The organism is Nitrosospira sp. Nsp14 (assembly GCF_900113575.1).
Lineage (GTDB): Bacteria > Pseudomonadota > Gammaproteobacteria > Burkholderiales > Nitrosomonadaceae > Nitrosospira.
Genome location: NZ_FOPV01000017.1, coordinates 1 through 91,157, shown reverse-complemented (window position 1 = coordinate 91,157; position 91,157 = coordinate 1). Strand labels below are relative to the sequence as shown.

Genomic DNA, 91,157 nt, shown 5'->3' with positions numbered 1-91,157 from the left:
GCAAAAAGAAATCAACGGCTGTGAGAGAGAAAGAAGCTGATCTTTTAACTGAACTTCGCTAGAACACCCCTGGCACTATTATCGGGGGCACATCAATCCGTACTTTGGTGAGAAATATTGTCTTGGAAAACCCGCTTTACCGTTATTCCACGCCCATTCTTTATACGCAGCTGCAAATATGCTGCCAATCTCCTTGTTTGATTTTTCAGACTGCCTGTAATAGGCGTATTCATGTTTAACTTCTGCGCACTCACTTCCTAGCTCTGTTAATAATTCATCCCAGTTCGGAGTGCCCCAATAGCGCTTAGAGAATCCCGATCCAATAAATAGAATTGGCTGACAGCCTTTTTTTTTGATCAACTCCGCAATATCCGCTGTCGTGTCCGCCTGATACTTTTGATAGTCCATTTTCTTCAAATGATACGGATCCTCTAATCCATAACTAATTTTTTATAAAACTTCTCGGCACTCGAAACTTAATTGTTCACCTTGTAGACGCTCTTTGAGCGATGGTTGACTTCCTTCCACAACATGCCTTTATCGTCGAGTTCGGGCAGGCGCTCGATAGGAGTTTTTTTCATGCAAAAACCTTTCCTCCTATCTAGTAAGACTTCTCATGGAAACCCCTGCCAAGATCATAGCCATGAAGGAGAGAATGATGCATCCCTATTTGCACGTATCCACCCATTCTTGCCGCCAGCTAACGCCTTCTTCCAAAGAATCGTGTAACCGTATTTGCAAATCCAATAGCATTCCGCGAAAGATCTCTGCAGACCGGGGGCAATTCTAAAAACCTTCAAAGCACGAAAATATTGGCGAGGCGATTTTATCGAACTCAGCAGTATTTACCACTGTACTGAGGTACACCCGTGAATGAGTGTGGGTATTGAGGGTTAAAGGATGGAGGAGACCGCTAACGTAAGAACCCAGACCGGGTTGGGAGCACATCAAGCTATCGCCACTCGTAGAGAGAGGGGTTAAAAAAAGGGAGTTAGAGTTCGGCTGATAAAATAGGTTACCAAGGGTAACGAACTGGAAAGTACCTGGAAAAAGTAAGTAGCAAGCTTTCCGCATTTCGTAATTCCTCGGCTGGTCAGTTTTCCTGGGGATTTACAGAACACCCGCTGGGTTATTTCCTTTCAGAGCTTTAGTTGAGGCATAAAGCCTGCGTTTCGTTGTGAGTCCCTTTCTACGTACGAGCGAACAGTCGCCTCTATCTCTACCTTCTTCGTTGACGGACTCAGGGAAGCGTGTTGGCTGGACGTGTACTCCCGCCCCGGCCGTGGTTGCCGGTCTGGTTTCGTGTCATTTCTGTTGCTAGGAGGCGCTTGCCCTATTGATTTCAGGGGGACGAAAAAATAGGATGCACAATTGAATTTTTCTGAACTGCTACTAAGGTAGATGAAAATAAATGAAAATACCTTTCGTTTCGGCTAACATCACTCTCGCCTCATTCTCCAGGAGCCCCGAATTATGGCCACACTTGATCACTCGACCTTCATCCGGCGCCTCAAGGGACAAAGCATTGACACCCAGCGGCTGCGTAGCGCTTACCCCGACCTGAACTTGAGTAGTATCGGCGGTAATGGCGCCATCGATGGAACCACGCTCAATCTGGAAAGGTTATGGGAGATTATCGATAACTACGACCACGATGGCAATGTCAATACCATCTCCGATCAGGTGGCGCTTGCCATTGCTGAATGGCTGTTTGCCAATACGGCAAGCCCTGCGGTTCCGGACGGCGAGGCGATAGACTGGAGGAAAGTGGCGGAACATGGCGACCGAAGCATTACGGATAATCGCAACGCCCATAAGACCGCTATTGAAAATACCGGAGTAGGGCTTTATTACGGTGACCATTCCCCATTTCACGATTCCATTTTAAGGGGCGATCACCGCGCCCTCAAGGCGCAAATAGACGCCATGAGCCTGGGCAACTGGAGACTGGATTCGTTTGAGCCCGGAGCCGTAGTCTTGGAGGATGCCTCGGGCCGGGCGGGGCGTTTGCGCGAGAGCTCGTGTATCGGGTGGGTAATTGACAATGTCAAAGCGGCGTACGAAGGCGCTGGCCTGGCATCGCGTTTCGCTGAAATCAGCAGTCGAGTGAAGGAGGCGGATCTGCGCGGCACTGTCCTGTGCGAAGAGTTGCAGAAGGACGGCTGGACCGCTGTTTTTTACTCTCCGCGCCCGGCAGATGATCTCGCGGGGTCCGGGGAGCGCGAGAAACTGGCCGCACTCAATATGGCCAAGGCTGGCGCCCGGATTTGGAAATCGCCTGTTGCAGGTTCGACCGGAATACGCTGTGATGCGGTGATTACCGGCTACAGGGACGTGCAACCAGATGATCGGACTGAGGCGTTGCTGGAAAAACTGGAGAGGGTGCCCTTTTTTGTGGGGGTTGCAAACGGGGGAATTCATACCTTCGTGGGACACAAGGGAAGCGTGTGCGATTTCCATTGGACGGCGCAGCCCGATGACATGGATGCGATGACCGAAAACCCTGTTCGTCAATGGAAATGGGATACCGGGCTCTATATGGTGCCGCCCGGGTACTGGTCCTAGCCCCGGCGCTTTTGCAGCCGCCTCATGGATAAGGAAAGGGTACGGAAAGGGTACGGAAAGGCATATGATTGACGCCAGGCGCGGCGCGTGCAGTCTGTTGCCATTGCATGATCGGCTTTTGGTCGTGGCGATGCTGTGCATCACGCCGTGGATGTCTGGGTGCGCGCAAATCAAGTCATTTTCCGTGGCGCCCAGTACGATATGCTCGGGAGAGACGGTCGAGATCAATTGGAAGGCTTCGGGCAAAGTAACACTGCAAGCGTCTCCGCCAGTTGCCGGAGAAGGGGAAGGGCCGGCTGAAGGGCGTCGATCAGTCGCGCCGGAGCGCAGCACGCGGTTTACGTTGAAAGTGCCCGGGGTACTCAAGAGCGACCAACGCGAATGGGATGTCCAGGTCATTCCGAGTCAGAGCGCAAGACTGCTGGGCGGTATTGCCCGCTGCGACGATGCCCGGTTTGTAACGACATCATTCACGATCGAGCAGAAGGACACGTCGGCGCGTACCCGCGCCGTGTCGATCGCAAACCACTACCAGCGTCGGCTGCTCGTCAGGAAAGATGCGATCGAGGTCGAAATTCCTCCTAACAGCGCAACCGACCGGTTTAAAGCCCTATCCCTGGCTGGAAGCTGGATCATCCGTACCCCGGTCGCGCAGAACGAGACTTGCGATACCGCGCTGGAGGCTGTCCGCGCCCGGCTGACCATAACAACACAGATGAGTTGCGGAGAGAGCGTCCATGGCAGTCCTTGACCAGATACAGACGTTCGTCATCGTAATGTTCGAAAACCGTTCTTTCGACAACGTCCTGGGGCATCTCAGCATGTCCCGTTTCGGCAAACGAAAGGATGTGGAGGGACTTGTCGATCCCGAGACCAATCTCGACTATACCAATTTCCTGGATGCGCAAGGCTATCAGCCGTTGGAATTGGAAGATGGATCCCTGCTGCATGATCTTCCGCATAACAGGGCTCTAGTTGAGGATCAGCTGGCGAAGGCGAATGGCCGTTACACCATGAGCGGTTTTGCCGACGCCTATTTCCGCCATACAGGCAGCAGGGTGTCTGATCCTCCATCGATGGGTTTTCTCGCGCCCGCAGATACCCCAATGTCTAGTTTTCTCGCCGCGCAATATGCCGTCTGCGACCATTGGTTCGCGCCGCTGCCGACCGATACGCAGCCAAACCGCTCCATGGCCTTTAGCGGCTATGCCCCGATTGACAATACCGAGCCTCGTCCCATTCCGATCGTTCCGGGAAGCTTCATTTTTGAATGGCTGAACGCCCGCGGCGTGAGCTGGCGGGTTTATCACTGCGGAATTTCCTTCTTCGCGCTCTTTGATGGGCTTCATGAGGAAGTACTGGGGCCCAATTTCCGCAGTTTCCGGCATTTTCCTGCGGATTGGGAAGCGGAATCAGCGGCCGAGATGCCGGCCGTGATATTCATTGAGCCCGAGTATAGCGATTCTCCCATCCATTTCGGCTGGACCCCTAATGACAATCATCCGCCGACGGCGATGGGTCCGGGGGAAAACTTCCTGCGGGATATATACAAGCTTCTGACAAAAGATGTCGAGAAGTGGAGCCGCACGCTGCTGCTTGCGATGCATGATGAGCATGGCGGATTTTTCGATCACGTTTCACCGCTGGCTATTTCATCTCCGCCGCCGCCGGGCGCGCTATATCAGGTCCCGTTCGAGAGCACGGGCCCACGGGTTCCGGCTCTTGTTGCATCCCCATGGATACCGCCGGGTACCGTCTTCAAGGGGCCGCTGGATCACACGTCCATATTGCAACTGCTGGCGGAAAAGTTTTCTGGCACCCCGGATTACAATGAAGAGGTGGCGCGCCGGAGAAAAGCGGGAATACAGAGCGTATCGGCATTGTTGGCAGCATCCCTCGACCGGCCGCGGTCCGATATCCCGTCTCCGCCGGCAGATACAATTGTCAGTCCGGTCGCATTGAAAGGCGCGCCCGAACCCCAGATCGAGACTGAGAATCAGCAGGCCTTCACTGCTGCCGCGAAAGACCTTCTGGCGCACGATCGCAAGCGCGCACTGGAGAAATACCCCGAGCTCGCCCATTTGCCTGAGGAACAACCGAAACCGGCGCCTGCCGCGCCGCGGTGATCGCTCTGCGCTGTACTCTGATTGGGCGGCTCTTTACGCCAGTACTTTTGCGATACGACTCAGTGCGTTTTCGAGATTGGACATGGCGGTGGCAAAGGAAAGACGGATGTACCCTTCGCTGCCGAACGCCGACCCCGGCACTACCGCGACGCCGCCGTGTTCCAGCAGGTATTCGCTCAATGCGATATCGCTGCTCTCGTTGATCACGCCCCTGGACCGTAGCTGTCCAATCGCTTCCCGGACGTCCGCAAATGCGTAGAATGCGCCTTCCGAGAGCAGGCATCGGATGCCGGGTATTGCATTAAGCGCATCCGTCACGAAACGGTTGCGTTCCTTGAATGCGGCCACCATGGGGGAAATGCAGGATTGGTCGCCGATAAGTGCAGCTTCTGCAGCGGCCTGCGAGATGGAAGCAGCGTTGGAGGTGCTCTGGGACTGGATGTTTTCCATGGCAGTGATGATATGCGCCGGGCCGCCACAATAACCGATGCGCCAACCCGTCATTGCGTAAGCCTTGGAGACGCCGTTCAACACCATGGTCCGTTCATATAAATCGGGACAGGCATTAAGGATATTGACGAATTTTCCTCCGGAAAGAAGAATATGCTCGTACATGTCATCGGTGGCGATGAGGATATCGGGGTATCTACGCAACACTTCACCCAGCGCTTTAAGCTCGTCCAGGGAATAAACGCTGCCGGAAGGGTTGCTGGGGCTGTTAATCACGAACATCCGCGTCCTGGGGGTGAGGGCTTTTTCCAGTTGCTCCGGGTTTATTTTGAACCCCTGTTCGATTCCGGCGTCAATGATGACTGGCTTGCCTTCCGCAATCAGAACGATGTCCGGGTAGGAGACCCAGTAGGGTGCCGGTATGATGACCTCGTCGCCGGGATTAATGACAGATAGCGTCAGGTTGAAGAAACTTTGCTTTCCACCGGAAGAAACCAGGATTTGCCTGGCAGTGTAGTCAAAGTCATTCTCACGCTTGAATTTGGCAATAATGGCGTTTTTCAGGCTAGGAGTACCGCCGACCGCGGTATATTTGGTGAACCCCTTGTTAATGGCGGTGATCGCCGCATCCTTGATGTGTTGAGGCGTGTCGAAATCCGGCTCGCCCGCGCCGAGCCCGATGATATCCTTGCCTTCTGCCTTGAGTCTGGCCGCGCGCGCGGTAACGGCGAGCGTAGGAGAGGGTTTGATGGCCTGAACGCGCTTCGAGAGATCCACGATGATGTCCTTACTCATGCGGACCAAGCCCGCGTGATAAAATTTAAGCCGAAAATTTGTCAAAAAATGGAGCCCGCGAATTATACCCGTGATCGTTACCTTCCCCAATAGTCCTTACAAATTGCACCAGGTGTTCGAGCCTGCCGGCGACCAACCCGAAGCCATTGAAAAGCTGATGGAAGGGGTAGGGGATGGCCTCGCCTTCCAGACCCTGCTGGGGGTGACCGGTTCCGGCAAGACCTTTACCATGGCCCATGTAATTGCGCGCCTGGGCCGCCCGGCCATCATCATGGCGCCGAACAAGACGCTTGCCGCGCAGCTTTATGCCGAGATGCGCGAGTTTTTTCCCGAAAATGCGGTGGAGTATTTCGTTTCATATTACGACTACTACCAGCCGGAAGCGTATGTACCATCGCGCGACCTCTTCATTGAAAAAGACTCCGCCATCAACGAACACATCGAGCAGATGCGGCTGTCCGCCACCAAGTCGCTGCTGGAACGTGATGACGCCATTATCGTGGCCACGGTGTCATGCATATACGGGATAGGCGACCCGGTGGACTATCACGGCATGATCCTGCATCTGCGCGAACAGGAGAAAATTACCCAGCGCGAAGCCATTCAGCGCCTGACGGAAATGCAATATGAACGCAATGAATTCGAATTTTCGCGTGGCACGTTCCGGGTGAGGGGAGACGTGCTGGATATTTTTCCGGCGGAAAGCTCGGAAACCGCCGTGCGCGTCTCGCTGTTCGACGACGAAGTCGAAAGCATGACGCTGTTCGATCCGCTCACTGGCCGCGCCCTGCGAAAAGTCTCGCGCTATACGGTCTATCCCTCCAGCCATTATGTGACCCCCCGCAGCACCACGTTGCGCGCCATCGAAACCATCAAGGCCGAGCTGCGCGAGCGTATGGAATTTTTTCAACAGCACAATAAGCTGGTCGAGTTGCAACGGATTGAACAGCGTACCCGTTTCGACCTAGAAATGCTCAACGAGCTGGGGTTCTGCAAGGGGATCGAGAATTACTCGCGGCATTTGTCCGGCAAGCTGCCGGGCCAGCCCCCACCCACATTAATGGATTACCTGCCGCCGGGAACGTTGATGGTCATCGACGAGAGTCACGTTACGATTCCGCAGATCGGCGGAATGTACAAGGGGGACCGTTCGCGAAAGGAGAACCTGGTGGAGTACGGGTTCAGACTGCCTTCGGCGCTGGACAACCGGCCGCTGCGGTTCGACGAATTCAGGCGAATCATGCCGCAGACGGTGTTCGTATCCGCGACGCCCGCAGATTTCGAGCGCGAGCACAGCGGCCAGGTAGTGGAGCAAGTGGTGCGTCCGACCGGACTGGTGGACCCCCAGATCGAGGTCCGTCCGGCGGTTACCCAGGTGGACGATCTGATGTCGGAAGTCGGTCTTCGCACTGCGCGGAACGAACGGGTGCTGGTTACGACGTTGACCAAGCGGATGGCCGAGGACCTGACAGACTATTTTTCCGATCACGGGCTCAAGGTGCGCTACCTCCATTCCGACATCGACACGGTGGAACGCGTGGAAATCATCCGGGACCTACGATTGGGCAAATTCGATGTGCTGGTGGGCATCAACTTATTGCGCGAGGGGCTCGATCTTCCCGAAGTTTCGCTGGTTGCCATCTTGGACGCGGATAAGGAAGGTTTTCTCCGTTCCGAGCGTTCATTGATACAAACCATTGGGCGTGCCGCGCGTCATATCAACGGGACGGCGCTGCTCTATGCGGACCGGATCACGAACTCGATGCGGCTCGCCATGGGCGAAACCGAACGGCGGCGCAATAAGCAGTTGGCGTTCAACCAGGCAGAGGGCATTACCCCTCGGAGTGTCCACAAACGCGTGAAGGATCTGATTGACGGCGTCTACAGCATGGAAACTGCCCAGCAGCAGCTAAAGGCGGCACAAGTTCGGGCGCGTTATGATGCCATGAACGAGATTCAACTCGCCAAGGAAATCAAGCAACTGGAAAAACAGATGCTGGGCGCCGCGAAGAATCTCGAATTCGAGCAGGCTGCGGAGTATAGAGATGAGATAAAGAAGTTAAAAAACAAACTCTTCGTGGGATTTGTTGAACCAGAGCCTGAAGTCAGCCGGCCTAGTCCAATCAAATCCCAGAATAAAAGAAGAGCTGCGAGATAGCTTCAAACTCAGCGGCTTATAGAATCAAGTTAAGAATGATTCGACGTCAATTGAGGACCGTGGCTGAGTTGACGAAAATGATCTGATCAAAGGTACGATTCAGCGTCTTACTGTTGAAATTTTTCATCACCAGGCTTTGCTCAAAACGCACCCGGTCGCCGACTTTCACGCGCGTGGTCGGCGCGGCGATCCAGAACTTCTTTTCCGTGTTCGCGAGCTCCATGTACGTATAGCCCGGCGCATCCAGGGTGGAAAGAACCTTGCCTTCATTCGCAGCCATTCCAGCCGCCGCGTTGGCGCTGCTGGCGCCAGCCTTCTCCGCCACGGCGTGCAGCGGGCTTAACGATGCGAATGCTATGAAAAAAGCCACCATCAGTTGAGATGTTCTCAAATCCAGCCTCCATTCGGTCGAATATTTTACAGAGACGGGATGATACACCGCAAATCCCGCACTTCCAATGGGGGGAGCCGCTACGTACGTTCACAAGACCGATGCTCCCCACGATGGGTCAACTGCGCCGGGTAAGAGGGGCCCGAGTAGCCGATCCCGGGGCTTACGGCCGCGTCGCAGAAAATCGAATGGCCTACCGCCTGCGGTTTCCAGCCGAATTTCTTTAATTCTAAGGCGTGCCCGTCCAGGGATCAGCCCCGCGTCGGTCGCTCCGGGAACTCGAACTGGAGCTGGATCCACCAGCGTCTGTTCGGGGATCGAACATAAGAAGAGACGGCGCCGACCCATCCAGCATGGTCGGGGAGCCCGGGACCGGGCGTTGCATCACGGTGATGCCGGGGGCCAGGGTGTTGGACGATATAGGCTCGGTAGCGAGCCGTTCCTGTTGGCGCTGCTGCACGCTACTGGCGCTTACTCCGGCATGGTTGTGCTTCTTTGCGCAATAGGCTGCTCCTTCCTCCGTGCTGCGCCCCGCCTTCTGTTCCGAGGCTTCACAGGCCAATTTTTGATACACGGACATGAACGTCGATGCTTCCTTATATTTACCCTCCTTCATCAGTTCCCTGACGTGCAGCTGGGCTTCGCGGAAGCGGTTTTCGGGGTCGCCTTGCTGGTAGAGCGGAGGAGGATCGGCAGCGTATACCGGGCTTGCGATCAAGGCCATGAAAAGGGTCAGGACGATCGATCTCATATCATTTCCTTCCGCTGGGGGGCTTGTTTTTCAAATTATAGAACGTCGCCTTCAGAAAAAAAATAGGCCCATGCGAAACTCGAACCCGCTAATTGTAATCTGCTGCAGCGTAACCTCCATTACGACGACTCGGCGACGAAATTGCTGAAACGAACCAATTGGATACGAGCGGATTGCGAGCGTACGCAAGAATGAAAAAGGCCCGGCAAGGAGTAGTTGGCCTGTGCCGGGCCAGTGGCACCCACTACAAGAGGGAGAAAAAAGTAGGTGCCTGTATTATTCTCGCTGATTCGCTTCCGGTACTCTGTTGCCCAACGCACATAAAGTTAAATTAATTATTTTTGTTCCCACCCACTGGTTAACGAGCGTTAACGAGTTCTGCCGCGTCCCCTTTGATTTGCGCATAATGTATATTATGTTAAATTGTGCAATGCTGGAGCAGGAATCTGAGGTGCCGACCCTGGGAATTGCCAGCGGCACCTGTACGCAAACTTCTTCCATCGCTTTCCGCAAGCCCTCATGCCTTGACCGCGATTGCCAGCGTACGTCAGCAAGCGCGCTTCGTAACAGTAGCGCTTCAAATGCCATGGTTTTCCTTAGCCGATTCGCGGTTTGGTTCCGGGACCAACGAATACATCACCTTGAGCCAACCGAAGAAAAATCGCATCAAACGCATCTCAGGCTCATCTGAGATGTCGCTATTTAACGACGCGGATAAGTGCAGGTTATTATTCCTGAAAGCCTGTGGCGCGGCGACGATCGTCAGAAACGTGTCGTCAGCGGGCGACAGGAGAGACCGCAGGATTATAAAGGTTTAATAGAGCTGCCTGAGTCTCATCTTGTCGTATGACAACGACACCGTTTGCATTAAAAACCGCCTCATTGTCATCAATTAAGCCACTGTTTAATATATGTATTTAATATAGGCATAGTTCGTGCGTTCCCCTAGTTTCAACAAGAGGGAGCAACGAGAGGGAGATCCGCTGGAACGAGAGTTTTTATCTTTAACTTGAATAAGGAAGTCGATCATGGCAAATTTTTTTGGAACTGCATTTGCTGACGTGTTTGCCGGTGCTGGCGCAGACGACAATATATTTGGACAGGGTGGTAACGATAACTTGTCCGGGGCCGGTGGGAATGACTTTATCGTCGGGGGGAACGGTAACGATCTTCTAAATGGTGGGAATGGTAACGACGTCCTTAAGGGCGAAAATGGTGCCGATGACCTAAACGGAGGAAATGGTAACGACGACCTGGACGGCGGCAATGGGGGTGATGACCTGGCCGGGGGGAATGGCAACGACAACCTCGTTGGGGGAGATGGGGACGACGACCTGTTCGGCAATGACGGCAACGACTATCTGAACGGTGGCAATGGGAACGACGACCTGGTCGGAGGAAATGGGAACGACAACCTGTATGGAGGCAATGGTAACGACAATTTGCAAGGCAACGACGGCGACGACTACCTCTACGGCTACGACGGTAACGACAACCTGGCCGGGGGAAATGGCGACGACAACCTGAATGGAGGAGATGGTAACGACAACCTCACCGGCGGCAATGGCGATGACGCCTTGTTCGGCGGAAATGGAGCCGACATGATCTCCGGAGGCAATGGCCGCGATTTTCTCCAGGGTGGCAACGGCAACGATAACCTTTCCGGAAATGCAGGTAATGACGTACTGCTTGGTGACGACGGAAATGACATACTTTCGGGTGGAGACGGCCGTGACATCTTGTTTGGGGGCGCCGGCCAAGACAATCTTACGGGAGGCGCCGGGTTCGACTGGTTCGTCTACGCTCTAACGTCCGATAGCCCACAAGGCGCGGCGACTCGCGACGTGATAAGCGACTTTGACGGCAATGGGGGTGCCGATGGAGATGAAATCGATCTTTCGGCCATCGATGGCAATGTGAGTATGGGTGGACATCAAGCGCTTACGGCGGGTCAAGTTACATACAATACCGGCAATGGGAATTTGAATGTTGACGTGACCGGCGATCCTGGTCTTGTCGATTTGCAGATTCGGTTGGCTGGCGCCCCCTCCGTTGATTTGGCAGACGATATAATTCTTGCGTGATAAGGGTTTCTTGGTGAGCCACGCACGATTCAAACAATAGAAGGGGAAAAAAGTGGGGTCAGACGCAAATAGTGCTCCAATTGCAGAGCACGAGTATGTGGTCTGACCTCCATTCATTTTCTTGCCAGGTAAAGTATTTTTTGCTGTATCCGTCAGGTTTATTTACGAGTTGCTGCTATTCCACTTCCTTTACGATGGATCGCCCGGATGAAGGAGACCGCTGGGACGCATCACCTCGCCGCTTCTAACTGAGCTTCTAACGGCGTTCGAACTGCACAACCATATTGCCGAGCAAACGCTTTTACAGATTCCCATACGCCCTTCTCTTCCCTCTTCCCTCTTCGCTCTTCCCTCTTCATCCGCTTCAAGCCGGGCCTGCGACCTTTCCGGCTCACATCCCCGGTATATACCTTTGCGCAACCTGATCCGGCGGCCGCTGCGTGGCCATCTTGAGCAGAGCTATACCATATCCTTTCAAAATTGATTGAAGAATCGAGAAATCCTTGTGGATGCTAACGACATAGCGGCTAACGATATGCGACCTCTACAATGAGCAACATCCTATAGCGGAGTTGCTGCTCTCCGCTAGACAGTCCCATCTCCGCCTGTTCACGTCATGCATGATCTTGAGCGGGAACAGGAAAAAATTGAAGGAAAGCCTATCTCAGGCCCGTCAAAATCGTCGCGATTTGACGACAAAACTAGGGCTTGGCTTTCATTGCGGAAAAACCATACTGGGCGTTAAGCAGTAGAAGTCGGTCTCCCTTGGGCGACAAGCAAAGGTTTCCGAAAATCAATGACCAAAGGCGTGGCTTAAATCTCATCTTGTCGTACTAAGACGACATGGATTGAGTTAAAAACGGCCTCATTGTCATCAATCAACGGTTTGTTCTTCAGAATGTTGTTTCTAGGCATAATTCCTGCATACCCCTAGTTTCACAAGAGGGAGCCACGAGAGAGAGCAAACCAAAAGTAATGTAATCTTTAATTTGAAGAGAGGAAGTCAGTCATGGCAAACTATTTTGGAAATGGAAACAATAACTCGTATCCCGGCACAAGTTCCAAAGATGTAATCTTCGGCTTTGGCGGCAACGACACCCTGCGGGGAAATGGCGGCAATGATTTTATCAGTGGTGGAAATGGCGACGACAATTTATACGGGGACGCCGGTAAGGACACGCTCAAGGGAGATGTGGGTAACGATCGCCTGTACGGGAACGCTGGCGATGACAATCTGAACGGCGACACCGGCAACGACGATCTATATGGGGGGATCGGTTACGACAACCTTAATGGCGGGAACGGCAACGACAGGCTTTACGGCGAGAATGATGACGACGTTCTGTTTGGCGGCGCCGGGAACGACACGCTCGACGGCGGGAACGGGAACGATATCGTCGAAGGCGAGGGCGGCAACGATAATCTCTACGGTAATTCGGGCGATGACGTTTTGATTGGCGATGCGGGGGATGACTACTTTAAGGGCGGCGGCGGCAAGGACATACTGGTAGGTGGACCGGGCTGGGACAGATTTGACTACGATTCCCAAAACGAGAGCCCTAATAATTCCAGCCGTGACATTATTGTCGACTTCGATGGCAGTGGGAACAACGTAGGCGACATGATCGACCTTTCAGGCGTGGACGCCAACGCCGGCTTGGCGGGCAACCAGGCGTTTACGCTCGGCCAGTTGTCCTACTCAGGGGGAGTACTGACCGCAAATATATCCGGTCCCGGGGGCGATCTTCAGATTCAGTTGAATGGCAGTCCTCCCCTCGATCTATCGGGGCCCTCGATAGACGTAGTTCTTTAAAACAAAAGCAAGTCAGAAATAAAATCAACCCAGGTCAGCGTGCACTCTCGGGCCCATGTGCACGCTGGCATATCACGGCCGTTTTTCCGCCTGCACGCCCGTTTGCGATGTGTGCCCTCGCCTTGCGAGGCGCCCTCACGCTTCTGCATCGCGCTTACTTGCAACGAGAGGATGCCTCTCTCCTTCAGGGATTCATCACCCTCCCCTAAACTTATCGAAGCGGCAAATGCCATATAACCGATCCGGCATGCGCGTCGCTACGGTCTTTCGAAGTAGACGAACGAATCCAGCACTTGATTTTTTGGCTCAGTAAAAGAGATGTTAATTCGGGATTGGAGAAAACGAGGCGCAACCATGCTTCCTATTCCAAGCTCGAAATCGCGCCGGCTGCACCTGTGGCTGAACAGCTTTTCCTCAATTGCCAATAGCCTTTTTCTCCTCGGGCGAGGATGGCCATTTTGCAAAGGCAATAATCCATAGGAGAACCAGGATGCCTCCCGGAATCAGGGAGAGCAACGAGAGGCCGGGCTTGAAACCGGCCCGCCGGCAGATCCTCCAAAATGGCACGACGAAAAAGATTGTTGACGCTATCAGCCATTGCAGTATCGCAAATTCACCCATGATTCCTCCTCATGCGGCAGGGGCGCAGCTCCGTCATCCAGTACAAAACTTATGGTCACCATTTGTGCTCCGCGTATCGCGCATCCTTTCCCTGCGCAATCCATTTTTCGCGATAATGACACTTCCCAGTTCCGTTAACCAAACGCGGTTCTATTATGCATCTCTCGATTATTATCCCGGCATTCAATAAAGAACGTTTGATAGCAAGGTGCCTGCAATCTATTTCTACATCAGTGGCTGCAAATTACAAGCGGGGTTTTACTTCTGAAATCATTGTAGTTGACAACAATTCCACGGATGATACCCCGGGGTTGGCGCGGCAGGCGGGTGCACGGGTTGTGTTCGAGCCAATCAACCAGATAGGTCGCGCGCGCAACGCCGGCGCGGCCGTGGCCACAGGGGACTGGCTGCTGTTTGTCGATGCAGACAGTATTTTAAATCCGGGATTGCTATCCGAGATCTTGCGGCTGATTGAAGAAGGCAGGTGTGTGGGGTGTGGCAGCACGATACATATGGAAGGGTTGCCATGGTGGGCGCACTGGGGATTGAAATTGTGGACCGTAACGTCGGTTACGTTTCGCTGGGCGGCAGGGGCGCTGGTGGTATGCCGAAGCGATGCCTTTCGCGAGGTCGGCGGCTTCAACCAGGCGCTCTATGCCGCGGATGAAATTACCTTGAGCCAACAGCTCAGGCAGTGGGGCCGCCGACGCGGCCTCGAATTCGTCATCCTGACAAAATTTCCGCTGGAGACCTCTGCACGTAAGGTGGTGCTCTACTCCCCGCGCGAGACGTTCGGCCAGATTCTGCGGGTGCTGCTGCATCCGCGCCGGGCATTGCAAGACAAGAAGCAGCTACCGATCTGGTATGATGGACGCCGCTGAATCAAAAACGCGAGCACGAACCGTTGCGCCACCGCATGGCGCACATTGGAAAAAGCGGCGAGATAAAGGTAAACAAGGTATCACCACGCGGTTTATAAATACCAGGATCGCGCAACGTTAAATACAGCTTGCTGCGCAACTTAACCCGTAAGTCGAACGGAGCCATCAGGCGGCAGTCTGTCCCAGGGAAAATGTGCCGTGTCATGCGCCAGCGCAAAACATTCCTGCCCTTGCACCGACTGAGTTTTCGCGAGTACAACCGAAAAACCATATACTTTGGCCATTCCCCGATCAACAACAGCCGCTTTTCAGAGTAAGTACCTCGCTCGCGATATCCAGGCTGGGATCATAACCGGCGCAATGGTGATTCCCCTGTCCGTGGGTATCGCGCTCATGTCCGACTACCCGATCAAGGTTGGTCTCGCCACCGTCGTGTTCGCCTGCTTCATCGGCTGGATCAATGCGTTTATCCGCCCCGGCAATTTTATCGGCGTCCCCGGCATTGCCGCCGGGTTGGCGCCTTTACTGGCGCTGGGGGTGGAACGATTCGGCATGGAAAACATGCCCTTCGTCATTTTGCTGACCGGGATTACCCAAGCCGTAGTCTGGAAATTCAACTGGCAAAAATACATTCTTCGGGCAGTTCCGGGTTATCTGGTCGAGGGGCTCCTGGCAGGGGTGGGCATGACCATCGCGGTAAGGTTCCTGGCGTTTACCTATGAGATCCCCGTTTCTCAGGAATCGCCTGATACCTTCTGGAATGCGGCACGCGCGCGGATGGTGCTTATTTCCCTGGCCGGTTTTGCGCTGTTCGTGTATCTGTTCTCCATCTTCAAGGACACAAAACCAGCGCTGCCGTATTTCCTGCTGATCGGCACGAGCATCATCGTCGCCCAGTTTGTGCCGGTGCCGATGTTGCATGTGGATGACCTGGAGCTTGGCTTTGTCCTTCCGATGCCGCATTTCAGCGGAGCGCTCACCTGGGTTTATGTGATTGGCTTCACGCTGATACTGGCTGCGATCAATGTAATCGAACAGGTCATGAGCAACGCCGCGATCGAAAAAATCGATCCGCTGGGGCGCAGGTGCAGCAATAACAACAGCCTGTTTGCCATCTGGATTGCGAACATTGGTTCCAGCTTCTTTGGCGGCATGACCAATCTGGACGGGCTGGCGAAAAGCACGTCAAACGCGCTCGCCGGGGCGATGACCAAATTTTCCGTGCTGGTGATCGGTGTCGTGGTCGCCTTTTTCGTCATGAACTCTCAGTATCTTCAGTATCTGCCGAAGTTTTCCCTCGCCGCCATCATGATCTTCACCGGCTGGAAAATGATTAGCCGGTTATGGAATGTAGCCTACCACGGTCAATATGCCATGATTCTGGCCATTGCCTGCAGCTTACTGGTTTACAAGGTGGGGATTTTCGAGGGTTTGCTGACCGCTATTGCAGTGCACGGCCTGGTCAATTATCTGGTTTTTCATCAGGCTGGTAAAATACCTACCAAGGTGATCATCAGAAAATACATGAAGAAATTTTCCGGGGATGAGGGTATCGATTAAGCAAACACTCCGCGGCTGGGGTACGCAGGCCGGTATTTTTCTAGCTTTTTTCATAGGTTATCGCCGGCATCAATTGCCGCGCCTCGGTCAGCAGAAACTCCCTGAACGCCTGTGCCGCGCTAGAAAGCCGTTTGTTTTTCCGATGCACTACGTGCCAGTGCCGCATGATGGGGAAATCCTGTACATCCAGCACTTTAAGCCGTTTTGTTTCAAGCTCCAGTTCGACCGTATGCAGCGACATGATCGCCAGCCCCATCCCTGCCTGTACCGCCTGCTTGATTGCCTCATTGGTGTCCGTTTCCATACCCCTGCTGATATTGATCCGGTGCGCCGAGAAAAATCTCTCCATGGCGCTGCGGGTGCCGGAACCGGGTTCGCGCACAAGGAAAGTTTCCTGCTCCAGTCTCTTCACGGGAATCCGACGCCCGGCGCACAACGGATGATCCGGTGGCGCAACGACCACCAGGGGATTATCCATGAATGACTGCGTGGCGATGTCGAGGCCATCCGGCGGCCTCCCCATGATTGCAAGGTCGGTCACGTTGTCGGCCAAGTGCCTAAGCACCGTTTCACGGTTTGAAACGTTAAGGCTTACGGTGACGCCGCTGTAGCGTTGGCAGAATTTTGCCAGCAAATGCGGGGCGAAGTAGTTAGCGGTGCTGACCACCGAGATATTGAGCTTTCCCCTCTCCAGTCCCTTCAATTCGTCGAGCGCGAGCTCCATGTCAGCCAATTGCTGTGAAATGCCGCGGCTGTAGTGATAAAGTTCGTGTCCAGCATCGGTCAGGTAGATCTTCTTGCCCATCTGTTCAAACAGCGGCAACCCGACGTTGTCTTCCAGTTGCTTAATTTGCATGGAAACTGCTGGTTGAGTCAGATAGAGGTCCTCCGCAGCACGCGAGAAGCTCAAGTGGCGGGCGACCGATTCGAAAACTTTTAATTGCCTCAGAGTAAGGTGCAGCATGGGTTTGGAGCCGTTCGGTTTTGGGGATCCATAAGTTAAATATTATCATAACAATCAAAACATGTGACTTGTATTTATGATAATTCGGTTTACAATCTTCCCTGTTTCACCTTTATCTACCGTCACGAGGAGAACCACATGAGCCAAGAAATAAAAGGCAAGGAGCGCTACAAGTCCGGCGTAATTCCGTACAAGAAAATGGGGTATTGGGATTCGGACTATGTTCCGAAGGATACCGATGTTATTGCCCTGTTCCGTATTACACCCCAGGAAGGGGTAGATCATGAGGAAGCCGCCGCCGCTGTAGCCGGTGAATCTTCCACCGCGACCTGGACCGTGGTATGGACCGATCGCCTGACCGCCGCCGAACTCTACCGTGCCAAGGCCTATCGCTCGGAACTGGTACCAAATACGGGTCCGGGGACGAAGAACGAAGCCCAATATTTTGCCTATATCGCCTATGATCTGGATCTGTTCGAGCCGGGTTCCATCGCCAACCTGACCGCTTCGATCATCGGTAACGTATTTGGTTTCAAGGCAGTGAAAGCGCTGCGTCTGGAAGACATGCGCATTCCCGTTGCTTATCTGAAAACCTTCCAGGGTCCCGCCACCGGCGTCGTGGTGGAGCGCGAACGTCTCGACAAGTTCGGCAGGCCCCTGCTGGGCGCGACAACCAAACCGAAACTGGGCCTCTCCGGCAGAAATTACGGACGCGTTGTGTACGAAGGCCTCAAGGGCGGTCTGGACTTCATGAAAGACGATGAGAATATCAATTCTCAACCTTTCATGCACTGGCGTGACCGCTTCCTTTACTGTATGGAAGCTGTAAACAAGGCTTCCGCCGCGACGGGTGAAGTCAAGGGCCATTACCTGAACGTCACCGCCGGTACCATGGAAGACATGTACGAGCGCGCGGAATTTGCCAAGTCGCTCGGCTCAGTCATCATTATGATTGACCTGGTTATTGGCTATACCGCGATCCAGTCCATGGCCAAATGGGCACGCAAGAATGACATGATTCTGCATTTGCACCGTGCCGGAAACTCTACCTACTCGCGCCAGAAAAATCACGGCATGAATTTCCGTGTTATTTGCAAGTGGATGCGGATGGCGGGTGTGGATCACATTCACGCCGGCACGGTCGTCGGCAAGCTCGAGGGTGATCCGCTGATGATCAAGGGCTTCTACGACACCCTTCGCGATCCGCATACTCCGGTGAGCCTGGAAACTGGCCTGTTCTTCGAACAGGACTGGGCTTCGCTGAACAAGGTCATGCCGGTTGCTTCGGGCGGCATTCATGCGGGCCAGATGCACCAGCTGCTGGATTACCTCGGCGAAGACGTGATACTTCAGTTCGGCGGTGGAACCATTGGTCACCCGATGGGGATCCAGGCCGGTGCGGTTGCAAACCGTGTTGCGCTGGAAGCAATGGTCATGGCGCGGAACGAAGGCCGCGACTACGTGAAGGAAGGTCCCCAGATTCTTGAGGCAGCGGCGAAGTGGTGCACGCCGCTCAAACAGGCGCTGGATACCTGGAAGGATATCACCTTCAATTACGAGTCCACCGATACAGCCGACTTCGTGCCAGCCACGACAGCGAGCGTTTAATCGTACCTAGGAGAAACAGCATCATGATGACCAATTTTCAAAACCGTGTCACGCAGGGGCAGTTCTCTTTCCTGCCCCCGCTGACGGATAAGCAAATTTCGGCGCAAATCAAGTATGCGTTGAAGAACAACTGGGCCATCGGCATTGAATACACCGACGACCCGCATCCCCGTAATACATATTGGGAGATGTTCGGTAATCCCATGTTTGATTTGAAGGATCCCGCCGGTATCCTGGCTGAGATCAACGATTGCCGCAAAACGTACCCGAATCATTATATCCGGGTAACTGCGTTTGACTCGACACGGGGAGTTGAAAGCCCCACCATGTCTTATATCGTTAATCGTCCGAAGACCGAACCGGGCTTTAGCGTGGTGCGCCAGGAAGTGGAAGGCCGTAGCGTTCGTTACACCATTCATTCCTACGCCACGGATAAACCTGAAGGCGAACGGTACTAAGGAAGGATGCGCCCTTCCCTTTTTCAGGGAAGGGCGCTGGTCTGAAGCGCAGGTAATGGGTTGAACATCCTTGCCACCGGCCTCTTGAGAAAGCCGAATGCGCCTCAGACCCCCTTTTATATAAGTTTTAAAAAAATACAGACCGAAGCATTACATAGACCTTAGTTACTTGTTGGGGATCAAACATGACAACAGACTCTGAAGAACTTATCCCCTCCGATAACAGTTCAGTTGACCTGGACGCCGAATTTCGTGCTTCCAATATCAAGGAAGTGCTGGATAAGCTCGATCGCGAATTGATCGGCTTGAAGCCGGTTAAAACCCGCATTCGCGAGACCGCCGCGCTATTGCTGGTCGACCGTGTCCGCAAGAAATTGAATATGACAGCCGGGGCGCCCAGTTTGCATATGTCTTTTACCGGTAACCCTGGTACCGGCAAGACCACAGTGGCGTTGCGCATGTCTGAAATATTGCATCGCCTCGGGTATGTGCGGGAAGGGCATCTTGTATCCGTTACACGCGATGATCTCGTTGGCCAGTATATAGGCCACACTGCGCCGAAAACTAAGGAAGTGTTGAAGAAAGCCATGGGCGGTGTGCTTTTTATCGATGAGGCTTATTACCTTTACAAGCCGGAGAACGAACGCGATTACGGCGCGGAGTCGATAGAAATCCTTTTGCAGACAATGGAGAATAATCGGGAAGACTTGGTTGTGATTCTGGCCGGCTACAAAGACCGGATGGATAAATTCTTCCACAGCAACCCCGGCATGCGTTCGCGAATCGCCCATCACATCGATTTCCCCGACTATAGCGCTGACGAGTTGCTTGCAATCGCAAAACTCATGTTGGCCGCGCAGAATTACCGCTTTAGCCCGGAGGGAGAAAAAGCATTTGGCGAATATATCCGGTTGCGAATGAAGCTGGAACATTTTGCCAACGCGCGCTCTATTCGCAATGCTCTCGACCGCGCCCGGTTGCGGCAGGCCAATCGCTTATTTGAGGGAGCGAAAAAAAATCTTTCGAGAACCGACCTGATGACTCTCGAGGCAGAGGATATCCGCGCAAGTCGCGTGTTCAAGGAGGGAGCGATCGACTTGGATGGCGACGAGGGAGCGAATCACGTCGAGGCGGATCAGCCATCTGCCGCGCCGGGTATTTAGATTCGCCACCTGCCGCTACCAAGTTCGCGGAGCTAAGGCCGAGGACGGAGGCTCAGATAAGTCTGAGCTTCAGTCATGGCTATGAGAGGAGAAAAAATCTCGGCCTGACTCTGCTCTCAGAACGTTCCGCTTGCGCTCCTATTCTATGTATTGTTCCATCCGCCGCTTTGGCCGATCCCTTTCCCGCCCCTTCCCCCGACTTCGCACCCTTAGCACCCCGCATCGCCACCTCCCGTCTAACCTACCGCGCTCGTAAAGGCAGGTTAGCTCACCCTGTTTCGGATTCGTTACAGTAACGATATTCAACAAAACAGTGGTCTGTTCACATACAGATACACAATTTATGTCCGAATTTAACTTTTTTTTCGGTTATAAAAATAACGAAAAACCGCTATTTTGCTGTTAATAGCTGATAAACCCTCCCCGACTCTGGGTTGGTACCCCAGCAAATGTTCATCCCTCATCAATCCGCGAAATCCCGCCTTCCAGCTGAGCGGGACGCCAAACCCGGCGCCCTGCCGTAAGCATTTTCTGCGCGGTTAACTGCACTGGATCCTCCCCCAGAGCGGTTGTATCTTATGGCTAGCTTTATATACTTTTGACACTTTCAGCATTCACAAATTGATCACATATACAGAAGCTTTCCTTGACGGAGGGTATGTTAATTTTCCCCTCACTGTAGTTCATGTCCGGCTTTGATGGTTCCAGGGCTACCTGCCACGACGCAGTCTTCAGAGGCGGGAGATGAGGAATCCATGCAGCCACTTTTATTATAAGAGGGGTATAACGATGTCAATCTCCAGTCTTCTTGTCCCAGCGATACTCTTTTTTGCACTTGGTATGTTGGCGTGCATTATCAAGTCGGATCTTAAGTTTCCACCCGACATGCACAAGATGATCGTGATCTACTTGCTGATTGGTATTGGGCTCCATGGCGGCAAGGCCCTGGCCACGTCCAATATGGGTGATGCGCTTCCAGCGGTGTGGGCGGCACTCGCATTTGGGGTCGGATTGCCTATCATTGCCTATGTTATCCTGCGGGCCCTTGGCAAGATTGATCCGCTCAACGCCGCGGCCATCTCCGCCCATTACGGGTCGGTGAGCGCAGGTACGTACATGACAGCGGTGGCGTTCCTCGGCGGCATTGGCATCACCTACGAGGCTTATCCGGTCATTATGCTGGCAATAATGGAATCTCCTGCCATCATGATCGGCCTGGTGCTCGCCGGCTACTCTCGCAAGATTATGGGAGGCGCGGCAAAGGCAGAGAAAGGCATGTACAAACATCTGCTTCTCGAGGCATTTACCAATGGCAGTATCCTGCTGCTGTTTGGATCGATGGCGATTGGCGCCGCGGTCTCCGACGCCAGCTACAAGAAGATCGAACCTTTCTTCGAAACCATTTTCATGGGCGCGCTCTGCATATTCCTTGCCGACATGGGTATGGAAGCCGGGAAAAGATTGTCGGAGTTCAAGCAGGTTGGTGTCTTCCTGGTCGGATTTGGGATAGGGATGCCCTTGATAGGCGCGTTTTTCGGGCTTCTGCTAGGCCATTACTACCTGGGCTACTCGGTAGGCGGCGTCACCCTGGTAACAGTGCTAGCGGCCAGCTGCTCATATATCGCAGTTCCGCCGGCTATGCGCCTTGCAATACCGGAGGCCAACCCCTCGTTTTATCTGACGCTATCGCTCGGATGCACTTTCCCATTCAATGTGGTGATAGGCATTCCAACGTATTACGCGGCTGCCCAGTATCTAGCGGGGCAGGCTTAGCGAGTTAACGCGCAAGGGGCTGGGCTGTGGCGCCGACGTGCCGTGCCCCGCCCCGTCTGGGAAGACGCAGGTAAACGGGTTCAATGAAATTTTCCAGTCGGGGAGATTGCCCGGTATCTTCTCCGATACATCTCAGAATGATTTAAATCCTGTCCATCCTGTCACCTTTTGGGAGAAAAATCATGGCATTAAGACCAGAAATTTTAGTATCGATGAAGCGGCTCGAAATTGTAACTGACGAGGATTCGCTAAGAGAACTGATCCGACTAGTTCGGGAAGCCAAGGTGCGTGGCTACACTGTCATTAAAGAGCCGGGGGTCTCGGATCGCGCGGGGAACGGAACCCGGATGATTACGTATTTGAGGAGGAAAACGCTGTCATGGTTATAGCTTGTGAAGAAGATCTGGCGGAGCGGCTTATCACGATGCTTCACCCCAAGTTAAGAGAGCTCGGCGGGATGTGCCTGATTTCGGACTGCCAGTGGGTCGTAGGACCGCCGCCCTCATCCTAAGCTGCGACCGGGGGCGCAACAATCCACGTGATCAATCTTGGATCAAATTGACCCCGGCCGATAATGCCGACGGTTATCCAATATTTAACTTGATTGGGCATAAAAATGGCTAGACCTGCTACGGGACGAGAGTTCATCAAAACTGCGAAGGAGCGGATCGCATCGGCCAAAACGGTTGATACCCTGCGGGCTGCGCAGGCACTGCTCCTTCCCTTGGAGTTTGGGCTATCGCTGGAACAGACGGCTACAGTCATTGGATTATCCAAGAGCCGTACGGGAAAGCTCAGGACCCAGTTTCAGCGAGTCGAAACGGGCGCTGTACAAATCAGAAGTAAAAAGCAGTTGCGCAACCATGCGCGGATGAGCCTTGACGAAGAGGTGAAATTCCTTGCGCGTTTCGTTGCCAAGGCAAGAGATCCAGGCGCGCTGCCTGTCGCGGAATTAAAGGCTGAACTCGAAAAATGCACCGGCAGGCCGGTATCGACATCCACCGTTTATCAATTGCTCCGACGGCACGGATTGTCGAAACTGGCACAGCACGCGAGGGCCGATCTCATACTGGCGCGAGCATGGGAAAGGTTGGGTCAGCAGAGTAACGGCCCGACGGATAACGAGTGACAGTGGGGAAGAGTGCCTCGCTGGAAGCTTAATTGACGCTTGAGTCGTGGCTGTGGCGAATACCTGTGCCGTATGCCGCTTTCCTGGCAAATACATGCGAGTTCCGCTTCCAGCGGCACGGTCTGCTCGGTGGCCATTTGCCGAGTTAAGTCCAAAGACAGAGCATCAGACCTCTTAAGCCAGCCGCTCCAGCCTCGCATGCGCTGACCCTGCACCGCGGATTGCCCTAAGTTCTGACCAACACCATCCGGAACGTGCATCAGCAATGACAACAGAAAAATCGGACAATAATTCAGATTCTGATTTTTTTAAGACGCGGATTTCCAATTTAACTTTAAGGGGGCTCCCATGAAAAATTCATTAATTCTCGCTATCACGTTGCTTATTCCAACGTTTGCGGTGGCTGCCAATTACAAGGCTAATCTAAACGATGCCCAGATCATCGCAGCTATTGCGGTCGCGGCCAATCAGGTGGATATCGTGGCCGGCAAGGCAGCGGAATCGAAGTCGTCCAATTCTGAAGTCAAGGCATTTGCGCACCGCATGATTACCGATCACAGCGATGTGATCAAGCAGGCGACGGCGCTTGTCACAAAACTCAAGGTTACGCCGGAGGAAAGTACCCTCAGCAAGAGTCTTAAATCGGATGGCGAAAAGAACCTTGACCGCTTGAACAAACTGGACGGCAAGTCCTTCAACAAGACGTATATCTCCCAGGAGATCGTATTTCATAAGCAAGTACTTGATGTAATAGACAATAAGCTGTTGCCGAGCGCGACGAACGAGGAGTTGAAAGCCTTGCTCGTCAAGGTGCGTACCGCTGTTGCCTCACATCTCGAACATGCGGAAAAGATCCAGCCCGTGGTGGATGAAATGCGCGAACCAGGCAAATAACAAGAGAGCCAATTGGAATAGTTGTTAATTCAGAACACTGTCAGCGGTGTAAGGGACTCATCCCGCATGCGACCCCTACCGCATGTGCCCCCCAGCCGCGCGTTTTGGGGAGGGATAAAAAAACGCCCGATCCCTCCCTTTTTTTCATAATGCTCGGAACGGCGAGCGTCTACCCTTGCTTCTATTATTGTGTCCCTTGTTAACGTTATTATAGTGCCCCGCGGCGTTAGATAATGTTAATTTCCACACGCCCCAGGCGCAGCAGCGACCCGAACTTTACTGGTTTTTGGATGGTTTCGGGGTTTGGGGCCTCCAGATGTGGAATTTTGTGTCCAGGCATTCAGATTGCGCAGTCGAGAAATACCAGAGTGAAATAACCGGGCCTTAGCCGGATTATCGAGTGCGTGCGAACAATCGGCGTCCATGAGGTTACATTGAGGGGTTAAAATCCAACCAATCGGTTTTTTGACTTTGTTGGATATGGGCCACACTGATGTTCGCTTCGGCGGTTGCATCCCGGAAAACCATGATTGCGGCGATCCGTACCATGTCGTGATCCTCGGTGCTGGGGTATCCGGTCTTTGCATGGGCAGCGCTCTGCGAAAAGCGGGTATAACGTCATTTCTCATAATCGAGAAGGCCGCGGGAATTGGCGGCACCTGGTGGGACAATACCTATCCTGGCGCGGAGTGCGACGTTCGGTCGCATCTCTATTCGTATTCGTTCGATCTCAATCCCGACTGGTCGCAGGCATACGCGCCGCAACGCGAGATCCAGGAATACCTGGTTCGATTCGCGACCAAGTTTGACCTTTTTGCGCACATCAGATTAAGCACGGCGCTGACTAGCGCCAGCTTCGATGCTCACAGCGGACTATGGCGATTGCGGCTTGAAAACGGGCATCAGCTGGCGGCGCGCTTTTTTGTGTGCAGTGCCGGGCCTCTGAGTGCGCCGCGTTACCCCGCTATCCGGGGCATAAACGAATACCAGGGCCGACTGTTCCATTCCGCACGCTGGGATCATGAATACCGCTTCGAGGGCAAGCGCGTAGCGGTAATCGGCACGGCCGCAAGCGCGGTGCAAATTGTCCCCAGGCTCGCCCCAGTGGTTGAAAAGCTCTATGTCTGCCAGCGCTCGCCAAACTGGATCATCCCCAGGCTCGGCCATACTTACGCATCATGGGAAAAGGCGCTGTTCCGGATCGAGCCTGTTGCCCGCGGCCATCGGTTCCTGCTCTACCTTGTGCATGAGCTGAATAGGCTTTCCTTCAATCCCGGCAACGTAATGGCACGGGTTGGGCGTACGCTGGCGGAGATACATTTGCGCCGGCAAGTGGCCGAAAAAAACTTGCGTGACGCCTTGCGCCCGGACTATCCCTTCGGCTGCAAGCGCGTCCTGCTCTCCAATGACTACTACCCTGCCCTCATGCGCTCCAACGTCGAATTGATCACGGCACCGGTGGATCGAATCGAACAAAATGGAATTGTCATCCGCGATGGATCCAGCCGCATGGGTGCGATTGTATGCGCTACCGGATTCGACGTACGACACGTGCTGACGTCGATAAGAATAGAAGGGTTGGATGGACGCCTGCTGGATCAAACATGGGGAGGTGAGCCAGACGCATACCGGGGGATGAGTGCGCGGGCTTTCCCAATCTTTTATACTTCTTGGTCCCAATACGGGGCAAGGGCACACGTCGGCAATTCTTTTCATAGAAGCGCACGTGAACTATACGCTGCAATGCATCCAGGAACTCGGCATGCGGGAGAAACGCTATCTCGTCATAAAGCCGGAAGCCATGGAGCGTTATAACCAGGAATTGCGGAATACACCGCATACATCGGTCTGGGCTGCCGGTTGCAGAAGCTGGTACAAAACCGAGTCGGGAAAAATCATTGGCATTTATCCAGGGTTCTCGTTTCAATATAGGCGCGAGCTGAAAAGCCCCCGGTTTGACGACTATTTCATCTGTTGAGCACAGCCAGGCTTAACCCTGGAAAGTTGTCCGTTTCAGTCGCTGACGTTACAATTTCAGCCTACTTGCAAACCAGGAGATGCTCATGCAGTTCGAACCCGAGAAAGAACACGAATGGCTGAAGAAACTTGTCGGAGAATGGACTTATGAAGTAGAGGCAATGATGGGGCCCAATCAGCCAGCGGAAAAATTCACCGGGTCGGAAAGCGGTCGGTCGATAGGCGGCTTCTGGGTGCAGTGCGAGGGACGCGGCCAGATGTGCGACGCTGGCGACACAGCGGGCACAGCGATAACCGTATTGACGCTCGGTTATGACCCGCAGAAAAAACGCTTTGTTGGTACCTGGATCGGATCGATGATGTCTCACCTTTGGGTATACGATGGATTCCTGGACCCGTCCCAGAGAGTCCTGACGCTAAACTCGGAGGGACCCAACTTCGCGGCGGAAGGCAAACTTGGCAAGTTCAAGGACGTAATCGAGTTTAAAAGCGACGACCATCGGCTGCTTACGTCACATATGCTGGGCGATGACGGAACCTGGCAGCAGTTCATGACTGCTCATTATCATCGAACGAAATCGGCCACCTAAGGAACCGCTGAACAAATCCTCGCTGAGCGCGTTGCTGTCAAAATCGGGCGCTCATGGCGTTGCGCTCCTTGGCATCGTAGTCCCAGCTACGACCAGCGTCGCGCGCCTTATGATCGTCCCGATTTTACCGCAACCCCTCTGGGACAGGACTTTGCGGCGGTCTGTCTTGTCAGGCTCCTAGCGAAGGGGGAACGCCCCAGAGCGGGGCCCGAGGGACCCTGCGAAGCGAGGGATCGGGCAGCGGCGGGGATGTCAAGACCGCGCAAAGAACCTATTAGGGCGTTTGCATCCCGCTACGGGGTCGCATCTTCCTTCGGAAGACACTGCTCTGCCCTTCGCGGTCGCACCATTCGCGTCGTCGCCTTTCGCGCATCCCATCCCGCAAAGCCGCCGTCGCGCCAGCGGAGATTTGTTCTGCGGTTCCTTATCAACTCGGCGGCAAATTCTACGGCTGATGCGCGCTCGGATTAGGTTTGTTGTAGAACAATCGCTGTTGACCCGCGCGTATTGTTCCCGTGACGATTATTCAGGGCGCTTCCGGTATCCAGAGGTCCCCCAGCACCCGATTGACAATAAAGAGTACAACGGCCAACCCGACAAGGCCCAGCAACAGGTTTTTTTCTTCGATTGCATTGGAAGAAAGATCGGAAATACGGTTGAGCCGGGCAAAAAAGTGCAGGGCCACGAAGATGCCGACCACCATTGCCGCATACGATAGCTCTACATAGCCCAAATTAAAATACCATTCGCCCTTATCCACTCTTATTCACCCTCCTCCATCTTTTTCGCTGTTATAGGCGCTGAGCCTCGCAATTATATGAATACTTCTGGGCGTGTTCGCCAGCGCCGGAAATCGGTAGCGCTCCTCTTCCTCTTCCTTTTCGCCCCCCTACCCTTCGCATGGCAGATACATGCAATTTAAGTATAAGATTCAAATACCGCCCCTTGACGGCGCACTTCACGAGGCATTTAGCAGCTTAAGCAGCGCCTCCGCTGCCGGCCCTGCCGAGGCCGGATTCTGGCCGGTGATCAACCTGCCATCTACCTGAACATAGGGCGCCCAATTGTCGGTCCTGCTGTAAATGGCTCCTCTTTCCTTCAACCGGTCTTCCAGCAAATAAGGGACGATTTCGCCACATCCTACTGCATCTTCTTCGTCATTGGAAAAGCCGGTGACCCGCTTTCCCCGTATCAGATAATCGCAGTCTTTTCCGCGCACGTTGACCAAGGCGATGGGCGCATGACACACTGCCACAATTGGCTTGCCCCGTTTGGCGAAGGCTTCGATAAGCGCAATGGAGGCCGTGTTGTCGGGCATATCCCACATAGGACCATGTCCCCCGGGATAAAAGATTGTGTCGAAGTCGCTTTCTGAAACATCAGCCAGTTGTCTGGTATTGGCAAGTTCAGACTGTGCAGCCCGGTCTTCGTGGAAGCGTTGTGTCGAAAGGGTGAGGTTTTCCGGCAGGTCGCTGATCGGATCGACAGGCGGCTCGCCGCCCTTGGGCGAGGCCAGCGCGATTTCCGCGCCTGCATCCTTCAGTACATAATAAGGGGTCGTAAACTCTTCAAGCCAGAAGCCGGTTTTCTTTCCCGTGTTGCCAAGTTTATCGTGGGACGTCAGGACAATGAGAATTTTCATAGCGTGCCTCAATAGTTGCGAGCGATCGTGAATGGCTAGCTGCAAAATGGCCAGCCTGCCAGCCGTGCCTTTCGCGGTTCGTCGGCGGGGCGAACGGCGTCCCCTGTATTGGCGGAACGAAGCGGCAATGTGCGCCGTGCCGGACCTCGGCGGCTCGGTACTGCTACTCCGTTTGCCACTACTAGTTAACCTATAGCAGGAATCCGTATGGCTTTCAAATCCAGCATCCCTCAATGACAATGCAGGCGATAGATATTCAACGGCCCGGAGGTCCGGAGGTGCTGGTTCCTGCATCCCATCCAATACCCCGGCCTGCGCTCGGGGAAGTTTTAGTCAAAGTCGGGGCGGCCGGCATCAATCGACCGGATGTATTGCAGCGGCGCGGGTTGTATTCACCCCCGACGGGGGCCTCTGCCATCCCGGGGCTCGAGATAGCAGGGGAAGTGGTTGAACTCGGCGCCGGGGCGGGGCGCTTCCAGGTGGGCGACCCCGTGTGCGCGCTCGTTCCCGGCGGCGGTTATGCGGAGTATTGCGTGGTGCATGAAAGCAATGCCCTTCCAATGCCGCTGGGCCTGAGTCTGGTTGAAGCGGCAGCCGTGCCGGAGACTTTTTTTACAGTCTGGGCCAATCTGTTTCAGCGCGCCAAGCTCAAGGCCGGTGAAACGGTACTCATCCACGGCGGCGCCTCGGGCATTGGCACCACCGCCACGATGTTGTCGAAAGCTTTCGGCGCCACTGTGGCAGTCACCGTGGGGTCAGAGGAAAAGGGGCTGGCGTGCCTTTCCCTGGGTGCCAGCCTGGCGATCAATTACCATACCCAGGATTTTGTCGAGGAAGTGAAAAAATTCACTGATGGCAAAGGAGCGGATGTCGTGGTGGATATTATCGCTGGAGATTACGTTGCCAGAAACTACCAGGCGGCGGCACTGAATGGGCGCATTGTTCAGATCGGCGTGCAGAATGGGCCGGCCCGGGAGCTGAACCTGATGACCATGCTGAGCAAGCGGCTTACGCATACCGGTTCCACCCTGCGCTCTCGCAGCGTGGCGGAAAAAGCGCAACTCGCTCGGGAACTGGAGCGGCAGGTATGGCCGCTGCTGGAACAGGGAAAGATCAGGCCAAAGATTTTCCGCACCTTTCGGCTGGAGCATGCGGCGGACGCGCATGCGCTGATGGAGTCGGGCGTACACGTTGGAAAAATCGTGCTGACCATCTCCACCGCGCAGGCGGACAGGCCTTCTTAACCTGCGGATGTTGTCCCTGGGGCAGGGGCAATACGTGGATCAGATCAAGGGCGCGGGGAAGTTCCGCGAAGGATGACGACGCACATCAGCGCCAGACCGGCAATCAGCATTGCTTTTGGTTCCGGCTCAGGGAACAGATCGATCGGCAAGGCGACGAGCTGCGCAAGTTGTGCGTTGTCGAGAATAGCGCGCAAAGCGCTGGACGTTTCCTGAAGGAAGTTCATAGTGAAAGGTCCTCTTTTCAAGATCAGGTTTATGTTATAGCCGCTTCAGATGTCAAAAGTGTGAAGAAGATCCATTTTCATGGATCTCTTTTCGTATCCTGGGTCGCGGCGAACATCGGGTGTAGGGACAGGTAGAAATCAGTTCCAGGATCGCGGCGAATGACGCAAAGTTTTGATCTCGTAGTGATCGGCGCCGGTATTCATGGTGCGGGAATCGCGCAGGCGGCCGTGGCACGAGGGCTATCCGTCCTCGTGCTGGAGCAGGCTGGGGTGGCGAGCGGGACCTCCAGCCGTTCCAGCAAGCTGATACACGGCGGGCTGCGCTATCTTGAAAGCCGGCAATTTTCCCTGGTGCGCGAGTGTCTGCAGGAACGCGCGCTGCTTCTCAAGCTAGCGGCGGGCCTGGTCGAGCTTAAGCCATTTTACATTCCGGTATATCGCGATACGGCGCGGCGTCCGTGGTTGCTCTATGCGGGGTTGAGTCTGTACCGGATGCTGGGTGACGGAAGCCCCGCAATGCGCTTCCGCCGTGTTCCGCAACGCGATTGGAAAAGCCTCGATGGTCTGGATACAACCGGCCTTGAAGCCGTGTTTCAGTATTACGATGCGCAAACCGACGATACGGCGCTGACGAACGCGGTGATGCGTTCGGCCCAGTCATTGGGCGCTCAACTGAAGACGTCTGCCATCTTTACGGGCGCGCTCCTCGGTGATCCGTCCAACATTATCGAATACAGCCATGACGGAAAATGCGAAACGTGTCGCGGCGCGGTATTGGTTAACGCGGCCGGGCCATGGGTAAAAGAGGTATTGAGCCGAATTGCGCCCGCTCCGCCACAGCTTGGGATCGAACTGGTGCAGGGAACACATATTCTCCTGCCAGGCAAGCTCACGCAAGGGATTTATTATGTGGAAGCAGCGGACAGGCGCGTGGTATTCGTGATGCCCTGGAAAGGAAACACGCTGGTGGGCACAACTGAATTCATATTCCGCGGCAATCCCGCGGATGTCGCGCCGCTTCCGCACGAGGTCGCCTACCTGACAGAAACCCTTTGCCGCTATTTCCCACGATACCGAACGGGAGCGCCCCTTCTCAACGTGATCGCCGGCCTCCGGGTGCTTCCGAGGGGAAACGCAACGGAGGGTTGGGAAGGATCCCTTCATGCCCGTTCGCGCGAAACGGTTCTGCAGGTCGACCGGTCTGAGCGGTCCGGCAGGAGCCGGTTGCTTACTGTTTACGGCGGGAAGCTGACGACGTACCGGCTGACAGCGGAGCGCGTCATGGCCCGGCTGACAGATGCGCTGCCGGTACGCGCGCCACTGGCGGATACCCGGTATTTGGAGTTGACCTAACGGATTACGGTGCCCCCAGGCCCCAAGGCCCGCCGCCTCAGAGCGGCACATAGAGCCGCGTGCGCCCGAGTTCTTCTGCTAAATGTAGTTGTCATTACTCCTGCCACCTCGGCCTCCGGGTTCAACAATTGAGTCTGAACAATGCAGCGCACGGCTCGCGTGCTCAAACTCGCCCCTCATCTTTGGCGATCCTCATTGCTCCATGGGTACAGGCTCTTGATGTAAATCGTGAGAATGCTCGCAATTAGAACTGCTGCCACCAATCCAGCAATGAATAGCGTCCAGGTTTCGGGCTTGATGACGCCGAGCGCTACGATTAAAAACAGCAGGGGCAGGTCCAGAAAGTGCGTGAATGTCGCCAGGTTCTCTGCTCGGGCCCGCTCAAGCTGCGGGGTGAAAGTGCCGCTTTTCATCGCCTCATCAGTAAGGCGGCGCAAGCGCATGAAGTAGAGCCTTGTTATCGTATTGCCCTCAATGAATTCGAAAGCGAAGAGCGCCATCATTCCAACGAGCCATGGCACCTTGATGAAGTCCCATCCGGCAAAAAACTCGACAATCAACCACGACCCTGAGATCAAAAGAAGAATCGCCCCGGGCACAACGACGCCATCGTAAAACACGGCAATGTTCCGCACCGCTTCGGAGAACCGCGTCAACTCACGAAGCTGACGCGAGCGCAGGTCACAAAACCAGACAGCGATTAGACCGCCACCAATCAGAATAGCGCCTGACACGTGAGCAAACTTCAGGAGCGTATATGTCATGTTTTTTCAAACTAAAGCGTCTGTCTCCTACCCGTCCGTACTGAAGGCCATGATGAAGCGCGAAGAAATCCGTTTAGCCCAAGCTCGGCTCAAGACAGGGAACTTCCAACTTATTTTGCCAGGCAGACAGACGCTGTCCCTGCGTTATTTTGCTCTTTCGCAGTTAACCATCCATGGCGTGCCAAACTGATCAACCAGCATGCCGAACCGAATGGCCCAGAATGTCTCCTCCATCGGCATTTGTACTGTCCCATTTTGCGACAATACCTGGAATACGCGCTCGGCTTCGCCGGGATCGTCAATTCCCAGCGAAATGTAAAAACCCCTGGCTTCCTCGTTGTGGCCGGCCGGACCATCGGAGCCCATCAGCATGTTATTGCCTACCATCAGGGCCGCATGCATGATTTTATCGCGCCACTCGGGCGTGGTTTGTTCCGCCATCGGCGAATTACCATGGGTGAGCATCATTTCGATTTTTCCGCCAAGGCTCTGCTCGTAGAATTTGAATGCCGCCTCGCAGTCGCCGTTGAAGATCAGGTAAGGATTCATTTGCATGGTCGTTCTCCTGGAATGAATAACGGTCGAGATCCGTAGGTGAATTAGGACGGGTTATGATCGGGTTCGCCGCGTCGTCATCGGCTGGGACATACAGTTCCCGATGTTCATATCTCACTCAATCCCCTCCTATCCCGTACCATACGCGAAGATTCAAGCTGGGGTAAGACCATCGCTTATCTGGCGATCTCAAACCCATGCGTATCTTATCTGCAACAGCGTTGACTAATCCGGGGCCAGCACAGGCTTATCCATGAAAAATCGTTCAGGCATGGAATCGCCGTGTATCGTGCCGTTTATGCCCAAAAATTTTTCAGGGGCTTTAATTGGTAGGGGGCGAAGATATAAATTATTTATTAAGGTTAATTATTGGAATGTATTACAACTATAGGTAAAATAATATTTATATTTTTTTCTTAAGCAGAAACCGAAGATGAGCAGGACGCAATCTTCCGTCAAAATTCCGGCCCCTCTGCGGCACTGAATGAGTGAACCACGGTCATAGTTATTATGGCGTGGAGTAGCATAGTTTTTAAGTCAGGAGGGGGCCATGAAAACGATGCATGAAATTTTGATGGTGGCACCGCCCCAGCAGGTTACGCGATGCAAGATCGCGATGGTGGAGATGGCTCATGGCTATTGGGCGGCCGCTGCCGCGACCTTGGAAAACGCGATAAACGAATCGGAAGCGGGAGAATGGACGCTTGATTGCATGCAGATGAGAGACTTCTGCATGGCGATGGACAAGGTGAAATCCGAAGGAATCCGGGGAGTGGAAAAACCCGAAAGACGCGAAAGACCCGACGCAAGCCGGGTTCTGGTTGAGACAGCGGCACGGGTCACGCTGCTGCATCGGTAATTTCGCCTCCGCATCGAATGCGCCGGCGTTATCGTTCGCGCCTCCGTTTACGCTGCGCCGCCGCTCGCGCTGATGTTCTGTCCTGTTACCCAGCCAGCCTCGTCGCTAACCAGAAACAGCACCACGCGGGCGATATCTTCCGGCTCCCCTACGCGCCCTTGAAACGACATGCTTGCCATGCGTTTGATCGTTTCCTCGCTCTTTCCGTTAAGGAACATTTCCGTATTAACCGGGCCCGGCGAAACGATATTGGCGGTGATGCCCCGTTTTCCCACTTCCCTTGCGAAGACACGCGTGAGCTGCTCGACGGCGCCCTTGCTTGCGGCATAGGCGCCATAATTCGCGAGCATCAGCCGCGTGACGGTACTCGACATGCTGACCACGCGCCCGCCATCCGCCAGCCGCGTAGCAGCTTCGCGCAAGGAATAAAAAACACCCTTGGTGTTCACGCTCAACACCCTGTCAAACTCATCATCGGTGATGTCGGCTATCTTGCGCGATAGAAGCACCCCAGCGTTATTGACGAGAATATCGACGCGGTTGAAACGCCCGATCGCGGCATCAAACAGTATGCGCGCCTCGACCGAATGACTGACGTCGGCTCTTACCGCCAGCGATTCGCCGCCTGCCTCGGTTATCGCGGCGCATAACGCTTCGGCAGCTTTTCGGTTGACGGTGTAGTTTACGATGACCTTCGCACCCGCTCCTGCCAGGGTTCGCGCTATTTCAGCGCCGATACCACGGGACGAACCGGTGACGATGGCGACCTTATTCTTGAGCGGTTTCATCTTTGCAGACCTTGACGGTTAACACAGCCGCATCACATGGCATCAAATGGAAGCGGAGATGGTAATCAGCTTCTTTGCCGCACCCTCACCCTCACCCCTCACCCTTAAAGCAGCGCACTCCTTCCGCCCCTGCGCCGGCTATTGTTTCAAGGTGCCCATACACCCTGTAGTAAAGAACGGGAATCTTTGTCATTTTTTTTCTTCTGTAGCACTGTGTCACATGTCTATTGTTATTCCTTAAAACTCAACTCAACTCCGTTTCCCGCCGGGTCTTGGAGGAATAGCTGGGTAATGCTCAGTACAGGCACTGTACCCACCCGGAACGCGACGTTGTTTCGCATCAATCTGGCTTCCATCTCCGGACGATCTGTACATGTAAAGGCGATATGATCGAAAGTGGTTGCCACGCGGGCAGAACGGTCTTCGTCGTGCGCCGCTTCGCTCAAGTGCAGGATGCAGACAGCGCCCGCATAAAGCCAGTACCCGGCGCTCCCCAGCGGGGGACGCTCTCCTTGCGCAAGGCCGAGGACACTGCAATAAAACTCTTTGAGCTGTTCCAGCAGCGGGTGGGGAGCACGCAGGTTAAAGTGATTAAGTCCGATAATGCTCATGCGCACTCCCATGTGTGGATCGCCTACCTGAAAAACTCCAGGCAGGCTTTGAAAGTTTCTCCTTCCGACCCGGCTGCCACTTCCCCACACGCCCCCTGTTGGAGAATTATTCGCGGGCTCCGCTACTTTTCAATAAGGCAGCGAGTTCCTCGTTTTTTTTACTCATGGCCCAGTCCAATGCGCTTTTTCCCCACTCATTCCTCATGTTGGGGTCGGCGCCATTCTTCAGGAGAACCCTGGTGGCTTCCACATGGTTGCCGCGCGCGGCCATCATGAGGGAGGTAGTTCCGTTATCAGCGGTTGCATTAACCGGGACGCCGCCTTCCAGCAACAGCTCGATAATTCTGGCATGGCCGCCGCTGGCTGCATATAGCAACGGATTCCAGCCCTTGTGATTGATCTCCGCTCCGTTGAGATAGAGGGTCTCCACAATTTTTCCGAGACCTTTGTAGCTGGCGAGCATAATGGCCGTTTCGCCATGACGGTTGCGCAGATTGAGCTTCGCGCCGGCATTCACCAATATATTAACGAGTTCGGCATTGTTATTCCTGACCGCGACCATCAGGAGCGTATTTCCCCCCTCGTCAGGCGTGTTGGGGTCAGCGCCCTTAGCGAGCAGCTTTGCGACGTCGCTCGTATGATTGTTTTCGGCCGCGGCGCGCAGATCTTCGTATACTCCGCCCACGGCAGCCGGCGGCTGGCTCAAGCTGACGACGAGCGCCAGACCGGCCATAAAAAGCGGTTTTCTCGGTGACTTCATGTTTACGCCGCCTTGAACAATTTAAAGAAGTTGTCGCTGGTAGCTGCGGCTATTTCATCCACGCTGATGCCGCGCAGTGCCGCTATTTCTTCCGCCACGTGCCGGACAAAGGCGGGCTGGTTGATTTTGCCGCGGTGCGGCACCGGAGCAAGATAGGGCGAATCGGTTTCTATCAGCATTTTCTCCAGCTTGATACGTTTCGCCACGTCCTTTAATGCGACAGCGTTCTTGAACGTGACAATACCGGAAAATGAAATATAAAAATTCATTTCCATTGCCTGTTCTGCGACTTCCCAGCTTTCAGTAAAGCAATGCATGACCCCGCCCGCGTTTTCCGCGCCCTCCTCCGCCATGATGCGTAGCGTATCGTCGGCAGCTGCGCGCGTGTGGACGATAAGCGGCTTGCCGCATTGCCGGGCAGCGCGAATATGCTGGCGGAAACGATCCCGCTGCCACTCCAGGTCACCCTTGAGGCGAAAATAATCCAGCCCTGTTTCGCCGATAGCGATGACCTTGGGATGATCGGCCAGGGAGGCCAGTTGGGCTGCCTGCGGCTCGGCAAGGTTTTCGTAATCCGGGTGAACCCCAACCGATGCGTACAAATTAGGATGGCTTTCCGCCAGAGCGCGCACACGGGGAAAGTCGTCAAGATTGACGCTTACGCAGAGTGCGTGACTGACCTGGTTCTCGCGCATCTTCTCCAAAACCTCGTCAAGATTGCTTGAGAGGTCCGGAAAATCAAGATGACAATGAGAGTCGATAAACATGACTGAACAATACGCGAAAAATTAAAAAACAATGAATCCTTCCCTCAGCCGGCATGCATTTCGCGGGGCGATGGGGAGAGCGCCTTGACGTAGGAAAAAAGCATCTCTTCCAGGAATAAGCGTGGGTTGAGCGTATGACTTGCCAACTGATGCGTCTCGGTCAAGCTGCGCAAATAAGTGGCGAGCAAACGTGGGTCAATGTCCGAAGCCAATGACTTTACCGTTGCAAGCATATTCAAATGGTAGCGAATTTTCCCTGCGGTTCGGAAACTCATTAGATCATAGCACCATTTTTGCAACCAATTGACCACCGTGGGGAGGTCGGCCTTCTGCATCTCCTCCGCGACTGCGATGATATCCAAATTCCGAGGCGAACTGATTTGCCTGATAAATGCCTGATGTTCCTGGAGATATTTGCCCTCATTAAACTCCAGGGCGGCCAATGGCGCAAAACCCGCGGAGGCAAGGCAGGTTTCGGCCTGCTCGACCCCCTGCTGTTGGAGCCACTGGATGGCCGCGGTAGGCACAGGCGCAGGCATGACGACTTGATGGCAACGGCTGCGTATCGTCGGCAGCAAATGTCGCGAGTGATGCGTCACGAGAATGAACAAGACATGTAGCGGCGGTTCTTCCAGGTTCTTCAGCAGCGCGTTTGCCGCGGCTGGTTGCATGCTCTCAGCCGGATGGATCAGGATGATCTTGTATCCATTCCGGTGGCTGGATATATTGATAAAATCGGCAAGATCGCGTATTTGCTCTACCTTGATGTGACTGCTCGGTTTCCGTTTGGATTTCGCGCCGCTGGAATCAGTTCCAGCTTCATCCATTCCCGGTTCACTTCCAGTGCCCGCATCGTCCGGGGCGGCCCCGCTACCGTCACCCGACTCAGCGGTTGGAGGTTTCCTTGATATGAGCTCGGGTTCGACCAAGCGGAAATCCGGGTGGCTCCCCTGCTCAAACCAGTGACAGCTTGGGCAGATTTCGCATGCATCTCCGGCAGCCGAAGGGCGTTCGCACAACCTTGATTTTGCGACATACCGGGCAAACGCCAGTTTTCCCAAACCCTTACGGCCTCGCAACAGCAGCGCGTGGCCAAATGGGCCGCCGCCTGCCGCCAGTTTGCGCCAGAGCTCAGCTTGCCACGGATAAATCTGTGTCATTACAGAAACTTAAGAATATATCATCAAGTCGTTTATGAACTTCTGTGATAGAAAGGTTGGCATCAATTAGGCGTATGCGCCTTGGAAATTGCCGCGCCCTTTCCAGATAAGCTTCTCGCACACGCGCAAAAAACGAATCGGCTTCCTTTTCGAACCGGTCGGCTGACTTGATGGCGCTGGTTCGCTGCCTGCCCAACGCCACCGCGACGTCGAAATAAAGAGTCAGGTCGGGTTGAAATCCGTCCTGTACCCAGTGCTCGAGCTCCGAAAGTTTCGCTGTCGTCAGCCCTCTTCCACCGCCCTGGTATGCAAAGCTGGCGTCGGTGAAACGGTCGGAAATCACCCAATCACCGCGCTCGAGCGCGGGCAGAATAACTTTATCCAGATGTTCCCGTCGTGCCGCGAACATCAGTAGGGCCTCGGTCTCGGCATGCATCGCCTGGCTAGTGTCAAGCACAAGCTGGCGTAATGCTTCGCCCAAGCGGGTCCCGCCAGGCTCGCGCGTTGCCAACACGGTTTTACCCTGGGCGCGCAATTGTTTTTCGAGCCACTGGAGATGGGTACTTTTGCCCGCGCCATCTATTCCTTCGAGCGTAATGAATTTCCCGGTGCCGGGTTTCGAAACTGTCATTCCACCTTAGCGGAAGTCCGCCCAGTAATTTGTATCTGCGCAGTTTAGCCTATACTTGCGCCTGGCAATAGCCTGGACACATCATGCATGAGCCGGTTGGGACTGTTCAGCAGTTGCCCGCCGGTATACCATTGGTAACGATTCGACTGATTTTCCGCGAAATATTCACATTCAGGAGTCCCTCCATGATTCGGGTTGTTGGAAGTTCATTGGCGCGCCATATCGCTTTAATTGCTTTATTTGTTACGGGCGTGCCGGCGTGGGCGGAAAGCGTGGAACGGGTGGAACAGTTGGAACAGGTGGCGCCGGGAGTACCCGCGGGAACGGAGACGGCGTTGCCTCCCGCTGCCGTGTCTGAGCAGACATCGCGCCCCATTGGCGAGCGGCTGTCAGACTATGAGACGATGGAATTGCACCTGCGGCGGTATGGCGCCGCTGCCAACAGCATGGCGCAACTGTTCAAGCAGCTGAATCAGAAAATTCAGGAGGTATCGCTCGCGGCAAAGACCTTCGAGGCAAAAAGCAATTCGCACAACCGTCGCCTACTGGAAGAGAAGCTGCGCCAACTGGAAAATATGCGCGCGTCTTTCAGCAGCCAGCATAACCAGCTGCAATCGCAGATGCAAAATGAGTACCGCAGCTATGCCGCGTTGAGCAGCAGCCTGAAGGCCAAATACGACACACTTGACGAGCTGCAGGCCAAAGTGGATACCACCAAGGCAGCCAAGGAAGCGAAGGAAGGCAAGTCCAACGCATCCAAAGGCAAGCAAACGAAGCCCAAGGAATCCAGGGCACAGGAAGCAAAGGGGGTCGAATCCCAGGCACGGGAGGAGACGAGGGCGACAAATCCCCAGTCAAGCGCGAAACCAGCCGCCGATTCAAATGCCGGCCCGACCTTGCACCCTATTCCCTAAACGGGTTAAAGCAGCACAAATGAGGAGGAGCCGCATTCCTGCACTATTTTTTGCTGCCCCACACCTCGGCGAGGCGTGCGTCGCGACCGCAGTTGCTGCGATAGTATGAATAGCGGACGGGATTTTTCTTGTAATAATCCTGGTGGTAATCCTCCGCCGGGTAAAACTCGGTTGCGGGGAGAATGTCGGTGACGATCGGCTGCGAAAAGCGGGTCGAAGCTTGCAGCGCGGCCTTGGATGCCTCAGCCTGCCGCTTCTGCTCCTCGTCGTGATAGAAGATCGCGCTGCGATATTGGGCGCCGCTATCGCAAAACTGCCGGTTGGCCGTCAGTGGGTCAATGGTCGGCCAGAACGCCGACAGCAGTTTGGCGAAACTGGTTTTAGCCGGATCGAAACGTACCTGGACTGCTTCGATATGTCCCGTTTTCCCGGAGGAGACCTGTTTATAGGTAGGGTTGGGAACAGTGCCGCCTATGTAGCCCGAGGTGGTGGAAATTACACCCGGGACCTTGTCAAAATCCGCCTCCGTGCACCAGAAACACCCCCCGGCAAAGGTGGCGACACCTGTCGAGGCACCGGACCCGGCTGAGCTCATGTCTCGGGTTGACGTCTCGCTGCCGGCGCCCGGCTGTTCGCACCCGCTGAGGACGACGCCGAGCAGCAGGCCGGCCAAGAGATAGCGAATTTGCCGGGCTTCAGGGACGAGAGCGGTTTTCTCGCGGACGAATAACCTGAACATATTGGCTTGATCAACTCCTGAGCGGGGGCAGAGGCTCGCTGCGAAGCACGAACCGGAGCGCGACGCCATTGTTGCACCATCGTTCCCCTCGCGGAAGCGGACCGTCATTGAATACGTGGCCCTGATGGCCTCCACACCGGGCACAATGATACTCGGTGCGCGGAAGAATCATCTTATAGTCGTGCTTGGTCGCCATATGGCCTTCGACGGGTTGGGTAAAGCTCGGCCATCCTGTGCCGCTTTCATATTTGTTGGCGCTATCGAACAGGGGCAAATAACATGCGGCGCAAACGTAAGTGCCAGGGCGGTCTTCGCGGTTGAGGGGGCTACTGCCCGGCGGTTCCGTCTCTTCCTTGAACAACACCTTGTAGGCCGCGGGGGAGACGAGCGCGCGCCATTCTTCAGGCGGCTTGTTCAGCGGGCGAACGGTCGGCTTCATTGAAATAGTCTCCGCCGCCTTGTTTCGCGAGCATGCAGAAAAAAGCGGCAGCGCGGCAAGCGCGGGCAAGCTCTGCAGTAGGGTGCGCCGGTTCATGGGAACCTCCTCGCGTTCGTTTCTGGAACAGTAGTTTGACCGCTTTCACCGTCCTTTGGTTTCGCGGACACGGGTTTGCCCCATGTTCAATGGTTTTCCTGAAGCCATGAAGCGGCACTGTCGGAAGCGTCCCTGTCAAGTCGAGCGGACCGAAATAGGATTCTTGCCCGTCACCGATCTCTCGCCGATGCAATCGGGAACATGCTTCCCACGCGTCCTCTGGGCGTTCTTCGTTACCTCTGCTGTTTTGCTACATGCGTCTTGGGCACTGCGAGCTGTATTCCCCTAATTGATTCGCGACGCTCGCATGCGCTGCCCATTTAGATGCAGGACAAGACTTGCAGCGCGGCCTTTGCCATCGACTTCGAAGGTGATTTGAGCGTCCACCGCCTTACAAAAGAATTCGCGCTCTCCTTCCGGAAAAATCTCGTATCTTTCAGCACCGGATTGCGCGAAAAAATGACTGCCTTCCCGCATTACTGTCAAGATGGAATCCGGTTTCAGCCGATAACGTCCGATATAGCCTTCGTATAGCCTTGAATCGATTGCAATCACAGTGCGCTGCTTTGGCGGGAGACAAGCTGATGGAGTGAGCGGCGGATTTGAAGCAGTTGAAGCCGCTTTAATACGGGAGCAGCCGCCTATCAATATGCGCATCACCGTGGCAGATTTTTTCTTCCAGACTCAATGGCTCGATTGCTTTTGTTCTACTACGGAAGGCTGATGTTCCTGCATGCCGCGGTGAGGTAGTGGATGCACCGAGCGCATTCGGCCGCGTGAAGTGCCCCTCGAAGCAGAATTGGCAACGTGGTTCAGCAGCCGGTCTTCCTGCGAGGCTCAATAACGGTTCGAAAACGACCGGGAAGGTCATGTAGCGGTCGTTCCGGCTGGTTTTGCTGATCCTTCCAACGTCTCCCGCAACCTCTTCTCCTGATCGGGCGACAGCGAGGTTTTCAGGACTTTGCCTCCGACGTCCGAGAGCGCAGCCAGTACCTTGTCCTGCCTGGCCTTGCGCGCAAGCACAAATAGCGCGGATGAGTTATTGGGTATGGTTTCCGCCAGCGATGCTATGAAATCATCGTCGATTCCGTAATCCGCAAGCGAGCCGGACAACGCGCCGGCGCTGGCCCCAAACATGCCACCAAGCAGGAACCCGGCAGTCGGGTTCAAGAACAGCATCCCGATGAGACCTCCGAGGAAGGTCCCGGCAATCAGCCCAGCCGAGGCCTGGGCACCGACGAGGTCCACGCTTTGCTTGAGCTGAATCTTTCCGGATTGATCGCGAATGACAACGACCGCATCCTCGAGATCCACCAGATCTTCGCTCTGCAGCGTCCTGAGCCGCCATAAAACTTCATCGGCTTTCATTGTGTCGTTGAATCCAACGGCTACCAAATCAGACATGCGCGCCTCCTTTGCAAGTAACCAGGTATTTCTGTCCCCGGCCCGCCGCCTGCCGGTGAATGTGAACGGGAAAGCCCGTCCGTCCGATGGCCAGCTCTTCCATTTCAACAGTGGATGCGCACGGCAGCTATGGCAGCGGCTTGATGCGAATATGGCGAAAGGCAACACGTGAGCCGCGGTGACCCTGGAGGCCGACGTGAGCAGGCGCGCCTGGTGTCCCCGGCAGCCCACGCCCGGGATGAGTATTTGTAAACCGGGTGGTTCGCTGGCCATTCAGAAAGACGCTGTAGGTCTGACCCAGCACTTCGATCTCCAGATCGTTCCACTGCCCGGGGGGTTCGGCTGACTGACGGGTAAAGATCTGGTTGTCTTCGTTATAAACCGCCCCTGTCAGGTGCTTGTCTGCGCCAACCGGAGCGCCTGCTTCATCGATCTGCACTTCGAAGCCGAAATCGATGGCGACATAGGCAGTGTTATTGTAGCCCTTCGTATTGGGATTGGGGAAACGCACGAACACGCCCGAGTTGCCCCATTGATCCCAGCGCAGCCATTGCAGCCTGAGGATGTAATTTGCCGGCATCGGCTCGGTGTACCACAGCAGCCCGAGGTCGTCGCCGGTGGCGTATTCCAGCGTGCCATCCACGATCAGGAACCGCCCGGGGTTGCTTCGGTCCGGGGGCTGGTTGCTGATCTTGGACATGCTCCACTTGCTCATGTCGAATCCGTTGAAGATCGCGGTAAACCCGGCTTCCGCCTGGAACGGCGCAGGCGGAGGCACCAGGGCATCGCCCATGCGCCGCGCCAGCGCCACGCCCGTTAGCATGGGATTGGGCGATCCTATGGACGGGAATAGCGCGGGGCCGGAGACGTATGTATTGGGCGAGAAGTGGAGCCGGCCGTTCAAGTCGGTGACGGAGTCGAGAGGATCGCTCCCCATCGCAAGAGTTCCGCACTCATGGTGTGTCGTGCCCAGCCCATCCCTGCGGCTGGCGAAAGGTGCAGCCGAACGTGGCGCCTGGTTTGCCTGCACCTTTTGATAGACCCCATTGACCATGACTTCATACGGATGCCCGTTGGCAAATACAAGAGCCGTGTCATCCGCCATCCGGTCCATCGCGTCCCACAGGGCCATGTCGCGGGTGGACGGGTTGATGGAAACAAATGCGCGCGGAATCGAATATTCGTCAGGCGTGGTGAGGCGAATGCGGCTATTGGGATTGCGCGCTTCCATTTCCCCGATACTGCGCAGCGTGATCACGACCTGATCGTCGTTGGCCGTGAGGAATGGCGTGAAATAATCCAGGCTCGGTACCTTCCTGAACAGTTCGGGTTCGGTATCCGCAGTGGGCCGGTCCAGGCCGGCTGCCGTGATCTGAATATGATGAAAGCCGAACTGTGCACCGGGGCCGTGCCGGTAACGCCCCTTGAGAAATAGCGCCGAGGCTTGCAGCTCATTCGGCAGGCCTTCCGGCAATGCGCTGCGCGGAATGCGCAGGGTCAGATTCGAACGCAGGTGCGCCATCAAGTTCGTCCCCATGAGGCTGGCATTGGGCGCGTTGGCGAAAGACACCATCGCCAGCCGGGCGCTTTCGATGGTGCCGAGCGCGATGATGACTTTTCCCTGGGTCGGCAAGCCTATCATGCCCAGATTGGTATCCACCGCAGCCACCCGCCAGCCGTTTCCTTCGGGCACGCTGAGAAGGCGGGTGACATGACAATTGGGAACGATCATCAGGCGCTTCTTGACGTCGTCGCCCCCGGCCTCAGCCTGCGCCGCCCGGGTGGCTTCGGTCATCAGCGGCACGCTGCTGAATTTATTGAATGGATAATAACCCGAGCGCGGCGCGCCGCCCTGTACCGCCAGGGGCGCTTCGAGCTTGTACATGTCGAATGCGGGCGATGTCAGGGGCGCGTCTTCCAGATGCATGGGTAGTTCGGCAAGCGGTACGGCATCAGGAACAAGACCATTGTTGATCCCGTTGAACAGCATGCCGCGAAGCGCTTCATGCAGCGCGCCCTGGATGTAATCGTTGGTCCGGCTGGTTCCGATCTGCTGGCTTGCCTGAAAGAAATAGCCGTTCGGCTGTTTCAGCGCCTGCGTTACAGCCGCAGGCCATCTTGCCATTTCCGCCTCAAGCAATTGCGGGGACCAACCGCCGAAATAGAGCGAGCGTCCCCCAATGCAGTACGCCAGTCCGGGAAAGCCCTTTTGAACATCTGTTTGCCAGGGCAAACCCCATACCTCGGCCCGAGGACCCGGATCGGTCGTGGAAGGCGCGGGTGGATTGAGGCCGAGCATGGGCAGGTTCTGCACATGCTCGGGAAGCAGAAAGGGGCCACCTTCCAGTACCAGAATCCGGTGGCTATGGGTTTTGTCATTATGGAATAGATGTTGCGCAAGCACCCCGCCGAAACTGCCGCCCCCGATCACGATGATGTCGAAGGGACGAGCATCCGGACGCGCGCCAGAATCGGCGCTGCGTATTGCCTCGTCCAGCCCGTTGCAAAGGTAGCGTCCCAGCACGTCGCGCGTGAAGTCGGTTGCTTGAGCGGTGGCGTTCGTTACCATAAAGACTCCCTATCAACATAAATAAACGCTTCGGTGGCAATGCTTATTTTCCCCGGCGAAAAACAGGTTCACGCCCAAAAAATGACGATCAACCTGCCGATCCAGTTACCTTTCGCGGGGACGCCGATGGAATGCCGGAAGCGGATCCGGTGCGTTGCCGGCGTTATTCGTCTCTTCCATGCCGGGTTTTTCTCGTGGGTAGTTTTGTTATAGAACGGTTTGGTGATTTTTCAAGGCTGGCAATCAATGGATATAGCGTTAGTCGCACCTCATCCGCTTATTCCTATTCGGCCAAGGTGGGGAGTGGGGGGTGATTCGGAAGAAAATAGCCTGAACTGTTTGGACCGAGAATTTCACAAATTCTTTATGGTAAACGCAAGCTTGCACCACATGGGCTATGTTATTGAGGTAATTCCACCATTCCAGCATACCCGAAAACAACCCCCCACCATTGCATGCTCGTTTTGCACCACGAGTTTTCTAACCTTTCAATATCCAGAACTTCAACGGGGCGCTCTATGTCGCTTATGCTCAGCGCGATAATGCTACCAATGATGAAATTGCAGGCGCAGGAAAGGGTTTCGTCGATAAATTCGCGTTCAACCGGATTTTTACCGAACGGGTTGCTTCCAATGGCGAATTGAATGCACCCTGGGGCCTGGCCATCGCGCCACCCTCCTTCGGTCCCAAGGCGGGTGACTTGCTGGTGGGCAATTTCGGCGATGGGTGAATAACCAGCTATGACCCGGATACTCACATGTCTCATGGACAATTACTCGATGCCAGCAATAACCCGCTTACGATCGATGGGTTATGGGCAATTTCCCCAGGAAACGGGGTAGCGGCCGGTAATAGCAATTTTTGTATTTCACCGCTGGGCTTACCGAGGAAAGTCATCGGAGGAAAGTGATGGCTTGTTTGGAGTGCTGGCCCCTATTCCAGAGGCATCGAGCTACGCGATGATGCTCGCTGGGCTCGGGTTACTGGGGCTGCTTACCGGGCGCCGGGCTTTGGGATTGGACGACCGAACTGGAAAAGCCTGAGATGATGGCATCGCTGGTCTCCCGGCTTGATCTTGCCAAGCCGGGTCTGTTCTAAAAAACTTGACTTTATTGATGACAGTTTTATTATGTCGAGGTTGGAATGAGCGATCCCTCCTTTGTAAGTGGAAACCTTAAACCCGAAGTCGCTCACGCGTCTTCGGGTTTTTTATCGTCGGAATCCCTCCCCGCTCGCTAGGTGGCAACACCAGAAAATGAGGGGGCTGCTTTCATGCGCTCACGCGATGCGCCTGTAGTCGCTATTGCTATTTACTATTGCGGTGTCCGAGCACGAGGCCGGCTATTTCGACGCCGACCCCGAGGGTAAAAAGTATTGCCCCGATCCAGATATTTTCGGGTGCGAAAAACATCAGCATGCCGCCGAGAACGAGCAGCGAAATCGAGAGAATCCTTTTAGTGCGGCGGTTCATGATCATGGCTTGGAGAAGCTTTTCCCGAACAAGGCAATATTCAATATAGCCTTCGTTGGGAAAAATGCCAGGAAGCGAAATAGGCCCCCGACAAGAATTCGTCACGTGCGCGCCCGCTCGCGCCCTTCGCGCCTTCGCTGTGGGGCAGCGGTTTCAGGCACGGGCATGGAGTTGTTGCCTTATCCCGCCCGAGCGTATGGCTTGAGAGCCGGGGAATCGGCCAGTGAGAGCAGCTGCTGGATAACCTGATCGGCCTGGTCGCCGAGAGATTCCGGAATAATGTTACGTGCCAGCGACGCCTTGAGCGCTTCCCTCAGCCGCGAAGGTTTCTCCGCCAGCAAACCGCGCAAATTTGCTGGAAGCTCCTGACGGAAGAGACCATATGCCACCGCAGGGTCCAACGCGTATTGCCCTGTCCATTGCGCATCCAGGCGCAGGTAGTTAAGCTGATCAAATGGAATGCCGGTTTTGCCGCTGAGAAAGCGCAGGTCTTCATCGCTTAACGACTTGACGGACTCGCCTTCGATAAGTGGTTGCAGCTCGGCAAGATGGCGTTCGTATTCGGAGGGATCATTGACCGATGAAATTTCAAGATCGATTATTTGAAGTTGGGGCGCATTGAACGTGATCGGTGAAGCGGCTATCTCATCCCCTATCTCCACCGCACTTCCGTCGTCGGATGCAATTGCAAAGGCGCGAATAATCAGATCGGCCCGGGTCTTTTTCGAACCGCGAGACGGCGCATTACCGCTATAGGTAATCTCGTAGCGGCCCGCCACATCGGTGACGGTGGAGCCAAGCAGTGTCTCTTCCCGCAGATTGCGGTCAAAAGCACGCACAATTACATCGGCAACCGGCGAGCCATCCGGGGTATGGATTGTGCCTCGAACGATGCCCACTCCTGTGGCAGTAATGTCGAGGTATTCCTGAACTGCAGCCGATCGCTTTCCCGTTTCTGCAACGACATTGCCCTGCGGGTCGAACACGCGGATGATCAGATCAGGGCCTTTTCTTCCGTCGGTATGCCACGCATAATCGACCAGATAGGTACCATTTGCCTGGAGAGCGGCTGTTGTTCCGCAGGGGACAAGCCTGGCACCGGGGAGCGAATCGAAAGCGCGAACGGTAAAGCCACGGGTGTCGAGGGGAACGCCGTTCGTTTGGTAAACCTGTCCGCTGACAGTGCAAAAATGTGTCTGGGCAATATCCGGGGCAAGCGTGACAGTTGCGATCGCTTCGATCTGTTTCCGCAGGTCGTTGGCCTGCCCCGGCTCAAGTTTTTCGATCGTGAAGCCCCGTTCCCAGAATATATCCGCGAAATAATTCCGCCGGCGCGGGATGGGTATCACAAGCCCAAGCCCTAGCAAGGCGCGCAGGTCGCCATCGGTAACGCGAACACGTATCGTGCTGTCGGAGGTCAGGTAGGTGAAACGATCTTCTTGCGCCAACATTTGCTGTAGCGTCGCCACCTCGCCCGGGCTAAGTCTTTCGAGCACTATGCCGTGCGCTAGAATGTGCTGTCGGAGATTGGTAATGCCTTTGACGATTTGGAGAAGTTTGGCTATAAGAGCGAATTTTCCATGCGGATTGATAAATTGAACGGTGGCTCTCATGTTGCGCTTCCCCTGTTGCTGTGCGGACAAGTCATGAGTTCTTTCTTCGAGGGATGATAATCCAGCCGATACAATACCAGTATAAGGACTTGAGCAAGCATTTTTCCGTGCAAATTGCGGTTATTTACGTTTTTCCTCGCTGCGAATCGAAGAACACGAGCTGTGCGCAGGGTCTGCATTTGGAGAATGGAGGGATTTATCGTCGTTAGAGGCGGAATCGATGGGATACGGAAAACAGGTTGTTTCACCCGCCTCGCAAACCTGCGCCTTCCTTAAAGATAGCTGATGAGAATGGGATGTCAAGCGTGAACATGTTATTCGTATGACGACCGGTTTGCCCGGCCCTGATGGGTCTTCAGCTTCGGCAGCGTTATGGCGGCATTCCTGCCGACCATTCTCCTTGACTGGAATATGCACCCTTTTTGTTACAGCCCGATGATGAAAGATTCCTATACCGTAAATTTCGCCTGGCGCATCGCAAATTTGCCCAAGCCGGTCTATCCGCAAGATCTCCCTGTGGTCGGCCGGCGCGCGGATATCGCACGCGCGATCCGGGAACACCAGGTGGTGATCGTGTGCGGGGAGACCGGCTCAGGCAAGACTACGCAGTTGCCAAAAATCTGCCTTGAGCTCGGGCGCGGCGTGACGGGCATGGTCGGCCATACGCAGCCGCGGCGCATTGCAGCCCGCACGGTGGCGGCGCGGATTGCTTCGGAGCTTGACAGCCCCCTCGGCGATGCAGTGGGCTACAAGATCCGTTTTTCTGACAACGTAAGCGTGGGGACTTATGTCAAGCTGATGACAGATGGCATCCTGCTGGCGGAAACCCAGGGCGATCCATCGCTGCGCGCATACGACACCATCATCATCGATGAGGCGCACGAGCGCAGTCTCAATATTGATTTTCTGCTGGGGTATCTGAAGCAACTGCTGCCGAACCGGCCGGAACTGAAGCTTATCGTGACCTCTGCGACGATCAACGCGCAGCGATTTTCCGAGCATTTCAATAATGCCCCGGTGGTCGAAGTATCCGGCCGCATGTATCCGGTGGAGGTACGTTACCGCCCGCTGGTTTCCGCGGTTTCATCTAACGCCGCCAGCCGTGGCGACGCAGCACGCCGTAACAAGGGGGGCGCAGAGGACGAGGATGAGGACGAAGGCGATATCGAACAGGCCATCCTGGATGCGGTCGATGAAGCCATTCGAGGCGGACCGGGCGATGTGCTCATCTTTCTTCCTGGCGAGCGTGAAATTCGCGAGACGGCAGAGGCGCTGCGCAAGCATGCCTTCAGCGGACCCGGGACAGGGACGGGCCACCACGGAGGGGCGGAGATTCTGCCGCTGTTCGCTCGCCTTTCCCATGCCGAGCAGGAACGGGTATTCAGGCCGGGCGGAAGCAGCCTGAGACGCATCGTGCTTGCCACCAATGTGGCGGAAACGTCGCTGACGGTTCCCGGCATCCGCTATGTGATCGACACCGGGCTCGCACGCCTCAACCGCTACAGCTATCGCAACAAGGTGGAACAGTTGCAGGTGGAAAAAATCTCCCGCGCGTCCGCCAACCAGCGTGCCGGCCGTTGCGGGCGCGTGATGAGCGGCATTTGTATCCGTCTTTACCCGGAAGAGGATTACCAGGCGCGCCCGGAGTTTACCGATCCGGAAATTTTGCGCTCATCGCTCGCCGCGGTGATCCTGCGGATGAAATCGCTCAAGATCGGCGCAGTGGAGAACTTCCCGTTTCTTGACCCGCCCCTGCCGCGGATGGTAGCGGATGGCTATCAGTTGCTGTCCGAGCTGGGCGCGGTCGATGAGGCCAACGCGCTGACCGGCATCGGCTGGCGGATGGCGAAGTTTCCCATCGACCCGAAGATTGCACGGATGATATTGGCGGCGAAGGAAGAGAACTGCCTGAGCGAAGTGCTTATCATCGCTTCCGCCCTGAGCGTTCAAGACCCGCGAGAGCGCCCGTTCGAACAGCGGGAGGCGGCAGACCGGGCTCACCAGCGTTTTCAGGATGAGCGCTCGGATTTTCTGGGCTATCTCAAGCTTTGGGAATTCTTCGACGAATTGTTGAAGCATAAAAAGTCCAATCGCAAGCTGATCGCGCAGTGTCACGAAAATTTCCTGTCGCACCGGCGAATGCGCGAATGGCGCGAAGTCCATGGTCAGCTGCATACGCTGGTGGCGGAATTCGGGTTACGCCCAAATGAGATCCCGGCAAATTATGACGAGATCCACCACGCGCTTCTGGCGGGACTGCTGGGCAATATTGGCTTCAAGACCGAGGAGGATGGCGAGTATATTGGCGCGCGCGGGATCAAGTTTTCCATTTTTCCAGGTTCAGTGCTCAAGAAATCAAAGCCTAAATGGGTCGTGGCGGCGGAATTGACCGAAACCACCAAGCTCTATGCGCGCACCGTCGCAAAAATCGATCCGCTCTGGGTCGAGAAGATTGCCGGGAAGCTATGCAAGAAGCACTACTTCGATCCGCACTGGGAGAAGGGTTCCGCCCAAGTTTCGGCTTTTGAGCGGGTAACGCTGTATGGCCTGACCGTGACGCCTAAACGCCGGGTCTATTACGGCAACATCAACCCCCGCGAAGCACGCGAAATTTTCATACGCGCCGCGCTGGTAGCGGGAGAATACACAACCCAGTCGCCATTCTTTCGGCATAACCGCGAGCTCATTGCTGACGTTGCGGCCTTGGAACATAAGACTCGCCGCCCCGATGTGCTGGTGGGCGAAGAGCGGATTTTCGAGTTTTACGACGCCCGCGTCCCCGAGGGGATATGCAACGGCGCAGCCTTCGAAAAATGGCGCCGTCAGGCCGAGCGGGAAAGCCCCCACCTGCTCTACCTTACCCGCGACTACCTGATGCGCCATGGCGCAGAGAACGTCACGGAAGCGCGTTTTCCCGACAGCGTGCGGGCGGGTGGGGTCAGCTTGCCGCTGGCCTATCGCTTCGAGCCCGGCCACGTGCTGGATGGCGTCACGCTTACGGCGCCGTTGCCGCTGCTCAACAAGCTCGAAGCCACGCAATTCGATTATCTCGTGCCGGGATTGATCCGCGAGAAAGTGACCTGGTATCTCAAGGCGCTCCCGAAGCAGATACGCCGGCAGGTTGTGCCAATACCCGATTTCGTCACTCAGTTTCTTGAATACCTTGACGTGGAGTTGAGCGAATCCAGGTTACAGCCGATTCCCCTTGCGGAAGCACTGGCCGCGTTTGTTCGTGACCGAAGGGGCGTTCCCGTTGCAGGGGAAACCTGGCGCAACGAAGAGCCGCCCCCGCACCTGCTGATGAATTACCGCATAGTCGATGATGCGGGCCAGGAGCTGGCAATGAGCCGCAATCTTGCACAGCTAAAGGCGCAGCTTGGGCAGGCGGCACAGTTGACGTTTGCTCGCTCGGATTCAGGCGAGCGCGCGCCGATCGAGCGTGACGATATAAAGCGCTGGGATTTTGGCGATTTGCCGGAAGAAATCGCTTTTACCCGGGGGGAAAAGAAACTTGCCGGTTTTCCGGCGCTAGTCGAACTGGAGGGAAAAATCGGAATCCAGCTGTTCGATACCCGCGAAGGGGCGCAAGCCCGCATGCGGGGCGGGGTCAGGCAGCTACTGCGCCTCGAACTTAGGGAGCAGATGAAGCAACTTGAAAAAAACCTGTCGGGTCAAAACCGCTATCTTGGTCAGGCTGTTTTGCAACTGCACCCCCTTATTCCCCCGGACAAGCTTGTCGAAGACGTCATCAATGCCATCGCCGACCGCGCGTTTATCGGGGAGGATGCGCCGCCGCGGACAGAGAAGGAATTTGTCGTCCAGCGTCACCGCGCCAGGGCGCGACTGCCAGCCGTGACCGAAGCGATCGCACGGCTGGTGCAGACCATCGGCAACGAATGCCAGTCTTTGCTGGGGAAGCTGGCGGGGGGTGGCGCCGCGGGCGGCAAACCGAAGGCGGAGCCCAATGCCCGACTGAGCGCGCAGCTCCGCACACAATTGGAAGCGCTGGTCTATCCCGGATTTTTAAGCGCTACACCGTGGGACCGGCTGCAACATCTGCCGCGCTATCTGAAAGCGATGACCCTGCGGTTGGAGAAGTATCCGGGCAGCCCGGAACGCGACGCGCGCCACGGCGCCGCGATTGCAGGCTTATGGAACCAGTATGAGCAGCGCCGGGAAAAGCATCGCGCGGCGGGGATCAGCGATCCTCATCTTTGCGAGTTCCGCTGGCAGATCGAGGAACTGCGTGTTTCCCTGTTTGCCCAGGAGTTGAAAACCCCCTGCCCCGTCTCTGTCAAGCGCTTGCAGAAGCTGTGGGAAGAAGTCGGCGCATGACGCTCGCTCCACGACTCGCGCCGCATTGCCTCATCATTGCAGTGACTTAATGTCTTTAAGCACTTCCGCCAAATCACGTTCTATGCGGTAGTTAGCCGCCAACCGGTATTCCCCGCCAGCCGGCACCTCGACCACGTCCAGGTCGGCATTGGCGGTTTCGACACAAACAAAGCGCTCATAGTCGTCGTCTTTCAGATCGCCCATTTCGGCCGAGATTTTCGCCCACGGATTCCACACCACGGCGGTCTTGCTGCCCCTTGATAGAATGCGAATGCGCCGGCCGAGAGACGCGTCTTCGATTACCAGTTCGCGTGCCGCATTGCGGTAGATGCGATCGACTTCCCGATCGATCGTGACCGCTCCCGTCTGAACCTTCACAATGCCGTTGTCGGTTTTATCGACGTACTCGGCTCCTTCCAGCCCTGCTATCGCCACCTGTTCTATATCCCCGATCTTGAAGTAAGTGTGCAACGCCTGCGTGATGGATACTGGCTGGGCCGTTTTGTTGCGCGTTACCAGTTCCAGCGCTAGCGACTCGCCGACAGTGATTTCCAGTGACAGGTCGAATAAATGCGGCCAGATGGACCTTGTTTCCGGCGAGTCGGTGAGACCCAGCGTAACCTCGCAGTCGCCATCCGCATTTATCCCGGTTTTCGTGACGTTCCAGAAGCGGGTTCGGACAAAGCCATGCGCGGGCCGACCCTGTTGTTCGGGGTCGGGCCCGAACCACGGCCAGCAGATGGGCGCGCCGCCTTTTATCCCTTTTCCCGCCTGGTAGTAGGCGGCTTCGCTGAGAAACATCAGATTGTGCGATTCGTTTGCCGGCTGATATGACAGAACCTGGCCTGCGTATACCGAGATCACGGCGGTAGCCCTGTCATTATCGATTTTAATGAATGGGAGACCGCCCGCACCCTCCATAAATTTGATGTGATCGGCAATTCCAAAATCGGTGTTCAATTTTTCAATATTCATATTTTTCTTTCCGGGTTCTTCCTGATCGGTAGCATCGCAAATCATCATAGCATGCCATATTCCGCGGGGAAAAGCCCACCCCTGCAATTACCAGGTTCAGATACCAGCCCCAGATACCAGCCCGGTAATCCCCCGGGGGTGCGGACCCCTCAGCGGAGCAAAACCAGTCTCGGTATGGCATCGTTCCCAGCCCATACGATCGCATTCTGGCTGAACTCCCGGCCGAGTGCGCGCGCCGCATCGAGATCCAGGCCGAGCACGAGGAAACTCTTCTCTTCAGGCCATGTTCCTGCCAGGTCGCCCCCCGCTCCCGCGAATACCCGGCCTTCGCCCCAGGCCAGTTGCCCCAATCTGCCTGCGAGGCGCGCGCTCGCGGCCCGATTTGCCTCGAAAGTTTGCAACGTCCCCAACGGGTTGCAAGCAGTGACAAACGCCGCGCAATGATGACCTGACGTCGCAAAAAGCCGTGCCAGCGGTTCGGAATGCTGATCGATGCGCAAGACGAACGGCTCGCAACTGCTCGCCACCCGGTAGTTGGCAGATCGGTAAGCAGCGATGAGCTGGTCAGAAACACGGGACTGCGGCAAAAGAAACCTCAGGCATGGAAATCGGTCCAGCGCAAGTGTAACGGATGTGCATGCGGACAAGAATCACCGCAAAGTCCGTGATAACAAACGGGGTGCTTTGAGAACCGGTTGTTCGAGAACCCGTACCTTCGTCCAATTTTCAAAACCCGCACGATCCGTAACATAGCGCCACGTTACTGCCCAGGGCCCTGGTCAGCACGGGAAGACCCGAACACAACCTCCTTGCAGAAACGCGGGGGGTTCATTACCGGTAATACGCGGGTATTTCGTATTCTTTTCCCAAACTCACCCATTATCTCCGGCGAGTAGCATTGCGCGGACGGTTCAGCGATCGAGTTTTGATTAGGAGAGTAATGATACAGCCCGTTAAAGACACGGCGCTTGCGAAGGATAGGACAGTTCGGACCCCGGCCGATGCGCGCAGCGCTCGCATGCAAGCCGCAATTCGGGAGTTCCTGCATAAACGCCTGCAACTAAAACTGGATGATGTCCAGAAACGGAAAACAAAACTCAAGGGCGGACAGGCAGATAAAGCGCGGGAGTTGGAGCTCAAGCGCAACAAAGAAATAGCCCGGCATCAGCTGGAAGAATGGATCGCGGATGCGGCGCTGCGAGCCTCGCGAATCGAGCAGGCGACACACATATTGAAGCTGACGCACCCCCAGGCGAAAGGCACGAATTTGCTGGCCCTGGGCAACAAGGCGATCGCGGACACGTATGTTGGTACCCATACTATCGGAACGGACCTCAGGCTGGATGTGATCGGAGACGCTGCTGCGCTTGATGTTGCCGCATTCTTGAGCTTGGGCGTCGATGGCAAGTCGTTGTTGGATTACGCAATTGGCCGGGATCCGGATTTGGCTGCTGCGTTTTGCGCAGACAGGCAGCAGACGGAAAAATGGATGGGGGCATTCGCTAAGCTGGCGCAGCCGAGGAGCCGACCGGCGTCCCATAAGTTCGCGAAACAGGTTTACTGGCCTTTGGCGGAAGATGGCAAACAGAGCGGCAAAGTGAAATACCACCTTTTGGCGCCGCTGTTTTCCACTTCGATCGCACATTATGTATGGAAAATAATAGAAGAGGACCGGTTCTCAGTGGATGCGCAAAACGCCCGCGCGGCGCGCAGAACGCGAACTGCCTATCCTCACGGGTACCGCACCTACCCTGATCTGGCGATACAGCGAGTGGGCGGCGCCAATCCCCAGAATGCGGGCCAGCTCAATATGGAGCGTAACGGGAAAAATTACCTGCTCCCGTCTCTACCCCCGGCGTGGCGCGCCGAGCGCGCGCAATCCCCCCTATACGTGAACAGCATTTTCGATCATCTGTTCGGCAACCGAACGCGGGTGCGCCGAGCGCTAGGGGCATTCCAGGAGTGGCGGGAGGGCGTCGTTGCCGCTGTCGACAGTGCCCCCGCCCGACGCATGAGAATGGGTGTAGCGCGCGAGTTGCACGATGAACTGCTGCAATTCGCAGCCGAATTGCACGAGGTTAAGCCGGGCTGGAGTCTGGACCCTGGCTGCCAACTGAATCCGGAGGAGCAATGCTGGCTGGATCCGCGACGAGCGGACTCAGACGAAAGCTTTGCCGCCTTCTGCCGTACGAACGGCTGGGAGGACAGTGTTTGCGCCCGCTATGAGAATTGGCTGAGCACCCGCCTGGACGTGCCGGCGGTGCTACGGAGTCAAACCGAAGCCGCGCATTGGGCTTCTTTTCTGAACGAGGAACTGCATATGATACGCATCGAGCTGAGCCGGCATGACTGACCTTGTCAGGAAGGCCGCCGCCCTCGTGCTTTTGCCAAACCTGTGCGTGCAGAACGCAAACGCAATTTCCAGCCCGCTCAGCTGGGGTTTTCCCTCCCCTACCGCCTTTACCGGCTTTGCTCATGCATTGCAGCGGAAAGCGATGGAACGCGGAATATCCGCTTGCTTCCAGGAAGGGTTCGGGGGCGTCGGGATCATTTGCCACGATTTTCAGCCGCAGGTCTCCTGGTCGTCAGGGGATCGCGCGCACGTATTTCACCTTACGCGCAATCCGGGGGAAAAAGACGGCCGCGCCCCCGCCATGGTGGAGGAAGGCCGCGCACACATGGAGGTCAGCCTGGTCATCGCGGTAAAGGATCGGCTCTCCGCTGGCGAGGGGGAGCGATTTGCCGAAGAGCTTTTCCATATCGCGCAGGGCATGCGCCTGGCCGGGGGCAGTCTGTTGCCGCCGCCGGCCCCCAAAAAGATGCCGATGCGGAGGTGGTGGCCGCTGGGGGACGGCCCGCAGGGTCAGGTTGAACCATTACGCGGCTTGCGCCGCCATCTGTTGCCGGGTTTCGCTCTGGTGCAGCGCAACGACTTGCTGATCGAACATCTCGCCGAGATGAGAGCCCGGCAGGCGGGCAGCGGAGCGACGCCCAATATGCTGGATGCGTTACTGGATTTTTCGCGCTTGAATATCGAGCCCGGGTTGCCTCGCGCCGGGTCAGGCGATGAGGTGCGGTGGGACGTGCGCAGAAAACCAGGATGGTTGGTGCCGCTGCCTATAGGTTACAGCGTCCTGTCCCCTATTTATGCGAACACGGAAGTTCAAAACACGCGTGACGGCATCACACCGTTCGGTTTCGCCGAGAGCCTTTATTCGCTTGGCGAATGGATCAGTCCAAATCGCGTGGAAAACCTGGATCAGCTGCTCTGGCATACCGAATCCCAGCCAGAAAACGGAATTTATTGCTGCGTCAACCGTTATTCCAGCTATCTCGATACGAGGAATCGCAAAGGGGAAAATGAATTGTGCTGAAAACCGCCTCGGTACTTGCCTTTGAACGCAAACTGGACCCCTCGGACGCCCTTTTTTCCTCGGGACGGTGGGACGACCGGGAGAACGGCAGCGCGTGGCCCGCCGTGATGGTCAGGGAAAAATCCGTTCGTGGTACGATTTCGCATCGGCTTTCAATAAAGGACCAGGACCCGTCGAAGCTCGATGCCTCGATTCAATCTCCAAACTTGCAGGCAGTGGATGTCGCTACCCTGCCCAATGTCCACGATACGTTGCGCGTGCGCTTCACGCTGCGCGTTCTGGACGGCGCAGGCGTTCCCGCCGCATGCAACAGCGTTGATTACCAGGGGAGATTGAACGCTATCGTGGCGCACTATGCGAGCAAGATCGGCTTCGCCGAGCTCGCCCGCCGCTATGCGCATAACCTCGCCAACGGTCGTTTCCTCTGGCGTAACCGGATCGGCGCGGAACAGGTGGAGGTGCACGTCCGGCATCTGGTTCATGATGAAACCAATCATGAAACCAACGGCCGCTGGACCTTCAATGGCCGTCATCTCTCCCTCAGGAATTTCGATGCGCCCGCAGACATGGCGCCCGCCTTGCAAGGATTGGCGCAAGTAATCGAGCAGGGGCTTTCGGGCAGAGCCGTATTGCTGGAGGTGTCTGCCTATGCGCGTGTCGGGGACGGCCAGGAAGTGTACCCGTCCCAGGAGTTGATCCTCGATCGCGGGAATAAAAAAGGGCGGAAAAGCAAGACGCTCTATTCCGTTGCATCGGTGGCGGCCCTCCATAGCCAAAAAATCGGTAACGCCCTGCGGACCATTGATACCTGGTATCCCGATGGCGATGGCTCTGATCTGGGGCCGATCGCGATTGAGCCGTATGGCTCGGTTACCACGCAGGGGAAGGCGTACCGACAGCCGAAAATGAAAGCCGATTTCTATACCCTGCTGAGCGAGTGGGTGCTTAACGCGCATCCGCCAGCCCGTGACAACCAGCATTTCGTGATGGCGATGCTGATCCGTGGCGGCGTGTTTGGCGAAAAGGATTCATGAACAGGTATCTTGAAATCAAGCTGCTGCCCGACCCCGATTTTTCGTCCGGGATATTGATGAATGCGCTTTTCAGTCGTCTACATCTGGCCCTGGCAGCACAGCGCGAAGTTAATATCGGGATCAGTTTCCCCGACTGGAAACCGAACGGCCTCACGCTTGGGGCACGCTTGCGCCTGCACGGCAAGGGTGGCGATCTGGAGAAAATAATGCAGCGAGAATGGACCGGAGGGGTGCAGGACCACGCTACCATCGGGGCAATCACGGAGGTACCCGCTCATGCCGGTCACCGGGTGGTGCGGCGGGTCCAGGCAAAAAGCAATCCCGAACGCGAGCGGCGACGGCTGATGCGCCGGAAAAACATCAGCGCCGAGGCCGCGCGCGAGATCATACCCGACAGCACCGCGCAACGGCTAAAACTGCCCTGTCTTATCCTGACCAGCCGAAGCACGGGACAACAGTTCCGCCTCTTCATCGAACATCTGCCGCTCCAGGAACAGGCCGTCGAGGGGACGTTTGGTGCCTACGGATTCAGCCCGACCGCGACTGTGCCCTGGTTTTAGCATGGCGGGAGGAGTGGCGTAATGCGGGATTGCGGCGTACGCCACAGTGCCCGCCGAGGCAAACCGGGAAACGTTGGAGAGTTGCTGCAGTTCAGGTGAAAATCACTGCCGGAAAGGCAGTTCAGAAATTAAGGAAATTGATGATAAGCTGGATAGCAAGTCACTGCCGGAAAGGCAGCCAAGCCCACAACTCATACAGAAAAAATACCGGATTTAATATGAAAAATCAATCCATTAAATAGGATTGTTCGAGCTCTGTATCAAGCAATCACTCACGTTGCTTTCCGGATCATACTTCGCGCCCCAGCGTAATAACTCCAGAATGGCCGGCGACAGGTCCAGCCCTTTATCGGTGAGGGTATAAATGATCCTGCGCGCATTGCCCGGATCGCGCTGCCGCGAAACGATATTGCACTCTTCCAGTTTCTTCAACCGGTCAGAAAGTATATTGGAGGCGATTTTCTCCGGCGACTCCAGGAAATCCTGAAAGTATCGCTTTTGCATAAACAGAATATCGCGAATAACCAGCAAGGTCCACTTGTCGCCCAGTATATCGAGCGCGCAACTGACCGGGCAGGAGGAACGCTTGGTCTGATCTGGTTTACCCACTTTACCTCGGCTGATTATTTTGGTTGCAACGTGCAATTAATCGATTATACTTGCATTATGCAACGATAAACGAGGAGAGTAAACTCCTCTTTCACCTGTTGCCTAAGGTTGGTTTCACGCAAAGTATTTTTGGCCGCGGCATTAGAAATGAAACGAGCGGCCCATGCTATAGAAAAAATTCATCCCACATTTCGCTTTACCCGTGACTTATATTGGGAAGACGTTATGGCGCTGCTGATGTTAAAGTCCGAAATTCCCTTCCACTATCAGCGACCCGCGGACCCCCTCGTGGAGCATGTACAGACATGAGTATCAGGCGCGACGGTACGGAATATAAATCAAGAGGAGTAATCGAATGATGATCAAACAAGCGATACAGGCCGGTGTATTGGCTCTTGTCCTTGTCTCAGCTTTTTACAGCGGTGGAGTCGCGGCACATGGCAAAGTAGCCATGGAGGAGGACACATGCGTGCGCCGCCTTGGGGACAACAGCCTGGTGCATTTGAGCGCCTATCAGCCTCAATATGAGCCCGCCGATCAGTATTGCACGGAGATACCCAAGCAGGGCAATACCTATCTGGTGGTCGATCTCGTAGACCCGGCGCTGCGCGACATACCTATTGGCGTCAGGGTCGTCAGAGGGACTAACGAAACCGAAGACGAGACGGTGACATACTTGCGCCCGAGCTATCATCCCGATGGCGTGATCAAGGGGGAGACCAGCCTGGACAAGGGACTGTACACGGTTTTTATCACCGGCGATTCCGTGCCGCCGGTGCGTTATGAGTACTCGTTGCGCGTAGAAATGATCAATTACGCAAAAACGTTCCGTTCCGCGGTCGGGCCACTGATCGCCCTATTGTTGTTGAGCTTGCTCGCGTACAAGATCATGCAGTCGAAACGCATACAGCAGTGGCGGTCGTCGCGGCACTCGTAGTTGGGCTATTATTTCCTTATTCGCAAAGCCAGGTTACCTGTCCGTGATGTCCTGATCTCACGGGCTCCTGGCTCTGCGGGGTCCGCTGACTCATGCATGGGCTCATTTTTCGGAAGGGGCAGCCCCGCCGGGCTGCAATACCGCTAAAGCATCGGGCTAGCGCGGCCGTTGCGGCGCCCCTCCCTCCCCCTTCCCCGTCTTCATCCCGCTTCCGCTCGTCACCTTCCCCGCAACGGTGCATGGCGTACAACAGTTCCATTGTTCCAAGCAGCAAAAACTTCTCCGGCCGCTGAAGCCGTACTGGTTTGCCGTCGATTGGGCGAGGACGGGATATGAACGCGACGTGCGAAGCGGAGAGCACAAATTTCTTCCTTACATGAAACTGTAACAGGAAAAGAGCATAATGAGCTATGGCGCTTGCGCGTCCCGCTCCGCCCCGGGTTTCGGACAGCTATTCAATCATGACTTGAGGGAAAAAATGTTAACAACACCAAACCTTCGGCTACTCAGCGTCGCAGCCGCGCTTACCGGCCTCATCATCACCGGCGGCGGCGCGGCCAGCATTGCACGCGCGGAAACGATTATCGCGATTGATGGTTCCAGTACCATGCACCCCATCACGGAGGCGGTAGCGGAAAATTTCCAGAAAGAGAAGAAAGGCGCCGTCAACGTTACGGTTGGTATCTCCGGCACTGGCGGCGGCTTCTCGAAATTCTGTCAAGGTAAAATCGATATCGCCAATGCGTCGCGCCCTATCCAGCGAAATGAAATCAAGGCCTGCAATAACGCCGGGATACAGTACGTCGAGCTGCCGGTGGCATTCGATCCGATAACGGTCGTGGTGAATCCCGCGAATAACTGGATCAAAACCACGACTGTGGCCGAACTGAAGAAGATGTGGGCGCCAGCTGCTGAGGGCAAGATAACCCGGTGGAGCCAGGTAAATCCGGCATGGCCTGATGAAACCTTCCGGCTCTACGGGGCTGGCACAGATTCGGGCACCTTTGATTACTTTACCCGGGCCATTGTCGGTAAGGCCCAGGCCAGCCGGCGCGACTTTACCCCTTCAGAGGATGACAACGTGTTGGTGCAGGGCGTGGCTGGCGACAAGAATGCTCTGGGCTTCTTTGGTTACGGATATTACAAACAGAATGAGGATAAGCTCAGAGCGGTTGCGATCGATAATGGAAGGGGCGAAGGGGTGCTCCCATCCGCCGAGACGGTGGAGGATGGAACGTATCAGCCGCTATCCCGCCCCATCTTCATTTACGTGAATATCAAGGCGGCAGAGAAACCGGAGATCAAAGAGTTTGTCGAGTTCTATATGAAGAATGCCTCTGCGGCGGTGAGGGAAGTGAAATATATCCCCTTGCCGCCCCGGGCCTATAGCAAGAATCTAGAGTTCTTCAAGACCAAGCGGGTGGGTACGGTATTCGATGGCTTTCTGCCAGTGGGGCTTACCATCGACGATCTGCTGCGGCGAGAACGCTTGAAAGGGATGCTCGATGATGACATGGGCTTCATGATGGACGACATGCTCTGGCGGGAAGCCCGTCTCCATCTTTACCGGTAGCTCGTAACAGGACAGGGAACAGGACAGGGGCGCGCAGGCATCATATGCGGATAGCCTGCTGATGGCTAGGGCCAGCCAGAGTCGCATATGGGAGCGGTACTAGTGCCCGGCTTTACGCGACCGTCTTGGCCGCACCATCGCAGCCAGCCCAACACCCAATAATGCCAGGGACGCGGGCTCCGGCACAGAGGCAGCCTGGGTGAAAGAGGAGGATGAGTCGGTCATGAGCATCAGGTTGGTTCCATCAATACCATTGATGTTTCCCACCGTGTTGGCATCACATTCCCTTCCGCCAAGGGTATTGGGACCGACTCCATCGATCAGCATGTTTGCCCCATTTTTGAAGCAGGAAGATGGATCAGTTCGGGAAAATGGCAAGTCAAGCACGGTCTGGAAATGCAAGCCCAGTCCTGGGTTGAATCCCTCCGGAAAATACGCCATATCGACGTGATTTATAATGACTGCGAGCGTGCCATTCCCTCTCGCAGCGATGCTGTCCACCTCAGGATAGTTATCACTACCGGATGTGTCAAGATTCCCGGGCTGAACCCTAAGCGCTGAGATTGCTGTTTGCCCGATCGAAGCGTCAATCGTGCCCGACAGTGCGAGCCCCGCATCGGGATTGGTGGCGTCCGGTCCATAGCCGGTCCCGTTGCCAGAGTTGGCGTTGGGTGTTGGATCGAAATATAGCCTGAAGAAATTCTCGCCGCCGCCAATCGTATCCAGTACCACACTGTTCCCAACGGTTGAGACCACCTGCTCCCGATAGCCTGCGATAAATGTCCATGGGCTGGGAGAAGAAATACCAATGCTGACTCCCTTGCTATCCTCAAACCGGGCTAGCGACGCATGGGTGTAGCGCTGGAACACGTCGCCGAGAGGGTGGGTAAATATAGACGCGCTACCGACCGGTGTTATCAGGGAGTTGCCGGGCGCCCAACCCAAGCGTCTTACATCCACGGCAGGACCAAGCCCGGCACCATCCGGGTCAACGGCGATTGCATGCGCTGCGCCAGCCAGCATCAGCAGCAGCGTTGCGGACAGGAGTTCATGTTGTCGTTTCATTTCCCGTTTGCGGATTGATTGCAGCTCAGCAAGCTTAGCCCCGGCACTCAAGCTGGTCTGTTCGATGAGCCACATAACGGGGATTTGTTGCATACAGGTCCGCAATGCGCTTGCGCTGCCTCTCCCGGATATATCCCTCCGCGGCCAGACGGCGGACAGCCTCCTGATCGGTCAGGCCGTTGATCGAAGGGGTGGCGAGTGCGTTTTTCACGAGCGTTCGGCACTGATGCATGGGCTTGAGGTGGACTGCTGTGATGCGGAGATAATGAACCAGGCTGGCTGCTGGCTAACCTGTCTGCAGCAATTCAAGCGTTACTTCATTCTGGCATACCCCGTCGCGCTCGAAGGCGCTGATGTTATGCAGGGTGGTATGCGTGATGCTGGAGAGCGCTTCAGCAGTAAAAAATCCCTGGTGACCGGTAATCAGCACGTTGGGAAAAGTCAGCAAGCGCTGGAACACATCATCCTGTATGACCTGATCGGACAAATCCTGAAAGAACAGGTCACCTTCCTGTTCGTACACATCCAGGCCGAGGGAGCCGATTTTTCCGGATTTCAACCCTGCAACGACGGCCCAGGTGTCTATCGTCGCGCCACGGCTTGTATTGATCAGCATGACTCCATCTTTCATGCGTCCCACCGCTTCTGCCCCGATCAGGTGATGCGTTTGGGGCGTCAGCGGACAATGTAGAGTAACGATATCGCTCTCGGCGTAGAGCTTTTCCAGCGGGACGTATTCCACGCCAAGTTGGACGCACTCGGTGTTTCGATACGGGTCGCAGGCGATGAGGCGGCAGCCGAAACCGTGCAAAATGCACGCCACCGCGGCCCCGATGCGGCCCGTGCCGATGATGCCGACGGTCTTGCCCCGTAGTTCAAAGCCGAGCAACCCCTGCAACGCGAAATTTCCATTGCGCACGCGGTTGTATGCCTGGGGAAGATGCCGGTTGAGCGCCAGTATCAACCCCACGCTATGCTCGGCTACGGAGTGCGGCGAGTAGGCGGGCACCCGCACCACGTGCAGCCCCAGGTTGGCGGCGACCTGGATGTCCACGTTATTGAAGCCCGCACAGCGCAACGCGATCAGCCGGGTGCCCTGCCCCGCCAGCGTTTCGAGCACGGCGGCATCGAGCGTGTCGTTCACGAACACGCAAACAGCGGGAAAGCCGGCAACGATCTGCCGCGTTTCCCTGTTCAGGCGGGAATCGAAGAATACCAGCTCATGAGCAAAGTCACGGTTGGCGGACAACAAGAATTCACGGTCATACGCTTGTGCGCTGCATACAGCTACTTTCATGGGCTCTCCTTGAACAGTCCCTACCGTCCCGCGGCGGCCAAGCCAGCTTGAAAATCGGCGTCTCATGCCTTAAACCCAAATTAGGGGGAGGAATGGTATAGGGCAACCTCACTTTAGCACCTGGTGGGCAGGTGGACCTGCCGCGGCTTAATGCTCGGCCGGGCCGCCTCCTCGGCTAAGTGCCGTGGCCGTCGGGCAAATATCTCACAACTATGACTCGGTCTCATGATCAACCTTCCTAAAACTGATCGGGCGCAGCGATCCGGCAATAGCGGTCCGGTTCCCGCTCCCGCCGGCATTCGGGGATGGTTCAGCATTCCCGAGCGCGAACAGTCGCGAGGGGAAGAAATTGCGAACAGCATCAGCCATGGCGTCGCGCTGATTGCCGCGCTCGCGGGGATCCCTTTTCTCATCGTTCATGCGGCAACGCACGGCGACACCGGATTCATGGTCGGTGTGTATCTTTTCTCCGCAACGATAATCATCCTCTACCTCTCCTCCACGCTCTATCACGCGCTGCCCACGGGCACCGCCAAGCGTCTCTTTCGCGTGATCGAGCATTGCGCCATTTTTCTTCTCATCGCCGGGTCATACGCGCCATTCGCGCTGGGCGTACTTCGAGGCGCGTGGGGCTGGATGCTGTTGGGGATGGTGTGGTGCCTTGCCTTGGCTGGGGTTGCAATGGAGGTTTTCGGAAAGAGGACGCATCCGCTGCTCTCCACCGGCCTTTATCTGCTGATGGGGTGGCTGGCCGTGATCGCAATCGACCCCCTGTTTGAAAAGATTCCGGCGCCTGGCCTGCTGTGGCTGTTTGCGGGAGGTCTGGCATACACCGGCGGCGTGGCGTTTTTCCTGACCGATTCGCGCCTGCGATACGGCCACCTGATCTGGCATCTTTTCGTGATTGCCGGAACGACCTGCCATTACTTCGCGGTGCTCTGGTATGCCGGCTACACGCCGGCCAACTGAAATATATCGAGCCGAACTCTCCTCTTTTCCTTATGGCTAGATCCTGCTGACAACAGCGCACTGACTAGATGGACGCTCGTGTAGGAGGGGCAACTACAGAGTCGAAGGAACAGAAGGCTCGGCAAGGAGCATGACGAGGATGCCAGCAGCCTTTTGCTCCCTGCGCATTCCTGATAGTACTGTCAAGTGTCCACCAGCACTTATTCACACAAGTATTCCTGCAACGGCGAGGACTGAAATTCACGATGAAACCCACTGCGAGGAATTAAAATTCGACGGTAGTTTCACTCGGGAGCTGACCTGAAAGTGCGTTTGCGCCGCAGAAGCGCCGAGGGCCGGCTTGATCTCAGCTCTTGATTAAGTAGTTCCCGGGCATCTACGGTTGACGCGGCGCCAGGCAACGCAATGCGATGCGTGGATCTGGTTTTTACACTTTGCAATCGGGAGCGGCAGATCGGACAGTTCTCCACGCTATCCCAACTGAATTGATTGCCTGCTTTTTAATCCCGCGTCTCCATCTGGAGGGCTTCCTTCTGTCACCGGTCACTTCGCCTGCTCCGCCATGCGCCGATGGGCTTTTGCAATTTCCATGTTTTTCTCCGCGGCGTCCTCGTAGTCGCGAATCAGGGCCCGGGAATGTTCTTTCAGGTCTTCAGTTTGCCGCCCATAGTAGGCCGCATGTAAAACGTACTCCGCTAGTTCTCGTTTTTCGGCGTCAGCTTTCGCCTGTAGGGATTTCGCCGTCTCTTCGTAATGCGTGGCCAATGCAATGTGATCAGCGCTGGTTTTTGCGGCTTGCTGGGGGCGAGTCATGTCCATCGGATGGGGGTCCTTGTGCGCGCATGAGACGAGCAAGCCGAGGGCGGCGAGGACGGCCAAAACGGTACGGGATTTCATTTTTTGTCTCCCTTTTGAGTTGTATGAAAAATAATAATAACATTACCATTGGTAACAGTATTTCCTAATTTTGATACAAGCAGTAATAACGCAGGACTGCACAATCGTATTCATACGCGGGTTCTGAAACGCATCCACCCGGCCACTCGGAGTGGTTAGCCGCGCCTGAGGTGGTCGACGTCATGGTCTGTTCACGCCCTTATTTTGCCCATATTGGTTATTTTTCCCGTACCGGAAGCTCGAAAACACTTCTTTCCGGGAAAAATCGTGTATTATTTTTAATACGAATCATTTCTGTTTAGACTCGTTATAAATCGCACGCACTGTACGGTGCAAGCGATTGTTACCGTTGAGTTTATCTGTCGATTGGATGCCGGTCAGCCCAAGCCCAGCCGGGCTAGCCTGCCAGATTTTTCACTTTGTCTCGCCAATTTTTTTGAGCGTGAGGACTGCCCGCTGCTAACGCGTCTCCATTTCCCGTGCTACTCCAACCGCTGCCATCTGTGTGATGGTGCAGACGGAGTATGCCGGCTGGGACCGCGTGTTCCGGTTTTCCGGATCAGCCGGTAAACATCTGGTTACACGTGGGTGCAGGGTATGAGATGCCGAGGTGTCTCGCCAATGGACCCTCGCCTCTTTTTTGCAAGTTTTTTCATTCACCCTGGAGGAGAGAAAATGAAACCATTCCAAACAAACAAGGCGTCAGCATGGCTGTTAGCCGCCACGCTCGCCGGTGCTGGCCCTGTCCATGCGACGGCATACACGCAGACCAACCTGGTCGCCAGCACGGACGCTTATGGAGCGAGCATAGTCGATCCAACCCTTATCAATGCGTGGGGCATTGCGATTCGCCCCGCCGGATTCGGTGGCCACTTCTGGGTCGAAAGCGCCGGTGCCGGGACGTCCAACCAATTTGTCGGCGATGTGGGTGGAAAGCCGCTTTACTCGGACAACCTGCGGCTCGTGACGGTCCCGGGCCCGTCCAACCCGCCGGTCGTAACCCAGGGGACGCCGACGGGCGTGGTATTCAATCCCGGCCAGCAGTTCACTATTACGCAAGGATCAATTACCGCGCCGGCAAAGTTTCTTTTCGTAACTGACAGCGGCACCATTTCCGCGTGGACGGAACGTAAGAACCCTGATGGCAGCTTTGACTGGCCTGCCTACGCCAAGCTCATGGTCGATCGTTCCGCCTCCGATGCGCATTACTTCGGCCTAGCGATGGGACCCGGCAACGATCGCATCCACGTGGCCAATTTTGGTCCCAACGCCGGCATCCAGAGCTTCGATAGCAGTTTTGCCGAGGTCAGCAAAGCGGGCGCCTTCGCCAGCCCTTTCTCCGCCTCCGGAACGCCGAAGCCTGGCGATTACGCGCCCTTCAATATCCAGGCGTTGACCGGCCCGGACGGGCCCAGCCTGTTCGTGCCTTATGCCATGACGCAGGAAGATCCTGCCAAGCCTGGACAGATCCTGGCGGCGGAAGAAGTCGCCGGGACGGGCCTGGGACGCTTGGCGCAATTCGATGCCTCGGGTGCCCTGATGCATACGTGGGATGATCGCGGCCTGTTGAACGCCCCGTGGGGCGTCGCGTTCGCTCCGGAAGGCTTTGGCGAGTACAGTGGAAAGCTGCTGGTGGGCAATTTCGGCGACGGCACTATCGTGGCATTCGACCCCACCACTCATACCGCGATTGACTACCTGCGCAACGCACAGGGGCAACCTATCTCGATCGAAGGCTTATGGGGCTTGCAATTCGGTAATGGCGCGAGCCTGGGCATGTCAGATGCAATGTATTTCGCGGCGGGACCGCGCGATGAGACTGAGGGGCTTTTCGGCCGCATACAGGCGGCGCCGATTCCCGAGCCGGAAACCTGGGCGCTGTATGTCGCCGGACTCGCCCTTCTCGGTTCCATTGCAAGACGGCGTAGGGAGAGCGTTTGAGCATGCGAAGCCCGTTCGGGACAGGGGTCGGCTTAAATGTGGCCCCGGCTCCTGGCCTGAGCCACGTCACAACTTGACGCGGTTGAGCCGCAGCGCGTTGGTGACGACGGATACCGAGCTCATCGCCATAGCGGCGCCTGCAAACATTGGCGACAGAAGCAGCCCGAAAGCGGGGTAAAGCACCCCGGCTGCGAGCGGGATGCCGAGCGCGTTGTAGCCAAACGCGAAAAGGAGGTTCTGGCGGATGTTGCGCATGGTCGCGCGCGACAGCACGATTGCGCGCTCAATGCCGCGCAGGTCGCCTTTGACCAGCGTCACGGTCGCGCTTTCCATCGCCACATCGGTTCCCGTGCCCATGGCGATGCCAACATCGGCTTGCGCCAGCGCGGGCGCGTCGTTGATGCCGTCACCCGCCATCGCCACCTTGCGCCCGTCGGCCTGCAGCAGCTTGACATGGTCAGCCTTGTGCTCCGGCAGCACATCGGCCAGGGCCTCGTCGATGCCGAGCTGCCGGGCTACCGCATCGGCGGTTCGCCGGGAATCGCCTGTGAGCATGACGATGCGCACGCCCAGCCTGCGCAATCCTGCAATCGCTTCGGGCGTGCTTTCCTTGATGGGGTCTGCGACCGCGGCAATGCCGGCGGCCATTCCACCAACAGCAAAGTACACCACCGTTTTTGCCTCCGCACGCCAAGCATCTCCCTGCTCTTCCCAGTGCCGCGTATCGACGCCTTGCTGAGCAAGAAAGTTCCGGCTGCCTACCAGCACGCGCCTGCCGTCGATCTCTGCCTGCACGCCCCAGCCGTTCAGCGCACGAAAATCCTCCACGGCCGCGGGCATAATTCCGCGTGACCTTGCGGCTTCCACGATAGCGTGGCCGATGGGGTGCTCGGATAGCTGCTCAACGCCTGCCACCAATGCGAGCACTTCGTTCTCGCTTACGCCTTGCACAGAGAAATCGGTCATCGCCGGGCGGCCCAGCGTGAGCGTGCCGGTCTTGTCTACCACCACGGTATCGATGTCGCGCATGCGCTCGATCGCTTCCGCGTTTCGGAACAGAATGCCTACGCGCGCGCCCTGCCCCATTGCAACGGTCATGGAAATGGGCGTGGCGAGGCCAAGTGCGCAAGGACAGGCGATGATGAGCACTGAAATGGCGTTGATGAACGCATAGCTGAATTTGGGCTCAGGCCCGAGAAACCACCACGCCAGCGCGGTGACAATCGCAATGGCGATGACGACCTGGACGAAATAGGCTGCGATGACATCGGCGAGGCGCTGTATGGGCGCCCGTGTGCGCTGTGCCTGCCCCACCATATGGACGATGCGCGCCAGTAGGGTTTCCGCGCCTACGCGTTCGGCGCGAATGGTGATCGAACCGTTGCCGTTGACGGTTGCGCCCGTCACCTTGTCCCCTGCGGTCTTCGCCACGGGGACCGGTTCGCCAGTGATCATCGATTCGTCTACCCGGCTCGCGCCCTCAAGCACCACGCCGTCGACCGGGATTTTTTCCCCCGGCTTCACCCGCAGACGGTCGCCCATGGCTACCGTATCGAGCGGCACCTGTTCTTCGGTCCCATCGACTCTCAGGCGCCATGCCTGATTGGGCGCCAGCTTCAGCAGCTGCTGAATGGCGCGGCTGGTCTGGCCCATAGCCCGGCTTTGCAGGAAGTCGCCGAGGATGACAAGCGTCACGATGACTGCCGCCGCTTCGAAATACGTGCCGACCGCACCGTCGTGTTCGCGGAACGCCTGCGGAAACCGGCCGGGCGCCAACACGGCGGCGAGACTGTAAAGATACGCAATTCCTACGCCCAACCCGATCAGCGTGTACATGTTGAGGGCGCGATGCACAAGCGAGAGCCAGAATTTATGCAGAATCAGCTTGCCCGCCCACAGCACGACAGGTGTGCCCAGCAACATTTCAACCCATCCGCGCGCACGCGGCTGCAGTCCAAATGGTTCATGAATGCCGATCATGGGAGCCATCGCTAGCACGACCAGCGGAATCGACAATGCGACGCCAACGCGCAGCCGGCGCGCAAGGTCGCGCGACTCCGAATCGTCGGCTTCGGCTCCCGCGCCCGTGCCTGCGACCGGCACCAGCGCCATGCCGCAGATGGGGCAGTCCCCGGGCGCATCACGCAGGATCTCGGGGTGCATGGGGCACGTCCATTGCGCCTCGGTTGCCGCTGTCCCTATGGTTCCTGTGCTTGGGGCGGAAGCAGCGCCCTGCCTATGCCCGGCATGAGCATGACCATGCGCAGATTCAGCGGCACCGCTATGACCGGCGCGCTGATGAGCATGAGGGGCATGCGAGGAATGACTCGGATCTTGACTCATTTTCCACTCCTGGTCTGCACTGCCCTATTTCCCCCTTGAATAGCTTCGCTTGAACCTCTTCGTGCTTGCCTTTTCCCTGCTCGGGGCGGGAACAGCGATACGCGTGACGCCCAATTATTCTCCTTTTTGTTTATTCGGTCCGTTCGCTACGCCACGAGCCGCGATTAAAGTTGATTGGCACTCTGATCCTGCCTTTATCGGCCGAGCTCGCCTCAAGCTTGTGCTTCAGGTATGAGGGTCGTGGGAGGCGGCGGTGTGGAAAAAGGTTTTGGACTTGGAGGATCTAGCCCAGCCTGTTTTGCAGACTTCAAAGAATCGTCTCTTGCGGATTTTTTTCCGTACTTCATAGTTTATAAAAATAATACAATATAATCCGTTATATATCCATTATATATAATGTCAACTATTTACGTGAAACAATCATGGTCGGGCGCATTATATGTATTCTGATAGTTCGAACAGTGGTTCCGGTATGACAACGATGTTATACGAGTCCCGGTAGCAAATTACGTTGTACTAAACTGCTACACGGAACCTTGCGGTATTGATATGACGTTGAGGTTATAGCAGAACGACAGGAGTTGACGTTAGCATAAACAAGGGAGTTGGGGTTGGGTAGTCGAATGGAAGGCGGACTGGATGCCGAATGGAGGGGTGCCCTCCCCTTGATATCTCGCCGTTCCTGAACGGCGCAACCGGATATCCTTCCTGCCAGGTCACTGGCCTAATCCAGGTTTGCTGTCGGATTCCGTATCCGGGTGCCGACGCGGTGGCGAGGCGCAGCGCTGCTCGAAGCAGGCTCAGCGCTATCTTCTCTGGGGCTCGCCGGCTTTGCGTTATGATGGCGACTCAAATCGCAGGCGCCGGATCAGTGGCGGGATTCGCCATGGCCGTGCCCATGCTGATGCGCGCCGTGCTCTCCTGTTCCGTCTCCTGGCGATGCCATGCCTTCACCTGCGCGGGCTTCCCTGACCCTCTCCTTGTATGCCTGCGGCGTCATTTCGGGCAGTTTTCCGATGAAGGCGACAATACTCCACATCGTGATGTCGTCGTGGGTGCGGCCCCAAGCGGGCATGCCGGTCATCTTGATGCCATGCTTGATGACCCAGAAAGCACGCCCGGGGTCGGTACGGACCCGGGAGAACTCGGGCGGGGCGGGATAAAGTCCCTGCCTTATCTCCGAGTTTTCCATGCCTGGCGCCAAATGACACCCGGTGCACATTGCCTCGTACTGATCGGCTCCCTTCAGAAGCAATTGGGAATCTTCGAGATCGGGAATTACAATATCTTTCGCACGGCGGTCGATCGAACGGTCACGCAGGGTTTCAATGATCTTTGCCGTGATGAACCAGTGAGGCTCGTCAGCGGCGATGTTGTAGTGACCGGAATAAACGTACACTCCGAGGCTGGCCGAAGCTGCCACCGCCGCTACCATCGTGATCAGGAACCATCGTTTGAGGCGGTGCATCGCCCCGGCATTCATCTCAGGCTCCACGCCCCCAACGGCGCATGCTTATAAACAAGGTGTTCCCGGCGGTTATCGAGGCGTGGATGCGGTAGATGCGGTAGATCGTCCTGCTTCAGTTTTATCTTCATAGCTTGGCCTGCAAAACCGTGCCTCAAAGGGCGAACAGGCTTCAAAGCCCACTTATCAGCGCAGCTTTTCCTCGCCCATCAATTCATCTTAGGTCATGCTGCGCGTATTTGAGCAACTTTTATCGAAGCTGTCCGACGCCCCTGTTATTGAGCTTCTTCCGCCATCTGTCGATGAACTCTCGCCATGCTCGTGTTTGCCTCGGCTGCTCGCTCATAGTTGTTTATCAACGTCCGGCAATGGGCTTTCAGGTCTTGAGCCCGTTTGCCATAATAAGGATGGCTTTCATATTCTTCGAGTTCCTTTTCATGCTCCTGGGCCCTGCGGCGCATATCGTTCGCTACCCCTTCATAGTGCCGGGCGAGCCTATTATGATCCGCGCTCGTGTTAGCGTTGCGGATGGCGTTGGTCATATCCATGTGGTGGGGATTCATCTGGGCGCAGGAAGCCAATAAAAAAGCTGTCGTAAAAATTGCCCAAAACTTTCCTGTTTTCATGCCTCTCTCCTCGCTGGTTGTTTGAACTATCATGGCTTTTCCTGTTCCCGCCCTAGAGGGCTTCCCTTGACTACTGCATACACGGCGGGAAACACGATCAGCGTCAATACGGTGGCGGACACCATACCACCCACCATGGGGGCGGCAATGCGACGCATCACCTCGGAGCCGGTGCCGCTGCTGAACATGACCGGAAACAGTCCCACCACGCTGCCAACAATAGTCATCATTACCGGGCGTATGCGATGTACCGCGCCTTCGACGATTGCCTCATAAAGGTCAGCGATGGTTACTTTTTCGCCCGTGGCTTTACGGTTTGCCTTGATGCGCGCAAATGCCACATCGAGGAAGGCGAGCATCACCATTCCGGATTCGGCGGCCACCCCGGCGAGTCCGATGAAGCCGACCGCCGCGGCGATGCTCAGGTTGTAATCCAGCAGATACATGAGCCAGATGCCGCCGACGGCCGAGAAAGGCACGGAGAGCATGACGATGAGCGTTTCCGTGAATCGATGGAAGTTTAGATATACCAGCAGAAACACGGTCAGGATCGTGAGGGGCACCACCAGCTTCAGCTTCTCGATGGCGCGTTCCATGTACTCGAACTGGCCGCTCCATGTGGCGTAATATCCAGGGGGAAACTTCACCTGCTCCCGTACTGCCTGCTGCGCATCGGCCACGTAGCCGCCGATGTCGCGGTCGCGGACGTCGACGAAAATATAGGCTGACAGGAGCGCGTTTTCGGTGCGGATGCTGGATGGACCTTTGATGAGCCTGATGCTCGCGAGCTGGCCGAGCGGAATCATGGTCTTGCCCATCGCCGGCACCAGCACCTGGGCGGCGATCGCCTGCGGATCGCTGCGCAGTTCGCGCGGATAGCGCACAGTGACGCCGAACCGTTCTCGGCCTTCGACGGTGGTGGTAACGGTCTCGGCCCCAAGGGCCACCGAAATCACCTGCAGGAGATCGCCGACGGCCAGCCCGTACCGCGCCAGGGCCACGCGGTCAGGTTCGATATCGAGGTAATACCCGCCGGTGGTGCGTTCCCCGTACACGCTGGCAGTGCCCGGCACCGTTCTGACCGCTGACTCGATTTGCCTGGCAAGGATATCGATCTCGCCCAAATCCTTGCCGAACACTTTGACGCCCACGGGCGTCCGTATGCCGGTGGCAAGCATGTCGGTCCGGTTTTTTATCGGCATAGTCCAGGCATTGCTGACGCCGGGTATTTGAAGCGCCTGATCCATTTCCGCGACCAATGCGTCAAGAGTCATTCCCGCCCGCCATTCGCCCGGAGGTTTCAGGTTGATGATGGTCTCGGTCATCTCCAGCGGCGCGGGGTCCGTCGCGGTATTGGCCCGCCCCGCTTTCCCGAACACGGACGCCACCTCGGGAAAGCTTTTGATGATCTTGTCCTGAGTCTGAAGGATTTCCCCCGCCTTGGTCACCGAAATGCCGGGCAGCGTTACGGGCATGAAAAGCAGTGTTCCCTCGTTCAATGCCGGCATGAATTCCGTGCCCAACCTGAGGGCCGGGTAGATGGTTATGCCAAGCACTGCGATTGCCGCGAGAATGATCCCTGTTTTCCATCTCATCACCCATGCTATGACGGGACGGTAGGCCAGAATGAGAACGCGGCCGAATGGGTTATCCTGCTCGTGCGGGATGCGGCCTCGGATCAAGAGCAGTATCAGCGCCGGAACGAGCGTGATGGAGAGGATGGCAGCGCCGGCCATGGCAAAGGTCTTGGTATAGGCGAGCGGCTGAAACATTCGTCCTTCCTGGGCTTCGAGCGTAAATACCGGCAGGAACGATACGGTGATGATCAGCAGACTGAAGAATAATGACGGCCCCACCTCCCTGCAGGCGGCAATCACGGCGGCTGAACGGGAGGCGCTGCCTGTGCCGGGTTCGAGGCGTGCGAGATGCTTGTGCGCATTCTCGACCATGACGATGGCTGCGTCGGTCATTTCCGCGATGGCAAGTGCGATCCCCGCCAAGCTCATGATATTGGAGTTGATGCCGAGCAATCCCATGGCGATGAAGGCGATCAGCACGCCGATGGGGAGCATGATGATCGCCACCAGGGCGCTGCGCACATGCATTAGAAAGACGGCGCATACGAGCGCGATGATGATGATCTGTTCGATAAACACCTCGTTCAGCGTGGCGATGGCGCGGTGGATTAGATCCGAGCGGTTGTAGACGGGCTGGATAGAGACCTCTTCGGGGAGGCCAGGGGCGATTTCCCTGATCCTGTTTTCAACGTTGCGGGTGACGTCCAGCGCATTTTCACCATGGCGGGCGACCACAATGCCTGCGACCACCTCCCCTTCGCCGTCGAGCTCGGCTATGCCCCGCCGCTCGTCGGGAACCAGTTCGACGCGGGCGATGTCCCGCAACAGCACCGGCGTGCCCTTTTCCGCCTTGACGACGAGACTTTCAAGGTCGCCGATGCCGCGAAGGTAGCCTTTGCCGCGAACCACATACTCCGTTTCCGCCATCTCGATCACGCGTCCGCCTACGTCCCGGTTGCTGGCGGCGATGACCTCGGTTACTTTACTGAGCGGTATGCCGTAGGTTTGCAGCCGCCACGGGTCGACCGTAACCTGGTAGCTTCGGACAAAGCCGCCCACGCTCGCCACTTCCGATACTCCATCCGCAGCGGTCAACTGATAACGCAGGTACCAGTCCTGGATTGCCCGCAACTCGTCGAGCGCATGCTGCTTCGCCATGAGAACATACTGATAAACCCATCCCACTCCGGTTGCATCCGGGCCGAGCGACGGCCGCACATTGGCCGGCAGACGGCCCGCCGCAAAGCTGAGATACTCCAGCACGCGGGAACGTGCCCAATAGATATCGGTGCCATCCTCGAAGATGACGTAAATGAAGGAGACGCCGAAATTGGATAAGCCGCGCACCACCCTGGTTTTCGGTACGCTCAGCATGGCGGTAGTGAGCGGAAAGGTCACCTGATCTTCCACAACCTGAGGCGCTTGACCGGGGTATTCGGTGTAAATGATGACCTGCGTGTCGGAAAGGTCGGGGATGGCGTCGATAGGGGTTTTCCACACCGAGTAGGCGCCCAGGGACACGAGGGCAAACACTCCGATCAGCACGAGGAACACGTGCCGCACCGACCATTCGATGACCTTGCCAATCATCGCAGCGCCCCCTGCCCGCCGCTGGCACTCGCAGGGACTTCCGCCTGTTCCCGGGCCGCTTCAATGCGGGCGATTACGTACTCTCCCGCTGATCCCTCGATTATCTCGAAGCCTATCTTCTGGCCTGGTTTCAGGGTCCGCAGCCATGCGGGGTCCTGCACCCGAAAATCCATCACCATCGCAGGCCATGCGAGGCTCGCAATGGGGCCATGGGCGAGCGTTACCGTGGCATGAGCAAAGTCAATTGCCTCGATAATGCCTTCTCCATGATGAGACTGGGGTCGCGCGGCGTCGAGCGAGCCGGCGGAGGCGCGTTGGTCCTCGCCTGGTGTTGAGCCATGGGCTCCATGGACTCGGTCGCCGAAAGCGCTCAACGCCGCCTTGAGGTTGCTCTCGGCGTCGATCAGGAAGTTTGCTTTTACTACCACCCTTTCCCCTTCCTTCAATCCGCCCAGCACTTCGGCATACCCGTCGGCGTGGGGGCCCAGCTTCACCGTTCGCGGCTCATACCGGCCTTCTCCAAGATCAACCAGCACCACCTCTCGCGTGCCGGTATGAAGGACCGCCGAGTCGGGCACGGCGAGGACTTTTTCCCCGGAGGCGGAGGAAACGATCTCCACTCTTCCGTACATGTCAGGCTTGAGCAGCCCTTGCGCGTTGGGCAATTCGATGCGCACCTTCGCGGTCCGCGTCGCCGGGTCTACGGTAGGATAGATGTAGGTGACCTTGCCGTTGAACAGTTTGTCGGGGTAGGCATCGATGCGGATGGTGGCCGTCTGGCCTTTTCGCACCAGGGCAAGATCCTGCTCGAACACGTCCGCAAGCATCCAGATATTGGAGAGATCGGCAATCTGGTACAGGATTTCTCCAGGCATGAAGCGCTGCCCCTGGATCACTTTCTTTTCCAGCACGATGCCCCCCGCAGGTGAGCGCAGTGTCAGGTTCTGGCTGACCCGGCCTTCCTCCTGGACCGCCTCCAGGTCGCTCTCGGATATGTCCCAGTTGCGCAGCCGCTGCAAGGCGCTCTCGCCCAGCCGCTGCATGCCGGCGATGGCGTCCAGGCCCCCATTCCCGACCTGTTCAGTTCCTTTCTTCGCGATTAGATATTCATGCTGCGCGGTCACCAGCTCCGGACTGTATACATCCATCAGCGGGTCACCTCTTTTTACGGTTTGACCCGTGGTGTTGACGTAGAGCCGCTGGATCCAGCCCTCGAATTTTGGCGCGACCGTATACAGGGTTCGCTCGTCCGGTTGTACGGTGGAGACCGCCCTCACCGTGCGGGCAAGCTTGCGTAACGTGACGGCTTCGGTTTTAACCCCAAGCTTCTGTATTTTTTCGGGATTTATCCTTACCGCGGAGTTACTCGCGGATGGTTCTTCACCTGCATAAACCGGGATATAGTCCATGCCCATCGGGTCTTTCTTCGGTACGGGAGAGATATCGGGCAACCCCATCGGGTTGCGGTAGTAAAGAACTTTTAGTTCGGGCGATGAAACCTCGGAGGAAGGGTCTGCAAGAGGTGTTAATCCGGTTTTTCCCAGCCAGAAGCCGGTGACGAGCGCTATTGCCACCAGCGCAACAATGGCAGTTACTTTAATGATTGACTTCACGTGAACTTCGTCATGGTCATGCAAATCCGGAATCCGGCTATTCGCGGCGGCTATTCGCTTGGTTTTTCGGCATGTTGCTTGGTGCGCCGCCAGTGAGCAGGTCGATTTCTGCGAGCGTCTTGTTGTAGCTGGCCGTCGCTTGCGCCAGGCTGATCTCGTAGTTGAATACCGTCATCTGGCTGTCGAGCAGAGTCAGGAAATCCACGCGGTTGACGCGATAGGCCGCGAGCGCTGATTCAACCGTCAGCCGCGCCTGCGGCAGGATCGCGTCCTGGTAAAGCCGGGCCGATTTCAGGCTCTGCTCCGCAGTCGCCACCTGCTGGCGCAGTTGGGCGCCCACCTCGTTGCGTTGAGCCTGGTAAATACCCAGGGCCTGGTCGCGCGTGGCGAGCGACTCCAGCTCGCGAGGTTCAAGCTTGCTGCCGCGCCAGACAGGCAGGTTGATCGCCACCGTGAAGCTCACCATGTCTGGGCGTTTGGTGCCATCGAGCATGTTGTCGCGCTGGCCATAGGACATGCGCAGGTCCAGGTCCGGGTAATAGTTCTTGCGTGCGAGTTCCAGCGCCTTGTCGTTGCGCGCGATCAGGCTTTGCAGCGCCAGCAATCGCGGGCGCTGCGCGAGGGCGACGTCGCGCAGCGCTGCCAGGTCCAGGGGCTGCCCACTTAAGTCGCCTGGCGATGGCGGCGGCGGGATGGGTGGGGCCAAGTCGGAGCCGCGGCCCAGTGTGCGTATCAGTTCGGCTTCGATCGTCGCCTGTTCGCGGGCGAGCCGGAACAGCTCGTCCATCATCCGGGAAACCTGGGTCTGTGCCTTCAGGACGTCGGCCTGATTGCCGCGGCCCACCGCATAGTGATCCTCGGCAATGTGGAGGAATTCGTTCAGGATGTTCTTGTTTTTTTCCACAAGACGGATCATTTCGAGGGTGAGGCCGAGATCGAAATAGGCCATCTTGATTTCCCGCGCCACGCGATTGACCGTTTCCGCATAGCCATGTTCTACCGCTTCCGCGTCCCTTGCCGCCACGTCCTTGCGCAAGCCGCGTTTTCCGGGAAAGGGCACGCGTTGGGACAGACCGATCATTTTCATGGTCATGTCCTCGCGATTGAATGTCGACGACGCCAACGGCATATTGATCACCCCTGCTTCCAGCACCGGGTCGTCGAGCGCTTCAGCAGGCGCTATCCTGTGGCGTGCTGCGTCGCGCTCCCTCAGCGCAGCCTGAATCTCTGGATTGTTGCGAAGAGCTTCCCCCAGGAGGGCGGCGAGTCCCGCAGAGAGACCCGCGTTGCCTGTTGCGGTAAATGTTCCGGCAGATGCTTGGTACGTGACCGACAGCGCCGCTGCCGGGGCTCCCCCGCCGCGGGTCTCTTCCTCGGCATCTGCCCGTAGCGCGGACATGGACAGCGCGACCCCGAAGGCGATGGCGGCAATAGCTGCGCCTCGCGTCATTGTGGACCCCCCGTTGAACCCTGTTTTTTTATTTCCGAAATGAGGTAACTGGAGCCGGCTTTTTCAAGCGCGAATTCCACTACATCGCCTTTCTTTAGCGTGCGTGCCGATACAGGGTCCTTCAGGGGGAAAGGCATCGTCATTCGCGGCCAGTTAAGCGCGGGGATAGGCTCATGGTCTATTTTTATCCTGGCCTTTTCCGGCTCGACCTGGAGCACGACGCCACGGCCTTGAATCAGCCCCGGGCCCCGAGGTAGTTCCTCCCGGGGCGGAGAGTAAGGTGCCGTCAGTGCCTGATCGGCGAGTAACAAGACTAGCGCGCCGGCGAGTACTGCTGCAAGTACCAGCGGCAACACGGATGACAGCGCGGATGACAGCGAAAGTTTCATCCTGATCTCCTCATGATTGAGTAGCCGCTTCTTGCCGTTATCAGGTTCGATCTCGGCTACCAACTGTTATGGGAAGGGAAACGCACGCGGCAATACACGCCGCGGGGGCAGCCCAATTAACAAGAATGGGTGAGTGACGCCTTGGCTACCGGGCCGACTACTTCTGCTGCTGAAGAGTGGAGCCGGTTAAGCCAGCGGCGCGGGAAGAGCGAGAGGAGGATGTTGCGGCTGCTCGGGAATGAGCGAGATGAAGCGGGAATTGAAATCGGCAGGGTAAGAACGCGCGCCGGCGAGATTCAGCATGGCAGCGGCAGGCAACAAGCCAGCGCCGCTGATGTGGCACACCACCCCGTCGCAGGGCAACCCCATGCCGGCTTCAGCTGAGGCATTGCGATCTGTCGTCCCGTAGTTGTCGTTACCCGGATCGGGAATCGAATGCTCATGGCTGACAGTTTCGTGCTGACTGCAGGGAGCGGAAGAAACGCCGTGCGGTGCCTGTGCTTGGTGTGCGGATGCCAGGCTTTTAGCCTGGGTGCACAGCGGCATGATGGCGGCAAGCGCGCCTTGCAGCGGCAGCCCCAGCATGATCAGCAACAGGAAAAGTCTACGCACGTATGACATGATAGCTTCCAGTATGGGCATTTTCCGCGCCCGGGGCAAGTCTCACATACGGTTACACGGAACAATTTTGCCGGGACCGTTTTATTGCCGTGATGACTTAGCCTGGCTGGTCCGGATATTACTCGGGCGATATTCTCAAGCAACAATTTCGCACGTCGGGCTAGCATAGCGTAATGTGGGAACGCCGCGGCTGCAGCGGTTCGCGACAGGTTACGATCCCCGAGCTCATTCTGCGGGTCCAGCGGCCCGCGCTCATCAAATTCCTTTATGAGCGCATGCAAGGCGCCCGCGATCAAGCGCGTTCTTGTTTGCTGGCGCGGGAATGTGGAGATGACTTGGATTGCGCGCTGGGATTTGACTGCTACGCGTTTCGCCGAACGGTACTCATGGCCGGAGGTCGCCCAGCGATGTTCTCAAGCGATGTTGAGGCCGGGTGCCGGGCGCTTCGAACCGTCGGCTTTGTAGTAACCCAGACCTGAGCTGGCCATATATGTCAGATTTGGTCGCGATTCGAAACTAAGATGAAGGGCCGACTTCGGCTAAAACCGCCGTTCAGCGCCGCATCTATAAAGCAGACACTCACTGTCCAAGGTCGCTGCCAGCAATTGCAATATTGCATTTTTGTCCATAAACTCGGTATTTAAAAAACGGTGTCCGCCTTTCACGGTTATTAGTACTGTATGGGCATACCGCATATTGCTGAAACGCTTGTCCAGCAACAGCTTCACCGAGTTAGACAGAAAATTTTTTCTATCTAAATGGAAGTTGGGCGGCTGACTCATCCAGATGCGAGGAATCAACCGCTAAACTCGTTGTTGTGCCGAAACGATGCTATGGACACCGACCTTGAAGAGATGACACGTGAAGAGCTTGTTGCCGAAGTACGGAAGCTCCGGCAAGGCATTCGTGAACATCGCGACAGCAGTCGTCATGAGCTTTGCTGGCACCATCCCTCACTTTGGGGCCTCTTGCCAGAGAAAACAGATCCAGTGCCTGTCGTGCCCGAATGGCCAGAATTCATGCATGGGTGCGTGAGGTACCGGCAGTCACTCGACGAGCAAGCGCCAAACGCTCCCCGGACCAGCGAACCGTACGCGAAGTGACGCGCGTGCAGCCCTCCAGCCGTTGTTGCTTTCCAACAGACCCTGTCCGTATAGATACTACTCAAGAGCTTGCCCAGATTTTAGTTGGGTGCCCGAAGGAGATAGCCCGTGAATTAGGGTCCCACTGTGTCATGTTAGCTCTCGCAAGACGACTAATTGATACTCACGGTCATCTTTGACTATGACGAAACGTGACTAGGAGAGACGTATGAAAAACGAATCCAATGACGCCCAGATTCGACAACTCATCGATTCTTGGGTAACAGCGCTACGCGCAAAGGACATAGACGAGCTGATGTCTCACTATGCGCGGGATATCCTGTTGTTCGACCTAGCGCCCCCGCTGGAGTATAGGGGAGCCGATGCGTATAGAAAAAACTGGGAGGAATGGCTACCCACGTTCCGGGGGCCGGTTGGCTACGAGATCCGTGACCTAAGCATCACGACGGGCGACGACGTGGCCTTCTCCCACAGCCTCAACCGGATCAGTGGCGTGAGGACGAACGGCGAGGAAACCGATGTTTGGATGCGCGCGACCATTGGTTTCCGCAAGATCAATGGCAAGTGGATCGTCACGCATGAGCATTTCTCGGTGCCATTCGATATGGAACCCCCTTACAACGCATCGCTTAGCCTCAAGCCCTAGCGTTTCTCGCGCACCTAAGTTGCCGAATGGTCGCTTCGAACAAATGAGAGCTCGTTCCAGCGGCTCAACCAGTTTCGCCGCGTTCGACGCATCGCCGAGGATAACCGCCCTTAAAATCGAAGATTTGGTTACGTCCTGTGTTTTGGGCATGCGCAGCACACCGGTCTGAGTTTGTTCGGACTTATGCCCGCGCCCAACGTCTAAGCCGGTTTCAGTACAGCCCTGGAACTCATCCACTGTAAGCAAGGGGCATGGAAAGAATCAGCCGTGATACCTCGCCAGGCTCATCCATTTGAACATAGTGCCGGGCACCAGGCAACAGAAACAGCTCAGAAGTTGGAAAAAGTTGGTGAAAGCTCTGGGCCACGCCTTTATTCAAGTAAGGATCGGCATCACCGAAAATGATCCGCACAGGCCGTTGAAACGCTTTAAGTGCAGGAATCATTTTTGAGCGCGATCTTATGGTCGGCAGCAGGTCTTCGTTCAACCGAAAGAACGCAGGACGAGCGCTTGGTTTGGCATCGAATTGTTGATACAGCAACGGAATAAATTCCTCTCTGGCCTCTGCATCGCGGAAGAATCTACCGACTTGCCATAGAAACATGCGGTGGAAGATCAAATTACCAAACATTTGCGACACAGGCCGTGCGATATTTCTAACCAGCGCTGTTGAGAACAGCCAAATCGCTTCTGGGGCTCGGAGCGTCCGCATTTCACAATAGTAAGTGTTGAGCAACACGAGCCCTGCGACGCGCTCAGCGTGGGCAACTGCCCAATCGATCCCAGGTGGCCCGGAAGCATCGTGTACTGCAAGGACAACGCGCTCGAGATGCAGTTGTTGGACCACGGCATCCAACTCCAGCACCTGGTTTGCGGCGGTGTACGGATAACCAGCTGGCTTATCGGAAGCGCCCCAGCCAAGAAAATCGAAAGTGACTATTCGCCGTGGTGGCGAGAGGTGGGAAACAAGGCGGTCATAAAGGTGCACATTATCGGGAAAGCCATGCATCAGGATGATCGTCGGTTCCTCACCTGAGTACTCCCGTGCGTAAATCCGATGTTGATTCAGTTGTACGAAGTTCTCTTCGTAGTTCATCGCTATGCCAGGAAAGGTTGCCGGTGGGAAAGAGGTAGCCCAGTCCCGGTGTCAAACTCCCTCCGTGCTCCGCATTCGGTTATCATAAATTTCTCCATAGGTAAATAATCCACACCCATCGAGCGTCCATCCAAACGGAACCGCTACACATCCCTTAGTACAAGGAGGCGCTGCCGATATCCTTAGGCGATGTTGAGGGGAATGCCTCGTGCCTTGAAGCGCCTGATTTCCTCGTTGCGGCCGCGATCATCCAGCGAGCGAAACAGCGACTGATCGAATTGCGGGTTTATCAGTTGCGAGATGACGATGTAGGCCAAATCGCAGATGCGCCCCCGGAAGTCGCGTTCGATGTATTCCGGCATGTCATCGGGCAGCGACCGTGTGTCGTCCAGCAGCTTGTCGAGATCGGGTTTAACTGTGGAAAGGACTTCGCGCACCGTCCGCGCCTCTTCGGTAGCGAGGAGCGCCCAAAGGACTTCAAGCCCTTCCTTGCGCGCGTTGAGCCCTGCCGTGCCCAATTTTCCAAGCAGAGGCGGGACCGCATCCTGCTCGAACAGGCACAGGATGCGCCGGGCGTTGTACGCCTCCAGGGTCTGGCTCTCTTCCAGCGGCTCAACCAGTTCTGCCGCGTTCGACGGATCACTGAGGATAATTGCCCTTACAATCGGTGATTCGGTGACGTCCTGTGTTTTCGGCGTACGCAGGACTTGCGCTAGCAGTTGCGGGGGGATGGCCATTTCTACCTCAATAAATGTTCACGATGCCGGAGGCGCTTACGCCATTCAACGCTTTCACCACCGCTTTTGATCCGCTTTTGCTAACAGGGTCGTGCCCCTTGACCAGCACCTGTTCCAGAAACCGGGTGGCATGGGTGGTAGCACAGATGAGGCCGGTCATCAGGAATTTGCACTTGGACTTCGCAGCCTTGCGCCGATTGTCCAACGGCTTGAAGAAGTGCACATGGCTGGAGCAGGAAGCCATGAACAGCAATTTGCATGCGAGCGTTGACTTGTCGAGATCGACGGAGCCGACCTGCACGGAGGTTTCGAACTCGGGGGGCTTGCGCGGGAGGATGTTGTAGAAATTCCGGTCCTTGAGCGGCGTGTCGCCGCGCGCGGTCGTAGTGGTGGAGAGTTTGGCATAACAGGTATTAAACAGCCGCCAGGCGCCGGCGGTGGAACAGGCCGCTACTGCCGCGATCTTCTTCGCTTTGATGGCCTTCTGCTGGGCTTTCGCGGTGGCCGCCGCCCTGACCAGCGCTGCGGGAAGAAACGCGGTTGCGGGGGACGTGGTGAGGTCGTACTCCACGGGCGTCACCGAGTGGTGCACAAGATCGTCGATGCATTCGGTATCGGTCGCATCGTAGCCCATGCGGAAGTGGACGCCCCATGGATTGACGGGGAATGTCTTTGCATCCGGCACCGTGGGCGTTCCGGCAGGCCCGAAGGCCGGGCCTTGCCCATAGCGGGAGTGGCCCTCGTAAACCACGAAAATATCCGCGGTATCCAGCGCCTTGGCGAATTCCGCCTTGGTGTACACCACTTCCACCTCGTGCGTAATGCTTTTCGCGCTCGCGCCTTTCGGATACGTCCATACCGATACCGCGCCTTTCTTTGGATCGCAGTTGTCCTTAAGAAATTTGAGCAACGCTACCCCCTGCCCTACGTCCCGGATCTCGATACCCTCCGCAATGACGATCTTCTGTGCCATGGCTCTAACTCATCTATATCACTGCCCAGTACAAGACCGTGTTCAGCCACAGGCTAAGGAATGATGACTTTCAGCTCATCGTACACAAATCCGTCCGTGGGTACCGTGACGTCAAATTCGTCCACCACCGGATATACCCCCTCCGGCTTCGCCGGATCAGCCGGGGCGCCGGGGGTCGACTCCACCGTCACCCAGTCGGCCCCATTCATGCCAAGCTTGTCCTCGCGGCCGCGGTACTGGTCGATTTCGGTGAGTAGCCCGGCAAGCGGACCGGAGTTTACATCGTAGCCCACCTCACCTTCCATATGCTTGGCCAGCCACTGGATCGCCTCGCGCTCGCGGCCCCGGCGCATGGGGATGCAGATGCGCGCCCAGGGGCTGTTGAGAAATTCATTGCGGCGACGGTCGCCATCCAGCTGGATGAGCCAGCCGAGCGAACTGCCGAGGGGCGCAGGGTCGCTTTCAGCGGTTATTTCATAGGCTTCGCGTTCGAGCCCGACGGTCTTGGAGGCAAAGCGAGGTTTCCACCACGAAGGATGGGTATAGGTGAAGATGCCATCGATATCGAAATAACGGTGGAAATACTCGATTTCCAGCGGTGTCGGGTCGCTGGGGTCGTCGCCGCGGCCGAACAGGTAGCTCACCATCCGATTCATGACTTCGTAGCGCTCCTCGCGCCGCAGGTCGTTGGCGGGGCGGCTCTTGATCTTGCTCTTCTCGGTGATCAGGGCCTTGTTTTGCTCAAACTGCTTCTGTAGCGCCTCTTCGGTAATCTTCGCAACCGCGGCCTGACGCTGGGCTTCCCATGCCGCCATCACGCTTTCCGAAGGTTTCCAGACATAGCTGTAATTCACCTGCACGGGGGCGCTGTCGCCGGGCAGGACGCCAAGCTTGGCGGTATAGGTGCGTGTGCCGGGATCCCATGTTGATCCCAGGTCGAATTCGTTGTGCGGCGCAGGAGAAAGGTCGTCCTTGCCCCCTCCTTCCAGATCGGTGATGTTATCGATGCGCACGCCGGCCACGTCCCGGTCATCGCCCGGCTTGACCACTATGGTGACGTAATACATCTTGCGTCCGGAATCGTACAGAATGCTGGTGGAGGTCGACTCGGACTCGACCCCGCCGCTGGGCCGGGGCGGGACGCCTGGCGGTATTTCAGGCACGGTGATTGGGCCCGTCTCCCGGAAGTGGACGAAACGGCTACGGGCCAAGCCGGTGCCAGGGTTACGCAAATACAACTGCCATACCAGCCGAGGCCCCAGGTCCTGCACCTTGACCGCTACCCGGCGGAGCACCCGCCGCAGGCCGTAACTGACCGGCTGGGGACTTTCGTTACGGATCACACGCCTCGTCGTGGTAGTTTCCGTCACTTCCGTAGTGTCGCGCGTCTTGATGCTGAAACTCTTGGTGATGCGCTCCGAGGCCCGTTTGGTTACTTCCTTCAGCCGCCGGGTAGAATATTCGCGGCTGCGCTGCGAACTGACGCCAAAACTCGCCGAGGCGGAAGCGCCCACCTGCCAGACACCCACTCCACCCGATGCGTTGGCGGACATCGACGCAGAGACGTCCTGCTGAACCATGGACGACACCTTGTCGGACACTTCATCCAGGTTTTTTTCCTCGACCGCCTGCTCGCTTACGACTTCAAGTCCCTGTTCGAGAATTTCCTCATGGATCTGCTTACGCACTGTCTGATAGATAACCTCCAGGGTCTCCAGCGGAGCAACGGTGAATGCCTCCTCGATGGGGCCGACGCCCTCCTCCTTATTGAAATAGAGCTGGCGGAAATAATGGGCTATGCCGATGGGGGACAGAGCCTCGTGTATGCTGATTGCGCCCGGCCACATATGCGGGAGAATCGTGCCCCTGAAATTGGTGTTGGCCAGCATCAGTTGCATCAGGTCTTTGTCGGGCTGCGCGACCCATTCCTGCGCCGCTTTCATCAGGTTGTCCTGGATTCCGTCGCGCGTGCCCATGAAGTCGAAATCCGGCTGGCGCGCGCCGAGGCGGTTGGAAACAGCCATCGGAATGGTTTTGAGCCCTTGGGTGAAGGAATTGAAGCGCCTTGCCGACGCAGCGGGTGCTGCTGTTCCAGCCGCACCCACCATGCCGGCAGCGCCGGCCTCGCCAACGTTTGGGCCCTGCTCTCCTGTCAAGTGCGCGGGATCGGTAATTGAAAACCCGTTCAGGTAGACATCCTTGCCGATTGCCACTGCGTTGGGGAAATTTGGCACCTCGACCTTCTGTATCGCCTCGGGCGGGATCGCGCGGCCGTGGATATCGATTGGCACCCGCATTTCCTGTCCCCTGAACTCGAAATCAATCTGGGTGGGCAGCGGCTTGCGGAGCGTTTTGCTGAGCGCGAGCGCAGCCGGCGTTTTTCCGTCAAACTTGATCGCCGCGGCTTTTGGCAAGCGATAGGCCACCGCGTTCGAGATAAACCGGATGCCGATAAGTGAAATCCAGCGCAAAATGAGGGGTTCATATGCAGCCACTGTCATGGTTGCGTACGCCTCGGTAAAACGCTTCAGTTCGGTTGTCATGGGCCTTCTCCTGATATCTATTCCTACTTTAGGTGGAACGGTGCGAGGATTTGCCTATTGGCTCACGTCTCATTTCAGGCGGTTTTGTTCGGTAGACAACATGGGGCCGGCGGACGAGATTGATACAATCGGTTTTCCCTTGGATTACAAGTTTGCGTTTTAGCGCAGCGCACGCAGCGCATAGACTAGGTATAGATGAACCCGAGAGGAATGCAATACGGAAAGGGGCGTCATCACTTGCTACGCATATTTGCCGTTCAGGTCGGGTACCAGCCAGGCTGGGCACGCGAATAGCAGAGCCCCGCTGTGTGCGACGGGATATATGATGGATGGGTTGCATCTGGTTTGATCGGATTGCGTTAAACCGTTGCTGCACGCTCCATCGCGCATTGAATCATTACCGGAAGGTCACAGTCATGGGTAAAAAAGGCGACAAGAAAGAAAACGGAACCAAGAAAGAAAACGGCAAGGCAGGCAAGCTTGGAAACGGCAAGCTTGCCTTAAGCAAGCCAACCATTGAAATGTCGAAGAAAGAATATGAAGAAACGCTATACAGGCTGCAGATCGAACTGGTGAAACTACAGCGGCATCTGATCAAGAGCGATGACCGGATCGTGGTCATCTTCGAAGGCCGGGATGCCGCTGGCAAGGACGGGACGATCAAGCGCATCACCGAGCATCTGAGCCCGCGCGAAACGCGTGTGGTGGCGCTGGGCAAGCCTTCCGACCGGGACCGCAGTTCATGGTATTTCCAGCGCTATGTGCAGTATTTGCCTGCGGCGCAGGAACTGGTGCTGTTTAATCGCAGTTGGTACAACCGGGCCGGCGTCGAACGTGTGATGGGCTTCTGTACCGACCATGAGTATGATGAGTTCATGAATTCCGTCCTGGAGTTCGAGCACATGCTGATCCGCTCGGGCCTCAAGCTCTTCAAATATTACCTGGACATCAGCAAGGCCGAGCAGGAAAAACGCCTTGAAGATCGCAAAAAGGACCCGCTTGCGCAGTGGAAAATCAGCGCGCTTGACCAGTACGCATTGAAGAAATGGGATGAATACTCACTGGCGCGCGACAAAATGCTGGTCCACACCCACAACCTTATCACCCCATGGATTATCGTCCATGCGAGCGATAAGCCATCGGCGCGGGTCAATCTCATCAAGGATATGCTCAGCCGCCTGGAGTATGAGGGCAAGGAAGAGCGTCTGATTCTGCCCGACCCACAAATCGTGGCGACGTTCGAAGCCTCCTTTATCGAGGAAGGTCTGCTCGCAAGATAAGCGCGAAAGTACACCCGGCTCAGCCGCGCCTGCCTTGATGTCAGGCAACCGAGACGACTGGCTCAGCGATAGTGACCCGACATGTCGGCCCAATCCAAGCTTTTAGGGGAGTGGATATACCTTACTGTTTTGTCGCCGAAGCGAGAGGGTGGAGGTTCACGTTTACGTATTTGTGAAAAAGCTCATCAACCTTGGTTCGGTATTGATCCAGCCGTGGGTCCTTGGCATAGGCGTCTGCGGTTTCAAGTATTGCTTTGTTAAAGTCTTCATCGCCCGTGCGCAAGGAGAGCGTCACCGACCCGTCTTTGGCCAGTGCTCTTTCCCAGCGGTGGCGGATATCTGCCCAGAAACCGCTAGTTGATTTCCAATAGTCCGAGGCGGGTTTAAAGTCGTAACCGCCAATGCGACGGTACTCATTGAAACCGAATTCCCGTACGAGTAGCTCGTCTTTACCATTTTCTGCGCGTATTACCTTGGTGTTGTCCTGCTCATGCGCCCAACCCTGTGGGGTGATGGTATGCCGGTTCTCCCCATTGATGAGCTGGTAGTCGTCCCGCTTGGTATATTCGCGCCGGGGCAAGGGGCGCCAGGAGCGGTCCGAGGTCCAGGTTGAAACCCCATATCTATGGTTCCATTTTCCGCTGCCCGAATAGCGTGGTGCATCGTTTACCTCGTATACCAATTGCGTCCATGTGCCCGGGATTGTGGCTGCTTCCCGTTCCCGTTGCTCGACTCGCTGGTTGCCTACATAAGCCCAGTGTCTGGGTGATTCGTAAACCCAATCCTGGCGCCAATGCTTGGTGATGGTCCCGCCGCCCATTACAAGGATGTGCTGCAGCGAGATCCGTTTACCCGTATCTTCGACCAGCAATACGTGCTCGAACGCCGCGCTGCGTTTAGGAGCCTTACGCGTGTAACCGGGCTTTAGCACAACGGTTTCGTCGAAATTAAATTTCACCTGGTAATTGCCCAGCATTGCAAGAATGGCACGCCGATCGCACTCGAAAGCATTCTCACCGGCTGCGCACCCAGCAACGGGTCGTTCAACAGTCGAGTAGTCGTCGGAAGCCGCCACGGAATCCGGTACGGACCCGGGCTTTGCGAGAAAAGATTTACCGGCGCAAGCGCTCAATAGGGGCAGTAAAAAGAAGCAGGCTGCAACTATAGATGAGCGTTTCATCAGTATCTCCTAACCATGATTTAGCAGACGACTAAGACTGGAAAATTTTGAAGTTGTTGCGACACAAAAATTAGACTTAAAGTTTTTTCTCTGCCTCTCCACCCCCTGTTATTGCTAGAAATAACAAATTATGAAGAAACGGGCTTGGATGGCGAGACGGCTGGCGGGCTGGCTGGCTTTAACGCTGGCTGGCTTGCGGGCATCCGTATTGCAGTTTGCAACCGGTGTGACATTATGCCTGTGAGATAGGTTCAGGGAAAGGCGAAAGATGCCGCTGGTTCAAGCCCCTTGCCCTGAAGCGCCAGGCTCTTTTTATAAAGGCATTTTCCCGTTCCCGTAAAACACCGGTGCAGGCCAGCGCGGCCGGCTCGCTCCTTTTGACTGCGGAGATTTGCCACATTACCAAAATAATTGGTCAACTGGCAGGTAAATTCAACGGGAAAAGAAGAGGTTCGCAATATCCGGCAGAATGTTACGAACCTGAGGAGGTTATGAAAACCTATGGGAGAAAAGACTGAAAAAAACATCATGTACTACATGCTCATCAGCAACAACAAGCAGCTTAAGTATAGAGGTGGCGGATCGGATTGGGAATGCGGCATATTGCCGCGCGACAATATGTCGCACCTCAGAACGGTTCGTTTGAATCCAGCACTCGGTTTCTAGACAAGATATACGAGTCGGTAACCTGTGGCTCAGATAAAGCAATTGCGAGCCTTTGCCTCGTGAATCAGTATGGACAAGTCAAGGGGAAAACAGGGGAATTTTTCATGATGGCAGCAACTTTAGGGTTACTAGGTGCATGCGCATCGATGAGAACCTCTTGGCACGCGTCGCTGTCATTAGGGAAATGCTCTCCCGAGTGGAGTGTGAGGACAAGGAAGAATATCGTATTCTGTCTCATTCCCAACTAGCTCCACTTTAGAACGTTCCCAAATTAATGGGCAACTCGTTTACTGTCTTTTGTTTCAAGTTCAACAAGTCGTTGGTTATGTATATCGATGCTTAATTCTGCGCACACCCGTTGCTTTTGAATATGGGTCGTCGAATATAAGTGCATATGGGCTAACACAAGTTGTCTTAATATCCATTGCGCTAGCGAATTATTTTTAATATCTTGGTTAAGATCACGCAACTTACTCAAATCCTTTAATCCACCTTGATATTCCAAATCTATTGCCGACAATACTAATCGATAGATAGTTGTTGGGTTACCGACGATGACGCGTTCGATTATCCTGGCAAGATGGGGTGACGCTACCGATATTCCACATCGGCGGATGAACGCTGTCACGATCATTCCGAGAAGCTCGAACGTCTCCTTTTTTGCTCTAGCGTTTCTTTTCAATTGGTCATCTTCTAAGCCACGCTTTTCTATGACCTTTTCGATGCTCTGTATCAACCACTCGGAATCTTGTACGAGCAGTTCCAAGAAGTAACGTAAGCCCCGGAACGCTCCGTCAAATAACTCTTTAATCAGCTGTTCCTTTACCTGAGCTTCTAGCTGCCCGTAGTGATTCTTTAAAAACTGCCCCAGAATATCAATAGTTTTTAATAGAGAAATGAGTGCCACGAACTCCGGTGGGAGAGTCTCTGAGTCGGGCATCAACTCTTGTCTTTTCGCCTCCGTTTTGTCCTGAAGGTTTCTTATTTCTGTACGATTTTCAAGAGGATCACTTTGTATATATATCAGATTGGGGGTTGATTTAACCAATCCATTCACAACATCAACATCATTATCAAGATTTACGGGTGAACATTTGGCAAAATGTGTCTGTAGGATAAACAATATACCTTCATACACTCGCTTATCTCTTGAATGATGAGCTAGAAAAAGAACAGTATTACTGCAGTCAGGGTTGTGTAAACTTAAACAACATTTGCGGATGAATTGGTTTATCTCCTCGGTGTCGAGGTGTTCCGCGAGGTATTTTCCTAGGAAAAAATAGTAAAGGTAGGGAAAGACAAAGCCGAATCCGTCGTCGCACTGCTCGAAGAGCTTAGCCTGCGCTAGGAGCCTGCTCCTGTGAGTAAAATCGAGCGACAGGCCATGACGCTCAGTGAACTGATGGTGAAACTGCTGAAAGTCCGTCGTGGAGATTTTTTGACTCGGAGTTTGGGAAACAAACCATCCCAAATGAGCGCAATAGTTGAGAATCTCTGCGTGCTCCTCGCGACTAACATGCTGAACTTCTAAGCTATGAATAATGAGATAGCGATAGTAGTCCCCCAGGGCACTGTGTTGTAGATCGGTTGGAGAACCTGCTTCCAAAGTTTGAAGCAATGTCAGCATGAAAAATGGCGTGGATGGCACCACTCCCGCGCCGATAACAGACGTCACCAGCTTTTCCATCTGATCAATTAATGCAATTGTTTTTTCCGGGGGGTGTATGTTCCCGCCTAAATTAGCCCATCGTTTTATTAGTTCGAACCGGCGCCTGTGACCGAATTCGAGAAGTGTGTAATGATCAAGTTTATTTAAAATGCCGAAACTATTAGGTGATATGTACTCGCGAAATTCGAAGAATTCACCGCACGTAATTACCATTAAACTAAAGATGGAATTAAGGTGAGTTAAGGCCTTGGAAAAATATTCACCTGATAGCTTAGTATCATCAAGATCGTCAAGTAGTAGAACGCGTCGCTCACACCCAGATTGCCAGAAAGGTGGGATAGCCTGCTGTCCATAAGCTTTAGATACGGCCTTTTCAACGATTTTTTGTATATCGCGAGTCGTACTCTTGTTAAGTTCTTTCCCTGAAAGAAATACTGGAACGAAGCTACGCTCGTGATAGCTCCGAAACAACTGTTTAAGCAACGATGTTTTCCCGTATTGCTCTCGCCCACGAATAACTACTCCTCGTTCTAGTTTCTCTGGGCTACGTAAGCCGGCGGCATCGAAAACTGTCCTGACGTCATCCCCAAAAACTAGGGCAGTTCTAAATTAGAGTAAAGTCGCATCTGGCTCCCTTATTGAAGGAGTTTGAAGCGATGAAGAGATCCCG

General features: G+C 55.8%; 78 protein-coding genes. 33 read left to right on the top strand and 45 right to left on the bottom strand.

All coding sequences use genetic code 11. From position 1 onward, the window contains the following. Positions 1-78: 78 nt before the first annotated feature. Entirely contained in the window at positions 79-417 is a 339-nt protein-coding gene (locus BM022_RS11835; protein ID WP_143079576.1) for an SIR2 family protein, read from the bottom strand. Between the two features lie 1,056 nt (positions 418-1,473). Between BM022_RS11835 and BM022_RS11830 the strand changes: the two genes are divergently transcribed. The 3 genes from BM022_RS11830 to BM022_RS11820 all read left to right on the top strand — a co-directional run bounded on the left by BM022_RS11830 (position 1,474) and on the right by BM022_RS11820 (position 4,691). Beyond that, positions 1,474-2,565: a hypothetical protein gene (locus BM022_RS11830; protein WP_091139520.1), complete on the top strand. Its 1,092-nt coding sequence runs from the start codon at positions 1,474-1,476 to the stop codon at positions 2,563-2,565. Between the two features lie 64 nt (positions 2,566-2,629). Continuing rightward, positions 2,630-3,316: a hypothetical protein gene (locus BM022_RS11825; protein WP_091139518.1), complete on the top strand. Its 687-nt coding sequence runs from the start codon at positions 2,630-2,632 to the stop codon at positions 3,314-3,316. Continuing rightward, positions 3,303-4,691 carry an alkaline phosphatase family protein gene (locus BM022_RS11820; RefSeq protein ID WP_091139517.1) on the top strand — a complete coding sequence of 463 codons (1,389 nt, stop codon included), beginning with the start codon at positions 3,303-3,305 and terminating at the stop codon, positions 4,689-4,691. Before BM022_RS11825 ends, BM022_RS11820 begins: the two co-directional genes overlap by 14 nt. Before the next feature lie 33 nt (positions 4,692-4,724). On the opposite strand, the gene BM022_RS11815 is transcribed toward BM022_RS11820, so the two are convergent. Continuing rightward, complete coding sequence (locus BM022_RS11815; RefSeq protein WP_091139548.1) at positions 4,725-5,918, bottom strand: pyridoxal phosphate-dependent aminotransferase; 1,194 nt, start codon at positions 5,916-5,918, stop codon at positions 4,725-4,727. Between the two features lie 88 nt (positions 5,919-6,006). Here BM022_RS11815 and uvrB point away from each other — a divergent pair, with 88 nt between their 5' ends. Further along, positions 6,007-8,094, top strand: coding sequence for an excinuclease ABC subunit UvrB (gene uvrB, locus BM022_RS11810; RefSeq protein ID WP_091139515.1), 2,088 nt, complete (start codon positions 6,007-6,009; stop codon positions 8,092-8,094). 46 nt (positions 8,095-8,140) lie between these two features. Here the strand turns inward: uvrB and BM022_RS11805 are convergent, their stop codons facing one another. Both BM022_RS11805 and BM022_RS11800 read right to left on the bottom strand, forming a co-directional pair. Beyond that, positions 8,141-8,485 carry an NrfJ-related protein gene (locus tag BM022_RS11805; RefSeq protein WP_256209146.1) on the bottom strand — a complete coding sequence of 115 codons (345 nt, stop codon included), beginning with the start codon at positions 8,483-8,485 and terminating at the stop codon, positions 8,141-8,143. A 229-nt stretch (positions 8,486-8,714) separates the two neighbouring features. Then, the gene (locus BM022_RS11800; protein WP_091139512.1) at positions 8,715-9,236 is read right to left on the bottom strand and encodes a hypothetical protein; all 522 of its coding nucleotides are present in this window, start codon (positions 9,234-9,236) and stop codon (positions 8,715-8,717) included. A 1,028-nt stretch (positions 9,237-10,264) separates the two neighbouring features. Between BM022_RS11800 and BM022_RS15250 the strand changes: the two genes are divergently transcribed. Both BM022_RS15250 and BM022_RS11780 read left to right on the top strand, forming a co-directional pair. Continuing rightward, positions 10,265-11,320, top strand: coding sequence for a calcium-binding protein (locus BM022_RS15250; protein ID WP_143079575.1), 1,056 nt, complete (start codon positions 10,265-10,267; stop codon positions 11,318-11,320). Between the two features lie 1,009 nt (positions 11,321-12,329). Then, positions 12,330-13,133, top strand: coding sequence for a calcium-binding protein (locus BM022_RS11780; protein WP_091139507.1), 804 nt, complete (start codon positions 12,330-12,332; stop codon positions 13,131-13,133). 414 nt (positions 13,134-13,547) lie between these two features. Here the strand turns inward: BM022_RS11780 and BM022_RS11770 are convergent, their stop codons facing one another. Then, positions 13,548-13,754: a hypothetical protein gene (locus tag BM022_RS11770; protein ID WP_256209145.1), complete on the bottom strand. Its 207-nt coding sequence runs from the start codon at positions 13,752-13,754 to the stop codon at positions 13,548-13,550. Between the two features lie 155 nt (positions 13,755-13,909). Here BM022_RS11770 and BM022_RS11765 point away from each other — a divergent pair, with 155 nt between their 5' ends. Both BM022_RS11765 and BM022_RS11755 read left to right on the top strand, forming a co-directional pair. Continuing rightward, a complete protein-coding gene (locus BM022_RS11765) occupies positions 13,910-14,635 on the top strand; it encodes a glycosyltransferase family 2 protein (protein WP_091139503.1) in 726 nt (241 codons plus the stop codon). Positions 14,636-14,911: 276 nt separating this feature from the next. After that, complete coding sequence (locus tag BM022_RS11755; RefSeq protein WP_256209144.1) at positions 14,912-16,195, top strand: SulP family inorganic anion transporter; 1,284 nt, start codon at positions 14,912-14,914, stop codon at positions 16,193-16,195. Positions 16,196-16,235: 40 nt separating this feature from the next. Here BM022_RS11755 and BM022_RS11750 read toward each other — a convergent pair whose 3' ends face one another. Beyond that, positions 16,236-17,159 carry a LysR family transcriptional regulator gene (locus BM022_RS11750; protein WP_177191712.1) on the bottom strand — a complete coding sequence of 308 codons (924 nt, stop codon included), beginning with the start codon at positions 17,157-17,159 and terminating at the stop codon, positions 16,236-16,238. 138 nt (positions 17,160-17,297) lie between these two features. On the opposite strand from BM022_RS11750, the gene BM022_RS11745 reads away from it, so the two are divergent. From BM022_RS11745 to BM022_RS11705, 8 genes are all read left to right on the top strand, one after another. Further along, on the top strand, positions 17,298-18,767 hold the full coding sequence (locus tag BM022_RS11745; RefSeq protein WP_091139498.1) for a ribulose-bisphosphate carboxylase large subunit: 1,470 nt from the start codon (positions 17,298-17,300) through the stop codon (positions 18,765-18,767). A gap of 23 nt (positions 18,768-18,790) precedes the next feature. Beyond that, on the top strand, positions 18,791-19,225 hold the full coding sequence (locus BM022_RS11740) for a ribulose bisphosphate carboxylase small subunit (protein WP_091139495.1): 435 nt from the start codon (positions 18,791-18,793) through the stop codon (positions 19,223-19,225). 185 nt (positions 19,226-19,410) lie between these two features. After that, complete coding sequence (gene cbbX / locus BM022_RS11735) at positions 19,411-20,388, top strand: CbbX protein (RefSeq protein ID WP_091139494.1); 978 nt, start codon at positions 19,411-19,413, stop codon at positions 20,386-20,388. A gap of 789 nt (positions 20,389-21,177) precedes the next feature. Continuing rightward, positions 21,178-22,161 carry a sodium-dependent bicarbonate transport family permease gene (locus BM022_RS11730; protein WP_091139492.1) on the top strand — a complete coding sequence of 328 codons (984 nt, stop codon included), beginning with the start codon at positions 21,178-21,180 and terminating at the stop codon, positions 22,159-22,161. Positions 22,162-22,777: 616 nt separating this feature from the next. Further along, positions 22,778-23,290: a hypothetical protein gene (locus BM022_RS11720; protein WP_091139490.1), complete on the top strand. Its 513-nt coding sequence runs from the start codon at positions 22,778-22,780 to the stop codon at positions 23,288-23,290. A gap of 348 nt (positions 23,291-23,638) precedes the next feature. Beyond that, a complete protein-coding gene (locus tag BM022_RS11715; protein WP_091139489.1) occupies positions 23,639-24,184 on the top strand; it encodes a DUF4142 domain-containing protein in 546 nt (181 codons plus the stop codon). Positions 24,185-24,664: 480 nt separating this feature from the next. Further along, complete coding sequence (locus tag BM022_RS11710; RefSeq protein ID WP_091139487.1) at positions 24,665-25,999, top strand: flavin-containing monooxygenase; 1,335 nt, start codon at positions 24,665-24,667, stop codon at positions 25,997-25,999. Between the two features lie 248 nt (positions 26,000-26,247). After that, positions 26,248-26,751, top strand: a complete 504-nt coding sequence (locus BM022_RS11705) for a DUF1579 domain-containing protein (RefSeq protein WP_091139485.1) — start codon at positions 26,248-26,250, stop codon at positions 26,749-26,751. Between the two features lie 526 nt (positions 26,752-27,277). Here BM022_RS11705 and BM022_RS11700 read toward each other — a convergent pair. Continuing rightward, positions 27,278-27,511 carry a hypothetical protein gene (locus BM022_RS11700; RefSeq protein WP_091139483.1) on the bottom strand — a complete coding sequence of 78 codons (234 nt, stop codon included), beginning with the start codon at positions 27,509-27,511 and terminating at the stop codon, positions 27,278-27,280. A 198-nt stretch (positions 27,512-27,709) separates the two neighbouring features. Beyond that, positions 27,710-28,393 (bottom strand): type 1 glutamine amidotransferase domain-containing protein, encoded by a 684-nt coding sequence (locus BM022_RS11695; protein ID WP_091139482.1) that lies wholly within the window; start codon positions 28,391-28,393, stop codon positions 27,710-27,712. 233 nt (positions 28,394-28,626) lie between these two features. Here BM022_RS11695 and BM022_RS11690 point away from each other — a divergent pair, with 233 nt between their 5' ends. After that, positions 28,627-29,637, top strand: coding sequence for an NAD(P)H-quinone oxidoreductase (locus tag BM022_RS11690; RefSeq protein WP_256209143.1), 1,011 nt, complete (start codon positions 28,627-28,629; stop codon positions 29,635-29,637). A gap of 44 nt (positions 29,638-29,681) precedes the next feature. On the opposite strand, the gene BM022_RS11685 is transcribed toward BM022_RS11690, so the two are convergent. Then, complete coding sequence (locus BM022_RS11685; RefSeq protein ID WP_091139480.1) at positions 29,682-29,861, bottom strand: hypothetical protein; 180 nt, start codon at positions 29,859-29,861, stop codon at positions 29,682-29,684. Positions 29,862-30,020: 159 nt separating this feature from the next. Here BM022_RS11685 and BM022_RS11680 point away from each other — a divergent pair, with 159 nt between their 5' ends. Continuing rightward, on the top strand, positions 30,021-31,214 hold the full coding sequence (locus BM022_RS11680) for an FAD-dependent oxidoreductase (protein ID WP_091139479.1): 1,194 nt from the start codon (positions 30,021-30,023) through the stop codon (positions 31,212-31,214). A gap of 176 nt (positions 31,215-31,390) precedes the next feature. Here BM022_RS11680 and BM022_RS11675 read toward each other — a convergent pair whose 3' ends face one another. Next, complete coding sequence (locus BM022_RS11675) at positions 31,391-31,978, bottom strand: DUF2269 domain-containing protein (RefSeq protein ID WP_091139477.1); 588 nt, start codon at positions 31,976-31,978, stop codon at positions 31,391-31,393. Positions 31,979-32,122: 144 nt separating this feature from the next. Beyond that, positions 32,123-32,533, bottom strand: a complete 411-nt coding sequence (locus BM022_RS11670; protein WP_091139476.1) for a VOC family protein — start codon at positions 32,531-32,533, stop codon at positions 32,123-32,125. A 550-nt stretch (positions 32,534-33,083) separates the two neighbouring features. On the opposite strand from BM022_RS11670, the gene BM022_RS11665 reads away from it, so the two are divergent. Beyond that, entirely contained in the window at positions 33,084-33,392 is a 309-nt protein-coding gene (locus BM022_RS11665; protein WP_091139475.1) for a hypothetical protein, read from the top strand. A gap of 47 nt (positions 33,393-33,439) precedes the next feature. Here the strand turns inward: BM022_RS11665 and BM022_RS11660 are convergent, their stop codons facing one another. From BM022_RS11660 to tmk, 6 genes are all read right to left on the bottom strand, one after another. Further along, on the bottom strand, positions 33,440-34,180 hold the full coding sequence (locus BM022_RS11660) for an SDR family oxidoreductase (protein ID WP_091139473.1): 741 nt from the start codon (positions 34,178-34,180) through the stop codon (positions 33,440-33,442). Positions 34,181-34,410: 230 nt separating this feature from the next. Continuing rightward, the gene (locus BM022_RS11655; protein ID WP_091139542.1) at positions 34,411-34,791 is read right to left on the bottom strand and encodes a VOC family protein; all 381 of its coding nucleotides are present in this window, start codon (positions 34,789-34,791) and stop codon (positions 34,411-34,413) included. Between the two features lie 106 nt (positions 34,792-34,897). Further along, positions 34,898-35,551, bottom strand: a complete 654-nt coding sequence (locus BM022_RS11650; protein ID WP_091139472.1) for an ankyrin repeat domain-containing protein — start codon at positions 35,549-35,551, stop codon at positions 34,898-34,900. A 2-nt stretch (positions 35,552-35,553) separates the two neighbouring features. Then, positions 35,554-36,318: a TatD family hydrolase gene (locus BM022_RS11645; protein WP_091139470.1), complete on the bottom strand. Its 765-nt coding sequence runs from the start codon at positions 36,316-36,318 to the stop codon at positions 35,554-35,556. Positions 36,319-36,362: 44 nt separating this feature from the next. Further along, complete coding sequence (holB, locus tag BM022_RS11640) at positions 36,363-37,478, bottom strand: DNA polymerase III subunit delta' (protein ID WP_091139469.1); 1,116 nt, start codon at positions 37,476-37,478, stop codon at positions 36,363-36,365. Continuing rightward, on the bottom strand, positions 37,450-38,109 hold the full coding sequence (gene tmk, locus BM022_RS11635) for a dTMP kinase (protein ID WP_091139467.1): 660 nt from the start codon (positions 38,107-38,109) through the stop codon (positions 37,450-37,452). Before tmk ends, holB begins: the two co-directional genes overlap by 29 nt. 185 nt (positions 38,110-38,294) lie before the next feature. On the opposite strand from tmk, the gene BM022_RS11630 reads away from it, so the two are divergent. Then, entirely contained in the window at positions 38,295-39,023 is a 729-nt protein-coding gene (locus BM022_RS11630; protein ID WP_091139465.1) for a hypothetical protein, read from the top strand. Between the two features lie 43 nt (positions 39,024-39,066). Here BM022_RS11630 and msrA read toward each other — a convergent pair whose 3' ends face one another. The 5 genes from msrA to BM022_RS11605 form a co-directional block, all read right to left on the bottom strand. Further along, entirely contained in the window at positions 39,067-39,762 is a 696-nt protein-coding gene (gene msrA, locus BM022_RS11625) for a peptide-methionine (S)-S-oxide reductase MsrA (protein WP_177191711.1), read from the bottom strand. A gap of 10 nt (positions 39,763-39,772) precedes the next feature. After that, the gene (gene msrB, locus BM022_RS11620; protein WP_091139464.1) at positions 39,773-40,297 is read right to left on the bottom strand and encodes a peptide-methionine (R)-S-oxide reductase MsrB; all 525 of its coding nucleotides are present in this window, start codon (positions 40,295-40,297) and stop codon (positions 39,773-39,775) included. Positions 40,298-40,582: 285 nt separating this feature from the next. Then, the gene (locus BM022_RS11615) at positions 40,583-40,852 is read right to left on the bottom strand and encodes a DUF3471 domain-containing protein (RefSeq protein WP_177191710.1); all 270 of its coding nucleotides are present in this window, start codon (positions 40,850-40,852) and stop codon (positions 40,583-40,585) included. Between the two features lie 312 nt (positions 40,853-41,164). After that, entirely contained in the window at positions 41,165-41,701 is a 537-nt protein-coding gene (locus tag BM022_RS11610) for a DUF1269 domain-containing protein (RefSeq protein WP_091139461.1), read from the bottom strand. 127 nt (positions 41,702-41,828) lie between these two features. Beyond that, the gene (locus BM022_RS11605; protein ID WP_091139460.1) at positions 41,829-44,270 is read right to left on the bottom strand and encodes a 3-keto-alpha-glucoside-1,2-lyase-like domain-containing protein; all 2,442 of its coding nucleotides are present in this window, start codon (positions 44,268-44,270) and stop codon (positions 41,829-41,831) included. A 493-nt stretch (positions 44,271-44,763) separates the two neighbouring features. Here BM022_RS11605 and BM022_RS15245 point away from each other — a divergent pair, with 493 nt between their 5' ends. Together BM022_RS15245 and BM022_RS16095 are read left to right on the top strand one after the other, a co-directional pair. After that, positions 44,764-45,000, top strand: coding sequence for a TIGR03118 family protein (locus BM022_RS15245; protein ID WP_143079578.1), 237 nt, complete (start codon positions 44,764-44,766; stop codon positions 44,998-45,000). Between the two features lie 229 nt (positions 45,001-45,229). Beyond that, entirely contained in the window at positions 45,230-45,313 is an 84-nt protein-coding gene (locus BM022_RS16095; protein ID WP_371264331.1) for a hypothetical protein, read from the top strand. 263 nt (positions 45,314-45,576) lie between these two features. Here BM022_RS16095 and BM022_RS11595 read toward each other — a convergent pair whose 3' ends face one another. Both BM022_RS11595 and BM022_RS11590 read right to left on the bottom strand, forming a co-directional pair. After that, the gene (locus tag BM022_RS11595; RefSeq protein WP_091139459.1) at positions 45,577-45,846 is read right to left on the bottom strand and encodes a hypothetical protein; all 270 of its coding nucleotides are present in this window, start codon (positions 45,844-45,846) and stop codon (positions 45,577-45,579) included. 74 nt (positions 45,847-45,920) lie between these two features. Then, the gene (locus BM022_RS11590) at positions 45,921-47,354 is read right to left on the bottom strand and encodes a carboxypeptidase regulatory-like domain-containing protein (protein ID WP_091139457.1); all 1,434 of its coding nucleotides are present in this window, start codon (positions 47,352-47,354) and stop codon (positions 45,921-45,923) included. Between the two features lie 438 nt (positions 47,355-47,792). Here BM022_RS11590 and hrpA point away from each other — a divergent pair, with 438 nt between their 5' ends. Continuing rightward, positions 47,793-51,689, top strand: coding sequence for an ATP-dependent RNA helicase HrpA (gene hrpA / locus BM022_RS11585; protein WP_091139540.1), 3,897 nt, complete (start codon positions 47,793-47,795; stop codon positions 51,687-51,689). Positions 51,690-51,722: 33 nt separating this feature from the next. Here hrpA and BM022_RS11580 read toward each other — a convergent pair whose 3' ends face one another. Both BM022_RS11580 and BM022_RS11575 read right to left on the bottom strand, forming a co-directional pair. Further along, the gene (locus tag BM022_RS11580; protein ID WP_091139539.1) at positions 51,723-52,664 is read right to left on the bottom strand and encodes a D-hexose-6-phosphate mutarotase; all 942 of its coding nucleotides are present in this window, start codon (positions 52,662-52,664) and stop codon (positions 51,723-51,725) included. 149 nt (positions 52,665-52,813) lie between these two features. Next, positions 52,814-53,251, bottom strand: a complete 438-nt coding sequence (locus BM022_RS11575; protein ID WP_091139456.1) for a DUF3293 domain-containing protein — start codon at positions 53,249-53,251, stop codon at positions 52,814-52,816. 353 nt (positions 53,252-53,604) lie between these two features. Between BM022_RS11575 and csy1 the strand changes: the two genes are divergently transcribed. The 4 genes from csy1 to cas6f are packed head-to-tail and all read left to right on the top strand — an operon-like array spanning position 53,605 to position 57,632. After that, complete coding sequence (gene csy1, locus BM022_RS11570; protein ID WP_091139454.1) at positions 53,605-55,017, top strand: type I-F CRISPR-associated protein Csy1; 1,413 nt, start codon at positions 53,605-53,607, stop codon at positions 55,015-55,017. Beyond that, positions 55,010-56,038 carry a type I-F CRISPR-associated protein Csy2 gene (gene csy2 / locus BM022_RS11565; RefSeq protein WP_091139452.1) on the top strand — a complete coding sequence of 343 codons (1,029 nt, stop codon included), beginning with the start codon at positions 55,010-55,012 and terminating at the stop codon, positions 56,036-56,038. The genes csy1 and csy2 overlap by 8 nt, the downstream gene beginning before the upstream one ends. After that, a complete protein-coding gene (gene csy3, locus BM022_RS11560; RefSeq protein WP_218146879.1) occupies positions 56,032-57,072 on the top strand; it encodes a type I-F CRISPR-associated protein Csy3 in 1,041 nt (346 codons plus the stop codon). The genes csy2 and csy3 overlap by 7 nt, the downstream gene beginning before the upstream one ends. After that, positions 57,069-57,632, top strand: a complete 564-nt coding sequence (gene cas6f, locus BM022_RS11555) for a type I-F CRISPR-associated endoribonuclease Cas6/Csy4 (protein WP_091139449.1) — start codon at positions 57,069-57,071, stop codon at positions 57,630-57,632. Before csy3 ends, cas6f begins: the two co-directional genes overlap by 4 nt. Before the next feature lie 234 nt (positions 57,633-57,866). Here cas6f and BM022_RS11550 read toward each other — a convergent pair whose 3' ends face one another. After that, a complete protein-coding gene (locus tag BM022_RS11550) occupies positions 57,867-58,241 on the bottom strand; it encodes a winged helix-turn-helix transcriptional regulator (RefSeq protein ID WP_256209142.1) in 375 nt (124 codons plus the stop codon). A gap of 358 nt (positions 58,242-58,599) precedes the next feature. Here BM022_RS11550 and BM022_RS11540 point away from each other — a divergent pair, with 358 nt between their 5' ends. Continuing rightward, positions 58,600-59,178: a hypothetical protein gene (locus BM022_RS11540; RefSeq protein WP_091139536.1), complete on the top strand. Its 579-nt coding sequence runs from the start codon at positions 58,600-58,602 to the stop codon at positions 59,176-59,178. 478 nt (positions 59,179-59,656) lie between these two features. After that, positions 59,657-60,751, top strand: a complete 1,095-nt coding sequence (locus BM022_RS11535) for a PstS family phosphate ABC transporter substrate-binding protein (protein WP_091139534.1) — start codon at positions 59,657-59,659, stop codon at positions 60,749-60,751. Positions 60,752-60,850: 99 nt separating this feature from the next. Here the strand turns inward: BM022_RS11535 and BM022_RS11530 are convergent, their stop codons facing one another. From BM022_RS11530 to BM022_RS11525, 3 genes are all read right to left on the bottom strand, one after another. Next, on the bottom strand, positions 60,851-61,816 hold the full coding sequence (locus BM022_RS11530; protein WP_177191709.1) for a PEP-CTERM sorting domain-containing protein: 966 nt from the start codon (positions 61,814-61,816) through the stop codon (positions 60,851-60,853). A 34-nt stretch (positions 61,817-61,850) separates the two neighbouring features. Next, positions 61,851-62,027, bottom strand: a complete 177-nt coding sequence (locus BM022_RS15570) for a hypothetical protein (protein ID WP_177191708.1) — start codon at positions 62,025-62,027, stop codon at positions 61,851-61,853. A gap of 75 nt (positions 62,028-62,102) precedes the next feature. After that, complete coding sequence (locus BM022_RS11525; protein WP_091139444.1) at positions 62,103-63,113, bottom strand: 2-hydroxyacid dehydrogenase; 1,011 nt, start codon at positions 63,111-63,113, stop codon at positions 62,103-62,105. Positions 63,114-63,338: 225 nt separating this feature from the next. Here BM022_RS11525 and BM022_RS11520 point away from each other — a divergent pair, with 225 nt between their 5' ends. Further along, entirely contained in the window at positions 63,339-64,082 is a 744-nt protein-coding gene (locus BM022_RS11520) for a PAQR family membrane homeostasis protein TrhA (protein WP_091139442.1), read from the top strand. A gap of 543 nt (positions 64,083-64,625) precedes the next feature. On the opposite strand, the gene BM022_RS11515 is transcribed toward BM022_RS11520, so the two are convergent. Continuing rightward, the gene (locus BM022_RS11515; protein WP_091139440.1) at positions 64,626-64,979 is read right to left on the bottom strand and encodes a hypothetical protein; all 354 of its coding nucleotides are present in this window, start codon (positions 64,977-64,979) and stop codon (positions 64,626-64,628) included. A 675-nt stretch (positions 64,980-65,654) separates the two neighbouring features. On the opposite strand from BM022_RS11515, the gene BM022_RS11510 reads away from it, so the two are divergent. Next, positions 65,655-66,920: a TIGR03118 family protein gene (locus BM022_RS11510; protein ID WP_091139439.1), complete on the top strand. Its 1,266-nt coding sequence runs from the start codon at positions 65,655-65,657 to the stop codon at positions 66,918-66,920. A 66-nt stretch (positions 66,921-66,986) separates the two neighbouring features. Here the strand turns inward: BM022_RS11510 and BM022_RS11505 are convergent, their stop codons facing one another. The 8 genes from BM022_RS11505 to BM022_RS11470 all read right to left on the bottom strand — a co-directional run bounded on the left by BM022_RS11505 (position 66,987) and on the right by BM022_RS11470 (position 78,594). Further along, entirely contained in the window at positions 66,987-69,263 is a 2,277-nt protein-coding gene (locus tag BM022_RS11505; protein WP_218146878.1) for a copper-transporting P-type ATPase, read from the bottom strand. Between the two features lie 868 nt (positions 69,264-70,131). Next, positions 70,132-70,746, bottom strand: coding sequence for a c-type cytochrome (locus BM022_RS11500; RefSeq protein ID WP_256209141.1), 615 nt, complete (start codon positions 70,744-70,746; stop codon positions 70,132-70,134). Positions 70,747-71,003: 257 nt separating this feature from the next. Beyond that, complete coding sequence (locus BM022_RS11495) at positions 71,004-71,354, bottom strand: hypothetical protein (RefSeq protein WP_091139531.1); 351 nt, start codon at positions 71,352-71,354, stop codon at positions 71,004-71,006. 29 nt (positions 71,355-71,383) lie between these two features. Further along, positions 71,384-74,521, bottom strand: a complete 3,138-nt coding sequence (locus BM022_RS11490; protein ID WP_091139436.1) for an efflux RND transporter permease subunit — start codon at positions 74,519-74,521, stop codon at positions 71,384-71,386. Next, positions 74,518-76,134 (bottom strand): efflux RND transporter periplasmic adaptor subunit, encoded by a 1,617-nt coding sequence (locus BM022_RS11485; RefSeq protein ID WP_091139530.1) that lies wholly within the window; start codon positions 76,132-76,134, stop codon positions 74,518-74,520. Before BM022_RS11485 ends, BM022_RS11490 begins: the two co-directional genes overlap by 4 nt. A 37-nt stretch (positions 76,135-76,171) precedes the next feature. Continuing rightward, positions 76,172-77,584 (bottom strand): TolC family protein, encoded by a 1,413-nt coding sequence (locus tag BM022_RS11480; RefSeq protein ID WP_256209140.1) that lies wholly within the window; start codon positions 77,582-77,584, stop codon positions 76,172-76,174. Beyond that, entirely contained in the window at positions 77,581-77,973 is a 393-nt protein-coding gene (locus tag BM022_RS11475; RefSeq protein WP_091139434.1) for a copper-binding protein, read from the bottom strand. The genes BM022_RS11480 and BM022_RS11475 overlap by 4 nt, the downstream gene beginning before the upstream one ends. Before the next feature lie 186 nt (positions 77,974-78,159). Beyond that, entirely contained in the window at positions 78,160-78,594 is a 435-nt protein-coding gene (locus BM022_RS11470; protein WP_143079574.1) for a hypothetical protein, read from the bottom strand. A gap of 1,311 nt (positions 78,595-79,905) precedes the next feature. Here BM022_RS11470 and BM022_RS11450 point away from each other — a divergent pair. Beyond that, positions 79,906-80,343, top strand: coding sequence for a YybH family protein (locus BM022_RS11450; RefSeq protein ID WP_091139427.1), 438 nt, complete (start codon positions 79,906-79,908; stop codon positions 80,341-80,343). Between the two features lie 229 nt (positions 80,344-80,572). Here BM022_RS11450 and BM022_RS11445 read toward each other — a convergent pair whose 3' ends face one another. The 4 genes from BM022_RS11445 to BM022_RS11430 form a co-directional block, all read right to left on the bottom strand. Further along, positions 80,573-81,439 (bottom strand): alpha/beta fold hydrolase, encoded by an 867-nt coding sequence (locus tag BM022_RS11445; RefSeq protein WP_218146877.1) that lies wholly within the window; start codon positions 81,437-81,439, stop codon positions 80,573-80,575. A gap of 182 nt (positions 81,440-81,621) precedes the next feature. Then, positions 81,622-82,176: a hypothetical protein gene (locus BM022_RS11440; RefSeq protein ID WP_091139425.1), complete on the bottom strand. Its 555-nt coding sequence runs from the start codon at positions 82,174-82,176 to the stop codon at positions 81,622-81,624. 7 nt (positions 82,177-82,183) lie between these two features. Further along, the gene (locus tag BM022_RS11435; RefSeq protein WP_091139424.1) at positions 82,184-83,149 is read right to left on the bottom strand and encodes a hypothetical protein; all 966 of its coding nucleotides are present in this window, start codon (positions 83,147-83,149) and stop codon (positions 82,184-82,186) included. A 53-nt stretch (positions 83,150-83,202) separates the two neighbouring features. Beyond that, positions 83,203-85,692: a hypothetical protein gene (locus BM022_RS11430; protein ID WP_091139422.1), complete on the bottom strand. Its 2,490-nt coding sequence runs from the start codon at positions 85,690-85,692 to the stop codon at positions 83,203-83,205. Between the two features lie 416 nt (positions 85,693-86,108). Between BM022_RS11430 and ppk2 the strand changes: the two genes are divergently transcribed. Continuing rightward, entirely contained in the window at positions 86,109-86,972 is an 864-nt protein-coding gene (gene ppk2, locus BM022_RS11425) for a polyphosphate kinase 2 (protein ID WP_091139524.1), read from the top strand. A gap of 121 nt (positions 86,973-87,093) precedes the next feature. Here ppk2 and BM022_RS11420 read toward each other — a convergent pair whose 3' ends face one another. Beyond that, positions 87,094-88,152: a DUF6607 family protein gene (locus tag BM022_RS11420; RefSeq protein WP_091139420.1), complete on the bottom strand. Its 1,059-nt coding sequence runs from the start codon at positions 88,150-88,152 to the stop codon at positions 87,094-87,096. Between the two features lie 937 nt (positions 88,153-89,089). Further along, positions 89,090-90,970, bottom strand: coding sequence for an STAND family AAA ATPase (locus BM022_RS11410; RefSeq protein ID WP_091139417.1), 1,881 nt, complete (start codon positions 90,968-90,970; stop codon positions 89,090-89,092). Positions 90,971-91,157: the final 187 nt, after the last annotated feature.

Bases quoted from the DNA above. Each gene is read 5' to 3' on its own strand.
- BM022_RS11830 (WP_091139520.1), top strand. From the start codon at position 1,474: ATGGCCACACTTGATCACTCGACCTTCATCCGGCGCCTCAAGGGACAA.
- BM022_RS11825 (WP_091139518.1), top strand. From the start codon at position 2,630: ATGATTGACGCCAGGCGCGGCGCGTGCAGTCTGTTGCCATTGCATGAT.
- BM022_RS11820 (WP_091139517.1), top strand. From the start codon at position 3,303: ATGGCAGTCCTTGACCAGATACAGACGTTCGTCATCGTAATGTTCGAA.
- BM022_RS11800 (WP_091139512.1), bottom strand. From the start codon at position 9,236: ATGAGATCGATCGTCCTGACCCTTTTCATGGCCTTGATCGCAAGCCCG.
- BM022_RS15250 (WP_143079575.1), top strand. From the start codon at position 10,265: ATGGCAAATTTTTTTGGAACTGCATTTGCTGACGTGTTTGCCGGTGCT.
- BM022_RS11780 (WP_091139507.1), top strand. From the start codon at position 12,330: ATGGCAAACTATTTTGGAAATGGAAACAATAACTCGTATCCCGGCACA.
- BM022_RS11770 (WP_256209145.1), bottom strand. From the start codon at position 13,754: ATGGGTGAATTTGCGATACTGCAATGGCTGATAGCGTCAACAATCTTT.
- BM022_RS11765 (WP_091139503.1), top strand. From the start codon at position 13,910: ATGCATCTCTCGATTATTATCCCGGCATTCAATAAAGAACGTTTGATA.
- BM022_RS11750 (WP_177191712.1), bottom strand. From the start codon at position 17,159: ATGCTGCACCTTACTCTGAGGCAATTAAAAGTTTTCGAATCGGTCGCC.
- BM022_RS11745 (WP_091139498.1), top strand. From the start codon at position 17,298: ATGAGCCAAGAAATAAAAGGCAAGGAGCGCTACAAGTCCGGCGTAATT.
- BM022_RS11740 (WP_091139495.1), top strand. From the start codon at position 18,791: ATGATGACCAATTTTCAAAACCGTGTCACGCAGGGGCAGTTCTCTTTC.
- cbbX (WP_091139494.1), top strand. From the start codon at position 19,411: ATGACAACAGACTCTGAAGAACTTATCCCCTCCGATAACAGTTCAGTT.
- BM022_RS11730 (WP_091139492.1), top strand. From the start codon at position 21,178: ATGTCAATCTCCAGTCTTCTTGTCCCAGCGATACTCTTTTTTGCACTT.
- BM022_RS11720 (WP_091139490.1), top strand. From the start codon at position 22,778: ATGGCTAGACCTGCTACGGGACGAGAGTTCATCAAAACTGCGAAGGAG.
- BM022_RS11715 (WP_091139489.1), top strand. From the start codon at position 23,639: ATGAAAAATTCATTAATTCTCGCTATCACGTTGCTTATTCCAACGTTT.
- BM022_RS11710 (WP_091139487.1), top strand. From the start codon at position 24,665: ATGGGCCACACTGATGTTCGCTTCGGCGGTTGCATCCCGGAAAACCAT.
- BM022_RS11705 (WP_091139485.1), top strand. From the start codon at position 26,248: ATGCAGTTCGAACCCGAGAAAGAACACGAATGGCTGAAGAAACTTGTC.
- BM022_RS11695 (WP_091139482.1), bottom strand. From the start codon at position 28,393: ATGAAAATTCTCATTGTCCTGACGTCCCACGATAAACTTGGCAACACG.
- BM022_RS11690 (WP_256209143.1), top strand. From the start codon at position 28,627: ATGACAATGCAGGCGATAGATATTCAACGGCCCGGAGGTCCGGAGGTG.
- BM022_RS11685 (WP_091139480.1), bottom strand. From the start codon at position 29,861: ATGAACTTCCTTCAGGAAACGTCCAGCGCTTTGCGCGCTATTCTCGAC.
- BM022_RS11680 (WP_091139479.1), top strand. From the start codon at position 30,021: ATGACGCAAAGTTTTGATCTCGTAGTGATCGGCGCCGGTATTCATGGT.
- BM022_RS11675 (WP_091139477.1), bottom strand. From the start codon at position 31,978: ATGACATATACGCTCCTGAAGTTTGCTCACGTGTCAGGCGCTATTCTG.
- BM022_RS11670 (WP_091139476.1), bottom strand. From the start codon at position 32,533: ATGCAAATGAATCCTTACCTGATCTTCAACGGCGACTGCGAGGCGGCA.
- BM022_RS11665 (WP_091139475.1), top strand. From the start codon at position 33,084: ATGAAAACGATGCATGAAATTTTGATGGTGGCACCGCCCCAGCAGGTT.
- BM022_RS11660 (WP_091139473.1), bottom strand. From the start codon at position 34,180: ATGAAACCGCTCAAGAATAAGGTCGCCATCGTCACCGGTTCGTCCCGT.
- BM022_RS11655 (WP_091139542.1), bottom strand. From the start codon at position 34,791: ATGAGCATTATCGGACTTAATCACTTTAACCTGCGTGCTCCCCACCCG.
- BM022_RS11650 (WP_091139472.1), bottom strand. From the start codon at position 35,551: ATGAAGTCACCGAGAAAACCGCTTTTTATGGCCGGTCTGGCGCTCGTC.
- BM022_RS11645 (WP_091139470.1), bottom strand. From the start codon at position 36,318: ATGTTTATCGACTCTCATTGTCATCTTGATTTTCCGGACCTCTCAAGC.
- holB (WP_091139469.1), bottom strand. From the start codon at position 37,478: ATGACACAGATTTATCCGTGGCAAGCTGAGCTCTGGCGCAAACTGGCG.
- tmk (WP_091139467.1), bottom strand. From the start codon at position 38,109: ATGACAGTTTCGAAACCCGGCACCGGGAAATTCATTACGCTCGAAGGA.
- BM022_RS11630 (WP_091139465.1), top strand. From the start codon at position 38,295: ATGATTCGGGTTGTTGGAAGTTCATTGGCGCGCCATATCGCTTTAATT.
- msrA (WP_177191711.1), bottom strand. From the start codon at position 39,762: ATGTTCAGGTTATTCGTCCGCGAGAAAACCGCTCTCGTCCCTGAAGCC.
- msrB (WP_091139464.1), bottom strand. From the start codon at position 40,297: ATGAACCGGCGCACCCTACTGCAGAGCTTGCCCGCGCTTGCCGCGCTG.
- BM022_RS11610 (WP_091139461.1), bottom strand. From the start codon at position 41,701: ATGTCTGATTTGGTAGCCGTTGGATTCAACGACACAATGAAAGCCGAT.
- BM022_RS11605 (WP_091139460.1), bottom strand. From the start codon at position 44,270: ATGGTAACGAACGCCACCGCTCAAGCAACCGACTTCACGCGCGACGTG.
- BM022_RS16095 (WP_371264331.1), top strand. From the start codon at position 45,230: ATGATGCTCGCTGGGCTCGGGTTACTGGGGCTGCTTACCGGGCGCCGG.
- BM022_RS11590 (WP_091139457.1), bottom strand. From the start codon at position 47,354: ATGAGAGCCACCGTTCAATTTATCAATCCGCATGGAAAATTCGCTCTT.
- hrpA (WP_091139540.1), top strand. From the start codon at position 47,793: ATGAAAGATTCCTATACCGTAAATTTCGCCTGGCGCATCGCAAATTTG.
- BM022_RS11580 (WP_091139539.1), bottom strand. From the start codon at position 52,664: ATGAATATTGAAAAATTGAACACCGATTTTGGAATTGCCGATCACATC.
- csy1 (WP_091139454.1), top strand. From the start codon at position 53,605: ATGATACAGCCCGTTAAAGACACGGCGCTTGCGAAGGATAGGACAGTT.
- csy2 (WP_091139452.1), top strand. From the start codon at position 55,010: ATGACTGACCTTGTCAGGAAGGCCGCCGCCCTCGTGCTTTTGCCAAAC.
- cas6f (WP_091139449.1), top strand. From the start codon at position 57,069: ATGAACAGGTATCTTGAAATCAAGCTGCTGCCCGACCCCGATTTTTCG.
- BM022_RS11540 (WP_091139536.1), top strand. From the start codon at position 58,600: ATGATCAAACAAGCGATACAGGCCGGTGTATTGGCTCTTGTCCTTGTC.
- BM022_RS11535 (WP_091139534.1), top strand. From the start codon at position 59,657: ATGTTAACAACACCAAACCTTCGGCTACTCAGCGTCGCAGCCGCGCTT.
- BM022_RS11530 (WP_177191709.1), bottom strand. From the start codon at position 61,816: ATGAAACGACAACATGAACTCCTGTCCGCAACGCTGCTGCTGATGCTG.
- BM022_RS11525 (WP_091139444.1), bottom strand. From the start codon at position 63,113: ATGAAAGTAGCTGTATGCAGCGCACAAGCGTATGACCGTGAATTCTTG.
- BM022_RS11520 (WP_091139442.1), top strand. From the start codon at position 63,339: ATGATCAACCTTCCTAAAACTGATCGGGCGCAGCGATCCGGCAATAGC.
- BM022_RS11515 (WP_091139440.1), bottom strand. From the start codon at position 64,979: ATGAAATCCCGTACCGTTTTGGCCGTCCTCGCCGCCCTCGGCTTGCTC.
- BM022_RS11510 (WP_091139439.1), top strand. From the start codon at position 65,655: ATGAAACCATTCCAAACAAACAAGGCGTCAGCATGGCTGTTAGCCGCC.
- BM022_RS11505 (WP_218146878.1), bottom strand. From the start codon at position 69,263: ATGAGTCAAGATCCGAGTCATTCCTCGCATGCCCCTCATGCTCATCAG.
- BM022_RS11500 (WP_256209141.1), bottom strand. From the start codon at position 70,746: ATGAATGCCGGGGCGATGCACCGCCTCAAACGATGGTTCCTGATCACG.
- BM022_RS11495 (WP_091139531.1), bottom strand. From the start codon at position 71,354: ATGAAAACAGGAAAGTTTTGGGCAATTTTTACGACAGCTTTTTTATTG.
- BM022_RS11490 (WP_091139436.1), bottom strand. From the start codon at position 74,521: ATGATTGGCAAGGTCATCGAATGGTCGGTGCGGCACGTGTTCCTCGTG.
- BM022_RS11480 (WP_256209140.1), bottom strand. From the start codon at position 77,584: ATGACGCGAGGCGCAGCTATTGCCGCCATCGCCTTCGGGGTCGCGCTG.
- BM022_RS11475 (WP_091139434.1), bottom strand. From the start codon at position 77,973: ATGAAACTTTCGCTGTCATCCGCGCTGTCATCCGTGTTGCCGCTGGTA.
- BM022_RS11470 (WP_143079574.1), bottom strand. From the start codon at position 78,594: ATGTCATACGTGCGTAGACTTTTCCTGTTGCTGATCATGCTGGGGCTG.
- BM022_RS11450 (WP_091139427.1), top strand. From the start codon at position 79,906: ATGAAAAACGAATCCAATGACGCCCAGATTCGACAACTCATCGATTCT.
- BM022_RS11445 (WP_218146877.1), bottom strand. From the start codon at position 81,439: ATGAACTACGAAGAGAACTTCGTACAACTGAATCAACATCGGATTTAC.
- BM022_RS11440 (WP_091139425.1), bottom strand. From the start codon at position 82,176: ATGGCCATCCCCCCGCAACTGCTAGCGCAAGTCCTGCGTACGCCGAAA.
- BM022_RS11435 (WP_091139424.1), bottom strand. From the start codon at position 83,149: ATGGCACAGAAGATCGTCATTGCGGAGGGTATCGAGATCCGGGACGTA.
- BM022_RS11430 (WP_091139422.1), bottom strand. From the start codon at position 85,692: ATGACAACCGAACTGAAGCGTTTTACCGAGGCGTACGCAACCATGACA.
- ppk2 (WP_091139524.1), top strand. From the start codon at position 86,109: ATGGGTAAAAAAGGCGACAAGAAAGAAAACGGAACCAAGAAAGAAAAC.
- BM022_RS11420 (WP_091139420.1), bottom strand. From the start codon at position 88,152: ATGAAACGCTCATCTATAGTTGCAGCCTGCTTCTTTTTACTGCCCCTA.